The organism is Tardiphaga sp. P4_G1 (assembly GCF_056401215.1).
This window is the reverse complement of record NZ_JBFUJU010000011.1, coordinates 112,269-223,958: the sequence shown is the minus strand read 5'-3', so window position 1 is coordinate 223,958 and position 111,690 is coordinate 112,269. Positions and strand designations below refer to the sequence as shown.

112 protein-coding genes, 1 tRNA gene and 1 other RNA gene (1 of these 114 cut by a window edge) are annotated in these 111,690 nt (G+C 61.3%); 58 read left to right on the top strand and 56 right to left on the bottom strand.

All coding sequences use genetic code 11. From position 1 onward, the window contains the following. The first annotated feature begins 94 nt into the window (after positions 1–94). Positions 95–526 (top strand): hypothetical protein, encoded by a 432-nt coding sequence (locus AC1DUY_RS25190; RefSeq protein ID WP_089262853.1) that lies wholly within the window; start codon positions 95–97, stop codon positions 524–526. A gap of 1 nt (position 527) precedes the next feature. Here AC1DUY_RS25190 and AC1DUY_RS25185 read toward each other — a convergent pair whose 3' ends face one another. The 3 genes from AC1DUY_RS25185 to pyrE form a co-directional block, all read right to left on the bottom strand. Next, entirely contained in the window at positions 528–1,292 is a 765-nt protein-coding gene (locus AC1DUY_RS25185; protein WP_184520164.1) for a DUF2865 domain-containing protein, read from the bottom strand. A 157-nt stretch (positions 1,293–1,449) separates the two neighbouring features. Beyond that, positions 1,450–2,814, bottom strand: coding sequence for a sodium:proton antiporter (locus tag AC1DUY_RS25180; RefSeq protein WP_478117886.1), 1,365 nt, complete (start codon positions 2,812–2,814; stop codon positions 1,450–1,452). A 115-nt stretch (positions 2,815–2,929) separates the two neighbouring features. Then, positions 2,930–3,493 carry an orotate phosphoribosyltransferase gene (pyrE, locus tag AC1DUY_RS25175; RefSeq protein WP_089263651.1) on the bottom strand — a complete coding sequence of 188 codons (564 nt, stop codon included), beginning with the start codon at positions 3,491–3,493 and terminating at the stop codon, positions 2,930–2,932. 175 nt (positions 3,494–3,668) lie between these two features. On the opposite strand from pyrE, the gene AC1DUY_RS25170 reads away from it, so the two are divergent. Beyond that, a complete protein-coding gene (locus tag AC1DUY_RS25170) occupies positions 3,669–4,295 on the top strand; it encodes a glutathione S-transferase family protein (RefSeq protein ID WP_478117883.1) in 627 nt (208 codons plus the stop codon). Between the two features lie 215 nt (positions 4,296–4,510). Here the strand turns inward: AC1DUY_RS25170 and AC1DUY_RS25165 are convergent, their stop codons facing one another. The 3 genes from AC1DUY_RS25165 to polA form a co-directional block, all read right to left on the bottom strand. After that, complete coding sequence (locus AC1DUY_RS25165) at positions 4,511–5,146, bottom strand: LysE family translocator (protein ID WP_089262849.1); 636 nt, start codon at positions 5,144–5,146, stop codon at positions 4,511–4,513. Between the two features lie 172 nt (positions 5,147–5,318). Continuing rightward, positions 5,319–5,606 (bottom strand): GIY-YIG nuclease family protein, encoded by a 288-nt coding sequence (locus AC1DUY_RS25160; RefSeq protein WP_309947934.1) that lies wholly within the window; start codon positions 5,604–5,606, stop codon positions 5,319–5,321. A gap of 97 nt (positions 5,607–5,703) precedes the next feature. Beyond that, entirely contained in the window at positions 5,704–8,766 is a 3,063-nt protein-coding gene (gene polA, locus AC1DUY_RS25155) for a DNA polymerase I (protein ID WP_478117881.1), read from the bottom strand. Positions 8,767–8,905: 139 nt separating this feature from the next. Between polA and AC1DUY_RS25150 the strand changes: the two genes are divergently transcribed. Beyond that, positions 8,906–9,511 carry a hypothetical protein gene (locus AC1DUY_RS25150; RefSeq protein ID WP_478117879.1) on the top strand — a complete coding sequence of 202 codons (606 nt, stop codon included), beginning with the start codon at positions 8,906–8,908 and terminating at the stop codon, positions 9,509–9,511. A 3-nt stretch (positions 9,512–9,514) separates the two neighbouring features. Here AC1DUY_RS25150 and AC1DUY_RS25145 read toward each other — a convergent pair whose 3' ends face one another. Then, a complete protein-coding gene (locus tag AC1DUY_RS25145) occupies positions 9,515–10,579 on the bottom strand; it encodes an acyltransferase family protein (protein WP_478117877.1) in 1,065 nt (354 codons plus the stop codon). Between the two features lie 293 nt (positions 10,580–10,872). Between AC1DUY_RS25145 and hrpB the strand changes: the two genes are divergently transcribed. From hrpB to AC1DUY_RS25130, 3 genes are all read left to right on the top strand, one after another. Next, complete coding sequence (hrpB, locus tag AC1DUY_RS25140; protein ID WP_478117875.1) at positions 10,873–13,473, top strand: ATP-dependent helicase HrpB; 2,601 nt, start codon at positions 10,873–10,875, stop codon at positions 13,471–13,473. Between the two features lie 141 nt (positions 13,474–13,614). Beyond that, the gene (locus AC1DUY_RS25135) at positions 13,615–14,133 is read left to right on the top strand and encodes a TIGR02281 family clan AA aspartic protease (RefSeq protein WP_478117873.1); all 519 of its coding nucleotides are present in this window, start codon (positions 13,615–13,617) and stop codon (positions 14,131–14,133) included. Positions 14,134–14,277: 144 nt separating this feature from the next. After that, positions 14,278–15,777, top strand: coding sequence for a phosphomannomutase/phosphoglucomutase (locus AC1DUY_RS25130; protein WP_478117871.1), 1,500 nt, complete (start codon positions 14,278–14,280; stop codon positions 15,775–15,777). A 59-nt stretch (positions 15,778–15,836) separates the two neighbouring features. Here the strand turns inward: AC1DUY_RS25130 and AC1DUY_RS25125 are convergent, their stop codons facing one another. The 6 genes from AC1DUY_RS25125 to AC1DUY_RS25100 form a co-directional block, all read right to left on the bottom strand. Continuing rightward, a complete protein-coding gene (locus AC1DUY_RS25125; protein ID WP_478117869.1) occupies positions 15,837–16,733 on the bottom strand; it encodes a LysR substrate-binding domain-containing protein in 897 nt (298 codons plus the stop codon). Between the two features lie 10 nt (positions 16,734–16,743). Next, positions 16,744–17,781, bottom strand: coding sequence for a YeiH family protein (locus tag AC1DUY_RS25120; RefSeq protein ID WP_478117867.1), 1,038 nt, complete (start codon positions 17,779–17,781; stop codon positions 16,744–16,746). A 145-nt stretch (positions 17,782–17,926) separates the two neighbouring features. Beyond that, positions 17,927–18,436: an Lrp/AsnC family transcriptional regulator gene (locus AC1DUY_RS25115; RefSeq protein WP_089262825.1), complete on the bottom strand. Its 510-nt coding sequence runs from the start codon at positions 18,434–18,436 to the stop codon at positions 17,927–17,929. A 78-nt stretch (positions 18,437–18,514) separates the two neighbouring features. Further along, entirely contained in the window at positions 18,515–19,447 is a 933-nt protein-coding gene (locus AC1DUY_RS25110; RefSeq protein ID WP_439065785.1) for a sugar kinase, read from the bottom strand. A 16-nt stretch (positions 19,448–19,463) separates the two neighbouring features. Further along, positions 19,464–20,402: an NAD(+) diphosphatase gene (gene nudC / locus AC1DUY_RS25105; RefSeq protein WP_175368572.1), complete on the bottom strand. Its 939-nt coding sequence runs from the start codon at positions 20,400–20,402 to the stop codon at positions 19,464–19,466. A 5-nt stretch (positions 20,403–20,407) separates the two neighbouring features. Beyond that, the gene (locus AC1DUY_RS25100) at positions 20,408–20,830 is read right to left on the bottom strand and encodes an HIT domain-containing protein (RefSeq protein ID WP_175368573.1); all 423 of its coding nucleotides are present in this window, start codon (positions 20,828–20,830) and stop codon (positions 20,408–20,410) included. Between the two features lie 180 nt (positions 20,831–21,010). Here AC1DUY_RS25100 and ffs point away from each other — a divergent pair. From ffs to AC1DUY_RS25075, 5 genes are all read left to right on the top strand, one after another. Further along, positions 21,011–21,107: signal recognition particle sRNA small type (gene ffs / locus AC1DUY_RS25095), an RNA gene on the top strand. Positions 21,108–21,277: 170 nt separating this feature from the next. After that, on the top strand, positions 21,278–23,155 hold the full coding sequence (locus AC1DUY_RS25090; RefSeq protein ID WP_478117863.1) for a DNA polymerase III subunit gamma/tau: 1,878 nt from the start codon (positions 21,278–21,280) through the stop codon (positions 23,153–23,155). Between the two features lie 21 nt (positions 23,156–23,176). Beyond that, positions 23,177–23,497 carry a YbaB/EbfC family nucleoid-associated protein gene (locus tag AC1DUY_RS25085; RefSeq protein ID WP_089262819.1) on the top strand — a complete coding sequence of 107 codons (321 nt, stop codon included), beginning with the start codon at positions 23,177–23,179 and terminating at the stop codon, positions 23,495–23,497. 1 nt (position 23,498) lies between these two features. Continuing rightward, complete coding sequence (gene recR / locus AC1DUY_RS25080; RefSeq protein WP_089262818.1) at positions 23,499–24,101, top strand: recombination mediator RecR; 603 nt, start codon at positions 23,499–23,501, stop codon at positions 24,099–24,101. A 16-nt stretch (positions 24,102–24,117) separates the two neighbouring features. Beyond that, entirely contained in the window at positions 24,118–24,564 is a 447-nt protein-coding gene (locus AC1DUY_RS25075; protein ID WP_439073363.1) for a hypothetical protein, read from the top strand. 11 nt (positions 24,565–24,575) lie between these two features. On the opposite strand, the gene AC1DUY_RS25070 is transcribed toward AC1DUY_RS25075, so the two are convergent. Next, entirely contained in the window at positions 24,576–25,943 is a 1,368-nt protein-coding gene (locus AC1DUY_RS25070) for an AmpG family muropeptide MFS transporter (protein WP_478117860.1), read from the bottom strand. A 233-nt stretch (positions 25,944–26,176) separates the two neighbouring features. On the opposite strand from AC1DUY_RS25070, the gene AC1DUY_RS25065 reads away from it, so the two are divergent. Then, entirely contained in the window at positions 26,177–26,473 is a 297-nt protein-coding gene (locus tag AC1DUY_RS25065; RefSeq protein WP_478117858.1) for a GIY-YIG nuclease family protein, read from the top strand. 194 nt (positions 26,474–26,667) lie between these two features. Here the strand turns inward: AC1DUY_RS25065 and AC1DUY_RS25060 are convergent, their stop codons facing one another. Then, complete coding sequence (locus tag AC1DUY_RS25060) at positions 26,668–27,882, bottom strand: DNA recombination protein RmuC (RefSeq protein ID WP_478117856.1); 1,215 nt, start codon at positions 27,880–27,882, stop codon at positions 26,668–26,670. Between the two features lie 231 nt (positions 27,883–28,113). On the opposite strand from AC1DUY_RS25060, the gene def reads away from it, so the two are divergent. The 3 genes from def to truA are packed head-to-tail and all read left to right on the top strand — an operon-like array spanning position 28,114 to position 30,347. Further along, positions 28,114–28,635 (top strand): peptide deformylase, encoded by a 522-nt coding sequence (def, locus tag AC1DUY_RS25055; protein ID WP_089262812.1) that lies wholly within the window; start codon positions 28,114–28,116, stop codon positions 28,633–28,635. A gap of 39 nt (positions 28,636–28,674) precedes the next feature. Beyond that, positions 28,675–29,607 (top strand): methionyl-tRNA formyltransferase, encoded by a 933-nt coding sequence (fmt, locus tag AC1DUY_RS25050; RefSeq protein WP_478117854.1) that lies wholly within the window; start codon positions 28,675–28,677, stop codon positions 29,605–29,607. Beyond that, positions 29,607–30,347, top strand: a complete 741-nt coding sequence (truA, locus tag AC1DUY_RS25045) for a tRNA pseudouridine(38-40) synthase TruA (RefSeq protein ID WP_175368579.1) — start codon at positions 29,607–29,609, stop codon at positions 30,345–30,347. Before fmt ends, truA begins: the two co-directional genes overlap by 1 nt. Here the strand turns inward: truA and AC1DUY_RS25040 are convergent. From AC1DUY_RS25040 to rpmH, 12 genes are all read right to left on the bottom strand, one after another. Further along, complete coding sequence (locus AC1DUY_RS25040) at positions 30,344–30,904, bottom strand: phosphorylase family protein (RefSeq protein ID WP_315840433.1); 561 nt, start codon at positions 30,902–30,904, stop codon at positions 30,344–30,346. The two genes, truA and AC1DUY_RS25040, sit on opposite strands and share 4 nt — an antisense overlap. Beyond that, positions 30,901–32,070, bottom strand: a complete 1,170-nt coding sequence (gene dapE, locus AC1DUY_RS25035; protein WP_478117851.1) for a succinyl-diaminopimelate desuccinylase — start codon at positions 32,068–32,070, stop codon at positions 30,901–30,903. Before dapE ends, AC1DUY_RS25040 begins: the two co-directional genes overlap by 4 nt. Next, entirely contained in the window at positions 32,070–32,546 is a 477-nt protein-coding gene (locus AC1DUY_RS25030) for a DUF805 domain-containing protein (protein WP_478117849.1), read from the bottom strand. The genes dapE and AC1DUY_RS25030 overlap by 1 nt, the downstream gene beginning before the upstream one ends. Before the next feature lie 69 nt (positions 32,547–32,615). Then, positions 32,616–33,461 (bottom strand): 2,3,4,5-tetrahydropyridine-2,6-dicarboxylate N-succinyltransferase, encoded by an 846-nt coding sequence (gene dapD, locus AC1DUY_RS25025; RefSeq protein WP_231078267.1) that lies wholly within the window; start codon positions 33,459–33,461, stop codon positions 32,616–32,618. Positions 33,462–33,739: 278 nt separating this feature from the next. Further along, on the bottom strand, positions 33,740–34,447 hold the full coding sequence (locus AC1DUY_RS25020) for a pyrimidine 5'-nucleotidase (RefSeq protein WP_478117847.1): 708 nt from the start codon (positions 34,445–34,447) through the stop codon (positions 33,740–33,742). Positions 34,448–34,470: 23 nt separating this feature from the next. After that, positions 34,471–35,454: a DUF1036 domain-containing protein gene (locus tag AC1DUY_RS25015; protein WP_478117845.1), complete on the bottom strand. Its 984-nt coding sequence runs from the start codon at positions 35,452–35,454 to the stop codon at positions 34,471–34,473. 80 nt (positions 35,455–35,534) lie between these two features. Continuing rightward, positions 35,535–36,431 (bottom strand): acetylglutamate kinase, encoded by an 897-nt coding sequence (argB, locus tag AC1DUY_RS25010; protein ID WP_120288257.1) that lies wholly within the window; start codon positions 36,429–36,431, stop codon positions 35,535–35,537. 92 nt (positions 36,432–36,523) lie between these two features. Then, positions 36,524–36,901 (bottom strand): DUF423 domain-containing protein, encoded by a 378-nt coding sequence (locus AC1DUY_RS25005; RefSeq protein WP_175368585.1) that lies wholly within the window; start codon positions 36,899–36,901, stop codon positions 36,524–36,526. Further along, on the bottom strand, positions 36,901–37,551 hold the full coding sequence (yihA, locus tag AC1DUY_RS25000) for a ribosome biogenesis GTP-binding protein YihA/YsxC (RefSeq protein ID WP_120288259.1): 651 nt from the start codon (positions 37,549–37,551) through the stop codon (positions 36,901–36,903). Before yihA ends, AC1DUY_RS25005 begins: the two co-directional genes overlap by 1 nt. Positions 37,552–37,686: 135 nt before the next feature. Continuing rightward, entirely contained in the window at positions 37,687–39,555 is a 1,869-nt protein-coding gene (gene yidC / locus AC1DUY_RS24995) for a membrane protein insertase YidC (protein WP_093759796.1), read from the bottom strand. Positions 39,556–39,628: 73 nt separating this feature from the next. After that, a complete protein-coding gene (rnpA, locus tag AC1DUY_RS24990) occupies positions 39,629–39,991 on the bottom strand; it encodes a ribonuclease P protein component (RefSeq protein ID WP_089262790.1) in 363 nt (120 codons plus the stop codon). A 24-nt stretch (positions 39,992–40,015) separates the two neighbouring features. Then, complete coding sequence (rpmH, locus tag AC1DUY_RS24985) at positions 40,016–40,150, bottom strand: 50S ribosomal protein L34 (RefSeq protein ID WP_011471298.1); 135 nt, start codon at positions 40,148–40,150, stop codon at positions 40,016–40,018. 447 nt (positions 40,151–40,597) lie between these two features. On the opposite strand from rpmH, the gene AC1DUY_RS24980 reads away from it, so the two are divergent. Both AC1DUY_RS24980 and AC1DUY_RS24975 read left to right on the top strand, forming a co-directional pair. Next, the gene (locus AC1DUY_RS24980; RefSeq protein WP_089263645.1) at positions 40,598–42,025 is read left to right on the top strand and encodes an ATP-binding protein; all 1,428 of its coding nucleotides are present in this window, start codon (positions 40,598–40,600) and stop codon (positions 42,023–42,025) included. A gap of 150 nt (positions 42,026–42,175) precedes the next feature. Then, positions 42,176–42,252, top strand: a tRNA-Arg gene (locus tag AC1DUY_RS24975). 453 nt (positions 42,253–42,705) lie between these two features. Here AC1DUY_RS24975 and AC1DUY_RS24970 read toward each other — a convergent pair. Next, the gene (locus AC1DUY_RS24970; RefSeq protein ID WP_478117840.1) at positions 42,706–47,532 is read right to left on the bottom strand and encodes an NAD-glutamate dehydrogenase; all 4,827 of its coding nucleotides are present in this window, start codon (positions 47,530–47,532) and stop codon (positions 42,706–42,708) included. 382 nt (positions 47,533–47,914) lie between these two features. Then, positions 47,915–48,703, bottom strand: coding sequence for an IclR family transcriptional regulator (locus AC1DUY_RS24965; protein ID WP_478117838.1), 789 nt, complete (start codon positions 48,701–48,703; stop codon positions 47,915–47,917). Positions 48,704–48,838: 135 nt separating this feature from the next. On the opposite strand from AC1DUY_RS24965, the gene AC1DUY_RS24960 reads away from it, so the two are divergent. The 6 genes from AC1DUY_RS24960 to AC1DUY_RS24935 all read left to right on the top strand — a co-directional run bounded on the left by AC1DUY_RS24960 (position 48,839) and on the right by AC1DUY_RS24935 (position 53,471). Then, positions 48,839–49,804 (top strand): Bug family tripartite tricarboxylate transporter substrate binding protein, encoded by a 966-nt coding sequence (locus tag AC1DUY_RS24960; RefSeq protein WP_478117836.1) that lies wholly within the window; start codon positions 48,839–48,841, stop codon positions 49,802–49,804. A gap of 3 nt (positions 49,805–49,807) precedes the next feature. Then, on the top strand, positions 49,808–50,416 hold the full coding sequence (locus tag AC1DUY_RS24955) for a flavin reductase family protein (protein WP_068732840.1): 609 nt from the start codon (positions 49,808–49,810) through the stop codon (positions 50,414–50,416). Positions 50,417–50,505: 89 nt separating this feature from the next. Next, positions 50,506–51,366, top strand: coding sequence for a fumarylacetoacetate hydrolase family protein (locus AC1DUY_RS24950; RefSeq protein ID WP_478117834.1), 861 nt, complete (start codon positions 50,506–50,508; stop codon positions 51,364–51,366). Continuing rightward, on the top strand, positions 51,363–52,172 hold the full coding sequence (gene hpaH / locus AC1DUY_RS24945) for a 2-oxo-hept-4-ene-1,7-dioate hydratase (RefSeq protein ID WP_478117949.1): 810 nt from the start codon (positions 51,363–51,365) through the stop codon (positions 52,170–52,172). Before AC1DUY_RS24950 ends, hpaH begins: the two co-directional genes overlap by 4 nt. Positions 52,173–52,194: 22 nt before the next feature. After that, positions 52,195–52,587: a RidA family protein gene (locus tag AC1DUY_RS24940; protein WP_068732845.1), complete on the top strand. Its 393-nt coding sequence runs from the start codon at positions 52,195–52,197 to the stop codon at positions 52,585–52,587. An 11-nt stretch (positions 52,588–52,598) separates the two neighbouring features. Continuing rightward, positions 52,599–53,471 (top strand): amidohydrolase family protein, encoded by an 873-nt coding sequence (locus tag AC1DUY_RS24935; protein ID WP_478117832.1) that lies wholly within the window; start codon positions 52,599–52,601, stop codon positions 53,469–53,471. A 147-nt stretch (positions 53,472–53,618) separates the two neighbouring features. Here the strand turns inward: AC1DUY_RS24935 and AC1DUY_RS24930 are convergent, their stop codons facing one another. After that, positions 53,619–54,530 carry a DUF2189 domain-containing protein gene (locus tag AC1DUY_RS24930; protein WP_478117830.1) on the bottom strand — a complete coding sequence of 304 codons (912 nt, stop codon included), beginning with the start codon at positions 54,528–54,530 and terminating at the stop codon, positions 53,619–53,621. Between the two features lie 600 nt (positions 54,531–55,130). Between AC1DUY_RS24930 and coxB the strand changes: the two genes are divergently transcribed. From coxB to AC1DUY_RS24895, 7 genes are all read left to right on the top strand, one after another. Beyond that, on the top strand, positions 55,131–55,964 hold the full coding sequence (gene coxB / locus AC1DUY_RS24925) for a cytochrome c oxidase subunit II (RefSeq protein WP_089262772.1): 834 nt from the start codon (positions 55,131–55,133) through the stop codon (positions 55,962–55,964). 80 nt (positions 55,965–56,044) lie between these two features. Next, entirely contained in the window at positions 56,045–57,820 is a 1,776-nt protein-coding gene (locus tag AC1DUY_RS24920) for a cbb3-type cytochrome c oxidase subunit I (RefSeq protein ID WP_093759785.1), read from the top strand. Then, entirely contained in the window at positions 57,817–58,521 is a 705-nt protein-coding gene (locus tag AC1DUY_RS24915) for a cytochrome c oxidase subunit 3 (RefSeq protein WP_175368596.1), read from the top strand. Before AC1DUY_RS24920 ends, AC1DUY_RS24915 begins: the two co-directional genes overlap by 4 nt. Positions 58,522–58,537: 16 nt before the next feature. Then, positions 58,538–59,260: a heme-copper oxidase subunit III family protein gene (locus AC1DUY_RS24910; RefSeq protein ID WP_478117827.1), complete on the top strand. Its 723-nt coding sequence runs from the start codon at positions 58,538–58,540 to the stop codon at positions 59,258–59,260. Between the two features lie 9 nt (positions 59,261–59,269). Then, the gene (locus AC1DUY_RS24905) at positions 59,270–59,635 is read left to right on the top strand and encodes a cytochrome C oxidase subunit IV family protein (protein ID WP_478117825.1); all 366 of its coding nucleotides are present in this window, start codon (positions 59,270–59,272) and stop codon (positions 59,633–59,635) included. Between the two features lie 36 nt (positions 59,636–59,671). Beyond that, entirely contained in the window at positions 59,672–59,965 is a 294-nt protein-coding gene (locus AC1DUY_RS24900; RefSeq protein ID WP_089262762.1) for a GYD domain-containing protein, read from the top strand. Positions 59,966–60,101: 136 nt separating this feature from the next. Then, complete coding sequence (locus AC1DUY_RS24895) at positions 60,102–60,305, top strand: hypothetical protein (protein WP_089262760.1); 204 nt, start codon at positions 60,102–60,104, stop codon at positions 60,303–60,305. Positions 60,306–60,403: 98 nt separating this feature from the next. Here the strand turns inward: AC1DUY_RS24895 and AC1DUY_RS24890 are convergent, their stop codons facing one another. From AC1DUY_RS24890 to AC1DUY_RS24880, 3 genes are all read right to left on the bottom strand, one after another. After that, the gene (locus AC1DUY_RS24890) at positions 60,404–61,168 is read right to left on the bottom strand and encodes a slipin family protein (protein ID WP_441228514.1); all 765 of its coding nucleotides are present in this window, start codon (positions 61,166–61,168) and stop codon (positions 60,404–60,406) included. Next, on the bottom strand, positions 61,165–62,568 hold the full coding sequence (locus AC1DUY_RS24885; protein WP_478117822.1) for an NfeD family protein: 1,404 nt from the start codon (positions 62,566–62,568) through the stop codon (positions 61,165–61,167). The genes AC1DUY_RS24890 and AC1DUY_RS24885 overlap by 4 nt, the downstream gene beginning before the upstream one ends. 329 nt (positions 62,569–62,897) lie before the next feature. Beyond that, the gene (locus tag AC1DUY_RS24880) at positions 62,898–63,317 is read right to left on the bottom strand and encodes a CBS domain-containing protein (protein WP_089262754.1); all 420 of its coding nucleotides are present in this window, start codon (positions 63,315–63,317) and stop codon (positions 62,898–62,900) included. A 327-nt stretch (positions 63,318–63,644) separates the two neighbouring features. Here AC1DUY_RS24880 and AC1DUY_RS24875 point away from each other — a divergent pair, with 327 nt between their 5' ends. Beyond that, complete coding sequence (locus tag AC1DUY_RS24875) at positions 63,645–64,445, top strand: AMP nucleosidase (RefSeq protein ID WP_089262752.1); 801 nt, start codon at positions 63,645–63,647, stop codon at positions 64,443–64,445. A gap of 92 nt (positions 64,446–64,537) precedes the next feature. On the opposite strand, the gene AC1DUY_RS24870 is transcribed toward AC1DUY_RS24875, so the two are convergent. After that, positions 64,538–65,008 (bottom strand): aminoacyl-tRNA deacylase, encoded by a 471-nt coding sequence (locus AC1DUY_RS24870; protein ID WP_089262750.1) that lies wholly within the window; start codon positions 65,006–65,008, stop codon positions 64,538–64,540. A gap of 550 nt (positions 65,009–65,558) precedes the next feature. Here AC1DUY_RS24870 and AC1DUY_RS24865 point away from each other — a divergent pair. Further along, a complete protein-coding gene (locus AC1DUY_RS24865; RefSeq protein ID WP_478117819.1) occupies positions 65,559–66,737 on the top strand; it encodes a M20 aminoacylase family protein in 1,179 nt (392 codons plus the stop codon). A 30-nt stretch (positions 66,738–66,767) separates the two neighbouring features. On the opposite strand, the gene AC1DUY_RS24860 is transcribed toward AC1DUY_RS24865, so the two are convergent. Then, positions 66,768–67,445, bottom strand: a complete 678-nt coding sequence (locus tag AC1DUY_RS24860) for a GntR family transcriptional regulator (RefSeq protein WP_478117817.1) — start codon at positions 67,443–67,445, stop codon at positions 66,768–66,770. A gap of 179 nt (positions 67,446–67,624) precedes the next feature. Between AC1DUY_RS24860 and AC1DUY_RS24855 the strand changes: the two genes are divergently transcribed. The 4 genes from AC1DUY_RS24855 (at position 67,625) to AC1DUY_RS24840 (ending at position 71,525) form a co-directional block, all read left to right on the top strand. Then, entirely contained in the window at positions 67,625–68,248 is a 624-nt protein-coding gene (locus tag AC1DUY_RS24855) for a TRAP transporter small permease (RefSeq protein ID WP_478117815.1), read from the top strand. 1 nt (position 68,249) lies between these two features. Next, positions 68,250–69,515, top strand: a complete 1,266-nt coding sequence (locus AC1DUY_RS24850; RefSeq protein ID WP_089262743.1) for a TRAP transporter large permease — start codon at positions 68,250–68,252, stop codon at positions 69,513–69,515. A 28-nt stretch (positions 69,516–69,543) separates the two neighbouring features. Beyond that, positions 69,544–70,527: a TRAP transporter substrate-binding protein gene (locus AC1DUY_RS24845; RefSeq protein WP_089262741.1), complete on the top strand. Its 984-nt coding sequence runs from the start codon at positions 69,544–69,546 to the stop codon at positions 70,525–70,527. Between the two features lie 71 nt (positions 70,528–70,598). Continuing rightward, on the top strand, positions 70,599–71,525 hold the full coding sequence (locus tag AC1DUY_RS24840; protein ID WP_089263644.1) for a dihydrodipicolinate synthase family protein: 927 nt from the start codon (positions 70,599–70,601) through the stop codon (positions 71,523–71,525). Positions 71,526–71,603: 78 nt separating this feature from the next. Here AC1DUY_RS24840 and AC1DUY_RS24835 read toward each other — a convergent pair whose 3' ends face one another. Next, entirely contained in the window at positions 71,604–71,753 is a 150-nt protein-coding gene (locus tag AC1DUY_RS24835) for a hypothetical protein (RefSeq protein ID WP_478117812.1), read from the bottom strand. 161 nt (positions 71,754–71,914) lie between these two features. Here AC1DUY_RS24835 and AC1DUY_RS24830 point away from each other — a divergent pair, with 161 nt between their 5' ends. Then, positions 71,915–72,163 carry a hypothetical protein gene (locus tag AC1DUY_RS24830; RefSeq protein ID WP_068732883.1) on the top strand — a complete coding sequence of 83 codons (249 nt, stop codon included), beginning with the start codon at positions 71,915–71,917 and terminating at the stop codon, positions 72,161–72,163. 37 nt (positions 72,164–72,200) lie between these two features. On the opposite strand, the gene AC1DUY_RS24825 is transcribed toward AC1DUY_RS24830, so the two are convergent. Both AC1DUY_RS24825 and AC1DUY_RS24820 read right to left on the bottom strand, forming a co-directional pair. Further along, the gene (locus AC1DUY_RS24825) at positions 72,201–72,455 is read right to left on the bottom strand and encodes a hypothetical protein (RefSeq protein ID WP_315840460.1); all 255 of its coding nucleotides are present in this window, start codon (positions 72,453–72,455) and stop codon (positions 72,201–72,203) included. Further along, positions 72,455–72,691, bottom strand: coding sequence for a hypothetical protein (locus tag AC1DUY_RS24820; RefSeq protein WP_068732887.1), 237 nt, complete (start codon positions 72,689–72,691; stop codon positions 72,455–72,457). Before AC1DUY_RS24820 ends, AC1DUY_RS24825 begins: the two co-directional genes overlap by 1 nt. A gap of 219 nt (positions 72,692–72,910) precedes the next feature. On the opposite strand from AC1DUY_RS24820, the gene AC1DUY_RS24815 reads away from it, so the two are divergent. Further along, on the top strand, positions 72,911–73,966 hold the full coding sequence (locus AC1DUY_RS24815) for a HoxN/HupN/NixA family nickel/cobalt transporter (RefSeq protein WP_478117809.1): 1,056 nt from the start codon (positions 72,911–72,913) through the stop codon (positions 73,964–73,966). 10 nt (positions 73,967–73,976) lie between these two features. Here the strand turns inward: AC1DUY_RS24815 and AC1DUY_RS24810 are convergent, their stop codons facing one another. Further along, positions 73,977–74,807 carry a class II aldolase/adducin family protein gene (locus AC1DUY_RS24810; protein ID WP_478117807.1) on the bottom strand — a complete coding sequence of 277 codons (831 nt, stop codon included), beginning with the start codon at positions 74,805–74,807 and terminating at the stop codon, positions 73,977–73,979. Positions 74,808–74,857: 50 nt separating this feature from the next. Then, positions 74,858–75,898 (bottom strand): MBL fold metallo-hydrolase, encoded by a 1,041-nt coding sequence (locus tag AC1DUY_RS24805; protein ID WP_478117805.1) that lies wholly within the window; start codon positions 75,896–75,898, stop codon positions 74,858–74,860. A 145-nt stretch (positions 75,899–76,043) separates the two neighbouring features. On the opposite strand from AC1DUY_RS24805, the gene AC1DUY_RS24800 reads away from it, so the two are divergent. Both AC1DUY_RS24800 and AC1DUY_RS24795 read left to right on the top strand, forming a co-directional pair. Then, positions 76,044–76,724 (top strand): DUF938 domain-containing protein, encoded by a 681-nt coding sequence (locus AC1DUY_RS24800; RefSeq protein WP_478117803.1) that lies wholly within the window; start codon positions 76,044–76,046, stop codon positions 76,722–76,724. Positions 76,725–76,838: 114 nt separating this feature from the next. Next, positions 76,839–78,077 carry an MFS transporter gene (locus AC1DUY_RS24795; protein WP_478117801.1) on the top strand — a complete coding sequence of 413 codons (1,239 nt, stop codon included), beginning with the start codon at positions 76,839–76,841 and terminating at the stop codon, positions 78,075–78,077. Between the two features lie 88 nt (positions 78,078–78,165). On the opposite strand, the gene AC1DUY_RS24790 is transcribed toward AC1DUY_RS24795, so the two are convergent. Further along, positions 78,166–79,389, bottom strand: coding sequence for an LON peptidase substrate-binding domain-containing protein (locus tag AC1DUY_RS24790; protein ID WP_478117799.1), 1,224 nt, complete (start codon positions 79,387–79,389; stop codon positions 78,166–78,168). Positions 79,390–79,610: 221 nt separating this feature from the next. Then, entirely contained in the window at positions 79,611–80,927 is a 1,317-nt protein-coding gene (locus AC1DUY_RS24785; protein WP_089262725.1) for an ActS/PrrB/RegB family redox-sensitive histidine kinase, read from the bottom strand. A 109-nt stretch (positions 80,928–81,036) separates the two neighbouring features. Here AC1DUY_RS24785 and AC1DUY_RS24780 point away from each other — a divergent pair, with 109 nt between their 5' ends. The 4 genes from AC1DUY_RS24780 to AC1DUY_RS24765 all read left to right on the top strand — a co-directional run bounded on the left by AC1DUY_RS24780 (position 81,037) and on the right by AC1DUY_RS24765 (position 85,233). Then, positions 81,037–81,831, top strand: a complete 795-nt coding sequence (locus AC1DUY_RS24780; protein WP_089263642.1) for an ABC transporter ATP-binding protein — start codon at positions 81,037–81,039, stop codon at positions 81,829–81,831. Beyond that, positions 81,828–82,643: an ABC transporter permease gene (locus tag AC1DUY_RS24775; RefSeq protein WP_120288282.1), complete on the top strand. Its 816-nt coding sequence runs from the start codon at positions 81,828–81,830 to the stop codon at positions 82,641–82,643. Before AC1DUY_RS24780 ends, AC1DUY_RS24775 begins: the two co-directional genes overlap by 4 nt. 136 nt (positions 82,644–82,779) lie before the next feature. Next, positions 82,780–84,105 (top strand): polyhydroxyalkanoate depolymerase, encoded by a 1,326-nt coding sequence (locus AC1DUY_RS24770; RefSeq protein ID WP_089262721.1) that lies wholly within the window; start codon positions 82,780–82,782, stop codon positions 84,103–84,105. A 291-nt stretch (positions 84,106–84,396) separates the two neighbouring features. Then, positions 84,397–85,233 carry a M48 family metallopeptidase gene (locus AC1DUY_RS24765; protein WP_089262719.1) on the top strand — a complete coding sequence of 279 codons (837 nt, stop codon included), beginning with the start codon at positions 84,397–84,399 and terminating at the stop codon, positions 85,231–85,233. A 51-nt stretch (positions 85,234–85,284) separates the two neighbouring features. On the opposite strand, the gene AC1DUY_RS24760 is transcribed toward AC1DUY_RS24765, so the two are convergent. Beyond that, positions 85,285–87,555, bottom strand: a complete 2,271-nt coding sequence (locus AC1DUY_RS24760; RefSeq protein ID WP_478117795.1) for a transglycosylase domain-containing protein — start codon at positions 87,553–87,555, stop codon at positions 85,285–85,287. A 277-nt stretch (positions 87,556–87,832) separates the two neighbouring features. Here AC1DUY_RS24760 and AC1DUY_RS24755 point away from each other — a divergent pair, with 277 nt between their 5' ends. From AC1DUY_RS24755 to AC1DUY_RS24730, 6 genes are all read left to right on the top strand, one after another. Further along, entirely contained in the window at positions 87,833–88,435 is a 603-nt protein-coding gene (locus tag AC1DUY_RS24755) for an ADP-ribosyltransferase domain-containing protein (RefSeq protein ID WP_478117793.1), read from the top strand. Beyond that, positions 88,436–88,624 carry a hypothetical protein gene (locus tag AC1DUY_RS24750; RefSeq protein ID WP_439057057.1) on the top strand — a complete coding sequence of 63 codons (189 nt, stop codon included), beginning with the start codon at positions 88,436–88,438 and terminating at the stop codon, positions 88,622–88,624. A gap of 634 nt (positions 88,625–89,258) precedes the next feature. Further along, a complete protein-coding gene (locus AC1DUY_RS24745; protein ID WP_175368615.1) occupies positions 89,259–90,131 on the top strand; it encodes a ParA family protein in 873 nt (290 codons plus the stop codon). Continuing rightward, positions 90,131–90,574, top strand: coding sequence for a hypothetical protein (locus AC1DUY_RS24740; protein WP_175368616.1), 444 nt, complete (start codon positions 90,131–90,133; stop codon positions 90,572–90,574). Before AC1DUY_RS24745 ends, AC1DUY_RS24740 begins: the two co-directional genes overlap by 1 nt. Before the next feature lie 12 nt (positions 90,575–90,586). Continuing rightward, positions 90,587–91,291 (top strand): hypothetical protein, encoded by a 705-nt coding sequence (locus AC1DUY_RS24735; RefSeq protein WP_175368617.1) that lies wholly within the window; start codon positions 90,587–90,589, stop codon positions 91,289–91,291. A 147-nt stretch (positions 91,292–91,438) separates the two neighbouring features. Then, positions 91,439–91,801, top strand: a complete 363-nt coding sequence (locus AC1DUY_RS24730) for a hypothetical protein (protein WP_231078231.1) — start codon at positions 91,439–91,441, stop codon at positions 91,799–91,801. Between the two features lie 167 nt (positions 91,802–91,968). On the opposite strand, the gene AC1DUY_RS24725 is transcribed toward AC1DUY_RS24730, so the two are convergent. From AC1DUY_RS24725 to AC1DUY_RS24715, 3 genes are all read right to left on the bottom strand, one after another. After that, entirely contained in the window at positions 91,969–93,222 is a 1,254-nt protein-coding gene (locus tag AC1DUY_RS24725) for an ABC transporter substrate-binding protein (RefSeq protein WP_315840475.1), read from the bottom strand. Between the two features lie 165 nt (positions 93,223–93,387). Then, positions 93,388–93,753 (bottom strand): DUF1304 domain-containing protein, encoded by a 366-nt coding sequence (locus AC1DUY_RS24720; RefSeq protein WP_478117789.1) that lies wholly within the window; start codon positions 93,751–93,753, stop codon positions 93,388–93,390. 231 nt (positions 93,754–93,984) lie between these two features. Continuing rightward, positions 93,985–95,739, bottom strand: a complete 1,755-nt coding sequence (locus AC1DUY_RS24715) for an EAL domain-containing protein (protein WP_478117787.1) — start codon at positions 95,737–95,739, stop codon at positions 93,985–93,987. Positions 95,740–95,946: 207 nt separating this feature from the next. Between AC1DUY_RS24715 and AC1DUY_RS24710 the strand changes: the two genes are divergently transcribed. Further along, the gene (locus tag AC1DUY_RS24710) at positions 95,947–96,273 is read left to right on the top strand and encodes a hypothetical protein (protein ID WP_478117785.1); all 327 of its coding nucleotides are present in this window, start codon (positions 95,947–95,949) and stop codon (positions 96,271–96,273) included. A 229-nt stretch (positions 96,274–96,502) separates the two neighbouring features. Here AC1DUY_RS24710 and AC1DUY_RS24705 read toward each other — a convergent pair whose 3' ends face one another. The 4 genes from AC1DUY_RS24705 to mtgA form a co-directional block, all read right to left on the bottom strand. Continuing rightward, positions 96,503–97,180, bottom strand: a complete 678-nt coding sequence (locus tag AC1DUY_RS24705; RefSeq protein WP_478117783.1) for a hypothetical protein — start codon at positions 97,178–97,180, stop codon at positions 96,503–96,505. Positions 97,181–97,454: 274 nt separating this feature from the next. Continuing rightward, positions 97,455–97,640 (bottom strand): 50S ribosomal protein L32, encoded by a 186-nt coding sequence (gene rpmF / locus AC1DUY_RS24700; protein ID WP_068732923.1) that lies wholly within the window; start codon positions 97,638–97,640, stop codon positions 97,455–97,457. Continuing rightward, positions 97,582–97,809, bottom strand: a complete 228-nt coding sequence (locus AC1DUY_RS24695) for a hypothetical protein (RefSeq protein ID WP_478117957.1) — start codon at positions 97,807–97,809, stop codon at positions 97,582–97,584. Before AC1DUY_RS24695 ends, rpmF begins: the two co-directional genes overlap by 59 nt. Positions 97,810–97,941: 132 nt before the next feature. Next, positions 97,942–98,604, bottom strand: a complete 663-nt coding sequence (mtgA, locus tag AC1DUY_RS24690; protein ID WP_478117780.1) for a monofunctional biosynthetic peptidoglycan transglycosylase — start codon at positions 98,602–98,604, stop codon at positions 97,942–97,944. 168 nt (positions 98,605–98,772) lie between these two features. Here mtgA and AC1DUY_RS24685 point away from each other — a divergent pair, with 168 nt between their 5' ends. The 3 genes from AC1DUY_RS24685 (at position 98,773) to AC1DUY_RS24675 (ending at position 102,184) form a co-directional block, all read left to right on the top strand. Beyond that, positions 98,773–99,699: a polyprenyl synthetase family protein gene (locus AC1DUY_RS24685; RefSeq protein ID WP_089262697.1), complete on the top strand. Its 927-nt coding sequence runs from the start codon at positions 98,773–98,775 to the stop codon at positions 99,697–99,699. 13 nt (positions 99,700–99,712) lie between these two features. After that, the gene (locus AC1DUY_RS24680) at positions 99,713–100,411 is read left to right on the top strand and encodes a DUF1345 domain-containing protein (RefSeq protein WP_478117778.1); all 699 of its coding nucleotides are present in this window, start codon (positions 99,713–99,715) and stop codon (positions 100,409–100,411) included. A gap of 168 nt (positions 100,412–100,579) precedes the next feature. Beyond that, entirely contained in the window at positions 100,580–102,184 is a 1,605-nt protein-coding gene (locus tag AC1DUY_RS24675; protein WP_478117776.1) for a Na+/H+ antiporter, read from the top strand. A gap of 6 nt (positions 102,185–102,190) precedes the next feature. Here the strand turns inward: AC1DUY_RS24675 and AC1DUY_RS24670 are convergent, their stop codons facing one another. From AC1DUY_RS24670 to AC1DUY_RS24650, 5 genes are all read right to left on the bottom strand, one after another. Next, positions 102,191–102,580 (bottom strand): hypothetical protein, encoded by a 390-nt coding sequence (locus AC1DUY_RS24670; protein ID WP_120288293.1) that lies wholly within the window; start codon positions 102,578–102,580, stop codon positions 102,191–102,193. 240 nt (positions 102,581–102,820) lie between these two features. After that, positions 102,821–104,104, bottom strand: a complete 1,284-nt coding sequence (gene ispG / locus AC1DUY_RS24665; protein ID WP_089262692.1) for a flavodoxin-dependent (E)-4-hydroxy-3-methylbut-2-enyl-diphosphate synthase — start codon at positions 104,102–104,104, stop codon at positions 102,821–102,823. A 49-nt stretch (positions 104,105–104,153) separates the two neighbouring features. Then, entirely contained in the window at positions 104,154–105,068 is a 915-nt protein-coding gene (locus AC1DUY_RS24660) for a DMT family transporter (RefSeq protein WP_478117774.1), read from the bottom strand. Between the two features lie 42 nt (positions 105,069–105,110). Then, entirely contained in the window at positions 105,111–105,596 is a 486-nt protein-coding gene (locus tag AC1DUY_RS24655; protein WP_092139844.1) for a Fur family transcriptional regulator, read from the bottom strand. Between the two features lie 158 nt (positions 105,597–105,754). Then, on the bottom strand, positions 105,755–106,726 hold the full coding sequence (locus AC1DUY_RS24650; protein WP_478117771.1) for an AraC family transcriptional regulator: 972 nt from the start codon (positions 106,724–106,726) through the stop codon (positions 105,755–105,757). 276 nt (positions 106,727–107,002) lie between these two features. Here AC1DUY_RS24650 and AC1DUY_RS24645 point away from each other — a divergent pair, with 276 nt between their 5' ends. From AC1DUY_RS24645 to AC1DUY_RS24630, 4 genes are all read left to right on the top strand, one after another. Next, positions 107,003–107,848 carry an outer membrane protein gene (locus AC1DUY_RS24645; protein WP_478117769.1) on the top strand — a complete coding sequence of 282 codons (846 nt, stop codon included), beginning with the start codon at positions 107,003–107,005 and terminating at the stop codon, positions 107,846–107,848. 179 nt (positions 107,849–108,027) lie between these two features. Next, on the top strand, positions 108,028–108,507 hold the full coding sequence (locus tag AC1DUY_RS24640; protein ID WP_093759716.1) for a MarR family winged helix-turn-helix transcriptional regulator: 480 nt from the start codon (positions 108,028–108,030) through the stop codon (positions 108,505–108,507). Beyond that, positions 108,500–109,654 carry an HlyD family secretion protein gene (locus AC1DUY_RS24635; RefSeq protein ID WP_478117767.1) on the top strand — a complete coding sequence of 385 codons (1,155 nt, stop codon included), beginning with the start codon at positions 108,500–108,502 and terminating at the stop codon, positions 109,652–109,654. The genes AC1DUY_RS24640 and AC1DUY_RS24635 overlap by 8 nt, the downstream gene beginning before the upstream one ends. Before the next feature lie 4 nt (positions 109,655–109,658). Next, positions 109,659–111,230 (top strand): DHA2 family efflux MFS transporter permease subunit, encoded by a 1,572-nt coding sequence (locus AC1DUY_RS24630; RefSeq protein ID WP_439079244.1) that lies wholly within the window; start codon positions 109,659–109,661, stop codon positions 111,228–111,230. Between the two features lie 205 nt (positions 111,231–111,435). On the opposite strand, the gene pcaG is transcribed toward AC1DUY_RS24630, so the two are convergent. Next, positions 111,436–111,690, bottom strand: the 3' portion of a protein-coding gene (pcaG, locus tag AC1DUY_RS24625; protein ID WP_441228539.1) for a protocatechuate 3,4-dioxygenase subunit alpha. It continues 327 nt past the right edge of the window; the window shows 255 of its 582 coding nt (coding positions 328–582); the start codon falls outside the window, past its right edge; its stop codon occupies positions 111,436–111,438.

Below are 111,690 nucleotides of genomic sequence, written 5' to 3'. Positions count from 1 at the left end.
AATTAAGAACAAATTAGTAAGCTATTGATATTCCGAGGTGATTCGTTGCCTTCGCCTACAATATCTATGGTCTGTTCAAGCTCGCGAGGACTAGATGTCCACCATTGCCTTCGATCAGTTTGCTCTCACCCGCATAGCCGACTTTGCGCGGTCGCTGTCGCGGCTGCATTTGATGGCGCGCCGGCATCCGATCGATGACGATCAGATCGATCGCGAGTTCAACACCGTTTGCCTCTCGGTCTGGGGCTATACGACGGACGACATCAGCGATGACCTGTTCTCGCTGGAAGATCACGCCTGGCTCGATCAGCTCGACGAGGCGCATGCGCGGATTTTCGCCGCGGAACAGGGCTACGACCTCGTCGACGACCACGGCATGCTGACGGACTGGTGGGGCTATTGCTGGATGATTCTCGCCGAGAAGCGCGGATTGCTGACGCCGGAGAATCGCGCTGCGGCGCGTGCCGAGATCGAAGAGAAGTATCTCTCGGCGCCGAACGTGATCGGCGTCATCGTCGGTCGATGATCTACTGAAGCTCGGCGCGCTTGGCACGGGCCGTTGGCGCGCTCTTCGGCACGACGGTCGTGGCAGCAGCCGGCGCTGCATCACGCGCGGCTTCGGACATGGGCGCTTCGTCGGTGATCATTTCTGCAGAGACCGGTGCCACCTTCATCTCGCCGAGCCGGGCACGGACATCCGAGGTCAGGCCGGGATAATTCGCCACCGGCGTGAATTCCGCAGTCTGGGTGTTGCCAGTGCGGACGCCCGAGAAAGCGACGAGGCCGTTGGTGGTGGCGATGACATCGCCGGGACGCAGCGACGTATCGAGCGTCAGATCGACCGGCGCGAGGCCGGAGGGATCGCGGCCGTTGCAGGTGCAGTCGGCTTTCAACGCCTTGCGATAGGCGAAGGCATTTTCCAGATCGTTGTAACGCTCACCGGTGCTCGACGAGGCGCTTTCGATGCTGCTGCCGAACAGGACCTTGGTGGTCGCTGCGGGGCAGAATGCCTGGCACATCTGAGCCGCGCTCATGCCGCGACCGAGCGGAAAATACTTGCCGTCGCAGGTGCGCACGCAGAAGGCTGGGCCGGAGCCGCCGATAGATGCGCTGCGCTGGGGCGGCGGCGCTTCGGCTGGCGTGTTGAGGCCGAACGGATCCGAGAAGAAATTGCTCTCGGCCGGTGGCGCGCCACGACGCTGTTGCTGTTTCTGCGGCTGGTTGCCGCCGAACAGGAAGTCGAAGAAATTTTGCGCAGATGCCATCTGCGGGGTCAGCGCGACGAGGCTCATCGCCGTCAGCAGCACCAGGGGACGCACGACATGCGAGGATGTTCGATTGTGACGCAACGCCAGCTCCGCGACCGCATGTCAGTGCCCGAGCGAAAACGCTCCGGTGCGGTGTCATGTTAGGGCGTCATGGTAAATGAATGGTAACCAGCGCGGCGCGCTAGATGAAAAACACCCATGTCATCACTAGGAAGACCGGGATCAGCACCGCACCCGACCACAGGATGTAACCGAAGAAGCTTGGCATTTTTATGCCCGCGTCGCGGGCGATGGCATAGACCATGAAATTCGGCGCGTTGCCGATATAGGTGTTGGCGCCCATGAACACTGCGCCTGCTGAAATCGCCGCCAGCGTCGCCGCGCCCGATGCCATCAATGTCTTGGCGTCACCGCCGGTGAGTTCGAAGAACACCAGATAGGTTGGCGCATTGTCGAGGAACGACGACAGGATGCCGGTGAGCCAGAAATAGGCGGCATTGTTCGGCGTACCGTCGGCATGGCTGACGAGCGCCACCAGCGACGCAAACGGGCCATTGGCACCAGCCTGCAGCATGGCCATGACCGGCACGATGCAAATGAAAATGCCGGCGAACAGCAGTGCGACTTCCTCGATCGGCCCCCATTTGAAATCGTTCGCCTTGCGGTGCTCGGTCTTTGTCAGCCACAGCGACGCAAATGTCACCAGCACGAAGATCACGTCGCGCAGCAAATCCTGCAATGCGAGCGGCGTGCCGAGTACGGTGAAAGTGATGCCGGGCTTCCAGCTTGCGCTCATCAGGATTGCGCCGATGATCACGACTAGCAGCAGCAGGTTGATCTTGCCGTGCAAATGCAACGGCGAATCCGGTGTCGGGTCTTTCTTCCTGGGAAAGTTGCCTTCGCGATGATGCAAATAGACATCGAGCACCATGAAGATCGCAAGCAGGATCCCGGCCGCGAACAGCGTTTCCGGAAAAATGTGCACCGTGGTCCAGAAGAAATCGACGCCGCGGAGGAAGCCGAGGAAGAGTGGGGGGTCGCCGAGTGGTGAGAGCGAGCCGCCGATATTCGAGACGAGGAAGATGAAGAACACCACCACGTGAACGTTAGTGCGACGATCGTCATTGGCGCGGATCAGCGGCCGGATCAGGATCATCGACGCGCCGGTGGTGCCGACGACGCTGGCGATCAGCGTGCCGAAGCCCAGCAGCGCCGTATTGGTGAACACGCTGTCATGCAGGTTGCCCTCGACATAGATTCCGCCGGCCACGGTGAACAGCGCCAGCAGTAGCAGAATGAACGGCAGATATTCGAGCAGTACGGTGTGGGAGAGCGTGTGCACCACGGTCGTTGCATCAGTCACGAAGAACAGCGGCACGATCACCAACGCGGCCCAGAACGCGGCGAACTTGCCGTAATGGTGCTCCCACAGGTGATGATAGAGCACCGGCCCCGTGGCGATGCACAGCAGGATGCCGGCAAACGGTAATGCCCACAGCAGCGACAGCCTGGTGCCATCGAGGCCGCCCTCGGCAGCATGTGCCATGTCGGGCGCAAGCGTGACAATGAGGGGCAGAGCGGCGAGGGCGATTTTGCGAAGCAAAAGGTGACCTTTCACTGCATCCTCGCGCGCTTTGCGCGTGAACGGAGCCGATGAAGGGTCAACCCTTCAGAAATTCGCCGGCCTTGTAAAGCGAGCGAAACGCCACGCCGGCCTTGGCAAAGGTCTCGGCTGCGCCTTCATCGCGATCAACCATGGTGAACACCAGCACGACTTCGCCGCCGGCCTCGCGCACGGCGTCGAGCGCCTTCACGGCAGAGCCACCAGTGGTGGTGACGTCCTCGACAATGACGATGCGCTTGCCCTCCAGCGTCTCACCCTTGGCGAGGCCTTCGACGGCGAGGCGCGCGCCATGTTCCTTCGGCTTCTTGCGGACGAAGAAGGCCGCGATCGGATGGTTCTTCAGCCAGGAGAGCTGCGCCAGCGCGCCGGCCAGCGGCACGGCGCCCATCTCAAGCCCGCCAACATAATCGAGATTGTCGTCGCGCAGCGCGTCGTAGGTCAGCTCGGCCAGCAGCGCCGCGCCTTCCGGGTGGCACATCGTGGGTTTCAGGTTGAAATAGAAATTGCTCTTGCGGCCCGAAGCCAGCGTGATCTCACCATAACCGAACGAACGGTCGCGGATGATCTCGAACAGGCGGGCGCGGGCGGCTGATTTGGTCAATGGCATGTCTCTGTTGAAACGGTCTCTGTGCTGAACCGGGCGCAATCTATCGGCGCTTTCCGGCACATTCCAGACTGGCACGGGCCTCGTCAACACTCTCGGGCCGTTTTACCGCCCGTTGGGACGATGCTACAGACCGGGCAATAAGATCAGGCAAGACCGGAAGAGGAATCGCATGACTATCGAGCTGCACACCTGGAATACGCCGAACGGCCGCAAGATCTCCGTCGCGCTGGAGGAAATGGGCCTGCCTTACAAGGTCTTCCCGGTGCATATCGGCAAGGGCGAGCAGATGAAGCCCGAATTCCTGAAAATCAGCCCGAACAACAAGATTCCCGCCATCGTCGATCCCGAAGGGCCGGATGGCAAGCCGGTCAGCGTGTTCGAATCCGGCGCCATCCTGCTCTATCTAGGCGAAAAGACCGGCAAATTCCTGCCGAAATCTCTCGGCGAGCGGATTCCGGTGCTGGAATGGCTGATGTGGCAGATGGGGGGCTTCGGTCCGATGCCCGGCCAGGTGCATCATTTCATCGCGCTGGAGGACGAAAGCCAGCGCGTCTATGGGCTGAAGCGCTATTCCGACGAGACCCGCCGGCTCTATGGCGTGCTGGATCGACGCCTGGCCGACCACGAATTCGTCGCCGGCGCGCTGTCGGTGGCCGATTTCGCCATCCTCGGCTGGGCCTGGCGCCATGAGCGCCACAAGGTGTCGTTCGCCGAGTTCCCGAATGTCGGCCGCTGGTACGACACGCTGATGGCGCGGCCCGGCGTGAAGCGGGGCATGGACGCGAAGCTGGATTGAGGGAAGCTCCCTCTCCCCGCCCTTTGCGGGGAGAGGGCTGGGGTGAGGGGCATGGCGCTGACGTCACAACGTCCGTGCTACTCGCGTATTACTCAACGCGTGGTTCGACTTTCCGATCCGATAGTTAGTGAGGCAGGCCCGGTTTCCTGCCCCTCACCCGCGCGCAAAGCTGCGCGCGACCTCTCCCCGCAAAGAGCGGGGCGAGGTTAGGAAGATCACGCCTTTCGCGTTTCCAGCGCCATGCGCACGGCGAGGCCGGCCAGCACCGTGCCCATCAGCCAGCGCTGCAGCTTGAGCCAGGTCGGTCGCTCGCCGAGAAACAGCGCGATCGACCCGGCGCCGAGCGCGATCAGCCCGTTGACGCCGACGCTGATGATCGTCTGCGTCGATCCGAGCACCAGCGACTGCGTCAGCACGCTGCCCGCCGTGGGATCGATGAATTGCGGCAGCAGCGCCAGGTACAGCATCGCGATCTTTGGATTGAGCAGATTGGTGACGAAGCCCATGACGAATAATTTGCGTGGGCTGTCGATGGCGAGTTTCTTGACCTGGAACGGCGAGCGGCCGTTCGGCTTCAGCGCCTGCCAGGCCAGCCACAGCAGATAGGCCGCGCCGGCGAGCCTCAGCGCGTCATAGGCATAGGGCACCGCGAACAGTAGCGCGGTGATGCCGAAGGCCGCGCACAGCATGTAGAAAATGAAGCCCAGCGCCACGCCGCCGAGCGACACCATGCCGGCCGCAGGCCCCTGCGTGATCGAGCGCGAGATCAGATAGATCATGTTCGGTCCCGGCGTCAGCACCATGCCGAGCGAGACGAGGGCAAAACCGAGCAGGGATGTGAGATGGGGCATGGGACCATTCGCTGGCTGGGAATGGTCGTTGTTTAGCCCATCGGATGGCGTCGAACCATTTCAGATTCGGTATCGCAGATAGTCGAAATCGTTTGTGACTCTCACTGGGCTGGTAAGCGGATGTGCCCACAGGTGTCATGGCCGGGCTTGACCCGGCCATCCATCGTCCGCGTCAGCGGACTATATCATGCCACAAGTCGCGCCAATCCGGATTCATCGACCGGATCAGATCGATTTTCCACTCACGCGACCAGTGCTTGATGTTCTTCTCGCGCTGGATCGCGATGGTGATCGAATCGTGCTGCTCGAAATAGACAAGGCGCGTGACGTCGTACTTTTTCGTAAAGCCTGGCACCAGTTTTTCACGGTGTTCGTAGATGCGGCGAATGAGATCATTGGTCACGCCCACATAGAGCGTTCCACCCGGCTTGCTTGCCAGAATGTAGACCCAATAACTCATGCGAAGATGATGGATTGCCGGGTCAAGCCCGGCAATGACAATTTTTATGTGGTAGCCGGTCGTAAACTACACGAGCCGCTGCATCTCACATCCGGCGTTAATGCGCCTCTTCCCAATTATCCGCTGCGCGGGCGTCGACGTGCAGCGGCACCGACAGCAGCACCGCCGGGAACGGTGCGTCCTGCATGGTGTGCTGCACGATCGGCAGCGTCGCCGCGACTTCGTCGTCGGGCACCTCGAAGATCAGTTCGTCATGCACCTGCAGCAGCATCTTGGCTGAGAGCTTCTTCTCCGCCAGCGCGTCCTCCATCCGCGTCATGGCGCGGCGGATGATGTCGGCGGCGGTGCCCTGCAGGCGGGCATTGATCGCGGCGCGTTCGTTGAAGGCGCGGATCGAGGCGTTCGAGGCCTTGATGTCCGGGTAATGACATTTACGCCCGAACAAGGTCTGCACATAGCCGTGCTCCCGGCAGAAGTCGCGCGTCTGGTCCATATAGGCGCGGATACCGGGAAAACGTTCGAAGTACTTCTTGATATAGGCGCCGGCTTCCTCGCGGGGGATGCTGAGCTGGTTGGCGAGGCCGAAGGCCGAAATGCCGTAGATGATGCCGAAATTGATCGCCTTGGCGCGGCGGCGGATTTCCGCCGGCATGTCCTTGACCGGCACGCCGAACATTTCCGAAGCCGTCATGGCGTGAATGTCGAGGCCGTCCTGGAAGGCCTGTTTCAGCACAGGGATATCGGCGATCTCTGCCAGCAGTCGCAATTCGATCTGCGAGTAGTCGGCCGACACCAGCTTGTGTCCATCAGCGGCGATGAAGGCGCGCCTGATCTTGCGACCGTCCTCGGTACGAACAGGAATGTTCTGCAAATTCGGTTCGTTGGACGAGAGGCGTCCCGTCGTCGTCGCCGCCAGCGCATAGGTCGTGTGGACGCGGTGGGTCTGCGGATGCACGTAATTCGGCAGCGCGTCGGTATAGGTCGAACGTAGTTTCGATACCTGACGCCAGTCGAGTATCCTGCGCGGGAATTCGTGGCCTTGTTCGGCGAGGTCATCGAGCACCTGCGCCGAGGTCGACCACGCGCCGGTCTTGGTCTTGCTGCCGCCCGGCAGACCCATCTTGCCGAACAGGATATCGCCCAATTGCTTGGGACTGCCGATATTGACCTCTTCGCCGGCAATCTCGCGGATTTCGGCTTCGATGCGCGCAGCGGTCTGCGCGAAGTCGGCCGAGAGTTTTGACAGCACCTGACGGTCGATGGAAATGCCGCGGCGCTCCATACGGGCGAGCACGGAGATCAGCGGCCGCTCCAGCGTCTCATAGACGGTGGTCATGCGCTCGGCCGCAAGGCGCGGCTTCAGCACATTCCACAGCCGCAGCAGCACGTCGGCGTCTTCGGCGGCATAGGCCGTGGCGCGGTCGATCTTGACCTGCTCGAACGTCAGCTTGCCCTTACCGGAGCCGATCAGTTCGCCAAAGGTCAACATGGCATGGCCGAGCCAGATCTCGGCGAGCGCATCGAGGCCATGGGCGTTGCGCCCGGCATCGAGCGCATAGGACATCAGTTGCACGTCGTCATGGTTGCGCAGCGTGATGCCGTGCTGTGCGAGCAGCACCGCGGTGAACTTGATGTTGAAGCCGATCTTCAGCAGGCCCGCGGATTCCAGCACCGGTTTCAGCGCAGCAAGCGCATCGGCGGCCTTGATCTGGTCGGGCTCGAAATCGGCGGCGAACAGGCCTGCGCCGTCGCCGGACTGGCGATGGGCCAGCGGCACATAGCAGGCATCATTCGGACCGAGCGACAGCGCGATGCCGACCATATCGGCCTGCATCGGATCGATCGACGACGCCTTGCATTCGAATGCGACGTGACCGGTATCGAGGATGCGCGCGATCCATAGCTCGAGCTCTTTCAGGGAGCGTACAGGCTGATAGGTCTCGCGCTTCACTGGCATCTTGCGCGCGGCTTCGGCGCGGGCCTTGGCCAGCGAGATCGGGGTGAGGGCAGGGCGGTCGCTGTGAACAGCCGCTTCGATATGAGCGCTGCTGCTTGACGGACGCGAGGGACTCCCTCCCCACTTGCGGGGGAGGGTTGGGGAGGGGGGTGAGCCAAACAGATCGCCCTCGCTTGTGGACCCCCCACCCCGGCCCTCCCCCGCAAGGGGGGAGGGGGCAGAGGCCGCGCTGCTTTTCGTTGTGCTGTCGGCATCCACATCTGCCGGATCGATCTCGGCATATTCAGCGACACGGCGCGTCAGTGTCGAGAATTCCATCGCCTTCAGGAACGCGATCAGCTTGCGCGCGTCGGGCTCGTGCACTGCGAGGTCATCGAGCGGCACGTCGAGGGCGACCTTGTCGTCGAGCAGGACGAGCTGCCGCGAAATGCGTGCCTTTTCGGCGTGCTCGATCAGCGATTCCCGCCGCTTCGGCTGCTTGATCTCGCCAGCGCGGTTCAGCAGCGTTTCAAGATCGCCATATTCGGTGATCAGTTGCGCAGCGGTCTTGATGCCGATGCCGGGGACACCCGGCACGTTGTCGACGCTGTCGCCGGCCAGCGCCTGCACTTCGACGACCTTGTTCGGCGGCACACCGAATTTCTCAATCACCTCGGCAATGCCGAGGCGACGATCCTTCATGGTGTCGTACATGGTGACTTGCTCGGTCACGAGCTGCATCAGATCCTTGTCCGACGACACGATGGTGGCGGTCGCGCCGCGTTCACCGGCTTCGCGGACATAGGTTGCGATCAGGTCATCGGCCTCGAAACCACCTTGTTCGATGCTCGGCAGGTCGAAGGCGCGCACGGCGTCGCGGATCAGCGCGAATTGCGGGATCAGGTCGTCCGGCGCCGGTGGCCGGTGTGCTTTGTATTCGGGATACAGCTTGTTGCGGAAGGTCACTTCCGACTTGTCGAAGATGATCGCCAGATGCGTCGGCCGGTTGTCCGGCGGCATGTCGCGGATCAGCTTCCACAGCATGTTGCAGAAGCCCAGCACCGCATTGACCTGCAGCCCGTCGGATTTGCGGTTCAGCGGCGGCAGTGCGTGATAGGCGCGGAAAATATAGGACGAGCCGTCGACCAGAAAGACATGGTCGCCCTTCGCGAGGGCCTTGACGGTGGCGGGCTTGGCGGCGGCTGTTTCTGAGGTTTTCGGCATGGCCGCAACTTAAGGATTTTCGCCGGAAATGACAGTCTGTCAGCCAGTCATCCCGCCGGTTTTTGTGATGCCGCCCGGCTTGCGCCGCGCCCTGTTCCATGTGCCCTTGCGCCGGTCATTGCCAATCGAAGGACCATTCATGCCCGAGCTCGCCGAACTGATGGACAAGTTGAAGGGCGTGGAGGCCGAGATCGAGGCCGAGCTGACCCGCCGGCGGGAAGAGCTGCGCTTCCGTTTCGAGCGGCGCAAGATTGTCTTCGAGCAGGATATCGAGAAGCTGCAGCGCGCCATCAAGGTGGGCGCGTCAAAATACTTCTTCAACGCTAACCCGCTGATCGTGTTGTCCGCTCCCGTGATCTATTCACTGATCATCCCCTTCGTACTGATCGATCTCTGGGTGATGGCCTATCAGGCGGTGTGCTTTCCGATTTATGGCATCCCCAAGGTGCGGCGGCGCGACTATCTGGTGTTCGACCGGCATCACCTTGCCTATCTCAACATCATCGAGAAGGTGAACTGCGCCTATTGCTCATACTGTAACGGCGTGGCCGCCTTCGTGCGCGAGGTTGCCGCGCGCACCGAGGTTTATTGGTGTCCGATCAAGCATGCGCGCCGCGTGCTCGGCCCGCATCCGCATTATGTCGGATTTGCAGATTTCGGCGATGCGGAAGGTTTCCGCGCCAAAATTGAGGGCATGAAGGACGGCGTGAAGCTCGATGACGGAAGGTCGCCGACGGCGGTGTAAGTTCTACTCCGCCGCCTGCAGCGTTGCGCTTTTCTTCTTCGGCGCAATCCAGAACGCTGCCGGGCGCTCGAACAGGAAGTTCGCACGGACCATCAGCGCGAGCCTCCAGATCACCAGCGCGCCGATGACGCCGCAGAGTGTCACCAGCAGCGAGATCGTGCCGATGTCGAACGGGCTGAATTTCAGCAACAGCGCGCGGGATGTCGCCATCGGCAGGAAGAAGGCGAGATAGATCACGATGGAATGCTCACCGAAGAAGCGGATGAAGCCGAGCCACTGCATCTTCGCCAGCAGCGTGCCCATCACGATGATCGCGACCGCGCCGGCAAAGCCGAGCATCAGCGAGATCACTGGCCATTCGCTGCAGCCGTCATAGACGAGAGCGGCATTGACCAGCGCCCAGGCCGCAAGGCCGACCAGCGCCATCACTGGTTTGGCCCGTGCGCGATCGGACAGCGCGAAGACCTGCGTCGCGAACAGGTAGCCCGAATAGAAATAGACGAAGCGCGCGCAGAACTCGTCGATCATCGTCCAACCGGTGGCGATATGCGCCATCTCCAGCGCGGCGGCGATGCCCCAGATCAGTAGCGGCGGCACGCGCCGCGCCAGCTTGGTGACGATGAAGAACACCGGCAGCATATAGATGAACCACAGCGTGCCGAACGGCTCGATATAGGAGATCAGATAGAGATTGGCGACATAGGCCCAGCCGTGTTCGGCAGCAAAGCCGGGCGCCTTGAAGCCGAACTGGATGGTCACCCAGAGTACGTAGAAATACAGGAAGTGGACGACCTTGCGGTCGAGATAGGTCCGCCAGTCGCGGTCGATGACGACAGCCAGAAATAGCCCGGAGATCAGGAAGAAGTCCGGCATCCGGAACGGTTTGGCAAAGGCCACCAGCAGATGCATGTAGCCGGTCTGGCCGGCGGCCAGTTCGACGCCCAGCACCGAATGCATCATCACCACCATGATGATGCAGATGCCCTTGGCGTAATCGACCCAGTCGATTCGCTCTGTCCCTGACAGCGCCGCGCGATCGGCGACGGCGAAGGTGCCACTGGTGGTCATCGGTATCCCCTGTTCGGCGCTTCTTTTGGCGGGATCATGAGACGAGATCGGTTTCAATTGCCTTTCTCTGAACCCCAAATATGCCCCGCAAATGGTCGCGGCAGGGCGAGTTTGGCGGGGTGGTTAACGCGCGTTAAGGAGTGGGGGAATGGGACGCAACGTCCTCTCCACTGTCATCGCCGGGCCTGACCCGGCGATCCATCTTCTCGCGAAGCAAGATGGATACGCGGGTCAAGCCCGCGTATGACACCTGAGATTGGTATGTCCCCCGAGAACATCGCGAAGATGACGATTTGACCCGAACCTTCGATGCATCCCTGCCCATCGATGCTGTGCTCGACGACCTGTCAGGCGCGCTGGAGGCCGGCAACGCCGCGGTACTGGTGGCGCCGCCGGGCGCCGGCAAGACCACGCGCGTGCCGCTGGCGCTACTCGATGCGCCGTGGCTGAAGGGCAGGAAGATCATCATGCTGGAGCCGCGGCGCATTGCAGCCCGCGCCAGCGCCGAGCGGATGGCGAAAACGCTGGGCGAGCGCGTCGGCGAGACCGTCGGCTATCGCGTCCGCTTCGGCTCCAAGATCTCGCGCAACACCCGGATCGAAGTGGTCACCGAAGGGATTTTCTCGCGGCAGATCCTCGATGATCCCGAGCTGAGGAATATCGGCGCCGTGCTGTTCGACGAATTTCACGAGCGCTCGCTCGATGCCGATATGGGCCTCGCGCTGGCGCGCGATGCGCAGACCGGATTGCGCGAGGATCTGCGTATCCTGGTGATGTCGGCGACCATCGACGGCGCGCGCATCGCGAAGCTGCTTGGCGACGCGCCGGTCATCGCCAGCGAGGGGCGCGCTTATCCCGTGGAGACACGCTATCTCGGCCGCAAGCCAGATATCCAGCTCGAGCGGCAGATGGCCGACGCCATCGCGACCGCCTTGCGTGCCGATCCCGGCTCGGTGTTGGCGTTCCTGCCGGGCGCTGCAGAGATCCGCCGCACGCAGAATTTTCTCGCCGAGCGCGTACAGGATGCATCCATCGAGATCGTCCCTTTATTCGGTGCACTCGATGCCGGCGTGCAGGACCGTGCCATCCAGCCCGCGCCCAAGGGGCAGCGCAAGGTGGTGCTGGCGACCTCGATTGCCGAGACCTCGCTGACCATCGAAGGCGTGCGCATCGTGGTGGATTCCGGCGTCGCGCGCGTGCCGCGCTATGAGCCGGACATCGGACTGACGCGGCTGGAGACCGTGCGGGCCTCGCGCGCTGCGGTCGATCAGCGCCGCGGCCGCGCCGGTCGTACCGAGCCCGGCATCTGTTATCGGCTCTGGGACGAGCCGCAGACCGCCTCATTGCCGGCTTACACACAGCCGGAAATTCTCAGCGCGGATCTGTCCACGCTGGTGCTCGATCTCGCGCAATGGGGCGTCAGCAATCCCGCGCAACTGACCTTCCTTGATCCGCCGCCGGCGCCGGCGCTGAAGGAAGCACGCGGCCTGCTCGGCGAACTCGGCGCGCTGGATGGTGACGGCCGTATTACCGAGGAAGGCCATGCGCTGCGCGCGCTGGCGCTGCCGCCGCGGCTGGCGCGCATGATCGTGGATTCGGCGCGCTTCGGCTATGGCGAGGAGGCTGCCGAGATCGCTGCCATCCTTACCGAGCGCGGGCTTGGTGGCGACAGCGTCGATCTCGATGTCAGACTCGATCTGTTCCGCCGTGATCGTTCGCAGCGCGCCGGTAGCGCCCGGCAGCTCGCAGAGCGCTGGGCGGGGCAGGTCGAAGGCAACGAGCGGGGCGCTTCTGCTCCCTCCCCCCTTGCGGGGGAGGGGCGGGGAGGGGGGTCCACAAGTGAGGTCGGAGCGTGGGGCACCCCCATCCCCGACCCTTCCCCGCAAGGGGGAAGGGGGCTCGACCGCCGCAGCCCAACCTCGGATACGCTGACCACCGGCACCATGCTCGGCTTTGCATTCCCGGATCGCGTGGCCAAGAACCGCGGGAATGGCAGTTTCGTGCTGGCTAATGGCCGGGGCGCGTCGATCGAACAAAGTGCCGCCCTGGCGCGCGCGCCATATATCGCCGTGGCCGAGCTCACCGGCACCGCCGCCAATGGCCGCATCCTGCTGGCGGCACCGATCACGCAGGCCGATATCGAGGCGCGTTTCGCCGATCAGATCGAGAATACCGACGATGTCAGTTTCGATCGGGCGTCGATGTCGCTGCGTGGGCGCCGCAAGCGTGTGCTGCATGCGATTACGTTGTCGGAAGCGCCGTTCACGCTGAAACCGTCTGAAGACACCGCGCGCGTTTTCGCCGACGGTCTGGTTGCCGCGGGCATCGACCGCTTGCCATGGTCGAAGGCGCTGCAGCAGTGGCGGGGGCGCGTGATGTTCTTGCGCGCGTCGGAAGGCGACGCGTGGCCCGATCTGTCCGACACTGCGCTCGCCGCGACGCGCGAGAGCTGGCTGATGCCGGCGCTGTTCGACAAGATCTCGCTGAAGGATTTCTCGGCCGGCGATCTGTCCGACGCCGTGATGGGCTTGTTGCCCTGGGATCTGCGGGCGCGGCTCGACAAGGAAGCGCCGACGCATTTCGAGGCGCCGACGGGGACGGTACTGGCGATTGATTATGAAGCCGAGCAGGGGCCGACCATTGCCGTCCGTCTGCAGGAATTGTTCGGGCTGAACACCCATCCCTCGGTCGCCAAGGGCAAGGTGCCGCTGGTGCTGGAATTGCTGTCGCCGGCGCAGCGCCCGGTGCAGGTGACGCGCGATCTGCCGGGCTTCTGGCGGGGCAGCTACCTCGACGTGCGCTCTGACCTGCGCGGCCGCTATCCGCGCCATCCCTGGCCGGAAGATCCCGCCAATGCGCTGCCGACGCGCCGCGTGAAGCCGCGCGGGACGTGATCATCAGGCAAAGTGCTGCTCATTAACGCTTCGCTCATCCTTTTCGCGAAAATAGCAGTCTGTGAGACCGTCCTGAACGGACGGTGGTGAGCCCGTGTGATGAACTCGCGGTTCCCCTGATTGCGTTCAGTGAGGTTGCGTATGCGTAGTATCATGTTCTTCGCGGCGATCCTGATCGGTCTGGGCACCGTGATGGCGCAGATGGCCGACAAGATGACGGCGACGACGCCGGCCATGGCGAAGGCGTCATCCCCCGAACCCACCACACAGGGCAATGCAAAGGCCGGTGTCCGCAGCCTATCGATTGCGCGCGATGCGCGCGGTCACTTCCAGACTGAGGGGAGCATCGAGGGCCAGCGCATCGGCTTCATGGTCGATACTGGCGCGTCCGTCATCGCATTGAATGAAAAGTCGGCGGCACGATTTGGTTTGCGTCCGTCGCGTGCCGATTATAACGCCACGGTGACAACGGCGAACGGAACGCTGAAGGCTGCGCGCACGCGAATCGCTGTCGTGCAGGTCGGTGAGCTGACCGTGCGTGATGTCGATGCGATGGTGCTGCCCGATGAGGCACTGTCCGAGAATCTGCTCGGCCTGTCGTTTCTCTCGAAGTTGAAACGCTTCGAATATGCAAATGGCCGGATGGTACTCGAACAGTAGTACCTCATATCCCCCACGCATTCACGCCGCAGCCCAATTCTAAACAAACTCGCATTCTTGAATGCCCGTGCGCCTTCCCACAGGCGTGCGCAAAGGCTAAGCCTGCGCATTCAAGATTGATCCCAATTGATGCGAGGTCCTGCGATGTTTCCGAAGCCGAAGCCCTTGCTCGTGCCGAATACCTACGCCTACGAATCCGAGCCGATGGTAAAGGCCACGGGTTTTCGCGAATATGACGCGCGCTGGCTGTTCGGCAAGGAAATCAACCTGATGGGCATTCAGGCGCTGGGCATGGGGCTCGGTGCGCTGATTGCAGAACTCGGCCAGAAACAGGAAATCGTCACCGGACACGATTTCCGCGGCTACTCCGCCTCGATCAAATATGCGCTGATGACGGGCCTGATGGCCGCCGGCTGCAAGGTCCATGATATTGGCCTCGCGGTAACGCCGATGGCCTATTTCGCGCAGTTCGATCTCGATGTGCCCTGTGTCGCCATGGTGACGGCCTCGCACAACGACAATGGCTGGACCGGCGTGAAGATGGGCGCCAGCAAGCCACTGACCTTCGGTCCGGACGAGATGACCCGGCTGAAGGAAATCGTGCTCAATGCCGAGTTCAAGAACAAGGCTGGCGGCTCCTATCAATTCCACGAAAACTATCCGGCGCGCTATATCGCCGATCTCACCAATCGTCCGAAGCTGAAGCGCAAGCTGAAGGTTGTCGTGGCCTGCGGGAACGGCACTGCCGGCGCTTTCGCACCGCAGGTGATGGAAGCGATCGGCTGCGAGGTGATTCCGCTCGATACCGAGCTCGATCACACCTTCCCGAAATACAATCCGAACCCGGAAGACATGGAGATGCTGCACGCGATCCGCGATGCGGTGCTCGAACACAAGGCCGATGTCGGTCTTGGTTTCGACGGTGATGGCGATCGCTGCGGCGTCGTCGACAACACCGGCGAGGAAATCTTTGCCGACAAGGTCGGCGTGATGCTCGCCCGCGATATGTCCGCGGTTCACAAGGATGCGACTTTCGTGGTCGACGTGAAATCGACTGGTCTGTTCGTGACGGATCCGGTGCTGCAGAAGCAGAATGCCAAGACGACCTATTGGAAGACCGGCCACTCCTACATGAAGCGCCGCACCAATGAGCTGAAGGCGCTCGCTGGCTTCGAGAAGTCCGGTCACTTCTTCTTCAATGCGCCGGTGGGGCGCGGCTATGACGACGGCCTCGTCTCGGCGATTGCGATCTGCGAAATGATGGACCGCGCGCCCGGCAAGACCATGGCCGATCTCAAGGACGCGCTGCCGAAGACCTGGTCGTCGCCGACCATGTCGCCGCATTGTGCCGACGAGACCAAATACGGCGTCGTCGCTGCGGTGGTGAAGCATTTCGAGGATGCGCAGAAGAAGGGCGCCAAGGTCGCCGGACAATCGATCCGCGATCTCGTCACGGTCAACGGCGTGCGCGTCACCTGTGAGGACGGCAGCTGGGGTCTGGTGCGCGCATCATCGAACAAGCCGGAACTGGTGGTCGTGGTCGAAAGCCCGGTCTCCGAAGCGCGTATGCACGACATGTTCGAAGCCATGAATGTGGTGCTGCGGACGCATCCGGAAGTCGGCGCGTATAACCAGACGATTTGATTTCTGCTGTCGTCGCCCGGCCAAGCCGGGCGACGACAGTTGGTGGAAAATCGTGCGAGTTACGTTCTGGCTGCCTGATCCGCCGCAATCATCTCCGACATCTCCCTTGCCGCTTGCGTCACATAGCGCTCCTTGTGGCGCAGCTGGACGAAGCGCCGTGTCGGCAGCGAGGCTTTGATGGCGATGAGATCACCGTTGCCGATCAGGGCGGTGGCGACCAGCCGGGACATAATGCTCGCACCAGCGCCGGCCACGACGGCCGCGCAGACGGCTTCGTTCGACGGCAGCTCCATGGCGATACGGATGTCATCGGGCGCGATTCCTGATTGGTCCAGTACCGATTGCGCAATGGCGCGCGTGCCGGAACCGGCTTCACGCAGCACCCAGTTCGTCTCGGCGAACTGACCCGGCACGACGGTGTGTTGCTTCGCCCATGGATGCGATCGGCCGACCACCAGCACAAGTTCGTCGTCGCCCACGGGCTGGGTCGCGAGTGCCGGATGGTCAACCGCGCCTTCAACGATGCCGAGATCGACTTCGCCGTCGCGCACCCAATCGGCCACCTGTTCGGTATTTCCGATGCGGAGGCTGAGGTCGATGCCGGGGAAGCGCTGGCGATAGTGCGCCATGACAGGCGGCAGAAAGTAGTTGCCGACGGTCTGGCTCGCGGCCAGCGCAAGGGAGCCGCGCGTCATGCCGGCCATATCGGTGAGGACGGTCGTCGCGGCGGCAGCGCGTGCCAGCACGGCCCGGGCTTCGATCAGAAAGGCGCGGCCAATCTCGGTCAATTCGATGCGGCGGCCGACGCGGTGAAACAGCTGCGTCGCATAGCGCGCTTCCAGCGCCGCAATGGCGGCGCTGGTGGCAGATTGGGTAAGATGCAGACTCTCGGCAGCCCGCGTCATGTGCTCGTGTTCGGCGACGGCGACGAAGATCCGGAGCTGTTCGAGCGTCATGGCATCTCCATCATGTAGTCAGTTTCACCAGCATGAGGCTGAAGCCGGCAATGAACAGGAAGGCTGCGGCGCCGAGCAGCAGCGGGCGCAGGCCCTTGGCGCGCAGCTTCTGGATATTGGTTTCCAGCCCCATTGCGGCGAGCGCCATGGTCAGCAGGAAGGTCGTAATCGGAATGATCAGGCTCATAGCTGCATGCGGCACGTCAACGAGGCTATTCAGGATCACCATCGCCACGAAGCCGAAGGCGAACCACGGCATCGGCACCTTGGTGCTGCCGGATTCCGCGCCCATGGCACGTGCGCGCCGTGTCGCCAGCAGGCCAAGTGCGATCACCACCGGTGCCAGCATCATCACGCGCGCGAGTTTCGCGACGGTGCCGAATTCGCCGGCCTCACGGCTCTGCTGGAAGGCGGCCGCGACCACCTGCGCGATCTCGTGGATCGATGCGCCAGCCCAAAGCCCGAAATGATGTGGGTCGAGCTCCAGCACGCTACCGAGTAGCGGATAGACGAACATGGCGATCGAGCCAAAGATGGTGACGCAGGCGACCGCGTAGGCGACATCCTCATCGGGCGCGCGGGTCACGGTGTTGGTTGCGATCACGGCGGACGCTCCGCAAATCGATGTGCCGGCGGCGATCAGTTCGACCAGTCTGCGGTCGATACCCATCGCGCGGCCAAGCCATGTGGTGAAGATGAAGGTTGCAACGAGCGTCGCCGCGATCACCGCGAAGCCGATGCCGCCAACCTCCAGCAATTGCGCCGCGGTGAGTTGCAGGCCGAGCAGGATGATGGCGAAGCGCAGGATGCTGCGCATGGAGAAACTGATGCCGGCTTTGGCCGCAGCCGGCGCGCCGGATGTGTTCTGGATCGCGATACCGATGCCGATGGCCAGGATCATCGGACTGGCGAGGCCGATATAGGGGATTTCACGCAAGGCGAGTGCAGTGCCGGCGATGGCGCCGGTGAGCGCCAATCCGGGAAGAAGCGGGAGGTTGCGAGCAGCAAGCGGGCTGGTGCGGTTCGCATCTTGGGCAAGAACGGTCATGGGCCAAACTCCGGTTTGGCCACATCCTCATGCCGTTTGATCAATAAATCTAATTGATCATTATTGTTGATTCAATCGAAGTATATGATTGATCTGTTTCGGCGTCGTCGCCCGGTCCGACAGGGCGACGACAGCGCGGTATTTCTCAAGCAGCCGGCATCGGTGGCACCGGCAGTGCCGTGACCGACTTGATCTTCTCCATGGCGAAGCGGGAGGTGACGTTCTTCAAGGCCACGGCACTGATCAGCTTCTTGTAGAAGATGTCGTAGCTCTGCATGTCGGCCACGACCACGCGCAGCATGTAGTCGACGTCGCCGGCCATCCGGTAGAATTCCATGACTTCGGGCATGGCGCTGACGGCATCGGCGAATTTCTTCAGCCAGGCGTCGGAATGGTCGCCGCTCTCCACCGAGACAAACACCGAGATACCCAGGCCAATCTTGTTTTGATCGACCAGCGCCACCCGGCGGAGGATTACGCCATCGGCTTCGAGGCGCTGGATGCGCTTCCAGCACGGTGTCGACGAAAGCCCCACGCGGTCGCCGATCTCGGCCACCGACAGCGAGGCGTCTTCCTGCAGGACGGTCAGGATCTTGCGATCGATCGCATCGAGGCGGCGGGTGGATTCAAGGGGCTGGTCGGCGACATCGGTCATGGGAAGAACTTTGTTCTAATTATGGGGTCGAGTAACCTCATATATAGAACATTCTTCCAAGGCAAGCCCTGTACCGCCTCAGCTAAGGGCGCCGACCCGGGATTCCCTCAAAAGCTGTTCGACTTCAGCACGTTGCGGGCAGGCGAAAGCACCGCCATAGCGGGTGCATTTCAGGGCCGCGGCGGCGGAGGCGAAGCGCAGCGCCTCCGGTACCGACTTGCCGCCCGCGAATTCCAGCGCGAAGGCGCCATGGAAAATGTCGCCGGCGCCGAGGGTGTCCACGGTGTGAACGGGGAAGGCCGGGGTTTCCTTGGGATGTCCGTGCTCGTCGAGCCACAGGGTACCGCGCGGGCCGCGGGTGACGGCAAGGAAGGACGAGGTCAGCGTCGCCATCTTCTGCAGCGCCTTGAGATTGTCGGTGATGCCGGCGGTCGATTGCAGCGCATCGTCCGAGAAGATCAGGTGCGAGGAAGCGGTCAGCAGGCCCTCGCGCTGCGACAGCGTGCTGTCGATGTCGACGACGACGGGAATGCCGCGATGACGTGCCTCGATGCACAACTCGGTGGCGAAGCCGGCACAGCGGCTCTCAACCAGAATGGCGTTGCAGTCCTGCAGCAGCAGGTCGTGGTCGGGCAGCTTTACCTTCCAGAGTTCGGGATCGCGGAAGGTGACGATGGTGCGCTCGCCCGAAGGGTCGATCATGACGGCCGAGATCGGCGTCACGAGGCCCGGCATATGCACCAGATGCGCAGAGTCGATGCCTTCCTTGGCAAGATCGTCGAACACAAACTGATCGGCGGTCTCGTTCTTGTCGCCCATCGGGCCGGTCATCGACGCCCGGCCGCCCAGCCGGCTGACGCCAATGGCGGCATTGAGCGCATTGCCGCCGATGATCTGGGCGAAACGTTGGGAGGGGAATTTCTGGCCACGCCCCGGGACGGCTTCGACGGCAAAGGTCAGGTCGCGAACCGGCAGGCCGATACACAATACGTGGACAGGCTTGGCACTCATGAAGGATTCCCCGTGGTCAGGCTTGGTCGGGATGCAGCCAGCGACCGAGCAGATGATGCGCGATGGCGAATGGGTGCGGCCCCGCGAGCCCGTCCGGGTGTTCGCGTTTCCACATCAGCATCGCCTCGTCACGGTCAAACCACCGGGCGTCCTCAAGTTCCATTTTGTCGACGGTAATCTCGTCGCTGATGGCGCGCGCCGAACAGCCGATCATCAGGGATGACGGGTAGGGCCAGGGCTGCGTCATGTAATAGGTGACGTCGGTGCAGCGAATGCCGGCTTCCTCGAAGATCTCGCGCTTCACCGCGTCCTCGATGGTCTCGGCCGCTTCGACGAAGCCGGCGAGGCACGAATACATGCCCGGCGCGAACTGCTTCTGGCGGCCGAGCAGGCATTTGTCGCCCTTCTCCACCAGCATGATGACGACAGGATCGGTACGCGGGAAATGCTCGGTCTTGCAGCTCGGGCAAACGCGCTTCCAGCCGCCTTCGGCCATTGAGGACTTGGCGCCGCAATTGGCGCAAAACCCGTGGCGCTGATGCCAGGAGACGAGCGACTTGGCCTGTGCAACCGCCGAGAGTTGTTCCGGCGGCACCATGCCCTGCATGGCCATGCCGCGGAGTTCGCTGACGACGACATCGTCGCGGGTCAACAGCTTTTCGACGGCGGGTGCGCCGATGCCCATGCCGAACACCGCATCGCCATCACGTAGGCCCAGAAAGACAGTGCCAGGATTGGCGCCGAATTTCAGCGCCTCGTCGATGGTCAGCAGCGCGCGCTGGGCATCGCCATCCTTCTTCATGACCAGCGAGTCGCGGTAGATCACATAAGCGCGCGAGGAGCTTTTGCCCTCCAGCGCGAACAGTTTCTCGTCGCTGAAGCGCAGATGCGCGGCGCGGTCGAGCGTGTTGGAGACGAAGGCCGGATGGCCGAGCGGAAACAGCTTGCTTGTCATGATGGTCAACCGAGCCAGATCTTGCGGCGGAGTTCTGAGATGAAGCGCTGCACTTCTGCCGCGTCATGGGCGAGCGGCGGCATTACGCCCCAGATCGGCCGCGGCCAGGCGGCATCGGTCTTGCGGCGCGCGATGATATGGACGTGCAACTGCGGCACCATGTTGCCGAGCGCCGCGACATTGAGCTTGTCGCATTTGGTGGTTTCTTTGAGCGCCCGGCCGACGCGGTTGATCTCGGTCATCAACTGGCCCTGCGCGACCTCGTCGAGATCGATGATCTCGGTCGTGTCGGCGCGGCGCGGCACCAGCATCAGCCAGGGGTAGTGCGCGTCCTTCACCACCAGCACGCGGCTGAGGGGGAGGTCGCCGATGTCGATGGTGTCTTGTTGCAGCTGCTCGTGCAGCGACCAGGAGGAGGGAGCGGCCATTCTGACTCTCGATTAAGGCGCACAGCGTCGCAGGAAGCGGCTGCGCAGACAACTCCCGTCATGGCCGGTTTTGCGCGTCTGGACCACGTTTTCTTGCGACTTTCCTGCGCAAAACTTGCGGCGGACTTGCGACACGCGCCGCGCTTGCTTTCCGACCATTTTGGCCCCAAATAAGCACCGGGAGATTGGCGGTGGACGAGCCACTCGCCAATCGGGTCAGGTCCGGAAGGAAGCAGCCCTAACGAGATCCGGATCGGGTCGCTCGTCAGTCTCCTACTTGTTTTATCGAGCAAATTCAGCGTCCTGCACATGGGTCGTTAGCTCGGTGGGCGCCTTGTTCGATGAGTGAGGCAGCATCGAAGGCCGGAACCTGTGTCCCGTTCCGCCTATGATGCGCCAGATGTTCCGCAAGCCGGCTTTACGAGACAACACATTGCGGATTCCTCGATGACCGACGCTGGCACGTCCCCTCCCGATGATCACCAGAGCGGTTTCGATATGGGCGTTGCCCCGGCGCCTGCTGCCGCCACGCCCTATCGCGTGCTCGCGCGTAAATACCGCCCCGGCAGTTTCGACGATCTGATCGGTCAGGAAGCGCTGGTCCGCACCGTCTCCAATGCGTTCGAAACCGGCCGCATTCCGCAGGCCTGGATCCTTACTGGCGTCCGCGGTGTCGGCAAGACCACGACGGCGCGCATTCTCGCGCGCGCACTGAATTATGAATTGGCGGATGGCTCGGTCAAAGGGCCGACCATCCATATGCCAACGCCGGGCATTCACTGCCAGGCGATCATGGAAAGCCGGCATATCGACATTCTCGAGATGGACGCCGCGAGCCATACCGGCGTCGACGATGTCCGCCAGATCAATGACAGCGTGCGCTATGCGCCGTCCAGCGCGCGCTACAAGGTCTACATCATCGATGAAGTCCACATGCTGTCGACCGCCGCCTTCAACGCGTTCCTGAAGACGCTGGAAGAGCCGCCGGAACACGCCAAGTTCGTGTTCGCCACCACCGAAATCCGCAAGGTGCCAGTGACGGTGCTGTCGCGCTGCCAGCGCTTCGACCTGCGCCGCGTCGATGCCGACGTGCTGATGTCGCATCTGTCGAACATCGCGGGCAAAGAGAATGTCGAGGTCGAGCCGGAAGCGCTGGGCATCATCGCCCGCGCCGCCGAAGGCTCGGTGCGCGATTCACTGTCGCTGTTCGATCAGGCGATTGCGCATGCCGCGGGCACGGTCCGCGCCGATGCTGTGCGGCAGATGCTCGGCCTCGCCGATCGCACCCGTGTCATCGACCTGTTCGATTCGCTGGCGCGCGGCGACATCGCCAGTGCATTTAAGGAATTTCGCGAACAATACGACGTCGGCGCTGATCCGATTGTGGTGCTGAGCGATCTTGCCGAATTCGTCAATTTCGTCACCCGCGTGAAGATCGTGCCGGCAACCGCCGACAATGTCGCGTTTGGAGAGACCGAACGTCTGCGCGCGCGCGATTTCGCCTCGAAGCTGTCGATGCGGGTGCTGTCGCGGATGTGGCAGATGCTGCTCAAGGGCATCACCGAGGTGCAGGGCGCGACGCGTCCCGCCGCCGCCGCAGAGATGGTGCTGGTGCGCATCGCTTACGTTGCCGATCTGCCGACGCCGGATGAAGCGATCCGGATGCTCGACCAGAATGGCGGGACGTCGCCGATGATCCCAACGAATGGTGGAGGCCGTGCCGCGCCATCGTCCGCTCCGTCGGCATCTTTGCCGTCAGCGCAGATGCCATCCGCCATGCCGACGATGTCAGCGAGTGCGTCGCGTGGTCCGACCATGCAGCGCGGCGGCGCGGAACCATCGCCGCGGCCGCAAGTCGGCATGGCAGATGCACCGCCCGCAGCGGTGCTGAAGATTTCCACCTTCCCTGAACTCGTCGCACTGGCCGGCGAGAAACGCGACCTGATGGTGCGCGGGGCGCTCGAAGCCGATGTGCGCCTGATCAAGATCGAAGACGGGCGGCTTGAGCTGGCGATGGAGCGCACGGCGTCGCGCACGCTGATCAACGATCTGTCGCGGAAACTCGAACAGTGGACCGGCCGGCGTTGGGCCGTGATCGTGTCCAACGAGCAGGGACAGCCGACGCTGCGCGATCAGCAGCTCGAGCAGAAGAACGAACGCCAGCGCGCGGCGGAAGCCGATCCGCGGGTCAAGGAAGTGCTGGCAAGGTTTCCGCGTGCGAAGGTCGAGGTTCGTGTCATCGCCCCTGAGCCGCCGGACTTCAACGGCAGCGATAGCGACCTGATCAGCGATGACGCGACCGACGGTCTCAACGACGACGATTAATCGAACTGCGAAGGAAAACTCATGGCTGATTTTCTCGGCATGATGAAACAGGCAGCGCAGCTGCAATCGAAGATGAAGGCGATGCAGGACGAGCTCGACCATGTCGAGGTCGAAGGTATCTCCGGCGGTGGCCTCGTGTCCGTGCGGATGACCGCGAAGACCGAAGTGAAGGCCGTGAAGATCGATCCCTCGCTGGTTAAAGCCGACGAAGTCGAGATCCTTGAGGATCTGCTGGTCACAGCGCTCGGTGATGCGCGCCGCAAGGCGGAAGCTGCGATGCAAGAGAAGATGCAGGCGCTGACCGGCGGCCTCGGTCTGCCGCCGGGGATGGGCCTTACCTGAGATGGCATCCACGGCCGGTCCGGAAATCGAGCGCCTGATTCAACTGCTGGCGCGGCTGCCCGGTCTTGGCCCGCGCTCGGCCCGGCGTGCCGCGCTGCATCTGATCAAGAAGCGCGAGGCGCTGATGACGCCGCTGGCCGGTGCCTTGCAGGTGGCGATCGACCGGATTCAGGTCTGCAAGGTCTGCAGCAATATCGATACGCAGAATCCCTGCACGATCTGCACGGACCCGCGCCGCGATCCCTCGACCATCGTGGTGGTCGCCGATGTCGCGGACTTGTGGGCGCTCGAACGCGCCCATGCGACGACGGGCAAATATCATGTATTGGGTGCAACGCTGTCGCCGCTCGACGGCGTCGGCCCGCAGGATCTGACCATCGACGCGCTGGTGTCACGTGCGCATGATTCAGAGGTGAGCGAAATCATCCTGGCGCTGAATGCGACGGTTGATGGGCAGACCACGGCACATTACATCACCGACCTCCTGCAGGAGGCCAATGTGAAGGTGACGCGGCTGGCACATGGCGTGCCGGTTGGTGGTGAACTCGATTATCTCGACGAAGGCACGCTGTCGGCAGCAATGCGACAGCGGACGCTGTTTTAAGACTGGAAGAGCATTGATGACACGATATGACTTGAAGGCTTTGCCGACCTGGGCCGCTGCGATTTGTGCGGCCGGCCTGTTTGCTACGGCCGCCAGCGGCGCGACCGAAACGCCGGCTGCGCCTGCGACGCCGGTGGCACCGAAGACGATGAAGATCGGCGATGTGCTGACCGGGCAGCTCAACGCCATGCGCAGCCGCGATGCCAAGGGCAAGCGCACCAATGTGTATCAAGTGGTCAGCGAGCCGCGTCGGCTGCCGGCGCCTGCAGGGCTGTGCAATCTTGAGACCGGACCTGAGACGTTCGAGATCGTCGTTGCCAATGACGTGCAGGCCACGCAGCTGAAGAAGCTTGTCGGCAAGGAAGTTGCGCTCAAGGTTGCTGAAGTCACCTGCGCCGAGCAGGCCGGGCAGATGAGTGAAGCGCTGGTGACGAAATGGAGCGTGGTGACGAAGCCGAACTGAGTTCGCTTCGGTTAAACCCGCACTGGCCCCAGCATTTCGAAATGCGCGCGGCGCTGCAGCCAGATCAGCAGGATCAGGCTCGGTACCGCGACCACCACGCTGATGACGAAGAACATCGGCCATCCCGTCGCTTGCGCAACGTAACCTGCGCCTGCTGACAGATAGGTCCGCCCCACCGCAGCGAGCGCTGTGAGTAGCGCATATTGAGTGGCGGTGTGCAGCGGGTTTTTGCACAGCGCCGAAAGGTAGGCGACGAAGATCACCGTGCCGATGGCGCTTGTAAAGTTCTCGACCGAGATGGCAAGTGCCAGCGCCCATTGACTGACGCCGACGATGGCGAGCCATGAGAAGGCGAGATTGGACAGTGCCTGTAACACAGCGCCGATCCACAGGCTCGCCGCCAGTGAATAGCGCCGCGCGACAAAACCTCCAGCGAAGCCGCCGATCAGCGTGGCGGCAAGGCCGACGCCTTTGACGATGGCGGCATAGTCGTTGCGGGTGAAGCCGAGATCAATCACGAACGGCGCCGTCATGGTGCCGGAAAATGCGTCGGTGAATTTGAACAGCACCACGAACGCCAGCGCGGGCCAGGCGTCCTTGCGGGCCAGGAATTCGGAGAACGCACCGATCGCTGCCTGCAGCACGCGATTGAAGGCGCTCTCGCCGCGTGTGGCCGCTTCGGCCTGCGCGGATTGCTCGGGCTCGGTGGCCGCAAGCGCTGTGACTGTGCCGATCAGCACCATCGCAGCCATCGCCACATAGCCCCACATCCATGCGGTGGAGCGCGCGATGCCGGTGCTTTCGAAGGCGCTGACCAGAAACAGCACGCCGGCGGTGGAGATCAGCATGCCGATGCGATAGGCCGCGACATAAGACGCCATGCCGGCCGCCTGTTCGCTCTCCGGCAGGCTCTCCACACGAAACGCATCGACAACGATGTCCTGTGTCGACGACATCGCTGCGACCAGTAGCGCGCCGAGGGCGACGAACAGTGGCGAGCGGGCGGGGTCGGTGAGCGCCAGCAGCAGGATCGCGCCGATCAGCAGCAGTTGTGAAAATACCAGCCAGCCGCGGCGGCGGCCGAACTGTCGCGTGAAGAACGGCACATGCAGCGCGTCGACCAGCGGCGCCCAAAGGAACTTCAGCGTGTAGGGCGTGCCGACGAGGGCGAACAACCCGATGGTACCGAGATCGACGCCGGATTCGCGCATCCACACCAGCAGCGTGGAACCGGACAATGCAAGCGGCAGACCCGACGACAGGCCAAGCAGCAGCACGATCAGCACCCGCGGCTGCAGATACACCGCCATGCTCTCGCGCCAGGTGGCACGGGGCTTCAAGGCGAGGGCGGCTTCGGACGAGTCAGGCGCGCTGGTCATGGGGAAGGGTTAGCAGATTCGGGCGAAAGCGGCCTGTGGCTTCGTATCCTTCCCCTCGGTTGTCATCGCCTGGCCTGGCGCGCAATTGCGCGCTAGGACCGGGCGATCCAGTATCCGGCGTTGGTTGTGTTTGGCAGCGTCGTACGAACGTAAGGTCGGTGTATACTGGGTCAACCGGTCAAGCCGGGTGACGACAAGTGAGTTTGGTGCAACGGCAGTGGCGAGTCCTGACGATGCGTGCCTACAACTTTTACGTCTACATTCTCGCCAGCGAGATTGGTGGGACGCTGTATATCGGCGTGACGAACGATCTCATTCGCCGCGTATACGAACACAAAACGAAAGCCGCAGAGGGATTCACGAAGCAATATGGTGTGGATCGCCTCGTTTACTTCGAACACTTCGACAATATCGAATACGCGATGCTTCGTGAGAAGCGGCTCAAGAAGTGGAAGCGGGAATGGAAGATTGCGCTGATCGAGAAGGATAATCCGAACTGGGACGATCTGTATCCGATCATCTGCCGGTGAGGGCGCAATAACTCAGTTGCCTCTCGGCACCACTTTCTCAGTTGTTATCGCCCGGCTTGACCGGGCGATCCAGTATACACTGCCCTTAACGTTGATACTTCATAGCAAACTACAACCGCCGCCGGATACTGGATCGCCCGGTCCAAGCGCGCAATTGCGCGCTCGGCCGGGCGATGACAGTTGGAGTTCTGGAGCTATTCCCCTGCCTGAATCTTGCGCGGCAGTGGCGCGAACATGTCGGGGGCGGCGGTCTTCGCGATGACCGGGGCTACCTCGGCCGCCGGCTCGCTCTTGCTGAAATCCAGTTCCTCGATGCGGCCGGCGCGCTTTTCGATCTTGTCGGCGGAAATCAGTATCTGGCGGACGTCCTCATTGGCTTGTCCGAAATGGGTCTGCAGCTTTATCACGCGATCGCGCAACCGGGTGAGGTCGTCGCCCAAATTCAGCACCTCGGTACGGATCTGGTCGGCGGCGTCGCGCATCCGCGCGTCTTTGAGAATCTGCTGCATCACCTGGATCGCCAGCATCAACAGCGACGGCGACACCAAGACGACGCGGGCGCGATAGGCCTTCTGGATGATGTCATCGAATCCGTCGTGGATTTCCGCATAGACGGATTCCGACGGCACGAACATCAGCGCCGTATCCTGCGTCTCGCCGGCAACCAGATACTTCTCGGCGATGTCGGTGACATGCTTCATCACGTCGGCGCGCAAGCGCTGCGCCGCGTATTTCTTTTCCTCGTCGCTGCGTGCGTCATGCAGCGCCGTGACGGCTTCCAGCGGGAATTTTGCGTCGATGCACAGCGGGCGCTGGTCCGGCAGGAAGATCACGCAATCCGGCCGCTTGCCCGACGACAGCGTGTGCTGGAACGCATAGGCGCCGCTCGGCATGCCGTCCTTGACGATACTTTCCATCCGCGCCTGACCGAAGGCGCCGCGCGACTGCTTGTTGGCGAGCACGTCGCGGAGCGTCGTCACCTGCGAGGTGAGGTCAGTGAGGTTCTTGTGGGCGTTGTCGATGATGCCCAGCCGCTCATGCAGCGCGCTCAGGCTTTCCATCGTGTTGCGTGTGGTCTGTTCCATGGATTGGCCGACGCGATGGGTCACGGAGTCCAGTCGCTCGGACACCGCGCGTGCCATGTCGGCCTGACGGCCTGCCAAGGCCTGGCCCATGGCGTCGACGCGGCCGGTGGCTTCGTTCTGTGCTTTCAGCACTTCGCTGAGGCGTTCTTCCAGTTCGTCGGCGCGGATCGCCTGGGCCATGGCCATGGCGGCGCCGCGGCTACCGGAGCGAGCGATGATGATGGCGATGGTGAGCAGCAAACCCAGCGCCAGAGCACTGAAGCCCATCAATGCCACGCCGGCGGTGACCGGCATGTCGTCGATCATGAAAAGAATCTCGTTCATCCCATCCTTGTAGCCGATTCGGTCGGTTGCGCGAACGAAGAGGGAACATTTATGGTTAATGCAAAATGAATTTTCCTGGTTAACCCAAGCCTAAGAAATGTGGTTAAGCGGACCTTAACCAGCATGGTTAACCGCGCCTCAATTTTCATGGTTAGCGGGGAGTTAACGTCCTTCAAAGTCCAGCTTTTCCAGCGGATTGACCCGGACCGGCGCGCAGATTAAATCGCCGCCATGGCCATTCGTGAAATCATTATCCTGCCCGACAAACAGTTGCGGCTGATCTCCAAACCAGTCGAGAAGGTGACGTCAGAGGTGCGCAAGCTCGCCGACGACATGTTCGAGACGATGTACGACGCACCCGGGATCGGGCTGGCGGCGATCCAGATCGCGGTTCCGCTGCGGCTGATCACCATGGACATCGCCAAGAAGGACGATGAGGAGGACGGCAAGAAGCCGCGCGTCTTCATCAATCCGGAGATCATCTCGGCCTCGGAAGAACTCTCGGTCTATGAGGAAGGCTGTCTGTCGATCCCTGAATATTACGAGGAAGTGGAACGTCCGGCGACGGTGCGGATCCGCTATATGGACCTCGACGGCAAGACCATCGAGGAAGAGGCCAGCGGCCTGTTCGCGACCTGCATTCAGCACGAGATCGACCATCTCAATGGCGTGCTGTTCGTCGATTACCTTTCCAAGCTGAAGCGCGACCGCGTGCTGAAGAAGTTCACCAAGCTCGCCAAGCGCGCGGAGTAGGTTTCTCCGCGCAACGCTGCAACAGATCGGCTCCGACCTATGTCGCTTCGTTTGATCTTCATGGGCACGCCGGATTTCGCGGTGCCGACGCTGCTCGAACTCGTGGCCCATGGCCATGAGATCGTCGCGGTCTATACCCGCGAAGCAAAGCCCGCCGGTCGTGGCATGAAGCTGCAGCCGACGCCCGTGGCGCGCGAGGCGGAACGGCTCGGCATTCCCGTCTTCACGCCGAAAACGCTGCGGACGCCGGAGGCGGAAGTCGAGTTCCGGTCGCATGAGGCCGAGGCTGCGGTCGTCGTCGCCTACGGCATGATCCTGCCGCAGAACATTCTCGATGTGCCGCCCCTAGGTTGCTTCAACCTGCACGGCTCGCTGCTGCCGCGCTGGCGCGGCGCGGCGCCGATCAATCGCGCGATCATGGAAGGCGACGCCGAGAGCGGCGTCATGGTGATGAAGATGGATGTCGGCCTCGACACCGGCGATGTCGCCATGGCCGAGCGCCTGGCGATCACCGATGCGATGACGGCGCTGGACCTGCACGATGCGCTGGCGCCGCTTGGTGCCGACTTGATGGTGCGGGCCATGGGGGCGCTGGAAAGGGGACGGCTGAGCCTGACCCCGCAGAGCGCAGACGGCGTCACTTACGCGGCCAAGATCGACAAAGCGGAGGCCAAGATCGACTGGTCGAAGCCGGCGCGCGACGTGCTTCGGCATTGCCATGGGCTGTCACCGTTTCCCGGCGCGTGGTGCGAAGTGCCGATCGAGGGCGAGGCGGTGCGCGTGAAGGTTCTGCGCTGCGAGCTCGCAAAGGGCGCGGGCGCGCCCGGCGAGATCATCGACGATCAGCTCACCGTCGCCTGCGGCGAGGGCGCGATCCGGATCATCGACCTGCAGCGCGCGGGCAAGCAGCCGATGAAGGCCAGTGAATTTCTGCGTGGCACGCCGTTGAAGCCGCCTCTGCGGGTGGGCTGATGCCGCGCTACAAGATGATCATCGAATATGACGGCGCGCCATTTTCCGGATGGCAGGTGCAGGCCAACGCGACGCTGACCGTACAGGGCGCGCTGGAGCGTGCTGCCGAGGCCATTTGCGGCGAGCCGATCCGCGTCCATGGCGCCGGTCGCACCGATGCCGGCGTCCATGCGCTCGGCCAGGTCGCCCATTGCGACGTGCCGAAAGTGCTGGTGCCGGGTCGCTTTCGCGATGGCATGAATGCCCATCTGCGGCCGCATCCGGTCGGCGTGCTGTCGGCGGATATCGTGCCGGATGATTTCGAGGCGCGGTTCTCGGCCATCAAACGCCACTATGTCTATCGCATCACCAATCGTCGCGCGAACCTCGCCGTCGATGCCGGCCGGGTCTGGCGCGTGCCGCGCCCGCTCAATGTCGCTGCCATGAGCGAGGCTGCGAAGCGTTTGCTCGGTCGACACGACTTCACGACCTTTCGCGATACCGAATGCCAGGCCAAGTCGCCGATCCGCACGCTCGATCAGCTCGATGTGGTGCAGAACGGTGAGGCGATCACCATCACGACCTCCGCACGCTCGTTCCTGCACAGCCAGGTGCGCTCGATGGTTGGCTCACTGGTCTGGGTCGGCAACGGCCGCTGGACGCCGGACGATCTGGCTGCGGCGCTTGCCGCGAAGGACCGCAGCGCCTGCGGCATCGTGGCGCCGCCGGATGGGCTGTATCTGGTAAAGGTCGACTACTAGACCTTCACGCCCTTCATCGCGTCCCAGAACAGATCCTGTCCATTCGCGACATTCGCCGTCCAATGCTCATGCGCAAAATCATTGGCGTCGTCGGTGATGAACTTGAAGGCGCGCCAGGGAATGCCGTGGCGCAGGCAGACCTGCGCGATGGCAAACAGTTCCATATCGACGATATCGACATTGTTCGTCACCAGCCAAGGATCGGTGGAAGTGACGAAACTGTCACCACTGCCACAGATCACGCCGCGCTGGCCCGAGACCAGGCGGTCGAGATCGGGCGCAAAGGGCGTACGGCCGCGCGGCGCCAACGGCTCGGCATTCATGTCGCGCTGGATCACGTCGCTGACCTCGACGAGGCCGTTGAGTTTGGTGTTTAGCTTGCCGGCGGTGCCGTAGTTCACGACGAGCTTGGGCTGCATGGCCTGCACCGCCTGAAGTGTTGCGATCGTGGTGTTGATCTTGCCGACGCCGGTGAAAATCACCTCGATCTCGGCAGGCGCGCGTGATTTGTCGAGCTCGCTTTCGAGCGCGGTGAGGACGAGAATCTTGCCGTTCATGCGAAATACCGATCCAGCACGCCGCGATAGATTTGGGTGAGCTTCTCCAGATCGGCAACCTTCGTGTGTTCGTCGATCTGATGCATAGTCTGCCCGACCAAGCCGAATTCAATCACCGGGCAGTAGTTCTTGATGAAGCGCGCATCCGAGGTTCCGCCGCCCGTGTTGAGATCCGGTGTACGGCCGGTGACATCCTTGATCGCAGCGACGACCGTATCGGTAAACGCGCCCGGCTTTGTGACGAAGCTATCCGAATTGCTCGGCTCCCAAATCACATGAGCGCGAATGCGATTGCCCGCGGCAGTTGCGACGCGTGCATCGATCAGGTCGCGCAATGACGCCTGCGTGTGGTGGTTGTTGAAGCGGATATTGAACTTCGCCCGCGCTTGCGCGGGGATGACGTTGGTCGCCTTGTTGCCGACATCCACCGAGGTGAATTCGAGATTGGACGGCTGAAACTGCGCATTGCCCTGATCGAGCGGATCGCTGCTCAGCGCTGTGATCAGCGCGGCGATGTCGGGCACCGGATTCGACGCCCGATGCGGATAGGCGACATGGCCCTGCACGCCATCGACGACCAGCGTGCCTGATTGCGACCCGCGGCGTCCGATCTTGATGGTGTCGCCCATCTCCTCGACATTCGAGGGCTCGCCGACGATGCAATGATCGAACTTTTCGCCACGCTCGGCCGCCCATTGGAGCAGCTTCACGGTGCCATTGACGGCAATGCCTTCTTCGTCGCCGGTGATCAGGAAGGAGATCGAACCGCCGCCGTCCTTTTGCGGCTTGCCGTCATTCGCCGCCAGATAGTCCAGCACGGCGGCGACTGACGCGGCGATGCCACCCTTCATGTCCACCGCGCCGCGGCCGTAGAGCAGGCCGTTCGTCACGTCGCCGGAGAAAGCGCCATGGGTCCACGCCGCTTCATCACCGGGCGGCACCACGTCGGTATGGCCAGCAAAACAGATATGCGGCGCGGAAGTCCCGATACGGGCATAGAGGTTTTCGATGTCGGCGCTGCCTTCCTCGCTGAAGGTGACGCGATGGACTTCGAAGCCGGCCGACGTCAGCAGGCTCTCGAGCACGCCGAGGGCGCCGGCGTCAGCAGGAGTGACTGAGGGGCAGCGGAGAAGATCTTGAGCGATGGAGAGAGCGTCGGTGGACATCAGACCCTTGGTGCAGTGGCAAGCGCGGCAAGCGGATCGGGACCGTATTCGTTCGGCCCGGCGGTGCCGCGCAGGAAGCCCAGTTCGACGATGGCCCAGATGGTCACGGCGAAGCTGGCGATATGAAAGACGAAGCTGGTGCTCGCGCTGCTGGTGCTGCCGATGCCGCTGAGGACGCTCGGCCCAAGCCAGAACACCAGGATCCACCAGCCGCTCTTCTCGCGGTCGTGCAGCCGCTTGATGCCGGTGGCGATGCCGGACCAGGTGCCGGCGACGATCAGGACGATAGCGGCCAGCCACAGCAGCAACGCGCCGCCGACCATGCTGAACAGCCGGTCGGTGTCGAATCCGCCGAGCCACATCACGGTAGCAGCCACGAAGGCGATCCAGGCCACTATGTAGATGAGGATCGCGAGCCAGTATTTGCCGCGGTTGATCCGTCCCTTGAAGCTGAAAAGCAGCGTGGTCCAGTCCATGGCAGCCCTCAATTCAACGGATCGGTCCGGTTTGCACGATGCTACGCGCAAACCGGACGAAACGACAAATCAGTCGCGCAGTAGCTCGTTGATGCTGGTCTTGGAGCGGGTGCGCTCGTCGACGCGCTTCACGATCACGGCGCAAGCGGTGGACGGACCGATCTGACCGTTCTTCATCGGCTTGCCGGGCAGGTTGCCGGGGACCAGCACCGCATATTCCGGCACTTCGCCGACGAATACTTCGCCCGTCTCGCGATCGACGATCTTGGTCGATGCGCCCAGGAACACGCCCATGGCCAGCACCGCACCCTTGCGCACGATCACGCCTTCAGCGACTTCCGAGCGGGCGCCGATGAAGCAGTCGTCCTCGATGATCACCGGGCCGGCCTGCAGCGGCTCCAGCACGCCGCCGATGCCGACGCCGCCGGAAATGTGCACGCGCTTGCCGATCTGGGCGCAGGAGCCCACCGTCGACCAGGTGTCGACCATGGAGCTCTCATCGACATAGGCGCCGAGATTGACGAAGGACGGCATCAGCACGACGTTCTTGGCGATGAAGGCCGACTTGCGCACGATGGCGCCCGGCACAGAGCGGAAGCCGGCGTCGCGGAAGCTGTTGTCGCCCCATCCCTCGAACTTCGAGGGCACCTTGTCCCACCAGGCCGCGCCGCCGGGACCACCAGAGATCTGCGCCATGTCATTGAGGCGGAACGACAGCAGCACGGCCTTCTTCAGCCACTGGTTCACGGTCCACTTGCCGTCGTCGGCGCGGACGGCGACGCGGGCCTCGCCCTTGTCGAGCAGGTTCAGCGCCTGATCGACCGCGTCGCGGACTTCACCCTTGGTCGAGGCGTTGACGTTATCGCGCGCGTCGAAGGCGGCATTGATGGTGGATTCGAGGGCGGTCAGCGACATTGCGGGATCCTTGGGTCTATCGGAGATTGTCAGCAAAATTGGAGATTGTTGACGTTTGGGGAGCTTTTTCGGGGATTTGGCCGAGGGGGTCAAGGTCGGGAAGAGGGCCGTCCGCGTCAAACTCAGCCTGTCATCACCCGCGAAAGCGGGTGATCCAGTATACGGCGGCGGGACGGCTTCATCACTTCTGCTGGTGCCTACTGGATCGCCCGGTCCACGCGCGCAAGTGCGCGCCAGGCCGGGCGATGACAGGCGAGGGGATGTGCCGCTGTTCGAGATCAGCGCGCTTTGTTCAGCGCTGCCAGGAACCCCGTCAGATCATCCGTGACATGATCGACATGGTCGTCCTCGCGGCCTTCCAGTTCCCAGTCCTCGCGCACGACCTCCTTGGCGCCGTCGGGCACGATCAGCACGGTCGTCATGCCCAGTTTGTGCGGCACGACGAGGTTACGCGACAGGTCCTCGAACATGGCGGCCTTGGAGGGATCGACGCCGTGCAGGCGGAGAAACTTGTCATAGGTCTGCTGAGCCGGCTTCGGCTCCAGACCGGCGGCGATGATGTCGAAGATCGCTTCGAACTGGTCGGCGAAACCGAGGCGCTCCAGTACCGCGCCGGCATGGGCGACCGAGCCGTTAGTCAGGATCAGCTTGCGGCCTGGCAGTTGTGCGATGGCGGCGCCCATCACCGGATTGGGCTCGAGCGGCGAATGATCGATCTCGTGGACGAAAGCCAGAAAGTCGTCGGCGCGGACGCCGTGCTCGGTCATCATGCCGCGCATGGTGGTGCCGTAACGCTTGTAATAGTCCTTCTGAACCTTAAAGGCCGCGTCGGGTGAAATCCTGAGGAAGTTCGCGACGAAGTCGCGGATCTTGCCATCGACCTGCTGCCACAGGTTCACGTGGTGCGGATACAGCGTGTTGTCGAGATCGAATACCCATGTCTCGACATGGGTGAAGGCGCGCGGCGATTTGGTCGGCAGGGTCATTGATTGTCTCTGTTGTCCGGTCGTCACGGTGTCGCAAAGCGCAGCGTCCTGCCGCCGCCCGACATGTCGACGATAGCGAAGCCGGCGCTGGTGAGGCCGCGGGTATTGCAGTCACTGTGTTCGCGGATCTCGAATTTGCTCTCGCGTGTGCACAGCATGCGAACGCCGCCCCAGTTCAGCGGCTTGTCGTTGAGCTTAATGGCACGGCCATTGTCGTCGACGGCCTCGGCGAAACTGAGGATCTGGCGGGGTTGGCCGACAATATCCGGTCGCAGGCATTTGCCTGGCTCGATGCGATACCAGCCGCGGCTGACAACGCCCTTGCCATCATCGGTCGCGACTGACGCCATCACCTTGTAGGACGTGTCGTTGCACCAGGTGAGGCCTGTTGCGGAGGGCGCCTGCACGGCGGCGATCATTGTCTCGAAGAAATTCGGCGTTGAAACCACATCGGCAGCAAGACTACGGCTCTTGAGGAAGGACGAGAGCGCGCTCTGGGTCTTCGGTCCATCGACCCCGTCGATCGGTGCGGCGTCATAGCCCGCGATCACCAGCAGGCGCTGGATGGCGGCAAGCTTGGCCTGTTCGTCGTCATATTCGCTGTCTTCCGCGAGATAGGCGATCATATTGCCGTCGTCGGTCTGCGTCGGCTTGATCATCGTGAACGGCACTTGTGACTGTCCGGCACGGCATTGCCGGGCAGCGGCGATGACGAAGTTATCCGGCGCGATACACAGGGTGTCGGTGCCGTTCTGCGCCACGGGTGAGGCGCCGTAGATGCTGAGCGCGCGGGCATGCAGCAGGATGCGGTCGGCTGTCAGCGTGCCCTGTACGACGACGCGGCATTGCGCGGGGTCGATGCGAAACCAGCCGCGCGTCGCGGTGGCGCTCTTGTCGTCGATGCCGATGGCGGCTTCGACGACATAGCTCATGCGATTGCAGAGTTTGAGGTCGGCGCGGGCGGCCGTGCTGGCAAATAGCCAGATGACGCTGGCGAGAAGCGTCAACGATGTTTTTCGCGCCCACCAGCCAGACGCGAATGGCCGGGACAAGCCCGGCCATGACGACGTGTGGTGTGGCGTGTCCATCACTTGTGGATCAGTGTGCCCGTGCCCTGATTGGTGAAGAGTTCGAGCAGCACGGCATGGGGAGTCTTGCCATCGATGATGACGACGCCTTCGACACCCTGTTCGAGCGAGTAGATGCAGGTCTCGACCTTTGGGATCATGCCGCCGGAAATAGTGCCGTCGGCGATCAGCTTGCGGGCATCCTTGATCGACAATTCCGGGATCAGCTTCTTCGACTTGTCGAGCACGCCCGGCACATCGGTGAGCAGAAGCAGGCGCTTGGCCTTCAGTGCACCGGCGACGGCGCCGGCAAAGGTGTCGGCATTGACGTTGAAGGTCTTGCCGTCCTTGCTTGCTGCGAGCGGCGCCAGCACCGGGATCAGCTCATAGCCGATCAGCTGGTTCAGCAACGTCAGGTCGACTTTTTCCGGCTCGCCGACAAAGCCGAGATCGACCACCTTCTCGATGTTCGAATCGGGATCGACCATGGTGCGCGTCGCCTTCGACGCGGTGACCATGTTGCCGTCCTTGCCGCAGAGACCAACGGCCTTGCCGCCGGCTTCGTTGATGTAGCTGACGATCTGTTTGTTGATCGAGCCGGCCAGCACCATCTCGACGATCTCGATGGTCGCCGCATCGGTGATGCGCAATCCGGCGGCGAATTCCGATTTGATGCCGAGACGCGTCAGCATCTGCGCGATCTGCGGGCCGCCGCCATGCACAACCACCGGATTGATGGCGGTCTGCTCCAAGAGGACGATATCGCGGGCAAATGCGCGGGCCGTATCCTCGGCGCCCATGGCGTGCCCGCCATATTTGATGACGATCGTCTCTTCGTCATATTGCTGCATGTGGGGCAGCGCCTCCGACAGGATGCGGGCCTGGTCGAGAGCACTGATGATGGGCGCGTCGGTCATGAAGCGGATCTCACGGTGAGCAATCTGCGGCGCGTTCTAGCCGATTGATTGCCGCCGCGCAAAGCATCGCTGCTCTGTCCAGTGGCCCGGCGTCAGGTGGGGCGCGGCCAAGCTGCGGATACCGCCAGCGCCAGCCAGCTCAGGATCAGCAGGGTGCCGCCGGTCGGGGCGGCCATTGTGAACAAGCCGTGACCGACATATTGGCGCAGGGTCAGGTCGCCGGCGAAGATCGCGGCAGCAATGACGAAGCCGAACGCAGCTGTCAGGCCGATCTGCAGATGGGCGACGCCGCGCTCGATCAGGGCGACGGCACCGAGAATGGCGGCGGCATGAAACAGCAGCATCGAGGAGGCCGAGGCCAGCCGCGTCGCGTCCGGCTGATGCGCCGAAGCGGCGGCGAGAATGACGCCGTCGGCGCCCATCACGCCGGCCAGGATGACAAGAATGCGAAACAGGCTAAAGCGGGTCATCAGTTGCGCTCGTTCAACAGGCGGACCATTGCAGCCCGCAATTCGGCCATGCCGTCACCGGTGCGCGACGATGTAACCAGCACGTCCGGAAAGGCTGCCGGATGAGTCCGCAACTCGGTGCGGACCTCTTCGAGGGTCTTGTCGAGTTCGCTCTTCTTCACCTGATCAGCCTTGGTCAGCACGATCTGGTAGCTGACCGCCGAGCGATCGAGGGACTTGAGCACGTCGAGGTCGACATCCTTCAGGCCATGCCGGGAGTCGATCAGGACGTAGACGCGCGCGAGGCTCGCCCGGCCCTGGAGAAAATTGTAGATCAGCTTGGTCCAGGACGCGATCTTGACTTTCGGCGCCGAGGCATAGCCGTAGCCGGGCATATCGACGAGTCGGAAGTCGGAGCCATCGGGACCTTCGAAGAAGATCAGCTCCTGTGTGCGGCCCGGCGTATGCGAGGTCCGCGCCAGCGCGTTGCGGCCGGTCAGCGAATTGATCAGGCTGGATTTGCCGACATTGGAGCGGCCGGCAAAGGCAACTTCCATCCCTGCCATCGGCGGCAGCGTCTCGATCGAGGGCGAGGCCCAGATGAACGTCCATTCGCCTGCAAAAAGCAGGCGGCCCTGTTCGATCAGCTTCGCATCGGTGTCAGTGGTCATGCGAAGTGGCTTTCTGTGCTGCTCCGGCCCTCATGGTGAGGAGGCGCGCAAGCGCCGTCTCGAACCATGAGCGCCCCGCCCTCGTCCTTCGAGACGCGGCCAAGTGGCCGCTTCTCAGGATGAGGGCTCCAAGGGTTACGTCTTCTTTTCAGCCGGCTTCTTCGCGAAGGTCGACTTCACGTTGTCGAACAGTTCGACCTTCACGCCGTTGCGATTCATGATGTAGGCCTGCTGCAGCACCGAGAGGGTGTTGTTCCAAGCCCAGTAGATCACGAGACCGGCCGGGAAGCCGGCGAGCATGAAGGTGAAGATCAGCGGCATCCAGTCGAAGATCATCTTCTGCGTCGGATCCGGCGGTGTCGGATTCAGCTTCATCTGGAACCACATCGTGATGCCCATGATGATCGGCCAGATGCCGAGCGCGAGGTAGTGACCGAACACCGGAATCGTCGTCGGATCGAAGGGGATCAGGCCGAACAGGTTGAAGAGATTGGTCGGATCATGCGCCGACAGATCCTTGATCCAGCCAAAGAATGGCGCGTGGCGCATTTCGATGGTGACGAACAGAACTTTGTAGAGTGAGAAGAACACCGGGATCTGCAACATGACGGGAAGACAACCGGCGATCGGGTTGATCTTCTCCTTCTTGTAGATCTCCATCATCTCCTGCTGCTGCTTCATCTTGTCGTCAGGGAAGCGCTCCTTGAGCGCCGCCAGCTGCGGCTGTACGGCCTTCATCTTCGCCATCGAGGCATAGGATTTCGAGGCCAGCGGGAAGAAGATGATCTTCACCAGCACGGTGACGAGTAGAATGGCGATGCCGAAATTGCCGAACAGGTGGAAGAACCAGTCGAGCGCCAGGAACATCGGCTTGGTGATGAAGTAGAACCAGCCCCAGTCGATCAGAAGGTCGAAGTGGTTGAGGCCGAGCGCTTGATTATAGCCGCCGAGGCCGACAGCCAGCGGGAAGTTGATGCCGACAGTGGCCGCTTCCTTGGCGCCGGCGAACAGGCGGGCATTGGCCGTGCCGGTGCCGCCGATGGCGATGGTCTGCGCGTCCTGCAGATAATCGGTCTGGTAAGTCCGCTGGGTGCCGGTCAGGTTCGACGAGAAACGGGCCTGCAGTTGTGCATTGGTGTCGGGCAGCAGTGCCGAAGCCCAGTATTTGTCGGTGATGCCGAGCCAGGCATTGGTGACCTTGAAATTCACCGCCTTGGCTTCGTCGATCTTCTTGTAACCGTATTCCTGCAGGCCCTGGTCGCCGAGATAGCCGACGAGGCCTTCATGCAGGATGTAATAGCCTTCGACATGCGGCGTGCCGTGGCGCGAGATCAGCGCGAAGGGATACAGCGTCACCGGCGCGTTGCCGATATTGCTGACGTCATCCTTGACCGAGAACAGGTAGCGGTCGTCGATCGAGATGGTGCGGGTGAAAGTCAGGCCGTCGCCGTTGTTGTACTTGAGCACGACAGGCGTGGTCGGCGTCAGGGCGTTGGAGCCTTCCTGCTGCCACTGGGTGTTCTGGTCGGGAATCTTGGTGTTTGCACCGGCGGCGGCGACCCAGCCGAACTCGGCATAATAAGGCGCGGCAGTGCCGGAGGGAGAGAACAGCACGATCGCCGGCGACTTCGGATCCACGGTGTCGCGGAACTTGGTCAGCGAGATATCGTCGAGGCGCGCGCCCTTCAGCGCGATGCTGCCGGAGATACGCGGCGTGTCGATCTTGACGCGCTGCGACGCTGCAATGGCACTATCGCGGCTGACGATCGGAGCGTTGGCCGGCGCCACATTCGTGGGTGCGCCGCCTGCGGCGGTGGAATTCGCGGTCGGCGTCGTGCTGCCGGGCGTGGCGTTGGGCTGTGCGGTCGGGTTGGCAAGCTGGGTCTGCGTCGCGGTCTGTGCGCGCTGCTTCTCCATCTGCGGGATGTTGTAGAAATATTGCCAGCCGATCAGCACCAGGCCGGACAGAATGACGGCAATGATGGTGTTGCGATTGTCGGTCATCGTTCAGGTCTCGTCATTCAAATGCGGGTGCGGCTCTCGCTTCCAACTGCGCGCTTGTCGCAGGCTGAAAGCGTCAGGTCACGCTGGTTTTAGAAGATTGCGTCTTAGAAGATTGCCGATCGAGGCGGTGCAGCGCCGAGCGGAGGTCGTCGAGCATCATCGTGAAATCGCGTTGGAGCGCGACACGACGGCCGACTAGCACATAATCGCTGTGGGGTCGCATGGATAAGACATCGACGCGCTTCACCAGTTCGCGAAGCCTGCGCCGGATACGGTTCCGCTCGGTGGCGGTTCCGTTTTTTTTGGTCACGGTAAAGCCGACCCTGATCGGGCCGTCGTCGTCACGTCGCCGGGTTTGCATCACAAAGGCAGGGCTGTTCACCCGCGGCCCATTGGCAGCGGCGAGAAAGTCCGCCCGCTGCCGTAACCGGTCCATGATGAACTCTCGGAAGAGATCCGATCAGGCGCTGAGGCGCTTGCGGCCACGTGCGCGGCGCGCAGCCAGAACCTTGCGGCCGCCAACGGTCGCCAAGCGAGCGCGGAAGCCGTGACGGCGCTTGCGCACCAATTTGCTGGGTTGATAAGTCCGCTTCACGGGTCGTTCTCCGCTGACCGGGCAATTCGCCGAGTAATTTGAGGTAAGTCCTAAGATGTTGGCTCAACGAGCCATTTCCGGCCCAAAGACGAGCCGCACCCGATCCAAAACCGGGTCATCGCGGACAGTTGGCGGGCTTATACGGGAGCGTCCTGTTTTCGTCAATGTTGCCCTGTAGCGGTGTTCTGATCCGCCAAATTCTTGGAACTATGGGATTAATCCCAATTTCCCGGTGTTTTCAGGTTGTTGGCGGTTGTGAAATTGCTCTATGGCTTAAGCGTGTTCGCTCAGCGGACAAATTTAAGAACTGATCGCAAACATCATCGTAACAAATCGTCGTTGGACCCGTATCTCTCGATAGTTCAGCGTCAGACCGTGAGATCAGAGGCCAATATTGTGTCTTCGGCCGGCGAAAAGCCCATCGAGCCCGCGTTCAGGCTCGGCCCCATGCGACGGCTGGGGCTGTCGGGCAAGCTGTTGCTGCTCACCATTCCGCTGGTGCTGATTGCCGAAATTCTCATTTATGTGCCCTCGATCGCCAATTTCCGGATCAACAGGCTGAACGACAGGCTGGCCGCGGCCAATACGGCAGCACTGGTGCTGGATGCCGCGCCGCTCGGCATGGTCCCGGAATCGCTGTCGCGACAAATCCTGAGCAGCATCGGCGCCCGCGCGGTGGCCATCAAGATGGGCCAGCAGCGCCGTCTGCTCGCCAGCGCGGATCTTCCGTCGCAGATCGACCATGACATCGATATGCGGTCGATGACGGTGTGGTCGGCGATTGTCGATGCGTTCGAAGTCATGCTGGAAACTGGCGATCAGACAATGCGCATCATCGGGCCGGCGCCCGGCGGGGCGCAATTCATTGAAGTAGTGGTCGATGAATTGCCGCTGCGGCAGGCGATGTATCGTTTCTCCAGCAATCTATTGTGGGTGTCGCTCGGACTGGCGATTCTCTCTGCCGGGCTGGTCTATCTGGCGCTGCATTATCTGTTCGTGCGGCCGATGCGGAATTTGACAGCCAATCTCGTCGCTTTCCATGAAAACCCCGAGAGCTCGGCGCGGATTATCGTGCCGAGCCAGCGCGCCGACGAAATCGGCGTGGCGGAGCGCGAATTGTCCGACATGCAGCGCGATCTCGTTTCGATGCTGCATCAGAAGAGTCGTCTCGCTGCGCTCGGCCTCGCGGTCTCGAAGATCAATCATGACCTGCGCAATCTGCTTGCGTCGTCACAATTGCTGTCGGATCAGCTCGCCAGCGTGCCCGATCCCCGCGTGCAGCGCTTCGCGCCGAAGCTGATGCGCTCGCTGGAGCGCGCCATCGCCTTCTGCCAGTCGACACTCTCTTATGGTCGCGCGCAGGAAGCTGCCCCCGATCGCAAGATGATTCTCGTTGAGCCGGTGGTCAACGAAGTCCGCGAATCGGCTGGGCTTGCGACCGACGTGTCGATCGGCTGGGTCAACGCCATCGAGCGCGGGCTGATGATTGATGCCGATCCCGACCAGTTATTTCGCATTTTGCTCAATCTGGTCCGCAATGCGGCCCAGGCGCTGGAAGGGCAGCCACAGAGCGACGTCGCCCCGCAGCAGATCCGCATCACCGGCCGCCGCGAAGGCGCTGTCACGATTCTCGAAGTGTCCGACACCGGCCCCGGCGTCCCGCAGCGGGCACGCGACCACCTGTTTGAAGCATTTCAGGGCTCGTCTCGCCCCGGCGGTAGCGGGCTGGGCCTCGCGATTGCGGCCGAACTGGTCCGCGCCCATGACGGCGATATTCACCTTGTGGAAGGCACTTTGGGCGCCACCTTCCGGATCAGCCTTCCGGACCGGCCGGTGGAACTGCACAGCATCCGTAACGAACGCGCGCGGGCCTGAGCCGTTTTTTCCGGCTATGTCACGGTAGTGAAATAAGCGGCTCAGGGCGCTTGCCAAGCCGGGCTCGACCCGGTAGCTATGGCCCGCTTTCGCAAACATCGTTTCCGAAACGCATCCGGTGCTGGCGGCTTTGGCCCCACATCGCGGCACGCGCCCGTAGCTCAGCTGGATAGAGCACGTGACTACGAATCACGGGGTCAGAGGTTCGAATCCTTTCGGGCGCGCCATTTCCGCTTCATTGTGATGCGCCAATCATCGTTGCCATTGCTGCGCTTCTCGTAGCTTACGGGATCCTTGCCACAACGTCGGGCCGGTTTTTCTCGAGCCAGGCTACGGCCTCGGGTCCATCGACGACGCACTCGAAGGTTTCCCAGGTGGGGTCCTCCAGGGATTCCGGTTGCAGTCGCTTCGCTGCATACTCAACGAGGTCGTGCAAGCGTTCGTATCCTCGTCGGCTCTCGAGGGAATCTGCAATCGCTGTGCTGACCCATCCGCGTTCGGCCAAATCGATAATGCTCGGAGCGTTAGCCTCGCTGAACCAGGGTGTGGCATCGAACTCGATGCAGCGGACATTATCAGCGGTATGGCAAGTAGCGTGGATCATTGGGGTCCTCCGTTCGCTGGCTAACAACCTGCGCTAGCATTGCTCTTTAGAGTTTCACATCGCTGCCCCGCACGCCTCAGCCTTTGACCAAGTCCCCCAGCAGGTTTGCCGCCACCATCAGCTTGGCGAGCGTCAGGCCGCCAGCAGCAATCTCCTCGACTGCGCGGCGGATGCGCGTCGCCTCGGGATGAGCTGCAAGCCAGGTCTCCGCAGCCTGCTGGCCGGATTGGCCGGTTGCCAACATATCCGCAGCGAGGCCTCTTTCGGCAGCCGCGATCAGGTCGACGGCGCGGTCGATGGCGAGGCGTTCGAAACGATCGCTGGCGGGCACGCTGCGCGCGGCAGCGATGATGCGGTCGAGACGGAAATTGGCCTCGGCGGCAAAGAACGTCGCGGTGGCATCGCCGATGCTGCGGCCGGTGCGCTCGGCGACCGTCACGATGTCCGGCGCCGAGACCAGGGTGTCGAGATCGGCCAGTTCGCCGGCGAGGCCGGACGGGACGCCGGCATCGGTCAGCTCCTGCCGGCGCTTGCCGCGCGCGGCCTGCAAGTCCGGTGGCAGGGTGTTGTCGAGAGAGGCGCTGATCTCGCGGATACCCGGGCCGAACCGTGCGATCACCGCCTCGAGGCCATCCTTGAAATCAATATTGCGCACGTACCAGACCATGCGGGAAAGCAGAAGGTCCTGGACCGCCTCATAGAGGGACAATTGCAACTGCCCTTCGATGCAGGCGTCGAGCGTATCGATCGCATCATTTAGCCACTTGAGCCCGTAGGATTCATCCACCGCCACATAGGCCATGACGATGGTGGGGATATCGGCATCGGTTTCGTCGATCAGGCGCACGATACACGCCGGGCCGCCGCGGTTGATGACCGTATTGACGAGGCTGGTCGCGATGATTTCGCGTCGGAGGCGATGGCACTCTACCGCTGTCGGGAACCTGTCCTGAACCTGGCCTGGAAAATACCCGGAGAGCTCGCGGGCGAGATAAGGATCGTCCGGCACGCTGGTGCCGAGCAGGTCGTCGTAGAGCGTCAGTTTGGCGTAGGCGAGCAACACGGCAAGTTCAGGCCGCGTCAGGGACTGCCCGCGTCGTGTGCGCTCGGTGATGGCGGCGTCGTCGGGCAGGAATTCGACTGCCCGGCTGAGCAGGCGGCGCTGCTCGAGCGACTGCATCAGGCGAGTGAGGAAGCCTGTCGCGGCCACGCCCTTGCGTTCGGCGAGCGAGAGCGCGAGCGTCTGCAGATAGTTGTTGCGCAGGACCAGCGCACCAACGTCGTCGGTCATCGCGGCAAGCAGGGTGTTACGGTCAGCCGGGCTGAGGCGTCCCTCGCGCTCGGGGCGGGCCAATGCGATCTTGATATTGACCTCGACGTCGGACGTATTCACACCGGCCGAATTGTCGATCGCGTCGGTGTTGAGCTTGACGCCCGTCTGCGCCGCTTCGATGCGGCCGCGCTGAGTGACGCCGAGATTGGCGCCTTCGCCGATCACCCTGGCGCGAACGTCGGTCCCGGTGATGCGGATCGGATCATTGGCGCGGTCGCCGGCCTGATCGTCGCTCTCCACCGACGCCCGGATATAGGTGCCGATGCCGCCAAACCACAGTAGGTCTGCGCGCGTCTTCAGGATCGCCGTCATCACCTCGAAGGGCGTCGCCTGCGGCTTGTCGAGATCGAGCAAGGTGCGCACTTCCGGTGCGAGCGGAATCGCCTTGAGGGAGCGCGAGAACACGCCGCCGCCTTGCGAGATCAGCGATTTGTTGTAGTCCTGCCAGCTCGATCGCGGCATGTCGAACATGCGCTTGCGTTCGGCGTAGCTGATCGCCGGATCGGGAGAGGGATCGATGAAGATGTCGCGGTGATCGAACGCCGCAACCAATTTCGTCGCGGGCGAGAGCAGCATGCCATTGCCGAAGACGTCGCCGGACATGTCGCCGACGCCAACTACAGTGAAAGGCATGGTCTGAATGTCGGTGCCGAGCTCGCGGAAGTGGCGTTTGACCGCCTCCCAGGCGCCTCGCGCCGTAATCCCCATCTTCTTGTGGTCGTAGCCCTGGCTGCCGCCGGAGGCGAAGGCATCGCCGAGCCAATGGTTCTTCTCGGCCGAAATCGCGTTGGCGATGTCGGAGAAGGTGGCGGTGCCCTTGTCGGCGGCGACGACCAGATAAGGATCGTCGCCATCATGCCGCAAGGTCGAGTCGGGCGGGAGGAGGTCGTCGCCGTCGAGATTGTCGGTGAGTTCGAGCAGCGAGCGAACGAAGATGCGATAGGCTTCGGTGCCTTCCGCGAGCCACGCATCGCGGCTGGAGAGCGGCGGCAGGCGCTTGGGCACGAAGCCGCCTTTGGCGCCGACCGGCACGATCACGGCGTTCTTGACCTGCTGGGCTTTGACCAGGCCGAGAATCTCGGTGCGGAAATCCTGCGGCCGATCGGACCACCGCAGTCCGCCGCGCGCAACCTTGCCGAAGCGCAGGTGAATGCCTTCGACGCGGGGAGAATAGACGAAAATCTCGTAGAGCGGTCGTGGAGCCGGCAGGTCCTCGATTCCGCGCGCGTCGAACTTGAATGAGATCACCGGACGCGGATGTCCGTCCTCGCCGACCTGCCACAAATTGGTGCGGATGGTGGACTGCACCAGATTGGTGAAACGGCGGAGGATGCGGTCTTCGTCGAGCGATGCGACGGATTTGAGCTGCTCCTCGATATCGGCAAGGAGGGCGGTCTCCCGGGCCGAGCGCTCGGCATCAGTAAGGGTGAGGCGTGGATCGAGGCGGGCCTGGAATAGCGCGACGAGGTTGGCGGTGATCGCTGCGTTCTTGCGCAGAGTCTCCCACATATAATCCTGGCTGAACGGCGCGCGGATCTGGTGCAAATAGCGGGACAGCGCCCGGATGGTCGAGACTTCGCGCCAGCCCAGGGCCGTGCGCAGGATCAGCCCGTTATATCCGTCGGATTCGGCTCGATCACCTACCACCGCCATGATCGAGGCTTCGAGCCGATGGCTGAACTCCCGGTTGATCTCGATCGGCTGGCCGTCGCTGGTCTCGATCGTCATGTCGTGCAGCCACACCGGCTCAGGCCTGGCACCGGGCACGATCTGATAGGTACGTTCATCGACCACGCGCAGGCCGTGATTTTCGATCACCGGCACGCGATAGGACAGCGACAGCGGCGCGGCATCCGAGAACACCTTCAGGCCGAAGCGTCTGGGATCGTCCTCGCCCTCGAAGCGATGAACCGAAATCGTCACCGGGCGGGTTGGCGTGAGCCTTTCGATGGTGGCGATATCGGCTATTGCCTGTTCCGCCGTGGAAACCTCGGTATAGCCGCCGGTAAAGGCCTGGGCATAGCGATTGGCGAGCATGCGCGCCCGCATGCCATCGGTAGACGCAGTCAGCGCGGCCTTCAGCTTGTCGGCCCAGGTCGCGGCAATGGCGCTGATCCCGGCTTCCAGCGTGGCGCGCTCGACGGCAGGAGTCTTACCTTCATAGCGTCCGATGATGTAGTGAACGCGCGTCAATGCTCCTTCGGGGAAAGACACGTAGGAGGCGGCCTGCATCCCTTTGTAGATCTGCGACAGGAAGGCGCCGACGCGCATGCGCACATCAGTGTCGTATTTGTCGCGCGGAATGAAGACGAGGATGGAGACGAAGCGATCGAACTTGTCGACCCGAGCGAGCGCCCGGACGCGGGGGCGCTCATAGAGGATCAGGATCTCCATGACGAAATTGAAGAGGGTGTCGACGTCGACCTGGAATAGTTCGTCTCGCGGATATTCCTCGAGGATGTGCATTAGCGCCTTGCCCGAATGGCTGTTCGGATCGAAGCCGGCGCGCTGGAGCACCCGCGATATCTTGTGGCGAACATAGGGGATCTGTCGTGCCGAGCGGGTATAGGCGCCTGAGGTGAACAGGCCGACGACTCGTAGTTCACCCTCGAGCCGGCCGTCGGGCGCATAGAGCTTGATGCCGATATAATCCATCCGGATGCGGCGATGAACGCGGCTACTCACATTGGCCTTGATGACGATGAGTAGGGTCGGCTCGCGCATGAACTCGCGAATTTCCGACGTCATCACCACCATTTCGTTGCCGCGGCGCAGGACCTTTACATCGGGGTCGCGGAGGATGCCGAGGCCCTCAGCGGTCGTGATGTCGTCCGACGCATCGCTGTCGGGCGAGAAGCGATACTCGCGCACGCCGAGAAAGGTGAAATTGTCCGCGCACAGCCATTGCAGGAACTGGTTGGCCTCGGCGACCTCGTCGATCGGCAGCGGCGGTGGATTGGAAGAGAAAGTCTTGATCGCGTTCTCGACGCGGTCGCGCATGACGCGCCAGTCCGCGACGCTGGCGCGCACGTCGCTTAACGTCCTGGTGAGGCCGTCAATCAGCCTCTCGCGGTCAGCGTCGGCGTCGAGGCGGGTGATGTGGAGGTGAATCAGGCTCTCGCGCGCGCCCTTTGCCCCTTCCGGCAGTGCTTCACCGTGGAAGTGCAGGAGCTTGCCTTGGTCATCGCGCTCCATCGCGATGATGGGGTGAGCGACGAGGGTGACTTCGATGCCCTGCTCGGCGAGCTCCGCCATGATGGAATCGAACAGGAAAGGCATATCGTCGTTGAGAATTTCGAGCACGGACATCTCGCGCCCGTCCGGCATCATCGGATTGACGACGCGGATATCGGCACGACCCGCCGTGCGTCGCTGTACATGCTCCCAGGCTTGCTCCGCCAGGAAGGCAAGCGAGGAGGCATCGTAACTGGCGAGGTCCTCGGCATTGGTGTAGCCGAACATAAGCTCGGCAAAGGTTCGGGGTGCCTTGCCCGGCTGCACGCTTCCCGCCGCGTCGCGGATCAGAGTTGCCCGGGCCTTGTCGTCACGCCACGCCATAGCGTCCTCCACGTCCCAGCCAACTCACCGCAATTACGGTCGGCCGTTGTTTTTGGAGTGCATCTCTTCGTGCGCCATCGTTTCCCGACCGCGTTTCAATCGCACAGGTGAAATCTTCGGTCGTGCGGTCTTGACTATGTTAGCACCCCGGAGCCGCCGTGGCGCGCGGAGTTGTGAGGTGTGTCTTGAGGCCGGAATCGATGCGACGAGCCTCGCGCCATGAGGCACCTTGTAAAATCACAAGCAATTTCAATCATGTATAAGATCGTGGCTGTATTCCGAATGGCGCGCCATTTTTCCGTTCAGATTAGAACAGCCAGCCGTCGATTGGCTGCTCAATCGCTGCCCATGTCGAAAGCGGACCTTTGCCTTGGATTGGGCGACGCCTGCTTTCTTATCGGATTTTCTGCTCGACCTCGTAAGCTGCCTTCAGAAGCGTTTCGACAACTTCCTGCTCGCGTCGCGGGCCGAGCCGTGTTCGGACGGCCGATATGGTGAGGGCCGCCGCCGGATCGCCATCGGCTGTCTTGATCCAGGTCGAAATCGATTTCGTGCCCTGGACCAACCCGACTTCGCGCACGCCATAGCCCCTGCGCCGGGCGTCGGCGATCTCTGACAACACAGTCTGTCGATCGGTCCGATATCCCGCAAATCGAGGCTCATTCGTCATAGCGATCCGGCGTGATTCTTGAGCCGGTAACGCGGCCAGGATGGCAACGCCTGCGCTGCTGACGCCGAGGGGCCGCCGCGCACCGACGGCGATCGAGAGTACCTGGATCGGATATGAGCCAATTCTCCTATCCACGCATAAAGTGTCGTTGCCGGTGCGCACCGTGAGAAACAGTGTGTCGCCGACCCGTTGCGATGTTTCGCGCAAAATGTCGTCCGCTGCGGCGAGCAATGGCGAGCGCGATGGGCGAGCGAGTGCCAATTCAGGGACCTGCGTGCCGATTGCATAGCGACCCGAGCGCACGTGGCGCTCGACGAGCCCCTCCTCCATCAGGACATGAATGATCCGGTGTACGGTCGGGCGCGATAGACGCGTCGCTTGGACGACTTCATTCAACGGCAATCCGCTCTCACCGCCCGCTGCAAGCACGCGAAGGAGGAAGAGCGCGCGCCGGATCGCCTGCGCGCCTTGTCGCGGCTCCGGATCGAGTGTTGTTGGCAATCCGGTGTCCATAATGTGGACAATAACCGCACATTGGCATCGACAAGTAAAGCGGGTGAACCAATGGTCCGCCGTAAGAGCGCTGGTCCCAATCGGCGTCGAACATACGGTTAGCGGCGTGAAAGCCGCATCTGGCGGGAGGAAATGATGAGGTCGCTATGGATCGCTGCAGCCATTGTTGCGACGCTGGTTAATGGCACGGCGACGGCCCAGGAATGGCCCGCGCGCATTGTCAAACTGATCGTGCCCTATCCGGCCGGCGGCAATGTCGATAGCGCGGCGCGCATCGTCGCGGATCGGCTGCAAGAGAAATTGGGCCAGCCCTTCGTGATCGAAAACAAGTCGGGCGCTGGCGGCATGATCGCCGGGGAAGCGCTGGCGAAAGCGCCGAATGATGGCTACACGCTCATGGTCGGCGCCAATGGTCCGGTTCTCTTCGCTCCCGAAATCAACAAGCGCGACGCTTACAACTGGAAGCGCGACTTCCTGCCGATCTCGAGCATCTCGATGACGCCGCTGGTGCTCGAGGTTCATCCTTCCGTGAAGGCTACGTCGTTCGCCGAATTGCTCGAACTCGCGAAGCGCGATCCGGGCAAGCTGACGATGGCCTCTCCGGGGCCGGGCACCACCAATCACCTGCTCAGCGAACTCATGCAGTCCAAGCTCGAGATTCGTTGGGTGACGGCGCATTATCGCGGCAACGCGCCCGCGACCAATGACCTGCTCGGCGGCCAGGTTCAGTTCGCATTCGATCAACTGTCGGTCAGCCTTCAATATATCAAGAGTGGAATGTTGCGCGCCTTGGCGGTCACGAGCCCACATCGACTGAAGACGCTTCCGGACGTGCCCACTTTCGCCGAGCTCGGCTATCCGGATTTTGACGGCCAGACCTTCACAGGGCTGTTTGCTCCGGCGAACACCCCCGCTCCAGTCGCCGATAAATTGAACAAGGCGCTGGCTGAGATCCTCAAAGAGCCAGGCGTGGTCGACAAGTTCGAAAAACTTGGCGCCGAAGCGCTCCCGATGACGCCGGGTGAGTTCAGAACCTATCTCGATCGTGAGGACGCCAAGTGGATTCCGGTCGTGCGCAAGGCCAATGTAAAGGCGGATTGACGAATGAAGATCGATCCCGCTGAACTTGGCGCCGAAAAGGCCTATCGTCTGCTCACCGGCATCGTCGTCCCGCGACCGATCGCATGGGTGACCAGCCTGTCGCAGGCAGGTACCGTCAACCTTGCGCCGTTCAGTGCTTTCACCTTCGTCTCGCCCAAGCCGCCGATGCTGGCAATCAGCGTCGGCCGCAAATCAGGCGTCTACAAAGACACGGCACGCAACATCCTGGATCGCGAAGAATACGTCATTCACATCGCGGATTCGCCGTTGATGTCTGCGGTTCACGAAAGCTCCGCCGAACATCCGCCGGAGGTGAGTGAGGTCGAAGTCCTCGGTCTCGAGACGACCCCCAGCGACCATATCGGGGTGCCGCGGCTGACGGCGGCACCTATCGCGATGGAATGCCGATTTCGGCAATGCCTCGAATTCGGCGATACCCGCAGCCGGTTGATCGTCGGCGAAGTAGTCGCATTTCACATCAAGGACGATCTGCTCGCCAACGGCAAGATCGAGACCGAGAGTCTCGATCCGATCGCCCGCATTGCCGGTCCGCGTTACGCGCGGCTAGGCGAGATCTTCACGTTGAAGTCCGTATTCCAGACATCGAAGTAATTGGAAGAACGCCGCGGGCGCAGCTCGAGCAGCCGGTCCGGTACCGCCATCCGGCGGCAATCGATCCAGTGAATTATTCAGGAGCCTTCATGAAACTATGCAGCTATTCGACCGGCGGAAACAGCCGCTACGGCGTGGTGGCCGATGTCGGCGTTATCGATCTCAGTGCATTGCTTGGATCGGAGTTTCCCGATCTGCGCAGCTTGATCGCCGGCAACGGGCTGGCGAAGGCGAAACAGGTGAGCGCCGGCCGCAAGCCCGATCATCAATTGTCGGATCTGGTCTTGCTGCCGCCGATCCCGGCGCCGGAGAAGCTGTGGTGCATCGGGGTCAACTATAAGGACCGCAATGCTGAATACAAAGACAGCTCGGATTTGCCGAAATATCCGAGCCTGTTCGTCCGCAACCCGTCGTCGGTGGTCGGCTCTGATCAGCCGATCGAAAAGCCGAAGATCTCCGAGCAGCTCGACTACGAAGGCGAACTCGTGATTGTCATCGGCAAGGAAGGTCGTCACATCACGCGTGAGAATGCGTGGTCGCACATCTTCGGCATGACTCTCTGCAACGAAGGTTCGGTGCGGGACTGGCTGCACCACGGCAAGTTCAACGTCACCCAGGGCAAGAATTTCGACCGTTCCGGCAGCGTCGGGCCGTGGATCGTCACGGCGGACGAATGCGATCCGCAAGGGACGCACGATATCGTCACGCGAGTGAACGGGGAGGAGCGTCAGAACGACTCGACAGAGCGGCTGATGTTCACCTTCGACTATCTGATTTCTTATCTGTCGACTTTTGCCACCTTGAAGCCCGGCGACATGATCGCGACCGGAACGCCGACCGGCGCCGGCGCCCGCTTCACGCCGCCGCGTTGGCTCAAGCCAGGCGATGTCGTCGAGGTCGAGTCCAGGCAGATCGGCATTCTTCGCAACGTCGTCGCAGAGGAGAAATAACGGTGCTTGATCAGACGGTCATCGATACGCTGGCGCATCGCCTCGACGAAGCGGAGCGGACCAAGACGCTCATCACCATGTTCACCGCCGACTATCCCGATCTCACCATCGAGGATGCCTATGCGATCCAGCGGACCTGGACGGCGCTGCAGCTTGAACGCGGGCGAGTGATCAAAGGCCACAAGATCGGCCTGACCTCGAAGGCGATGCAGAACGCGGTCAGCATCTCCGAGCCGGATTACGGCGTGCTGTTCGCCGACATGTTCTATCAGGATGCCGGCAGCATCCCTTATGAACGGTTTTTCGCGCCGCGCATCGAGGTCGAACTGGCCTTCGTGCTCAAGACCGATCTGCGCGGGCCGGATTGTACGATCTTCGACGTGCTGAACGCGACAGCCTACGTCACTCCGGCGCTCGAAATCCTGGAAACGCGCATGCACCGCGTGCATCCGCAAACCAAGAAGCCCCGCACGGTGGTGGACACGATCTCCGACAACGCAGCGAATGCCGCGCTTGTGGTCGGCGGTCGTCCATTCCGTCCGCTGGATGTCGATTTGCGCTGGGTCAGCGCGCTGCTGTTCCGGAATGGCCAGATCGAGGAGACCGGCGTCGCCGCCGGCGTGCTGAACCATCCGGCAAACGGCATCGCGTGGCTCGCCAATCGCCTCGCGCCGCACGACGAATACCTCGCCGCAGGCGAGGTGGTGCTCGCCGGATCCTTCACGCGTCCGATCGAGGTCAGCCGCGGCGATACGATACATGCCGATTACGGGCCGTATGGCTCGGTGTCGTGCCAATTCGTCTGACCGTTATCCGGAGACTGCAGCCATGACATCTTCCAGGCGCCGCCGCAGCGTTCATATCGGCGAGTTCAAGCACGCAAATCCGATTCCCAATGCCTGCCGCATCAACAATCTGCTGATGTCCGGCGTCATCCTCGGCCGCGATCCCAAGACGAGCGAGATGCCACCCGATCTCGAAAGCCAGTGCGCCAACATGTTCGCGCATATGAAGGCGATCGTGGAAGCCGGGGGCGGCAGCACCGATGACATCATCAAGATGACGGTCTGGCTCAAGGATCGCAGCAATCGTGGGCCGGTCAATGTCGAGTGGCTCAAGATGTTTCCGGACGAACATTCGCGCCCGGCCCGTCATGCGCTCTCCATGGAGATGGAGGGCGGCGCCCTGGTGCAATGCGATTTCACTGCGGTGATCGATTAAAGGAGCGACAGATGCCCGACTATCTTCCATTTGATCCAAACCCGCGCACGCCATCCCGCAAGCCGCCGCCGAAGAGCGTCGACAGTCAGTTCCATGTGCTCGGTCCGGTGGAACGCTATCCCGTCCGGCCCGGCGCGGCCTATCAGATGCCGACGGCAACCTGGGAGGCTGCGCTTCGGGTACACAAGGCCCTTGGTATCGAGCGCGGCATCATCGTGCAGACGACGACATATGGTGCCGATCATTCGGTGGTTCTGGACGGGCTGGCGGCGATGGGGCCGAACTACAAGGCCTGTGCGAATGCGCTGGTTTTCGCCGAGCGTGACGATGCGTATCTCGCCAAGCTGAACGACGCCGGCGTCGGCGGGGCGCGGTTCAGCTTCCGCAAAGAGCTCGGCGCCGTACTGTCGGACAGCGACTACGAGCGCGCGATCGCACGTATTTCCGAACTCGGCTGGTACGCTAAATTCCAGCCGGAGAAGGACGGCATCGTTGCCAACCTCGACAAGATCGCGTCCCTCAAGGTGCCGGTCCTCATCGATCACATGGGCCGCCCGGATCCAACGCTCGGCAAGAACGATCCGAATTTACGTGCGGTTCTCGATCTGCTGTCGAAGGGCAATTTCTGGGTGATGCTCTCGCTCGGCGAAAAGACGTCCAGGAAAGGTCCGCCGTGGGACGACGTCGTTCCCATCGCGCAAGCCTATCTCGAAGCCGCGCCCGATCGCTGCGTCTGGGCAAGCGACTGGCCGCACCCGGTATCGGTCGTCCAGCCGCCGAACGACGCCGACCTGCTTGGATTGCTCTATCGCTACGCGCCGGACGATGCCTTGCTGGAAAAGATACTAGTCACAAATCCGGCAAAGCTGTTTGGGTTCTCCTGATAGATAATGGGCGGACATCCTGCCGGGAGCGGAGTCCGCTTCCGGCAGGGTATGCCGATCGCCCCTCATTCGGGCGGGTTTCATCCGCGCGGGGTGGCTCGACGTATTCTGAAGCCGACATGTGCGTCTCCGGTCGTTTGTTTCGACCTACGGCTTATCGCGACCCCACGGGAAGAGAGAGACCGGAAAATCGGCCGCATAGCGCCGCCCTTTCGGTGGACGCGGAGGCTCCTGCCGAGGATTCGGGTCCGGCTCCAGCACCTTGCGATAAAGATGCCAGGTGGCATGACCGAGTAGGGGCAGAACAACGGCGAGACCGACGAATAACGGCAGCGAACCGGCCACCAGCAGCGCGGCCACAATCAGACCCCATGCGGCCATCGTCACAGGATTTTTCATCACCACCCGCAGCGAGGTCTGAACTGCGTCTGTCACGCTCGCATGTCGGTCGAGCATCAGCGGAAACGCCACGACGCTAACGCACAGGGCCATGATAGCGAACAATAGTCCGACGCCGCAGCCCTGGACGATCAGTTGGTGCCCCTCTGTGGTTGTGAAGATGCGCGATGCGAAATCGGGAATGCTGGCCGCAGGGGCATTGCCGAACTTGGAGACGTAAATCGCATTCGCTGTGGTCACCCAGACCACGAACAAAATGAGCAGGAGCGTGCCGAGGCCAAGCATGGCCCCGAAGGACGGCGAGCGCAGCACGCCGAGTGCATGCCATGCCGACGCCTCTTCGCCGCGTTCGCGACGGCGGCTGAGTTCATAGAGACCGAGGGCTGCAAAAGGACCAATCAACGCAAAACCGGCGGCTAGCGGGAAAAGCAGCGGTAACACCGAATAGCCAAGGGTCATTCTGGCCAGCACAAGCCCGAGAACAGGATAGATGACGCACAGAATAATGGCGTGACTCGGAACCGCCTTGAAGTCCTCCCAGCCCAGCCGCAACGCTTCATGCAGATCGGACAACCCGATCTTGCGAATGACGGGCGCGGCAACGCTATCGGAAGCGCTTGGTACTGTCTGCGAGATCTTGTCAGAATACGGAGTAGCCATGGTCACGATCTCCCATGCGTTCGCACCGGCGAGATCGGGTCATTTTCAAATGACGAGCATTCGCCTTCGTGCGCAGAAATCGCGACTGGTTCTGGAAGACGGCCAAGTTCAACGAAGAGAGCTTTGCCGAGCAAAACCTGTCGCAACCTGTGCAGCAAGTTTAGCGCAATCAGAAAAGAATAGCACGCACTGTTCGGTGAATTCTTCCTTTGTAAGGTTTACGTTTCACCGCGTGGCTGATGGCAATTGACGCATCACTTTATCTGTCCTGCGGACGCGCGGCGTGGTGTATTGCAATGCGATATGAGAATCCGTTGCGCGTGCCATTGCTCAACGGTTCGATCGTGGTGCTATCGTCGTCGTGAGGAATAAGCCGGTCTATTGACAATCAAGCCTGCCGGGGAACATCCTGTAGTGGCAAGTGCCCGTAGTTCGACGACACCAGCGATCGCAACTTTTCGAATTCGATGTTGCGACCGGTTAGAGGGCAAGGCGGCCAGCATTATGATGGCGAGCTCGAAATCAGCCATCGATGCAGACGTGAACTGCGCCCTTTTCTAAGTCTTGTCCGCAGCCTCTAGAGGCAAGGATGAACAAGGGATGGCTGTAGCATTCATACTGCTGTTGGTCGCAGTCGCTTCGGTGCTGTTTCACCTCCTTAGCCCATGGTGGTGGACGCCGATCGCATCGAACTGGAGTTACATCGACGACACGATCACCATGACGTTCTGGATCACCGGAGCGGTCTTCTTCGCGATCGTCGCATTCATCGCCTATTGCATCTTCCGTTTTCATCACAAGGAAGGAAGACAAGCGGCCTATGAGCCCGAAAACAAGAGGCTCGAATGGTGGCTCACCATAGGGACCGCGATCGGTGTCGGAGCGATGTTGGCGCCCGGTTTGGTTGTCTGGCATCAGTTTGTGACGGTGCCGTCCGATGCAACAGAGATCGAGGTCATGGGCCAGCAATGGCGCTGGAGCTACCGGCTGCCAGGAAAAGACGGCCGGCTCGGGACGGTCGATGCCCGCAACGTCAGTGCCGAGAATCCACTGGGCTTGAATCCGAACGATCCCAATGGTCAGGACGACGTCGTGGTTGAGAACGACGATTTGCATCTCCCGATCGGGAAGCCGGTCAAGGTGTTGCTCCGTTCAATCGACGTTCTGCACGATTTCTACGTGCCTGAGTTCCGGGCGAAGATGGATATGGTGCCGGGCTCGGTCACATACTTCTGGTTCACTCCCACGCGCACAGGAACATTCGAGGTTCTTTGCGCGGAATTGTGCGGCATCGCGCATGCGCAAATGCGGAGCAACGTCATCGTCCAGGAAGAGAGCGAATATCATGCATGGCTGGAGAAGCAGCAGACATTCGCAGCGTTATCCGGCCACCGACCCATCACGAAGGCGACTTACAAGACCCGCGGCAAATAGCAGGACCGGCGCGGCGGCGTTGCACGTTGTAACACTTACGATGAGCGACGATCAGAGGATAAATCCGGGAGGACATTTTAATGGTTGATGTCCCGTCTGACGTACTCGCAGGAATTCCGCCGGCCGAAGTGGGTGAGGTCGATCTCTATCACCCGCGAAGCTGGTGGACGCGATATGTCTTCTCGCAAGATGCCAAGATCATTGCGGTCCAGTATGCGATGACAGCAATGGCCATCGGTATGGTCGCGCTGGTGCTGTCGTGGCTGATGCGGCTGCAGCTCGGATTTCCCGGAACGTTTTCGTTTATCGATCCGAGCCAGTATCTTCAGTTCATCACCATGCATGGCATGATCATGGTGATCTACCTTCTCACGGCGCTGTTTCTCGGAGGCTTCGGGAATTATCTCATCCCGTTGATGGTCGGTGCTCGCGACATGGTGTTCCCCTATGCGAACATGCTGAGCTACTGGATCTATCTGCTTGCCGTGCTGGTGCTGGTTGCGACCTTCTTTGTACCGGGTGGGCCGACCGGCGCTGGCTGGACGCTGTATCCGCCGCAGGCCATTCTTTCCGGAAGCCCCGGACAGGAAGCAGGCATCATCATGATGCTGGTGTCGCTGATCCTGTTCATTATCGGCTTCACCATGGGCGGCTTGAATTACGTCGTGACGGTGCTGCAGGGTCGCACGCGCGGAATGACGCTGATGCGGCTGCCTTTGACGGTGTGGGGCATTTTTACAGCGACCGTGATGGCCTTGCTCGCATTTCCAGCCTTGTTCGTCGCCTCGGTGATGATGCTGTTCGATCGGCTTCTTGGCACCAGCTTCTTCATGCCAACGCTCGTGGAGATGGGTCAGCTGGGGAAGTACGGCGGTGGCAGTCCGCTGTTGTTCCAGCACCTGTTCTGGTTTTTCGGCCACCCCGAAGTCTATATCGTTGCGTTACCTGCTTTTGGCATTGTCTCTGACCTCATCAGCACTCATGCGCGAAAGAATATTTTCGGTTATCGCATGATGGTGTGGGCGATTGTCGGAATCGGAGCGATGAGCTTCGTGGTGTGGGCGCACCACATGTATGTCAGTGGCATGAATCCGAAGTTCGGATTTTTCTTCGCAACAACGACCCTCATCATCGCGATCCCCACGGCGATCAAGGTTTACAACTGGATCCTGACCCTGTGGCGTGGCGACATTCACCTCACCGTTCCGATGCTGTTCGCGCTCGCATTCATTATCACGTTCGTTAATGGCGGCCTGACTGGCCTGTTCCTCGGCAACGTCGTCGTGGACGTTCCGTTGTCCGATACCATGTTCGTGGTCGCCCATTTTCACATGGTCATGGGGGTTGCGCCGATCATGGTCGTGTTTGGTGCGATCTATCACTGGTATCCGAAAGTGACGGGACGGATGCTGAACGAGACGCTGGGGCGCTTCCATTTCTGGGTCACGTTCCTTGGAGCTTACGCGATCTTCTTCCCCATGCATTATCTCGGGCTGCTGGGTGTGCCGCGCCGCTATCACGACATCGGTGGGACGGCATTCGTCCCGGCGTCGGCCCATGACCTGAATGCATTCATGAGTATCGCTGCGCTCATCGTCGGCTTTGCCCAGCTCGTATTTGTGTTCAACATGATCCGGAGCCTGTCCAAGGGCGAGGACGCCGGCGGCAATCCGTGGAACGCGACCACGCTCGAGTGGCAAACGCCGCAGACGCCGCCGGCACATGGCAACTGGGGCAAGGAACTCCCGGTCGTCTATCGCTGGGCTTATGATTATAGCGTGCCCGGCGCAGCACGGGATTTCATCCCCCAGAATGAACCGCCGGCCAGCTCGACGCCGAAGGGAGCGCATCCATGACGGCCATCGTCCTGTTCATGGCTGGAATAGCGGCCATTGCGGGATGGTGGCTCTCGCAGCAACGGCTTGCGGCCAAGCCCTGGCTGGAGGAGGGGGCGGTCGGCGATTTTCCCGGCGGAAGTTCGATGTCGTTGCCGGCGGCGAAAATAGGTTTGGGTGTGTTTCTCGCGGTCGTCGGGTCGTTGTTTGCGCTCTTCGTCAGCGCTTACTCCATGCGCATGCAACTGATCGACTGGCGGTCGCTGCCCGTGCCCGGGTTGCTGTGGTTCAACACCGGTGTTCTGGTCGTGAGCAGCGGCGCGCTGCAATGGGCGCAGGTTTCCGCCCGTCGCAACGACAGCGAAAATGTGCTGACCGGCCTGCTTGCAGGCGGCGTTTCGGCCGTTGTTTTCCTGATAGGTCAGTTGCTGGTGTGGCAGCAGCTCAACACCCGGGGCTACTTTCTGGCGGCCAATCCTGCCAACGCCTTCTTCTATCTGATCACCGCGATTCATGGACTGCACTTGCTCGGCGGTCTCGTCGCTCTGGGCAGAACCATCGTCAAGGCATGGCGTGGTGTTGAAATCCCGCGCCTGCGTTTGAGTGTGGAACTGTGCACGATGTATTGGCATTTCCTGCTTTTGGTCTGGTTGATCCTGCTCGCTCTGCTGACAGGCTGGGCGGATGACTTCGTCACCATCTGTCGCCAGTTGCTGACATAGGGAAGGCTTCGATGCGATGACAGAGACTGTGCTGACAAACATCGAAAAGCGCCGAACGACGACCGTAGGCTGGCAAGGTATTGTCGCCGACTGGTCCTCGGATCAACGGGCATTCAAGAATGTATCCTGGGGAAAGGCCATGATGTGGATCTTTCTCCTCAGCGATACCTTTATCTTCGGTTGCTTCCTGCTGTCGTACATGACGGCGCGCATGTCCACGACGGTGCCCTGGCCAAACCCGAGTGAAGTCTTCGCTCTGACGATTGCAGGACAACACATCCCGCTCATTCTGATTGCCATCATGACCTTCGTGCTGATCAGCAGCAGCGGGACCATGGCTATGGCCGTCAATTTCGGCTACCGCCACGATCGCCGCAAAACGGCGATTCTGATGCTGGTGACCGCCGCGTTCGGTGCGACATTTGTCGGAATGCAGGCTTTCGAATGGACGAAGCTGATCATGGAGGGGGTGAGGCCCTGGGAAAATCCGTGGGGGGCAGAGCAATTCGGCTCATGCTTTTTCATGATTACAGGATTCCACGGAACGCACGTAACGATTGGCGTGATTTTCCTGATCATCATTGCGCGAAAGGTTTGGCGCGGAGATTTCGAGACTGAACGTCGGGGATTTTTCACAAGCCGGAAGGGGAACTACGAGATCGTCGAAATCACCGGCCTGTATTGGCATTTCGTCGATTTGGTATGGGTGTTTATCTTTGCCTTTTTCTATCTTTGGTGAGGGAAAAACATGGCTGAAGTCACGCTACATGCAACACCTCATGCAACTCCCGCGGGACATGCCGAGGGACACCAGCACCCGATCAAGCTTTATCTCGTGGTCTGGGGATGGCTGTTTGTCTTGAGTACATGCTCTTACCTCGTCGACTACTTCAACCTGCAGGGATATCTGAGGTGGTCTCTCATCGTGCTGTTCATGATGTTGAAGGCGGGCTTGATTGTTGCGGTCTTCATGCACATGGCGTGGGAGCGTCTGGCTTTGGCCTATGCCATCCTGCTCCCGCCGTTGGTGTTGTTGGTTTTTGTCGGGATCATGGTGTTTGAATCGGACTACACGTTGTTGAGCCGGATCATTTTCTTCAAGACTGGGGCGTGAAGATGAGCGGGGGTCTCGTGCGCAAGGAGGACTTCCATGACCACATATATCATGCTTGCAAACTGGACTGATCAAGGTGTCCAGCATGTCAAGGACTCGCCGCGTCGTCTCGACTTGGCGAAGAAAGCTCTCAAGGATATGGACGGAGAGTTCAAATCGTTTTTTCTGACCATGGGCGACTATGACATCGTCGCGGTTTACGAAGCGCCGGACGATGCCGTCGCCGCGCGATTCAACTTGCAGCTGGGTATGCTGGGAAACATTCGAACGCATACATTGAAAGCGTTTCCCGAAACGGCCTACCGGGAGATCATCAAGTCGCTGGACTGATTGCGGATCGGAAACGCGTCCGCGAGGTGCTACGCGCCGGTCAAATGATATGTCGACAGGAACGACGGCCGAGATGGCGCCCGCTGGCGGAAAGTAGGCGAGGACACAATTGCAGTGAAGACGAGGTGATGCGCAGATGCAATTTACCGTTGGATTCAAGCTGAAGGGCAAGGCGGGCCATGTCGTCGTGGACGCCGAGGACGCGCTTGTCGCCGCTCTGAAAGTCAAGGCGGAGCTCCCGGAAGCGATGACAATGTACGTGCGTCCACAAAACCGGCGCGGCGACGCACGACACCCGTCACATGTGCCTGTCGACGAGCGCGCCGAGGATACTCATTGATGGTAAATTGGGGTGATGAGCAAGCCAGCGCAAGCCATGGTTCGTTCGGGCCATGACAGACTCAAGCTGAAGCTGGCGCAGAAGCACAAGAAATAAACTCACGGTACTCTGCCCGGCCGCAGCGTCATATGGCTGAGCAGATCCATCGGCAACGGAAAGACCACAGTCGATGACCGCTCGCCTGCAATGTCGTGCAACGCCGCAAAATAGCGCAGCTGCATCGCTTGCGGCTCCTGAGCGAGGATCCGGCCAGCCTCGACGAGCTTCTCGGCGGCTTGCTGCTCGCCTATCGCATTGATCACTTTCGCCCGCCGCAGCCGCTCCGCCTCGGCCTGCTTGGCGATGGCACGCACCATGTTCTCATTGAGGTCGATATCCTTGATCTCGATGTTGGTGACCTTGATGCCCCACGCGTCAGTTTGCTGATCGAGGATCTCCTGAATGTCGGCGTTGAGTTTGTCGCGCTCTGCGAGCATTTCATCCAGCTCATGCTTGCCGAGCACGGAGCGCAGCGTGGTCTGCGCTAACTGGCTAGTCGCGGCCATGAAATTCCCGACCTTGATGATCGCACGTTCCGGGTCGACGATGCGGAAATAGAGAACGGCATTCACCTTGACGGAAACGTTATCGCGGGAAATGACGTCCTGCGGCGGCACATCTTGCACCATCACCCTGAGATCGGCCTTCACCATCTGCTGCACGAACGGAATAAGGATGATGAGCCCCGGACCTTTCACGCCGGTGAACCGTCCGAGCGTGAAGACGATGCCGCGCTCGTATTCCCGCAGGATGCGAATGGCGGAGGAGAGAAAGGCGATCACGATGATCGCGAGCAGCGAATAGGCTATGTAATCGAGCATCATCGCACACCTCCCTCGCCGGCGCTGAGTGCCGGCCGGCGACGCACCATCAGCGTCAGATCCGTGATGCTGGCGATCTCGACCGTCTCTCCGGGCTTGAATGTTTCCATGCCGCGGGCTCGCCAGCGCTCACCCTGCGTGAAGACGTGACCTTCGATGTCATTCCAGTCGAGAACTTCGGCGGGCAGGCCCCGCATGGCCTGCGCGCCGATTCGTGCCGGAGCTTTGCGGGCGCGCCGGAGCGAGCCGAGCACAATGAGAAGCAGTCCGATGAACATTGCCGTCACGATGCCGACGAGCGTCCATGACAGCCGGTATCCGGGCGCTTCGATCCTGAACAACATCAACCCACCAAGGACGAGGGCAATGGCTCCGCCGAGGCCAAGAACCACGGTCGGGTTGAAGGCCTCGATAATCAGAAGCGCGATCCCCAACATCATCAGCCCAAGGCCGGCATAGTTGATCGGCAGCAGGTTGAAGGCATAGAGGCCCAACAGCAGACAGATCGTACCGACCACGCCGGGCGCGACAGCGCCAGGAGACATGAACTCAAAAATCAGGCCGTAGATGCCAACCAGCAGAAGAATGAAGGCGACGTTGGGATTGGTGATCACAGACAGAAATTGCGAGATCCATCCGGAATCGATCGTCTCGATCATCGCATCCTTCGTCGCCAGATGCCGTCTGTCCCCACCGGGGAGCTCCACGACGCGACCATCGACTTGCCTGAGCAGTTCGACCGGGTCGCGCGCAATGAGATCGATGACACTCGCTTGCAACGCAGCACTGGCGGAAAGACTGGCTGCCTCGCGGACAGCCTTCTCGGCCCAATCGGCGTTACGTCCGCGTAACTCGGCCAGGCTGCGGATAAAGGCGACGGCGTCGTTTGTCGCCTTCGCCATCATCGCATCCTTCGGCTCCGTTTGTTGGGCGCCGTCTTTCTTGTCCTTGCCTTCTTTGTCAGGGGGGATGCCCGGCAGGCCTGGCACCGGACTGCCGATTTGCACGGGCGTCGCCGCGCCGAGATTGGTGCCCGGCGCCATTGCGGCGATATGCGTTGCATAGAGGAGATAAGTGCCGGCGCTGGCAGCATGGGCTCCCGACGGGGCGACATAGCCTATGACAGGGACGGGAGATGCCAGCACGTCGGCGATGGTCTCGCGCATGCTGGTGACGAGACCGCCCGGCGTATTCAGACGCAGAATAACAGCTTCGGCACGCCGTTCGCTTGCCTTGGCGAGTGCGTCTTTCACATAATTGGCAGTTGCCGGTCCGATCGCTCCGTCGATTGCGATCGTCAGCACAAGTTTCCCGCTCCCCTCCGCCGAGACAGGCGTGGTGGGAGAGACAGCCAGAGCGACAATCGCAATTGTCGCCGCAAGAGTAGCCTGTACGGTCTGCACAGCCTGGACTCCCTTATCAAGATGATGTGGGGGGTCCTGGCAGAATCTCAATACGACGGGGATTGGCGAGCCGCCGCTCGCTGTCGAAACGAATGTGAGGGTTGCGTAAGACGAGAAGAATCGTCGATATTATCAGGCAGTCTCAATGGCATAAGAAGTTCGCAGTTTCGATCCACGCCCTTGCTTCGTCTCCAAACAATGGCGCGACCGCGTAGGCACGACCTTCTTCATCGCGGCTCGATGAGCAAAGTTCTTTCATCGAACTGTTCGACGATCGTGCCGACGGCCGCGCCCCTCCGCCGGATCGCAAGAGGAGCGCTGGCCGTGTTTCAGTGATGGGCCGAAACGCTCTTGACGCATTCGGACAACAAATCACCTGACGCAGAATGGCTGACGTCGCCCAGACTGACGATACCGACCATCCGTTTACTCTTGTTGATCACCGGCAGCCTGCGGACCCGCAGTTTCTCCATGTGACGTATTGCCTTTGCGAGATCGTCGTCCTCCCGGCAACAATGGATACCTTCGGTCATCACATCGCGCGCCGTCGCGCGGCCGGCATCGAAGCTGTTCCTCGCGAGCCCTTTACAGACAATGTCGCGGTCGGTCACCATCCCAATCAGGCGGTCGTCCTCGCCAACCGGAACGCAGCCAATGTCATGCCCCCGCATCAATTTCGCGAGTTCGGTGACAGGGGTATCGGGGCTGACCCAGTCGACACCTTTGTGCATCACCTCTTTGACTTTCATGGCGAACCTCCGTTCCTAGAGTTCAGGTGAATTGATGCAATGCAGTATGTCTCGCCTCCCTCCATGTCCTCCAACTATACAATCAATTACGTGCGAGGTCGCAGAAGAAAACATCATTCCTGCGCGATCAGACCGGACAAACGCGGCCGCTGTTGCAATCCACCCTCCTGAACAGCGCGCATTCGACGCAAGGCCCGGACCATCCACGGTTGCAAGTGGATTAATGGAACCCAAATAATCCAAACGTGTCTCATTGGACAGGGAGCGGTCCTATCCACTAGTTTGGCAGGCGGCGGTGTTGCACACCTCCGGACGAGATCATTGGGAATGAAAGAGAAAAAGGATATCGTAGAAAACTGGTTGCCGCGTTACACCGGCACGCCGCTTGCTGAGTTCGGAGAGTATGTTCTCTTGACCAACTTCGACAACTACGTCGAATGGTTCGCCACGGCGTATGGCAGTTTAGTAAAGGGCGCAGATCGACCGATGCCCAATGCGACTGCCGACGGTATCACTCTGATTAACTTCGGCATGGGAAGCCCGAATGCTGCAACCGTGATGGATCTGTTAAGTGCCATCGCGCCGAAAGCCGTGTTATTTCTCGGCAAATGCGGTGGGTTGAAACGCAAAAATAAAATTGGCGATTTGGTTCTACCGATTGCGGCTATTCGGGGCGAAGGCACCTCAAATGATTACTTGCCCCCGGAGGTTCCTGCGTTGCCCGCGTTCCAGTTGCAACGCGCGGTGTCGACCATGATCCGCGATCTCGGTCACGACTATTGGACCGGTACCGTGTACACGACCAATCGTCGTGTCTGGGAACATGATGATCGCTTCAGGGATATATTGCGTCGTACACGGAGCATGGCGATCGACATGGAGACCGCAACAATCTTTGCTGCGGGATTTGCCAATCACATTTCGACTGGCGCACTGCTTCTCGTGTCCGATCAGCCAATGATTCCCGAGGGTGTGAAGACCGAAGCGTCGGATCAGGAGGTGACCGCGAACTATGTCGAAAGGCATATCAGGATCGGGGTGGAGGCCTTGAAGCTTGTGCGGCGCCGCGGCCGCAGCGTCAAGCATTTGCGTTTCGAAGACGATTTCGATGCAGGGCATGAGACGTAAGGAGGCGTCGCACCGCTGCGGCGACAATTAAGCAGCGGCACGATCTTTCCATTCGGGACCGCGACGGTCGCCGCGGATCGTCCGACTAATTCTCAGTCATGCGCGCTAAAGCGCCCGTGCTGCGCGTTGGCCATCAGGCGAGCAAACTGCGCGTGACCCATATGAAGCAGCGTCTCGTGATCGCCAGCTTCCAGATAGACCTCCGGCTGTGCCTGGATGCTGTCGTCGACGATGATATCCAGCCCGTAGCACTTACCGACGGCAGGAACTGCACCGTGTGCGCAGTCGCGGAACAGCTGATGGATCTCGGTTTCATCGGCCATGTGGACATTGTCGCCGAGTGATGTCCTCAGGTCCGACAGGCGGAGGTGATGCGATGCGGGCAAGACGGCCAGTATATATTCGCCGTCACGCCGCAACACGATGCCTTTGGCGAGGCGATCGCCCGAGATATGACATGCCTCAGCCGTGCCAGAGGACGTCATACGAAGTTCGTGCGGGATCACCTCGTATTGGATGTTTTCAGCGGCCAGGTATTTTTGCAGGGTGGGAGCAATGGTCATGGCGTGACCTCCGGGGCAAAATGCAAGCCATCCATCGTAAGGTCTTTGTCTGCAGACTCTCGCCGTGCGATGGGCGGCCGCGTGGTTATAGGCTCAGCATAGGCCTCCCATCCGACAGCTGCAATTCGTTATCGATGACCAACTCTCTCGCGAGATAGTCAGGCCCCCGCGCTGTCGATGGTGGGTGCGCGAGCGCCGCGACACTTCTTCTCTTCCCCAAAAGGGGGGCTGCTGTCCATTTGAGCGCATGCGAGGATCGCGTGAGGTATTCAATCGAAATTATATATCTATTTCAAAAGCATAGGAGTTCGCAGTTTTATTCTGAATGGCATGCCATTTTCCAGAACGCATAGCATTCACAGACAGGCTGATCGATCACGATGTCGATCATGTGGTGGCGCGCGTCTCCCAGCCGCTAATCCCAACTGCTTGGTGTCACCACGGGTCAGCGCCGAAGTAAGTGGGGCGAGCAGCGTGTGCGGTCGGTTGGTTGCGAGGGCATGATCACCGGGCTAGCCTATGGGCAGGACAAGTCCAAAGGTGAGAGCATATGACCCCGCGCGAACGTCTCGACCAATTGCACCCGGAAATGACCGCATGGCGCAGGGATTTCCATGCGCATCCGGAGATTGGCTTCGAGGAGGAGCGCACTAGCGCGCTGGTAGCGGAGCGGTTGTCGGAGTGGGGTATCGAGGTGCATCGCGGTTTCGGCGGCACCGGCGTCGTCGGCGTGATCCGCGGCCGCCATCAGGCTGCCGGCAGCAACCGGGCCATTGGATTGCGTGCGGATATGGACGCGCTGCCGATGGAGGAGGGCAACGGTTTTGCCCATCGCTCGCAGAACGCCGGCCGCATGCATGCCTGCGGCCATGACGGTCACACCACCATGTTGCTCGGGGCGGCCAAGTATCTTGCGGAGACGCGCAATTTCGCCGGCACGGTGCATCTGATCTTTCAGCCGGCCGAGGAAGGGCTCGCTGGCGCCAAGGCGATGATGGACGACGGGTTGTTCGAGCGTTTCCCCTGCGATTCCATCTATGCGATCCACAACAGCCCGGACATGCCGCTCGGCACCGTCAAGGCGCTGACCGGCACGGCGCTAGCGGCGATCGATTATTTCAAGGTGACGCTGCGTGGGCGCTCGTCGCATGGCGCGCATCCGCATCAGGGCATCGATACGGTGGCCATGGCCGCGCAAGTGGTGAATGCCTTGAACGCGATCCCGTCGCGCCAGATCGATGCGCTGGAATCCGCCGTCATCAGCATCGGCCAGATCCATGGCGGTACCTCGGACATCGTTCTGCCCGAGACGGTGGAGTTGCGCGGCTCGGTACGTACGCTGAAGCCCGAGGTGCGCGAACGCGTCGAGGAGTTGTTCATGCGCGCGGTGACGCTGACCGCGCAAGCCTGCGGCGGCACGGCGGAGATCGAGTATCGCCACGCCTATCCGGCCACCATCAACACGGCCGACGAGACGGTGCGCGCGGCAGAAGCCGCGGCGGCGGTGCCGGGCGTTACCGAGGTGCTGCGCGAAGGCAATCCAATTCTTGCCGGTGAAGATTTCGCGTTCATGCTCGAACGCAACCGTGGTGCCTATCTGATGTTCGGGCAGCGCACCGCCGACAAGGGCGGCGTGCCCGTTCACAATCCCGGCTACGATTTCAACGACGATCTCCTGCCGATCGGCGCGAGCTATCTCGCCGGGCTGGTGGAGCAGGAGCTCGCATAGACCGCAATCAGCGCGATTCGAGCGGCGCGTCTATGCCGCGCCGCTCTTCGGAATGGTGCGGCCGATCACGCGCAGAAGATCGGCGCGCACCGATTCGATGTGACATTCGAGAAAGCGGCAGGCGTCGTCGATCTGCTGGCTGCGGCACAGCGCGATGAGTTCGGCGTGTTCTTTCTCGGCGATGCCCATCGCGGTGGTGGTCGAGAGTTGCATGCGCGTGTAGCGGTCGCTGGTTTGCAGCAGTGCCATCACGATCGACTGCGTGCGCGGCTGCCGCGCCCGGACATACATCGCCATGTGGAAATCGGCGTTGAGCTGTCCCCATTCGCTGATATTGCCGGCGGCAATCGCCTTCTCGAAGCGGTGCTGGATGTCGTCGAGTGCAGCGAAGTCGTTGTCGACAAAATGCGGCGCGGACTGCGCCAGCATCCGTGGCTCGAGGATGGCCCGGAGATCGAACACGTCGTTGATTTCGTCGAGCGACAGTTCCGAAACGATGGCGCCCTTTTGCGGGACGATCTTCACCAGCCCTTCGGCCTCAAGCTGAAACAGGGCTTCCCGCACCGGAATTCGGCTCACGCCATAGGCCTCGCCCAAAGCGTCCTGGCGCAACTGCGCGCCAGCCGGATGGGTGCCGTCGAGGATGGCCTGCCGGAGTTGATCCGCGATCATGGCCGACAGGGTGCGGTGCTTTAGCGGCGCGCTCATTGATTTATCAAGCCTTTTCTCTGGATTTCGGCCGGATTGATCTCAGATCTCGTCCCGTCTTCGCTGCCGCACAAAAACTCCTCAAGGCGCGAATTTGTGCAAATCAGCGTTTGACAGAGAAATTGTATAAATTATACGATCCAAAAATCATATCACAATCGTGACAGTGGGGGCCGTTTATGAGTGACCAGACGATGTCGACGGCCCCGGCCATCGGGGCCCGCCGGGTCATCCTGGCGGCGTCGTCCGGGCTGCTGGCCTTCGAGCGCGTGGCCTTGATGGGCCTGATGTATCTGCTGACGGCGCTGATCCTGGTGAATGTCGTCACCCGTTATTCGCACTTCCCAATCTACTGGATCGATGAGTCGGCGGTGTATTCGGTGGTCTGGCTGACCTTCATCGGCGCCTCCGCCATGACTCGCCTGCGGCTCGACTTCGCGGTCACCATGATGACCGAGCGCCTGTCGGCCAGGAGCCAGCAGATCTTCAAGATTATCGCCACGAGCACGGTGATCGTGTTCGGTATCGGCCTGATCGTCACCTGCCTGCTGTGGATGGATCCGATAGGCCTGGCGCAGGCGGGCTTCGACGCGAAGAAGTTCGCCGGCCAGACCTTCAATTTCCTCTACACCGAACGTACCCAGACGCTGAACTGGCCGACCTGGGTCCTCTATCTGACACTGCCGATCTTTGCGGTGTCGATCACCATCCATGGCATCGCCAACCTGCTTGAGGACCTCGGCCTCGTCGCCAAGGTGCCGCCGAAAGGCTTCCAGCTCTCCGAACTCGACGGGGTGAACTAATATGATCACCTTCGCCGCATTCACGGTGATCATGCTGGTCGGCGTCCCGATCGGCCTTTGTCTCTGCCTCGCCGGCTTCGTCTACATCATGGCGTCCGGCAATCCGGTGCTGTTCCAGTCCTATCCGCTGCAACTGTTCGGCGGCGTCGACAGCTACGGTCTGATCGCGATCCCGCTGTTTATCCTGATCGGCGAGATCATGAATGGCGGCGGCATCACCAAGCGCATCGTCGACATGGCGATGGCCTTTGTCGGCTCGCTGAAGGGCGGGCTGGCTTACGTCAACATTCTCGCCAACATGTTCATCTCCTCCATTCTCGGCTCGGCGACCGCACAGGTCGCGATCATGGCGCAGATCATGGTCCCGGAGATGGAGAAGAAGGGCTACGACAAAACCTTTGCGGCCGGCCTCACCGCCTATGGCGGCATGCTTGGCCCCATCATTCCGCCGTCGGTGATGTTCGTCGTCTACAGCGTACTGGCGCAGGTATCGGTTAGCGACATGCTGATCGCCGGCATCATTCCCGGCGTGATCCTGACCGGCATGTTCTGCGTCGTCATCGCGCTGATGGGCTACATCTACAATTATCCGCGCGCCGAATATCAGACGCCGAAACAGCGTGTGATGACCATCCTGCGTACATCTCCCACATTGCTCATCCCCATCGTCATCGTCGGCTCCATCCTCGGCGGTCTGGCGAACGCAACGGAATCGGCTGCCGTCGGCGCTGTCGCCGCTGCTGTTGTCGGCAAATACTGGACCAAGGAATTCGAGTGGTCGCAACTGCCGCAAATGATGCTGCGCTCGGGCATCTATTCGGCGATCGTGCTGTTTCTCGTTGCCGCTGCCGCCGTGTTTTCCTGGGTTCTGATCTTCGGCAAGGTGCCGCAGGAGACCGCCGCCTGGATCCAGACTGTTGCCAAGGATCCGATCAGCTTCATGCTGATCTGCAATGTCATCCTGCTGGTCATCGGCACGGTGATCGACGGCGTGCCCGGCCTGATCATGACCGTGCCGATCCTGCTGCCGGTGGCGACCGAGATCTACCACATCGACCCGCGTCACTTCGGCGTAGTCGTCGTGATCAATCTCGTGCTCGGATTGCTGTCGCCGCCGGTCGGACTCTGTTTCTTCGTCGCCGCCGCCGTCACAGGCGCCAAGCCCGGCAAGATGTTCATGGTGACGCTGCCGTTCTTCTTCATCTCATGCATCCTGTTGGTGCTGCTCTCGCTCTATCCGTATCTGTCTCTCGCCCTCATCAAGTAAGCCCCATACCCATCAAGGAGCCTCCGTCATGACCATCTCACGTCGTCGCTTCCTCGCCGCATCGGCAGCTGCTTCGGTGTTTGCGCCGTCGCTCGCATTGGCGCAGGCCAAGGAGCTGCGTCTCGGCCTGATCACGCCGAACGGCCATTCCTGGAACAAGGCTGCGCTGAAGCTCGCCGATCAGCTCAAGGAAGAGACCAAGGGCCGTCTCACCATGACGGTGTTTCACTCCGGCCAGCTCGGCAACGAAGCAGCGATGATGCAGCAGTTGCAGACCGGCGCGCTCGATATGGGCTTCATTCAGGCTGCCGAACTCGGTTCGCGCGTGCCGCATATCGCGGCGATCAACGCGCCTTACATCGTGCGCTCAACGCCGGCCGTCGCGAAATTCGTGCGTCATCCGGCGGCAGTCAAACTGTTCGACGTGCTTCCTGCGGAAACCGGCACCATTGGCCTCGGCTGGGGCATCACCGGCATGCGCGCGGTCTTCGCGGTCAGGGATCTCAACACGCTCGCTGACATCAAGGGCATGAAGCTGCGTATCAATCCGACGCCGGTCTATCGCGACTTCTACTCATCGCTCGGCGCCGCACCGACGCCGATTCCGACGCCGCAGGTGTTCGACGCCATGTCGAATGGCCAGGTCGATGGTCTTGAAGCCGATCTGGAATTCTCCTGGAACCAGCGCTTCGACAAGGTGTCGAAGTCGATCCTGCAGATGAATGCCGTCTTCATGCCGATGGCCGCGGTCGTGTCCGGCCGCGTCTGGCAGTCGCTGCCCGCCGCAGACAAGGAGCTGATCACCAAGGCGGTGAAGTCGACGCTCGATGCGCAGATCGACGAATTGGCTGCTGGCGAGCCGGCACTGATCGAGAATTTCAAGGGCACGTCGGTGCCGGTGCGTCAGGTGGCCGTCAAGGATACCGAAGCCGTCATTGCTGAATTCGACAAGATCTGGCTGCCCAAAGCGCCTGTGCTCGCCGAGCTGCGCAAGGTCGGTGCGACGATCTGATCCTCTAATTCTCGCCCATCATCTTCATCAGCCGGCGCGCTATGCGCGCCGGCATCACACGGAGTTTTGCCATGAGTCCCCGCATTTCCTGGGAAGGCGTCTTCCCGGCTGTCACCACGCAATTCCATGACGATCTGTCGCTCGACATCGACGCCACCGCGAAGGTCATGGACGGCCTAATCCGCGACGGTGTGTCCGGCCTGATCATCTGCGGCTCCGTCGGCGAGAACACCTCGCTGGAGCGCAAGGAAAAGATCGCGATCATGGAAGCGGCCAAGTCGGTCGCGAAGGGCCGCGTGCCCGTGCTCTGCGGTATCGCCGAATTCACCACGGCCTTTGCCGTGGATACCGCGAAGGAAGCCGCACGCGTCGGCATCGATGGCATCATGGTAATGCCCGCCTTGGTCTATTCGTCCAAGCCGCACGAGACTGCCGCGCACTTCCGTTCGGTCGCCACCGCCACCGATCTGCCGGTGATGCTCTACAACAACCCGCCGATCTACAAGAACGATGTCACCCCCGACATTCTCGCCACGTTGGCCGATGTCGACACGGTCGTCTGCTTCAAGGATTCGTCAGGCGATACACGCCGCTTCATCGACACGCGCAATATGGTCGGCGACCGCTTCGTGTTGTTCGCTGGCCTCGACGACGTGATCGTTGAGAGCGTGGCGATGGGCGCCGTCGGCTGGGTGTCGGGGATGTCCAATGCCTTCCCGCGCGAAGGCGAGACGCTGTTCCGTCTGGCCAAGGCCGGGCGCCTCAAAGAGGCGATGGCGATCTATGAATGGTTCATGCCGCTGCTGCATCTCGATGCGCGCCCGGATCTCGTCCAGTGCATCAAGCTGTGCGAAAACATCATGGGCCGCGGTACCGCACTGACGCGGCCACCACGTCTGGCGCTGCTGCCGCATGAAAAAGCGGAAGTGGAGGGAATCATGACCAAGGCGCTGCGTCACCGTCCGATGCTGCCGGATGTCGGCCTCAAGGCAGCTTAACGACTCGTCGCTATCTGAAATTTATCGGCGCGTCAGTCGTGGCGCGCCGATGTCTTATGTAGCGATGCCTTCGCACAGCTAGACATCTTCGTCGTCGCGATTGCGTTTCGGTGTGGCGATATCGCCGTCTTCCTCGTCGTCGTCAGGCCGCGGCGGCGTGGGGACGGGTTTTTGCTTGTCGTCCTTGGCCGGTTTGTCGTCGCGGGCTCCGCCCACTCGTCCGCTCATCATTTTTCCCGCCGGATTGCTTGTGTTGACCTCATTCTGACCGTGATTGAAGCAGATATTGCCGTAATCCCGCAATTGCCCTGTGTTTTTCCGCATGACCGTGTAAACGGGGGCGAATCCTGCCCGCTTTGAAATCGGGCGAATCTTGTTCTGGAGTGACGATGAAAAAACCGAAGTTAGAGCTTGACGAACCGCAGGCGCGCAAATTCATTCGCGCCGACAGGGCGCCGACCGAAGGTTATTCACTGGTGGTGGATGGCCATTTCAAATCCCATCACGATACGGTCGAAGCCGCGGAAGAAGCCGGCATGAAGCTGAAGAACCAGTTTCAGATGCTTCAGATCCAAGTCTACGATTCTGCGACCAAGACCCGTACCATGATCGAATGGCCTGCGCCGAGCGCGGCCTGAGATAGATCAGACCCTGCGAAAGCAGGTCCTGCGATAGTCAGGTCCTGCGGCCGCCGCTGCGCTGATCGGCGAGCCACGCTGCCAGGGCCTGTGCTTTTTCCGTCGATTTGCTTGACGATGTCTTGCTCGAAGACGTCTTGCCCGATTTCGTTGCGGTCTTCTTCTTGGCCGGCGCGGGGGGCGATACCGCTTCGCGGGCAAGGCGCATGGCCTTCAGTCGGGCCATGTTGTCGAGTACCGCTTTGGCCGCGGCGTCGCGTTCGGATTTCGTCGCTTTGTCGTCAGTTGGCATCAGCTCGTTTTCTTTTTTCTGGTAGCTTTCGGTTTGGGTTCGGGCGGGTTGGCCAGTTCTTCGGCTTCCCTGGCAAGGCGAAGCGCGCGCAGTTCCTCGGTCCGCTTGCGGATGGCGACATCGGCGGCCGCAATGTCGGCCATCGCCTTCACGCCTTCGGCTTCCTGCGCCGCCTTGCGGGCGAGCCGGATTTCCTTCAGTTCTGCGGGTGTCTTCTGTTCCTGTTCGGTGTCCATCAACGCCTCGGGTTAGGCCGCGCGATCGGCGCGCAGCGAACTCTGTGTCATTCTTATCACGTAGATATAGGAAGCGGCACCCCTGCTGCCACCTAACTGGCCGCTGCAGTTAATCGCTTTGTGCCGGAAATGCGGCGAATTCGACGCGAATGAGGCCAGGTTGCGTCCGTCAGGCCTTCCTGAGACAATCCGGTGGTAATCCGGACTGCAAGAATTTCCATGATCCGCACACTGTTCAACGATGGCGCCGACAACCTGCGCGGCCGCATCATCGCCATCTACGCCATTCTGATCCCGGCCAACGTGCTGGCCTGGATATGGGCCCTGATCGCCTTCCGCGACCAGCCGGTTCTGCTGGGCACCGCGCTGCTCGCCTACACCTTCGGCCTGCGCCACGCCGTTGACGCCGACCACATTGCAGCCATCGATAATGTGACGCGCAAGCTCATGCAGTCCGGCAAGCGGCCGCTGTCCGTGGGCCTGTTTTTCTCGCTCGGTCACTCCACTGTGGTCGTCGTAGCATCCATCTTCGTGGCGCTGGCAGTGTCGGCACTGCAGGAGAAATTCGCGGACTTCAAGGAAATCGGCGGCCTGATCGGCACGAGCGTCTCGGCTTTCTTCCTGCTGATCGTGGCAGTGGCCAATATCTTCATTCTCGTATCGGTGTATCGCCTGTTCAAGGCAGTGAAGCGCGGTGAGCGATTCATCGATGAAGATCTCAATGTTTTGCTTTCGCAGCGCGGCGTCATCGGCCGCATGCTGCGTTCGGTCTTCGCCGTGATCTCGAAGAGTTGGCACATGTATCCGCTCGGCATCCTGTTCGGTCTCGGCTTCGACACCGCGACCGAAATCGCGCTGCTGGGTATCTCCGCCTCGCAAAGCGCCGATGGCATGTCGATGTGGTCGATTCTCGTGTTTCCTGCACTGTTCACGGCGGGAATGTCGCTGGTCGATGCGACGGACTCGGTCTTGATGGTGCGCGCCTATGGCTGGGCTTTCGTGAAGCCGATCCGCAAGCTGTATTACAACATGATCATCACGCTGGTGTCGGTGATCGTGGCGCTGGTGATCGGCGGCGTCGAGGCGCTCGGCCTGATCGGCCGCAAGCTCGACCTGTCAGGCAGCTTCTGGGACGGCATCGAGGCGCTGAACGAGAATTTCGGCGCGCTCGGCTATCTCATCATCGCGATTTTCCTCCTGAGCTGGATGATCTCGGTGATCGTCTATCGCGTCAAAGGCTATGACGACATCGAGGTACGGGTTCACGAGGCCTGATGCGGCGTCGCTATTTGGGCGCCATCTTTTCCAGCGCGGCGCGCTTCCACAGATCCCAGGCCCGGCCATGGATCTGGTCGATCACAGCCAGCGTTTTCTGGCTTTCCTCGCCCAGCAGATAGCTCACCGATCCGCCAAGCGCGAGCGCCTGCGACTGCAGCTGCGCATTGACGTTGCTGTAATGGGCGCGAAACACTGCCATCGGAATTGTGCTCGCCACGACGACACTGCCATGGCCCCGCATCAGTGCCACGCTGCGGTCACCGAGCGTACTGGCCAGCGCCTTGCCCAGCTGCGCGTTGCTGACCAGCATGTTGCTCATGCCGGCGCTGTCGCGAATCTCGAATACCGGCACGTCAGGGAAAAGGAAGGCGCCGAGGTGGAACACTGGCCGTAACTGCGTGCTGCTGACGCTGAAGGGGATGATCCCAGGCGAATGTGTATGGACGACGGCTTTGACATCCGGCCTGGCCTTGTAGATTTCACCGTGGATGAAGCGTTCGAGAAAGCTGGCGCGTCCCTTCGCGTCGACGGGATTGGAGTCGAGGTCGTATTCCATGATGTCGTCGGCCGTGACTAGCGCTGGCGCCACGGAGCGCCCCATCAGGTAGCGGTTGGGATCGGTCGGGTGGCGCATGCTGACATGGCCGAATCCGTCGATCACGTTGAGATCGGTCAAGACGCGGTTCGCCACCACGAGGTCTTGCATCAACGCCGGATCGATGGGGCCAGCAGATGTTGACGCGGGGGTCTGTGCTGCGGTTTGTGCGGAGGCCGGTTGCAGGGAGAGTGCGAACACCATTGCCAGCAGCATTGGCGCAGCCGATCGTGTCGACGCCATTGTCATCCTCCCCCTGTCGAGCGGCGGGTTGGTCCGCCTTGCTCGCTATATTATGCGGCCAACACCGGGCCGCCAGCTTTCTTCCACGCATCGATGCCGCCGTCCAGATGTGCGGCATTGTCGATCCCCGCATCCTTCGCGGCAGCGACCGCCATGGCCGAACGTTCCCCAAAGGCACAGAAGAACACGATGCGGCGCTTGGTGGCAGTGGCGACCTCCCGCAACATGCCGCCGGGCTTGAGGCTGTCCGATATCGACGGGTAGGGCGCATGCAGCGCGCCAGCGAGCACGCCGTGCTTGGCGCGTTCGCTGCTCTCGCGCAGATCAACCAGCAGGATGGCGGGATCGCCGAGATGAGCAATGGCCTCCCGCGGAGACAGCGCCAGGCCTTGCTTCTTCAGCGCGTCCGGCTTCAGCCCGACTTTCATATTGGCCGGGATCACCACATCCATCAGCTTCGGGTTCGGCAGGTTGAGCTTGCCCATCAGCTCGATGTAGTCCTCCACGGACTTCACCTGCAGCCGCGGATTGTAGCGCTTCTCTTCGCCGATGGTGCTGACGGTGTCGCCCTTGTAGTCGTGCGCAGGGAACACCATCGTCTCGTCCGGCAGCTTGAGCAGGCGGTTGAACAGTGAATCATATTGCGCCCGCGCGCTGCCGTTCTGGAAATCGGTGCGGCCGGTGCCGCGGATCAACAGCGTGTCGCCGGTGAAGACGCGATCGCCCATCAGATAGCTGTAGGAGTCATCGGTGTGGCCGGGCGTATACATCACGTCGAGCTCGACGCCTTCGATCGTCACCTTGTCGCCGTCGCTGACACGCATGGCGACGACGTCGGCCTTGCTCTGGTCGCCCATGATGGTGACGCAATGGGTGCGATCGCGCAGTTCGGCGAGGCCGGTGACGTGGTCCGCATGGAGATGCGTATCGACCGCCTTCACGAGCTTCAGGTCGAGTTCGCGCAACAACTGGCAATAGCGATCGACCTTTTCCAGGACCGGATCGAGGATCAGCGCCTCGCCGCCGTGGCGGCTGGCAAGCAGGTAGCTATATGTGCCGGACACACTGTCAAACAGCTGACGGAAGATCATGGGCGCACCAATTCTGCGTGGTCGATCCTTCTTCAGATCGGGTATTCGTCAGAATATTAACCCATTTGGCTGCGTTTGGACGATCTCTTTCTTCTCTTGTTCGTGAAGGCAACTTCGGGATACTGCCCGCAGCAGTGAGGGCCTGATGGCGGAGTATGTGGTCGAATTCGGTCGGGATGGCCGACGCGTGGAAGATGATGGCCGGCTCGATGCCGCAGCTTTCCATCGCAACCACGAGGCGATCTGGCGGGTTCTTGCGACTTTCCTGCAACAGGCTTGCGGCGACGTTGTGGAGGTCGGCAGCGGCACCGGCCAGCATGTCATTCACTTCGCTGGACAAACGCCTGACATCACCTGGTGGCCGAGCGACCTCAACGACGCCCATCTCAAAAGCATCGCAGCTTGGCGCACCCATGCGCAATTGACGAATGTCAGGCCGCCGCTGCGGATCGATCTCTTGGATCCGGCGTGGTGCCCGGAGATGGAGAACGGCAGCGGCCCGGGTGCGCTGCTCGCGGTGTTCTGCGCCAATGTCGTCCACATCGCGCCTTGGCCCGTCGCCGAAGGCTTGATCGCGGGCGCAGCAAAATATCTGCGGCCGGATGGACGTCTCTTTATCTACGGCCCGTTCAAGCGCGGCGGCAAACATACGGCGGTGAGCAATGCCGTGTTCGATACCAGCCTGCGCGACGGTAATCCTGACTGGGGCGTGCGCGATGTCGAGGATCTGGAGCACGTCGCGCAGGGCGGCGGCCTTCGGCTGGCTGAGGTCATCGAGATGCCCGCCAACAATCTGATCCTTGTATTTGCCAGGTCGCCGGGATGATCGGCGCATGGTGCGTGCGCGCTGGCGTGTGTTGATCTGCCGCAGGGCGGTCGTCATAGTCGCGCTGAACAAAGGCCCCGGGACGAGCCGGGCCACATCCGGGCGGACTTCCCCATGATCGACGCGGCTACCCCAGAGATTCACGATGACACACGCGCACGTTCCAACGTGCTGCGGCTGGCTGCGGCGCAGGCGCTTGGCGGCGCCAATTCGGCTGTCATCTTCGCCACCGGCGCCATCGTTGGTGCAACGCTGGCACCGAGCGTGTCGCTCGCGACGGTGCCGATCTCGGTCTATGTCGTCGGGCTCGCCTGCGGAACGCTGCCGGTTGGGATGATCTCCCGCGCCTATGGTCGTCGCGTCGCCTTCATCATCGGCAGTGGCGCCGGTGCGATCTGCGGGCTGCTCGGCGCCATCGCGATCCTGAAAGCGTCATTCGCGCTGTTCTGCTGCGCGACATTCTTTGGCGGCTTCTACGGCGCGGTCGCGCAGTCCTATCGCTTCGCCGCCGCCGATGGCGCCAGCCCGTCCTATCGTCCGAAAGCCGTCTCCTGGGTGATGGCTGGTGGCGTATTCGCCGGCGTGCTTGGCCCGCAGCTCGTGCAATGGACCATGGATATCTGGTCGCCCTATCTGTTTGCTGCGAGTTTCGCGGCGCAGGCGGTAGTCGCCCTGATCGCGATGGCCTTGCTCTCCACGGTGGATGCGCCGAGGCCCGCGCCCGCGGACATGCATGGTGGCAGGCCGCTGCTGGAGATCGTGCGGCAGCCGCGCTTCATCGCGGCTGCAATTTGCGGCGTGGTGTCGTATTCAATGATGAATCTCGTGATGACCTCGGCACCGCTGGCGATGAAGCTTTGTGGGCTGACGCTGAGCGATTCCAATTTCGGCCTGCAGTGGCACATCGTGGCGATGTATGGGCCGAGCTTCTTCACGGGATCGCTGATCGCGCGCTTCGGTGCATCGAAGGTGGTGGCCGCAGGGCTGGCGCTGGAGGCGATCGCTGCGGTGATAGGCATCGCCGGAATCAGCGCGATGCATTTCTGGGTCTGTCTCGTCGTGCTGGGCATCGGCTGGAATTTCGGCTTCATCGGCGCATCCGCGCTGGTGCTGGAGACCCATCGGCCGCAGGAGCGCAACAAGGTGCAGGCCTTCAACGACTTCCTGGTATTCGGCCTGATGGCGATTGGTTCGTTCTCGTCCGGCCAGCTGCTGGCGAATTATGGCTGGCCCACCGTGAATGCCGTGGTCTTCCCGCCGGTCATTCTCGGCCTGGTCGCGCTGATCATGGCCGGCTTCGTCAAGCGCCGGGCGTCGCAGCAGGCCGCGGCCTTTCCGGATCCGGCGGTCTAACCAAGGTGCATCACACACTTGCCGGCCGGGCGATCACCATCGCCCAAGCCGGCATTTGTGAACGACACTCTGGGACGTCCGGACGTCGTCAGACCGATCCTGTGTTTCCGGTGATCGAAGCAGCCACCAGTTTCTGGGTGATGCCTTGTCCGCTCAGCAGGCGGACAGCCGGGCTTCTTGTTTCGGGAAAGATGGCCAGCAGGGTGTTTGACCCTCTCACTTCGGACCAGCCAAGCTCCTGCGCGTGAACCGCAGCACGCTGGGACACACGCACAAATGCTGCCGTCGGCTGGCCATTCTTGCCGGTCTCGATCATCAGATTTTTCAGTTCCTTATCGAGGTAGCGGATCAGGTCGGCTTTCAACGTGCCGAAATCGGCATTGCAATCCTGCAGCACCGCCGTGGCATCGGTGTCATCGACCAGTGCAAGTAACAGGTGCTCCAATGTTGCATATTGATGGCCTCTCTGGTCGGCATATGCGATTGCGCGTCGCCGCGTCGCGTGAAGCGCGGGCGAAAGCGGCAGCGTCGACAGGTCGATAAGTGCATCGGCGCTTTTCAGCCTCTTCACTGGGTCGAGGGTCGCCAGCAGCCTCTGCTTTTCGCTGATCGGCAGGACGATATGCGAGGCGATGACGTCGGCAACCCGTCCGGGGTCGAGGGTTCTCTCCAGTGGCGGCCAAATTAGTGGCACGCGCATGTCGTGAGCCGAAACGTAGCTCTCGAACCGCTTGACTGCCTGCTGGATCGGTTCGGGCTCATTAGGAATAGGACCCTCACTCACGCCTGTAACATCGGCTCTATACGAGCCAGTCTCGCCTACGAAACGCTGAATCACGACGCGTTGACGCCCCTGTGCCAGAACTCTGAGCGTGCCGTCATCAATCCTTTGAATTTCAAGCAATTGGGCGAGAACGCCAATGTCGTAGATGTCCTCGAAGCCAGGTTCGTCAACAGTTTCGTTCTTTTGAATAGCAAGCACGACCTCGCGCTGCCGATCGAAGGCATCTTTCAGAGCGAGTATTGTTTTCTCCCGTCCGACAAAAAGCGGGTAGGTCGCTGTCGGGAATGGAACGAGATCTCTCAGCGGAATGGCCGGGTAGCTTGATATTCCGCTTTGAAGCTTGATAGTCGGCGTTTCTGGCGAAGTTCGACCGGCCTGCAGCATCGCCGACAAGGTATTCCAGTCAGCGACGCCTAATATTCTCGATATCAGCTCCAGGCTTTCGCTGTGACTGATCGTGACGGCTTTGGTGGTGAGGTTTTCGCGCAGGGTCTGCGCCATAGCCTTTGCATCGCGAAAATCGCGCATCTGTTTCGTCCTTTGCGTGAGCGAACCAGGGGGCATCAGGTGGTTGCGTTGCTGACCCGGTCGCTCGGACAAAGGGTGTCGGCAAAGGAAGTGATACGTTCACCGTCCCGTTCAGGGCGCAACCGGCAGGTCGTATCAACCAAAATAAAACTGGCTCAAACGCGTCTAGCTGTCAATGAGGTGCAACTGTCGGCTGCGTTCAAGCGACAGTGAGACTTGCGTCAGTCGACATCGGCCAACTGGTCCGCAGTCTCGAACGCGTCGCGTGGCCATGAGATTTGCACCACCGCGCCGTGATCGGGAAAGACACGATTGCTGAACGTTACCCTGGCGCCGGTACGCTCCAGCAGCGTACGCGCGATGAACACGCCGAGGCCGAGGCCGCGATGTTCGCCCTCTTCGGCAGGGCGCCGGCGCGACAGGTAGGGCTCGCCGATCCGCTTCAGCAGGTCCGGCGGAATGCCCGGGCCATCGTCCGAGATCGAGATCACGATACTTTCCGCATTCCACCAGGCGTTCACCTCGACCTGCTCCCGCGCGAAATCGACCGCATTCTCCAGAATGTTGCCGACGCCGTAGAGGATCGCCGGATTGCGCATGCCGGCCGGTTCGGGCGCATTGGCGACGGCGATACGTATCTTGATGGCAATGCCGAAATCGCGATGCGGCGCCACGGCTTCCTCGATCAGCTGCGAGAGCGGCATGCGGTCGAATGGCGCGCCGCTCGAATTCAGCTGCGTGATCTTGGAAAGAATCTCGCGGCAGCGCTGCGCCTGTTCACGGACGGTCTTCAGGTCGTCGGCAAGTTCCGGGTTGTTGTGGATGTTCTTCTCAAGCTCCCGGGAGATCAGGAAGATGGTCGAGAGCGGCGTTCCCAATTCATGCGCGGCAGCAGCGGCGAGACCGTCGATCTGGGTCAAATGCTGCTCGCGCGTCAGCACCAGTTCGGTGGCGGCAAGCGCATCCGAAAGCTTGCGGGCTTCCTCGGTGACCTGAAACGCATAGAGGCTGGTCACGCCGATGGCGGTCAGGATCGAGAACCAGACACCAAGCAGATAGATCTGTGGCAGCACCAGCGGTTCTGCGGAGTCCCACGGTAGCGGCAGATGAAAGAAGGCCAGCACGGTGGCAGAGGCTGCCGCGAGAACGCCGAGCGCGATGGTGAAACGCGTCGGCAGTGCCGTCGCCGAGATCAGCACCGGTGCCAGAAACAGGAACGAGAACGGATTTTGCAATCCGCCGGTGCAGTAGAGCAATCCTGCGAGCTCGATGATATTGAGGGCGAGCAGGGCCGCAGCGAAGAGCGGTTCCAACCGGTGGACCGGATTGAACAGCGTCTGCAGCACGAGATTGAGGGTCGCCGACAGGCCGATGATCGTCACGCAGGGAATGATGGCGACGTCGTATTCGAGCCCCTGCACCACGACGAAGATCGCCGCCAACTGGCCGAGCGCAGCGAGCCAGCGCAAACGCAGAATCGTGTCGAGACGAACATAACGGCGCGGCTGGCGAAAGTCGGAGGCGGAAATATCGGTCATATCAGGACATTAGACGCCCCGGGCGATGACTACAAACCCATGCGGGCTGCGGCCACTTGAAGCGCCCAAGCTTGCCTTCGCCGCCACAATGCCGCATGGAACGGCAGCAATGACGATTGAAGACACCAAGTCAGGTCATGCGGCGACGGTTGATCGCAATGCTGCGGCGGCGATCGACGTCGCTCATCTCGTCAAATTCTACAAGACCAACTGCGCCGTGGATGACATCTCGTTCAAGATCGCGCGCGGCAGCATCACCGGTCTTCTGGGCGGCAATGGCGCGGGCAAGACCACCACCATCGCCATGATCATGGGGCTGACGCTGCCGACCTCGGGAAAGGTGTCGGTGCTCGGCTGTGCAATGCCGGCGCAATCAGCCGAAGTACTCGGTCGGATGAATTTTGAAAGCCCTTACGTCGATATGCCGATGCGGCTCACGGTCCGGCAAAACCTCACCGTGTTCGGAAAGCTCTATGCCGTGCCGGACCTCAAGGGCCGCATCGCGCAACTGGCTGAAGATCTCGACCTCACCGATTTTCTCGACCGCGCCAGCGGCAAGCTGTCGGCAGGCCAGAAAACCCGTGTCGCGCTGGCCAAGGCGCTGATCAACGCGCCGGAGCTGTTGCTGCTCGATGAGCCAACGGCCTCGCTCGACCCGGATACCGCCGACTGGATCAGGCGACATATCGAGACCTATCGCAGGGGCCATAACGCCACGATCCTCCTAGCGTCGCACAACATGCTGGAAGTCGAGCGGCTGTGCGACCGTGTCATCATCATGAAGAAGGGCCGGATCGAGGACGACGACAGCCCCGAGCAGATTCTGCTGCGCTATAACCGCACGACGCTGGAAGACGTGTTCCTCGACGTCGCACGCGGTCGCGACCGGGAGCAGGCGCCATGAGCCTCGTAGAGCGGTCACACGGCATCGCTATGCATCGCATCAATGCGATGGTGCTGCGCTACTGGTATCTGCTGGTGTCGTCGTGGCCCCGCATGCTGGAGCTGGTCTATTGGCCGGCGCTGCAGATCATCACCTGGGGCTTCCTGCAGAATTACATCTCGCAGAATGCCGGGTTCTTCGCCCAGGCCGGCGGCACGCTGATCGGCGCGGTCATCCTGTGGGACATCCTGTTTCGCGGCCAGCTTGGTTTCTCCATCTCCTTCCTCGAGGAAATGTGGGCGCGCAATCTCGGTAACCTGATGATGAGCCCGCTGAAGCCGATCGAGTTTCTGATCTCGCTGATGATCATGAGCCTGATCCGCCTCGCCATCGGCATCATCCCGATGGTGATTCTGGCAATGTTCTTCAAATTCAACCTGTTCGCGCTCGGCCTGCCGCTGATCGCGTTCTTCTGCAACCTGATCTTCACCAGCTGGTCGCTCGGTATCTTCGTGTCGGGTCTGGTGCTGCGCAACGGCCTCGGCGCCGAGAGCATTGTCTGGACGCTGATGTTCGGGCTGATGCCGCTGGCCTGCGTCTACTATCCAGTCTCGGTGCTGCCGACGTGGCTGCAATATGTCGCCTGGGCCTTGCCACCGACCTATGTGTTCGAGGGCATGCGGGCGCTGCTGTTCGATCACACCTTCCGCGCCGACCTGATGTTGACTGCGCTGGCCATCAACGTCGTGCTGTTTATTGTTTCATTCGCGATATTTCTTGGGCTTTTGAACAGTGCCAGGCGCGCCGGAACGCTGATCTCCGGCGGCGAATAAGACCATTTATCAAGGGATAACCGCCGTTTTTACCGCCGATGGCCTGAAAGCCATGCTTGCGGCGCATTGACGCTTTCTTACGCAGACACCAGTATATACTGCAGCGCAAAAGCAGACGCTCAACGAGTGAGGACAGATGCCGATAGGTGAATTTGGCAGGCCGCCAGCCCTGCCGTCCGAGACTAGCCCGGCTCTGACCACCCCGATGTACTGGATGTATGAGATGGCCTACGCGTCGCTCAATCCGGCGCGCGCGATGACAGACGCTACCAGGATGTTGTTTCAGAATCCGCTGAATCCGTTCTCGCAGACTGAGTTCGGCAAGTCGGTGACGGCGGGCTGCGAATTGTTCGAACGCACCACGCGCCGCTACGGCAAGCCGGAATGGGGCCTGCACGATACCGACGTGAATGGTGTGCGGACGCCGATCGAAATCCGTTCGGTGTGGGAAAAGCCGTTCTGCCGTCTTCTCTATTTCGATCGCAAACATCCGCGTCCGCTGCGCGCACCGCAGCCGCGCGTGTTGATCGTGGCGCCGATGTCCGGCCATTATGCGACATTGCTGCGTGGTACCGTCGAGGCCTTCCTGCCGACCCATGAGGTCTACATCACCGACTGGTCGGATGCGCGTCAGGTACCTCTGGCCGCGGGCCGCTTCGATCTCGAAGACTACATCGACTATGTGATCGAGATGTTCCACGTGCTCGGCGGCAACGTCCATGTTCTCGCCGTCTGTCAGCCCGCCGTGCCGGTGCTTGCTGCGGTGTCGGTGATGGAAGCCGAGAACGATCCCTATGTGCCCCTGTCGATGACGCTGATGGGCGGCCCGATCGATACACGCCGCAATCCGACCGCTGTGAACAATCTCGCGGCCGAAAAGGGCATGGATTGGTTCCGCAACAACGTGATCACCAAGGTGCCGTTTCCGCATCCAGGTATCATGCGCGACGTCTATCCAGGCTTTTTGCAGCTCAGCGGCTTCATCAGCATGAATCGCGACCGCCACGTGGAAGCACACAAGAAGCTGTTCGAGAACCTGGTGAAGGGCGATGGCGATCTCGTGGACAAGCATCGCGAATTCTACGACGAATATCTGGCGGTGATGGATCTGACTGCAGAGTATTACCTGCAGACCGTCGATACCGTGTTCGTCAAACATGCGCTGCCGAAGGGCGAGATGACCCATCGCGGCAAGCCTGTTGATCCGTCGAAGGTCGTCAACGTTGCGCTGATGACCGTCGAAGGCGAGAACGACGATATTTCCGGCCTCGGTCAGACCGAAGCGACGCATATGTTGTGCAGTTCGATCCCCGATGAGCGTCGTGTGCATTACGTTCAGAAGGGCGTTGGACACTACGGCGTGTTCAATGGATCGCGATTCAAATCTGAAATCGTGCCGCGCGTGTCTGACTTCATGCTGAGCGCAGCAAGCGCGCGCCATCGCGCCGCTGCTGCTGAGTGATTCAACACGCGCACATGCGGTGACGATGCATCGTCATCGCATGTGCGTGATCACCATCGATGAATCGAAAACAACATCGTTGAAATGCGCGATCATCGCCTGTGAGTTGCGATGGCGCGCTTTCTAAGCCCTTGAAAATAGGCATGGAAACCGGATTTTCCGCCTATTTCTAGCAGCGGTGCGCGATTCACTCTTAGATTCCGAAATTCAACGTTTTTTTGAATCCAGATTCCTGTTCCGGACCCCATCCGGTAGGGGACAAATCGCCTTTTGACCCCGTATATTGGGCAAATGATTTGTTTTTGCGCCGAGCAATTCCCGTGGCGGCGGTTATGGCAGAATCCGGTCGATCTACTGACGACCGGGACTACTGACATGGCCTTCCGCGCACTTCTCTACCGCCGCCCCACCGAACCAGACACGCTTGCCGTCAAACACGGCTCCCAGATCTTCGCCATACGCCTGCGCAGGCACCGCCGTGCGACGCGTTACACGCTGCGCATTCATCCGAGCGAGCGCGAAGCCATCCTGACCATGCCGCCGCGTGGGTCATTGGCCGATGCAAAGGACTTTGCACAACGTCATGGCGCCTGGATCGCCGCGCGTCTTGGCCGTTTGCCGAAAGCAGCACCATTCGAACATGGCACAACGGTTCCGCTGCGGGGAACTCCGCACAGGATCGTGCACCGTGCGGGGCGGGGGACGGTATGGACCGAGACCCGCGACAACGGCGAGAAGATCATCTGCGTCGCCGGCGATGTCGAGCATATCGACCGACGTATCCACGATTTCCTCAAGCGCGAAGCCAAGGCCGATCTCGTCAAGGCATCGAACCGCTATGCGGCGCAGCTGAACGTCAAGGTGAAGCGGATCTCGATCCGCGATCAGTCGAGCCGCTGGGGGTCGTGCACCACCGAGGGCTCGCTGTCGTTCTCCTGGCGTCTGATCCTCGCGCCGCCCTTCGTGCTGGATTATCTCGCGGCCCATGAAGTCGGGCATCTCGTCGAGATGAACCACTCGGTGAAGTTCTGGCGCGTGGTCGGGCGTATCTGCCCCGCAACCGAACGCGCCAAGGCCTGGCTCGATACCCATGGCAACGACCTGCATCGCTTCGGCGTGCAGGACTGAGCTTCCTGTCCCGGCCGCGGTGCTGTGCATCGTGTCCGGGACGCTCGCTCACTATCTCCCGAACAGTCTCTCCGTCAGCCAGCCATCGAGCCCGCTCGCGGCTTCCGGCCGCACGTTCTGCTGTGGCTGCTGGCGCGCGGCGGGGTAGTTGGTCTGCGTTGGCGCCGGCGGCTGCGGACGATAGCCGTTATAGACGGGGGCGCTTGGCACATAGCCGCGTTCCGGTGGCGCTGATGGCGACGGTGCGCTCGATCCGGGCAGCAGGCTCGACAGCGCCTGGCCGATCGGATTGGTGCTGAACGAATTCGACGGCGCCAATCCCGGCACCGGCTGCGGCTGCAGGCCCTGATGCGCCGACTTCATGAAGCGCGACCAGATCTCCACCGGCAGTCCGCCGCCGGTCGCCTTCTTGGTCGGCGAGTTGTCGTCATTGCCGAGCCAGACGCCGGTGACAAGCTGCGAGGTGTAGCCGATGAACCAGGCGTCGCGGAAATCCTGGCTGGTGCCGGTCTTGCCCGCGGCCTGCCAGCCCGGCAGTTCGGCCTTCTTGGCGCTGCCGGACAAAATCGTCTGCTGCATCATCGTGTTCATCATTGCCACGGCGCGGCCGTCGATCACCTGGCTCGCCGTCTCGGCCGGGCGCGTATAGAGCGTCTTCTTGCCTTCCACCGTGCGGATGCGGTTCACCACATGGGGCGACACAGCGAGGCCACCATTGGCGAAGGGCGCATAGGCGCCGACCAGTTCGGTCATCGATACTTCCGAGGTGCCGAGCGCGATCGAGGCATTGGCCTCGAGCTTCGAGGCGATGCCCAGCCGATGCGCGGTGCGCACCACAGAGGCGGGGCCGACCTCGATGCCGAGCCGCACGGCCACCGTGTTCAGCGACATCGACAGCGCCTGGGTCAGCGTCACCGAGCCGAAATATTCGTGGGTGTAGTTCTCGGGCTTCCAGCCCTTGATGTCGATCGGCGCGTCGGTGCGGATCGTTTCCGGGGTCAGCCCCGCCTCGATGGCGGTGAGATAGACGAACGGCTTGAAACTCGATCCCGGCTGGCGCTTCGCGGTCACCGCGCGGTTGAACTGGCTCTCCGAGTAGTTCCGGCCGCCGACCATGGCGCGCACCGAGCCGTCCGGCGTCATCGCCACCAGCGCGCCCTGCGTCACGTTGAACTTCACGCTCTTGGCCGCCAGTTCGTCGATGATGGCGGCTTCGGCCACGCTCTGCAGCTTGGGATCGATGGTGGTCTCGACAATGATGCTCTCGTCGACCTGGCCGACGAGATCGTCCAGCACTTCGCCGATCCAGTCGGCGACATAGTTCACCGTGCCGGCGCCGACCGGCTTGACGTTGTATTGCGGCACGCCGGTCGCGCCCTTGGCCTGGGCTGCGGTGATGAACTCGGCGTCCTGCATCGCTGCCAGCACGACCTTGGCGCGCGCCTCGGCGCCTTCCGGATTGCGGTTCGGCGCCAGCCGCGACGGCGACTTCACGAGTCCCGCCAGCATCGCCGCTTCCGCCACCGTGACGTTCTTGGCCGGCTTGCCGAAATATTTCTGCGCCGCCGCTTCGACGCCGTAAGCGCCGGAGCCGAAATAGACGCGGTTGAGATACAGTTCCAGGATCTCGGCCTTGGAATGTTTGCGCTCCAGCCAGAACGCCAGCTCCACTTCCTGCAGCTTGCGCGCCATGGTGCGCTCCTGCGTCAGGAACAGGTTCTTGGCGAGCTGCTGCGTCAGCGTCGAGCCGCCCTGCGACACGCCGCGATGCATCAGGTTGGTCGCCGCGGCGCGCGCGATGCCGATCGGGTCGACGCCGTAATGCGAATAGAACCGCCGGTCCTCGATGGCGATGAAGGCCTTCGGCAGATAGGGCGGCAGATCCTTCAGCGACACATTGGCGCCGGCCTGTTCGCCGCGCGTCGCCAGCACCGTGCCGTCCATGCCGACGATCTGGATCGTCGGCGGGCGCTTGGGAATTTCCAGCGACTGGATCGGCGGCAGATGCGCGCCGACATAGATCACGACGCCGACAATGGCGATCGCGGCCCACAGGCCGAGCACCGCGCCCCAGTAGAACAGCCGCTTGATGCCCTTGCCGAAGCCGCCGCTGCGCGCCTTGCTGGATGTCCTGGATTTGCGCGGCTTGTCGCCGCCGCCACTATTGGACTCGCGCTTCGGCGCCTGCTTGGGCGTTTTCTTGGGTCGGTCATCGCCGCCGCCGGGCACGCGATCATCCGCCGTGAGGCGCAGATCGGACAGCGCCGCGCCGATCCCGAAGGTCGGCTCTTTGCGCCCGCTCTTTTTCTTGCCCCACGCCATACGCAAACACCACGCCACCTGATACCGCGAGCCTAGCGGCCGCGGTTTAAGGGGCGGTTACGCAGAAGTTAACGTAAGGGAAACGCGGTTCCATGGTCAGGCCGCTTGAGCCTGCGCATGCGCGGCTTTGCCTACGCTGTCGGGCGGGATGTGGCCGTCGCCACACTCTCGGTGTCATCACCGGGCTTGACCCGGTGATCCATCGGCGAACTAATTCCCGTGCCTTTGCGACAAGTCGGTATGCAATCCTTTCCAACGACCGTCGGACATAGATCGCGTGCGGGGAGCCGAGTTTCTTGAGGTGCTGAGGCGTATTATCGGTGTCGATGAGGCCGTGCGCTGCGCGCGAAGGATCAGCAGCCCTTCGGCATTGGATGAGATATTCCACGGTCAGATAACGAATACAGAGGCGCTGGCGTTCTACGTCTATTCCACCGCCAATGGCTGGCATAGCTATATCAATGAGCAACTTTGGTCCGGGCGTCCTGATCCGGATGTGGTCGCGTTCGCGCAGGTTCTGGATGCCGGGTTGGGCAAGATCGTTCCCATCACAGGAAAACAGGCGACCGTTTATCGAGGTTATCACGCCGCCGACATGGCTGCATTTGCAGCCCACTACGTTCCCGACGGGATCGTAACCTTCCCCGCGTTCACGAGCGCCTCATTCTCCGAGGCTGGCGCCTTTGGAGGAAACGTCCTGTTTATCATTCGGGCCTTAAATGGACGGGCGATCTGGTGGTTGTCGCCCAATTTTCACGAGGAAGAGGCGCTTCTCCCGACCGGCTGTCGATTTCGGGTGATCGACAAGGAATTTCTTTCCGTCGGCAGTGAACCCGTCAAGCTCGTCATCGTTCTTCAAGAGATTGATCAGAGACCCTAGATGACCGATCGAGATCAGACACCACCCGGCAAAGCCAGCGTTCCCAGCCTGCATCTGGAAGAGAGCGTGTTGTCAGGTCGTATCACGCAGGCCGAGGCCGACGTGATCAGGTCGTTCTTTGCAAGCAAGCCGGCGCCCAATTGGCCCGCGTCCGACTTGCAGCGCCGCATGCAAAGCTCCGGCGGTTGAGCTGCGCACCGCTTCACCTGTCAAACAGCCACGTCATTCCCTGGAAAAATCTCTGCGCCCACGCGCCGTCCGTATCGCGCCCTCGGCGCAAAGCGGGTGGACCGGTTTTCCCCCCCGAACAATGAGGGGGATGACGCGCCGAAAGGCGCAACTTGGTCGTTCTCGCGTTTCGCTCCGGCTTGCGAAAGCCCTTGCGATCCGCGCATCGCCTTTCGGCGCGCCATCGCGGCTTTTCTGTTCGAGGGACCGTGCTTCCGGGTACTGGGCAGGACTAATGAAAGTCCTTCGTTCCGGTCAGGCTTTCGCCTGCCTTCACCCGCACCCGTCCAGCCGTTTCCGGCAGAGCCCCGTAGTGGGCCCGGACGGTGACCCCCGACCTCCCGAGTCCGTGCTTGCGAGGCACGTCCGCAGGCGCCGCATCCCAACTCCACTTCGAAAGCGCCCTCGAGAAGCGCCCCTCGTGAGTAGGACGAAGAGGAATATAGTCTAGCTTGCTTGGCTGTCAACCTTAAGATGGATAAATCCGACTCTCATGGTAACAGGTTGTAATCGCCCTTTCGCTGTATGTGAGAGTTGGTGCAACTTGAATAGACGCGCAGGTTTAGCGCAAAGAAACATTTTTGATGGGGGAAATATGGGAAGCGTAATCACAATAATGAACATGAAAGGAGGAGTAGGAAAAACGACTATTGCTGCTCACCTTGCTGGAATTTTAGCGCGTTATGCAATGGGAGGTAAGCCAAGAAAAGTTCTCGTAATAGATTATGATCCTCAGTTTAATCTTTCGCAGGCTTTCCTCCCAGCGAAAATATACTTCGCTCTAGAGAAAGCCAGAAAAACGACGTTGTCGATCTTGCTTGATGATGACGTAAATCTGAATCCGTACCAATTACAGGTTTCGGGAAATCACACCCCTCCCAGTGTTGGAAGTATAGTAACGCGGGTGTTTGGGACGCACGGAAACAAAAGCTTCCTAGATATTTTACCGTCAACTTTGGATCTCATGTACGTTGCTCTCGGCCAAGGGGCTGCGCAGACCGCGCCCTTCGAGGAACGTTTTGAAAAATTTATCGACGAGGCGAAGTCGATATATGACGTAGTCCTTATTGATTGTCACCCAGCTGGGTCGCTCTTTACAAAGACTTCCTTGAGGAACTCAGATCACGTGGTAATTCCGGTCGTGCCCCAGCAGTACGCACTACGTGGAATTGGTCTGATGTTGAATTTCATTAAGTCTAAGAAAACAGGTGCGAGTTCGACAACGCCTCATATTCTATTCAATCTTACTTCGAGAGTAAAAATCTCAGCTCAGGAAACAGCTATTCGGGCAAACGCTGAGTTTTCGGATCTCTGCATGGTCAACACGCTGAAGAAGTACAAGGGGCTATCTGAGCCAGAAGGTGGGAAGGGATTTGTTTGGTCGAGCAAAAAGCCCTACAGCACCGAGGCGTTTACGAATCTTCTGAAGATTGGCCGAGAGCTTTTGGAGCGGACTGGAGTGAAATGATGAATACGAAAGCGCGTCAACGAACGATTCGAAACTTTATAGCCTCTATGCTGATGTCGGATTTGAATCGATCAGAATTGCGCCAAGTTGCGGATGATCTTCAGCACGGTGAACTGGCGTTTGAGCTCGCTACATTGGTGAGAGAGGCTTCCGAAATGCTCAAAGAATCTCCGGCCGATCTGCGGCCCGATAGGACACTTGCGCGTCTCAAGGATAATATACTTGAAATGGTCACCAAGCAGAAAATTACAAGAAAGAATTTAGGTGACGTCATCCTGCTCGCCGCACCGAGATTGAAAAAACTTGTCGCGGTGGCATCAACTACAAGGGGGCTTCTCAATAAATTCCTGGATGCCGCAAATGAGCAGGAGATAGCGCGTCTCGGGAATATCCTGAATGGAGAATTCCAGGATGCGTATCTAAAAGGTATCGTTGGCCGTTAGTGGAAAGCAATCATGCCTATTGCTAAGTTAAGTGCAGCGTTAACTGCGGTCGATTGGGCTGGCAATGTGGCTTCGTTTTTGGGGCAGTCGCAAGCTAAGGATCTGGCCGAAGCCAATCTCCGAATGGCTATTTGGGCAAAGCAACTAGAGACAGTGGACAAGGGGAATCCTGCTCTGTGCTTCGTTCGAGAGATGCAAATTGAAGGCCAGTATGTGGCGACGCTCATCGCGCTTTCTTTGTACAAGCCTGCTGCAAGTTCGATGAGGGCGATGTTGGAGACGGCATTGTACTATACATTTTTTCGTACTCATCTTTCTGAGCTTGAGACGTTAGTCCGAGACGATGATTACTATATAAGTAAAAAATACATCTTGGAGTATCATAAGAAGCATACCCCTGACTTCTCTACGTTTCAGAATAAGCTTGGTGTGGTAGATCGCCTTGATAAATGGTACAGTAAGGTTTCAGCCGTTATACATGGCCAGATACCGGGGGCTTGGGTTGAGCACAAGTCGCTTGCCGAAATAGCGCCTATAGCCGCTACTCAAAATCTAGTTGTAGATGCCTTCAAAGAAGGCGAAGAATTGGTCCATAGGTTTTTTCTATGCACCGTAGCGCAAACTCATTGGCACTCGTTCTCAACTACAGCAAAGCAAAAGTTTCTGCATGGCCTTACTGGTGAGGTTAAGACCCTCCTTGATTTGGATGCGGCTTGAAAGGAACGCGCTGATTTGAGTGACACGCCCAGCCCTCTTGATCTCGATCTCGCCTTATTCCTTTCACGGCGCTGCCGCTTCCTCATCAGACCTTCCGCACACTTCCCCGCTATTACTTCGCTCCTTCCCAACCGGAAAGGAACGACCATGCGCATTATGACAGCGACGGCCCTCGCGGCCATTCTCTCGCTCGGCACGCCGGGTTTCGTGCTCGCACAGGGAGCTGCGAACCAGGCTGAGAAGGCTCCGGCCAAATCCGGCGAGCGGACCAGCGCCAAGATTTCCAGCATTCAGGTGGTGGATGTGAAGCAATTGCCGGAGGCGGTGAAGAAGCAGGTCGAGGAGGTCGTGTCGAAATCCAGCGAGGAGGATTTGAAGGCGCTGCGCGCCTCGATCGATGCCTCGCCGGCGGCGGCTAATGCGCTCAAGGAAAAGGGCATGAGTTCGGCGCAGGTGGTGGCGATCAATATCGCCGACGGCGTGCTGACGATGTTTGCGAAGGTGGCGTAGGATCGCGATGCGGTGTTTGCGCCAGACGCCTCTGCCACACGCACCAAACTTTCGTCATGGCCGGGCTTGTCCCGGCCATCCACGTCTTATGTGCGCTGTGCCCAAGACGTGGATGCCCGGCACAAGGCCGGGCATGACGGCGTTTATGATACTTATGACGGCGTGTGCTAGCCCGCCGAATCGTCCTCGATGATCGGGCCGAACAGTTCCCAGCGCTCGCCGTTGAAGCGCTGCATCTGCAGCTGCTTGTTGACGCGGTAGTCGGTGGGCGAGGTGGAGAGGCTCATGCCGGGCAGGCCGAGATCGGTCTTGAAGCCCGAAATGCTGCTGGCCTGCTTCATCACATTGGCGCGGGTGAGGTCGTCGCCGCAGCGCTTCAGCACTTCCACCATGAGCTGGGCATTGCCGTAGCCATAGGTGTTGAAGTTCGAGTTCTTGTCGCCGTCGGGATAATATTTGTCCATGAAGGCCATGTAGCGCTTCATGCCCTCGTCGTCCTTCCACTGCGGGTCCAGCGGGTCCTTGCCGTAATTGGTCGAGATGAGACCCTTGGAATTGTCGAGCCCCGCAGGCACCAGCACCGCGCCGACCGATGTCGCATTGATGTCGACGATGTGGATCGGCTTCCAGCCGAGATCAGCGACCTTCTTGATCGCCTGGGCGGCGAATTTCGGCGTCGAGGCGTTGAACAAGAGGTCGGCGCCGGAGGACTTCAGCTTGACGATCTGCGAGTCGATGGTCGGGTCGGCCAGTTCGTAGGACGCCTCCGAGACGATCATCGACGCGGCCTTGTCGCCGAGTCCGGCCTTCATGCCGGTGAGATAGTCGCGGCCGAGGTCGTCGTTCTGCCAGAGGATGGCGATCTTGGCGGTCGGATGGTTCTTCAGGATATATTTGGCGTAGATCCGGCCCTCGGTCTGGTAGTTGGGATTGTAGCCCATGGTCCAGGGGAAGTTCTTCGGATCGGTGAAGCGCGTGGCGCCGGTGGCGGCGAACAGTTGTGGCACCTGCTTCTGGTTCAGATATTTCTGCACGCCCGCATTGGACGGCGTGCCGATGATCTGGAAGGTCAGCAGGACTTCGTCGGATTCGACCAGCTTGCGCACCTGCTCCACGGCCTTGGGCGGCGAATAGGCGTCGTCATACTGGATCAGGTTGATCTTGCGGCCGTTGACGCCGCCCTGGTCGTTGACCATCTTGAAATAAGCGAGCTGCGTTTTGGCGATCGACGAATAGGCCGAGGCGGGGCCGGAGAAGGGCACGGTCTGGCCGATCTTGATCTCGGTGTCGGTGGCGCCGGGATCGTATTTCTTCTGCGCGAGTGCCGATGTGGCCAGCAGTGATGTGGCTGTCAGCGCAATGGCCGCCATCCCGACAAATTTAGCCGTCGTGGCGAAGCGATGAAGAAGCGAAGTTCTCATGTCGTTGCCTCCCTGATGATATGTCACTCGACAGTCGTTCCCGTGCGGGCGCCGTCGTTACCGGGGAGTGTGAGGCAAGGATTTGAGGTTGGCAAGGCGAGGAGATGGGCACTTTCCCTCATCTCTCCCCGCAAGCGGGGAGAAGGAGTCGCGCGGCGCTCCGGGCTAACTCGCCAGCCACAGCACGATCAGCGCCAGCGCCGCCGGCGCGGCCTGCACATAGAGAATGCGCTTGCTCGCCGTCGCTGCGCCATAGGCACCGGCGACGATCACGCACAGCAAAAAGAACGCCTTGATCTGGAATGCGAAGGCTGGCGTGGAATGCAGCAGGCCCCAGATCAGACCGGCGGCGAGGAAGCCGTTATAGAGGCCCTGATTGGCGGCGAGCACCGCGGTGATCTCGGCCTTCTCCGGCGTATTTTTGAAGGTCTTCAGGCCCTGCGGCTTCTGCCAGAGAAACATTTCCAGCACGAGAAAGTAGATATGCAGCGCCGCGACCAGCACGGTCAGAAGATTACCGATGAAATTCATGAGAGTCCCCCGTTAGTATCCCCAGCGTCATTCCCGGCAAACCAATTGGTTTGCCTGAGGGCGCGAACGCCTCTTGGCGGTCGCAAACCCGGAATCTGGATGTGTTCATACCATAACAAGATTCCCCGCCACTCCCATTGGAGTGGCTGAGGTTCGCATTCTCAACTTCGCTGAGAAAGCGCCCCGGAATGACGAAGGTAGATAGCCCGGAATGACAGTGTGGGACCGAAACTATCCCACCGCCGGCTTCGGCAGCGATGCCGGGTCCAGCCACGGACGTGCGGATGATGCCAGGCCGGTAAGGCGACCCTGAATGTAGTCGCAGCCCCAGTCGCGCAGCAGCAGGCCGGACTCCTCGTCCTGCACCCATTCGGCGACGGTCTTGATGCCGAGCCGGTGGCACAGGTCGATCAGGGTCTGCACGAAAGCGCGGTCGTCGGCGGAATGCGCGATGTTCTGCACGAAGGCGCCGTCGATCTTGACGATATCGACGCCGAGCTTGCGCAGGTTGCGGAACGAGGTGTAGCCGGCGCCGAAATCGTCGATGGCGATGCGGCTGCCGAAATTCTTCAGCCGCGTGACGAAGCCGCGGACGTCGTCGAGGTCCTGGATGGCCACGGTCTCGGTGATCTCGACGATCAGCCGCTGCGCGACGCCGGGATGGGCCGCCATCATCGACTCGATGGAGGTCCACCAGTCCGGGTCCATCGTCGTGTCCGGCGAGATGTTCAGCGACAGCTGTACATCCGGCGCGGCGGCGAGTTCGGCGACGACAAGTTCGAGCACGCGGTGATCGACCAGCCGGATCAGCCCCAGTTTCTCGGCGACCGGCACGATATCCGGCGCCAGCAGCAATTGCCCGTCATCCTGCTTCATGCGCACCAGCGCTTCATAGAAAGCGGGGGTGCGGCTGTCGGCATGCATCACGGGTTCGAAGGCCGTGACGATGCGGCGCTCGTTCAGCGCAGTCACGATCTCGTCGGTGACGCGGATATTGACGCGGCGCTGCGCATCGCGCTCCACATTCGGCCGCCACAGGGCAAAGCTGCCGTGGCGGCGGCGCTTGGCGCCGTTCAGGGTTTCCTGCGCGCGGTTGACGGCTTCGTTGACGTTCTGCGCATAGCGGGGAACGCTGACGGCGCCGATGGTGGCGGTCACCGAGACCGGGCCGGATTGCGTCGGGATGACGTCGTCGCGGATGCCGACCAGAAAGCGCTCGGCGGCGATCGTGGCATCGTCAACAGTGCAGTTCTTCAGGATCAGGCCGAACTTGTTGCCGGAGAAGCGGCCCATCACGTCGCCGCCGCGCAGCCGCGCGCGAATCCGCCTGGCGATCTCGACGATCACCTCGTCAGCGATATCGAAGCCGAAGGCGTCGTTGATGCGCGCCAGATGATCGATGCCGATCAGCATGAAGGCAAAGGACGAGCGGAAGCGCGTTGCTTCCTCGATCGCTTCGGCAAGCGACGCCAGAAGATGCGCACGATTGAGTTCGCCGGTGACGGGATCGTGCTGCGCCAGTTTCAGCAGTTGTTCGTCGCGGGCATGGCGTTCGTTGTCGATGCGGACGACGCCTTCGACACGCACCGCCTTGCCCGCGGCATCGGCACGGCAGTTGCCGCTTTCCTCGATCCACAGCACGGCGGCCGTGGTCGAGGCGCGTAGTCCGTATTCGATCCGGTAAGTGCCGCCGCCGGAAGCGAGTGCCTTGGCCAGTGCCTCGGTGCGAATGCCGCGTTGCGGCTCGATCAGCGTCGCAAGCTCGGCGCCGCTGGCGATGGTGGCCGGGGAAATGTCGGTGAAGATGGCGGCGGCCTGGTCGGTCCAGGTGATCCGGTCGCTGGCGATGTCCCAGATGAAGGCGGCCTGGCCGAGTGCGGCCAGAATCTCTGCTGCCTGCGGCTCGGAAGCGCGACCTGCCTGCAAGGAAGAATCGGCGCTCTGGGAAACAGCGGATGTCAAAGTCGCCTCGTTTTGGGACGTCATCGGGTGATTCGCCCCCCGACAATACGGCTCAGATCGCTATAATCGTTAGTCAAAGTTCCTAAAGACTTAAGAAAGTGTAGCCGGGCAGGCCTTCGCAAAGCTGATGAGGCCCCGATCTGAGTTGTGGAGAGCCGCGGCACGACCCTTGCGACGCAGAGGGTGGAGGGGCAACCCTCGTCCCGTATTGAGACGCGAGCACTGTTAACGATGTCGATTTCCGCGACCCGCGCTTACGCCACGACGCCGCAGCCGATGCGGCGCGCCGGCGATTTCGTGGTCGAGAAAGATTCGGTCATCGTGGAGGCCGTCGCGCTGACGCGGCTTGAGCCGGTTCAACGCAGTGCGCCGGTGTCGTCGCGCGTGGCACGGCCCGACGCATCCTTCATCGCACATCTGATCGCGACCGCCGAGCAGGCGCCGCAAACCCGCGAACTACGTCGTGCGGCTGTCGCCGATGTCGAGGCGGCCTATCGGGCGGTGGCAAATATGTATGTTGCGGGATCGGCGAGCGGTCAGACGCAGCGAGTGATCTGACTTTTCTTTTCCCTCCCTCCAGCGCAGCGAAGCTGCGCGCAGTGGGGAGGGTCGGCCGAACCCTGATGATGCGCAGCATCGTTAGGGTGAAGGACGGGGTGGGGCTGCCCCACGCTCGACAGCGTATGTTGAAACACCCCGCCCGTCACGTCGCTCGCTTTCGCTCGCAACGCGCCACCCTCCCCACTGCGCGCAGCTTCGCTGCGCTTGAGGGAGGGATTAAGACAGCTTACGTCTTCGGCTTGTCGTCAGGCGACGCGACGCCACCCGGCTGCAAATCCGGCGATGTAATCTGCGGCGACGTATGCGCGACGACTTCCGGCGGGACCGGGACCGGGGTCGATTCAAGTTTCGGCTCGATCCGTTCGAGCTTCTCGACCTTTGGCTCTGGACGATCGGTCAACACCGCTTCGGCGACGGACGTCGCGGCCGGAACGGGGGCGGGCGGAGGCGTCGGAGCGACCGGAGCTGGCGCGGGCTCATAACGCGGTGCCGGCTCCGGTGCATAGACCGGCGCGGCGACGCGGCGCGGACGGCGAGCGCGGAGCGAGATGCCGGCGAGGAAATCCACCATCGCCGTCAGGGTGATCAGGAAGAAGGTCGCATTGCCGAATTTCGGCAGCATCACGAATTCAGTAGCTGCCGCGCCGAACACCAGCAGCGACAGGAAATGATCGGTGAAATATTTCGGCGCCGGGCGCGCGGCGCGCATCACTTCGAGCCACAGCAAGAGAATGCTGAGCGCAACGAGCAGGTCGTTGAGCGTCACCATCCAGATGTCTTTCGACATCAGCGTGATCGGGAAGAGGGGGATCGGGCCCGACAGCGCGAGGTCGGGCATCAGGAAGGCGATGATGTTGCAGATCGCCACTGGAATCAGCAGCAGCGGGAAACCGATCGACGCCATCGAAGGCCTTCTTTGCGAGCGAGAGAACCAGAACGCATGTGGGCGATGCAGGGCATCACCAAGGTGACGACATCACCGAGGTGACGCGCGCGCATCACCGGGACAACGCATTAGCTCCAGAGTTGGAGCGAATTCGGGCGGAAGACCAGTTCAGAATTATAGTCTGAACAGCTTTCTCGACTTGCCCGCTGGCGCTTCGACCCGCCTGACCCGGACCTTACGTGGATGATCGAAGGCGGCGCCACCTGACGCGGCGCTGCCCTCCATCCAGTGGTCAGGATTCTTTCTTCACCTTCAGAACCTGACGACCCTTGTACATGCCGGTCTTCAGGTCGAGGTGGTGCGGACGGCGCAGTTCGCCGGAGTCCTTGTCCTCGACATAGGTCGGGGTCTTGAGTGCGTCAGCCGAACGACGCATGCCACGCCGCGACGGCGATGTTTTTCTTCTCGGAACGGCCATAGGAAAAGTCCTTGCAGGTTCTTGGCAGATGGTTTCGATCGGCGCCCGGTGACAGGCGGCCAGCACGGATCGCGCGGGCAAAATCGCTGATAAGGGCCGGCTTATAACGGAATGACGACGACATGGCTAGGGCGGGGCGGTCTGATTTTTCGGGGATTTCGCGCCACAAACTCGTCATTCCGGGGCGAGGGCGGCGCCAGCCGCACGCGAACCCGGAATCCCGACATGTTCATCGCCACATGTCGGGATTCCGGGCCCATGCCCGTCGGCTTTGCCGCCGGTCCTACCCCGGAATGACAGCCTAATTCCAGCACCTCTGCAGCTCCGCCGCCTGTGCCCGCGCCATATAGGTTCCCGCCAGACGCCGCACCCCCGGCCCCGGTGTCCGGGCGCTGCGGGTGACCGGATTGGGTAGGATCGCCGCCAGAAGCGCGGCTTCCCGGGCCGACAGGCTCGAGGCTGGCCGATTGAAGGCATATTCGGCGCCGGCCTGGGCGCCAAACTGCCCGGATGGGCCCATTTCGGCGATATTCAGGTAGATTTCCAGGATCCGCTGCTTGGACAGCATCAGATCGACCCACATGGCCAGCGGGATTTCGAGGCCCTTGCGGATCACGCTGCGGCCCGACCACAGGAACAGGTTTTTTGCCACCTGCTGGGTGATGGTGGAACCGCCGCCGGAGACTTCGCCGTCCTGAGCGTCCTCGATGGCGTTTTGCAGGGAATCCCAGTCGATGCCGCGATGGCTGCAGAATTTGGCGTCTTCGGACGCGACCACGCTGCGCGGCAGCGCCGGCGACATGGTCTTGAGATCGACCCAGGTCCGCTGCACGGGGGAACCGGTGATCCAGCGCCAGGCCATCGGCGCCGAAATCGGCCGGCCGACGGCATAAAGCGGCGTCAGCAGATAGGGCAGCGCGACAAGCAGGATCCCGATCAGGATGAGGCGGCGGATGAGGCGCAAGAGGGGCGTTCCCGGTCGGAGCTATGCCGCTGATAAAGCGGGCTTTCCCCGCTCTTTTCAAGCCGGTTAAGCTTGCCGCGACCAATCGCGGCGGGACGCCGCAGGCGCAATTGACGTGGCCTTTGCCATAGAGGATTGTCCGGCCAAATTGTTCTGGAGCTATTCTTAATGTCGACCGGTGCTTCCACCAAAGATTTTGCCTCGCGCCTGGACCAGACCGCGGACGATACCGAAGCCGTACTGACCAAAGTGCTCGCCGATGGCGTGCTACCCGATGAAATCGCCCGGCCGAAGCGGCTGATGGATGCGATGCGTTACTCCTCGCTCGGCGGCGGCAAGCGGCTGCGTCCGTTCCTTGTGGTCGAGAGCGCAGCGGTATTCGGCGTGCATCGCGAGCAGGCGCTGCTGGTTGGCGCCGCTCTCGAATGCATCCACTGCTATTCGCTGATCCATGACGACCTGCCGGCGATGGACAATAGCGACCTGCGCCGCGGTCGTCCGACCCTGCATAAGGCCACTGACGACGCCACCGCAATCCTCGCCGGCGATGCGCTTTTGACGCTGGCTTTCGACATCGTCACCCGCGATGAGATCCATTCGGATGCGACGGTGCGCCTGCTGCTGACCCGAGCCCTCGCGCGCTGCGCTGGTTTGGGCGGCATGGTCGGTGGCCAGATGCTCGATCTCGCCGGCGAAGGCCGCTTCGGCGACAAGGGGCCGGTGGACGTCGCGCGTGTTCAGCAGATGAAGACCGGTGCGCTGCTGCGTTACGGCGTCATCGCCGGTGCGCTGCTCGGCCAGGCCACGCAGAAGGAATACAAGGCGCTCGACGATTACGGCCGCGCGCTCGGCGAAGCCTTCCAGATCGCCGATGATTTGCTCGACGTCGAAGGCGACGCCGCGGCGCTCGGCAAGCCTGCAGGCGCCGATGCCGCGCTCAACAAGACCACCTTCGTCACCCAGCTCGGCGTCGAGGGCGCCAAGAAGCGTGTCGCCGATCTGATCGCCACCGCCGACGCATCGCTGTCGATCTTCGGCGCCAAGGGCGACGTGCTGCGCGCCGCCGCCCGCTTCGTGGCCGAGCGCAAGAACTAAGGAAGCCCTGATCATGTCGGAGACGGGCAAGGATCTCGATGAGCTCCTTGTCCGTTTTCGCAAGATGCCGGCGCCGCTCCGTGTCGTCTATGGGCGACCGCGCACGTTTCTGGCGCTTCTGATCGGCATCGTCGCGTTCTTCGTGCTGCCATCCTCGCTGCGGCTGGTGACGCGCCTGCTTATCGGCTGGGACGTGTTCATCGCGTTCTATCTCATGCTGGTCTACGGCATGATGCTGTCAAGCGGCGGTCAGAAACACATCCGCCGCAACGCCGCCCTGCAGGACGATGGCAGTTTCATCATCCTGCTGGTGGCAGCCCTGGGCGCCTTCGCCAGCATCGCGGCCATCGTGTTCGAACTTGGCGAGGGTCATCGCAAGGGCTGGGAGTTGACGCTGGCGATCGTCACCATCGCCTCGTCCTGGGCCGCGGTGCACACGACTTTCTCGCTGCACTATGCCCATCAGTTCTATCGCGGAGCCAAACCCGGCGGGCTGGCGTTTCCGTCTGGCGATGACGACACGAAGGAACAGCCGGATTATTGGGACTTCGTGTATTTCTCCTTCGTCATCGGCATGACCGCGCAGGTCTCCGACGTCGGCATCACCGTGAAATCCATCCGCCGCACCGCCACGGCCCATGGCATCGTCTCCTTCATCTTCAACACCGCGCTGGTGGCGCTGATGGTCAATATCGCGGCAAGCGCGATCTGAGCTTCGACCTCTCCGCCGTCATTGCGAGGAGCGAAGCGACGCGGCAATCCAGAAGGCCACAAGCGAAGTAAGACTGGATTGCTTCGTCGCAAGGGCTCCTCGCAATGACGATCGCATTGACCTCACTTCTCATCCGGGCAAATTAGGCACGCAAAGGATGCCGCCCGCGTGGAAGCCAAGTTTCAGATTTTCCTGGTTTTGATCGCTGCGCTCGCAGGTACGGCGTGGCTGGCCAAGCGCATCAGCATTGCCCCGGCGATCCTGCTGCTGCTGGCCGGCATTGCACTGGCCTTCGTGCCGGGCATGCCCTCGATCCAATTGCCGCCGGACGTGGTGCTGCTCGGTGTGCTGCCGCCGCTGATCTATTCGGCCTCCGTCGCCATGAGCTGGCGCGAATTCCGCGCCAATCTGCGCATCATCACGCTGCTCGCGGTCGGCTGCGTGATCTTCACCGCGTGCCTCGTCGCCACCGCGACGCATTATCTGATCGGGCTGCCGTGGTCCGTCGGCTTCCTGCTCGGCGCCATCGTCGCGCCGCCGGACGTGGTGGCGCCGCTGGCGATTGCGCGAAAGATCGGCCTGCCGCGCCGGATTCTTGTGGTGCTGGAAGGCGAGGGTCTCGCCAATGATGCGACGACGCTGATCCTGTATCGCTTTGCGGTGGTGGCGATCACCACCGGGGCGTTCTCGCTGCCGAAGGCGGCGGGCACTTTCGTCGCCATTCTCGCCTGCGAATTGGTCTTCGGCCTCGCCATCGGCTGGATCAGCCTGCGCATGCGTCACCGCGCGCGCGATCCGCAGGTCGAGATTACGCTGTCGCTGCTGACCCCCTATGTCGCCTATCTCATTCCCGAACATTTCGGTGGCTCCGGCATCATCGCCACCGTGGCCTGCGGTCTCTACATCTCCTGGAACGGCCCGCTGCTGATCTCGGCGGCGACGCGCCTGCAGGGCATCTTCTTCTGGGATTTGGTGATCTATCTGGTCGAGGGTCTGCTTTTCCTTTTGACCGGCTTCCAGATGCGGGCGCTGATCGAGAAATCGAAAGCGTTTCCGTTTGCCGAGATCATGTGGGCCACGGTGCTCGTCACCGCCGTGATCATCGTGGCGCGTTTCGTCTGGGTCTATGCGGCGATCTATGTACCGCGTTGGCTGAGCGCTGACCTCCGCAAGCGCGATCCCGCGCCGAACTGGCAATGGACCTTCGTCGTCGCCTTCACCGGCGTGCGCGGTGCCGTATCGCTCGCCGCAGCGCTGGCGCTGCCGTTCACGCTGGTCTCGAACGAAGGCTTTCCGTCGCGCGACCTGATCCTGTTCGTCTCCTTCAACATCATTCTCATCACGCTGGTTGGCTTCGGCCTGTGCCTACCCGTCGTGGTGAAGTGGCTCGGCGTGACCAAAATCGGCCGCGAGGAATATATCGCCGAGCACGAGGCCGAGCTCGCGACACGCCGTGAGGCGCTGGCCACAGCCCTGGCGCGGCTCGATGCCATGACCGACGATCGGGAGCTGTCCGACGAGGTCGTGAAGCTGCTGCGCGCGCGCCATGAAAGCCGCTCGAACCAGTTACCCGGCGAACTCGATCCCGACGTCGACGTCTCGGCGGTGGGCATCGATCTGGTGCGCGAACTCATCAAGGCCGAGCGCAAATTCATCCACGCGCAACTGCGCGACGGCAAGATCACCGACGAGAGCCGCCGCCGCATCGAGCGCGATCTGGATCTGGAAGAAGCGGGGCTGAGCAACCGCGAGTTCCGGCGGATTCCGCTGTAGCGTTGCTCAGCGGATGCGCTCGGTGAAGACCGGCTCGAAGAAGCGCCACTCGTCGTAATAGGCATCAGGAAGCCTGTAGGGCTGGCAGTTCTCGAGCGCACGCATGCAACTCATCTGATACGCCTTGCTATAGGGCGTGGTCGAGGTGATCGATATCGGGCGCGCCTCATCGATCATGCCATCGCGATTCAGCTTGATCACAAAGATTGCCTCGATCGGCTCCTTGCCGCCACCACCGGGCTTTTTCCAGCATCGCTCCACCTGGGCTTTGAAGAGTGGTCCCCAGTGAGCTGCAGCGTTGCCGGTCCGCTTCGGCACCTGAGGGGGCGCTGCCGGCGGCGTCTGCTGTGATGGCGCGATGTCAGGCCGCGTGAAGCGGCCAGGCAGGCCAAACATCTGAGCGTTGCAGACGGGCATCCACGTCAGAAGAAGCACGGATACGAGGACCGCGAGCCTAGCGAGGCTTTTTGAAGACAAGCGTTGGCGATCGACAATCATGCCATTCTGCCAATGAATGCGGACTCAATAAAATAAAACTATAGATTGAATATTACTCCGAGGGCAATCGAGGCGGTCAATAAAAAAGCCGGCGACGGATGATCCGGTCGCCGGCTGATTTTGGAGCAGCTGCTTGAATTACTCGGCCGCGGTCACGACTTCCGGTGCCTTGGCGTTGGCGCCGTAGCGCTGATCGATATAGTCGATCACCAGCGCCTTGAAGTCGGCCGCAATGCTCGGGCCGCGCAGGGTGCGGAATTTCTCGCCATCGACGAACACCGGAGCGGCCGGGCTTTCGCCGGTGCCGGGCAGCGAGATGCCGATATTGGCATGCTTGGATTCGCCGGGGCCGTTGACGATGCAGCCCATGACCGCAACGTTGAGGTTTTCGACGCCGGGATACTGCGTCTTCCAGCCTGGCATCGAGTCGCGGATGAAATCCTGGATCGAACGCGCCAGTTCCTGGAACGTGGTCGACGTGGTGCGGCCGCAACCCGGGCAGGCTGCGACCAGCGGCACGAAGGTGCGGAAACCCATGGTCTGCAGCAGTTCCTGCGCAACCTGAACTTCCACCGTGCGATCACCGCCGGGCTCGGGGGTGAGCGAAATGCGGATGGTGTCGCCGATGCCCTGCTGCAGCAGGATGCCCAGCGCGGCCGAGGAGGCGACGATGCCCTTCGAGCCCATGCCGGCTTCGGTTAGGCCAAGATGGATCGCATAGTCGGAGCGCGAGGCGAGCGTCTGATACACCGCGATGAGGTCCTGTACCGCCGAGACCTTGGCGGAGAGGATCATCTTGTTCTTCGGCATGCCGAGTTCTTCGGCGCGGGCCGCCGACAGCAATGCCGACTGCACCATCGCTTCACGCGTCACCGCGCGGACGTCCTTTGGATTCGCGGACAGCGCGTTCTCGTCCATCAGCTTGGTGAGCAGTTCCTGATCGAGCGAACCCCAGTTCGCGCCGATGCGGACGGCCTTGTTGTTCTTGTTGGCGATCTCGATGATGTCGGCGAACTGGCTGTCACGCTTGCTCTTGAAGCCGACATTGCCGGGATTGATGCGGTATTTGTCGAGTGCCGCGGCGCAGGCCGGATATTCGGCGAGCAGCTTGTGGCCGATGTAATGGAAGTCGCCGACCAGCGGCGTCGTGATGCCCTGCTTGTCGAGTGCTTCGCGGATATGCGGAACGGCAGCTGCGGCCTCGTCGCGGTCGACGGTGATGCGGACCATTTCCGAGCCCGCGCGCGACAGCGCTGCGACCTGGTCGATGGTGCCCTGGATGTCGGCGGTGTCGGTGTTGGTCATCGACTGCACGACGATCGGGGCGCCGCCGCCGACAGCGACGTTGCCAACCATGACCTGTGTGGTGAGGTGCCGGGGCGCCGGACCGGCGATATCAGACGGAATTTCAATCTTGTTCATGGGGTCTCGAATATCAGATTTAGATGACATCCAGCAATGCGTTAGTGGTCTAGGCCCTGACCGGTCGGTTAACGAGAACCAGCCCGGCGATGACCAATAGCGCAGCGAGGCCGAAGGCGGGGGTCAGATGGTCGCCCATAATGAGATAGCCCGCCGCGACACCAAACAAAGGGGTGATGAAGGTAAAAGCCGACAATTTGCTGGCGGAATAGGTCTTGATCAGCCCGAACCAGAGCAAAAACGTGAATCCGACCACCCAGAAGGCCTGAAACGAGAGAAGGGACAGCGCCAGAGGACCGGGAACCCGGGTCACGGTCTCGCCCGCCAGCAGCGCCGCCAGGCCCAGAATCGGGACAGATAGCCCGACCTGGTATCCCAATGCCTTTTCAGGCGCGACGTAGAGCAAGGGGGTCGTTTTGACCACCAGCGTGGTCGCGGCCCATAGCCCCGCACCGGCGACGATCATCAGATCCCCGATCAGCACATCAGTAGTGACATCGGGCTGCGGGACGCCGATCGCCACGGCGACACCGGCAAAACTCACCGCGAGTCCGGCCCATTGCACCGGGCGCAGGCGTTCGCCCAGGAATTGATAGGAGCCGAAGGCCACGAAGAACGGCATCGTGTAGAGGAAAACCGCGGCGCGCGAGGCCGTCGTGAATTGCAGGCCGTGAAAGATCAGCACGAATTCGATGCCGAACAGCACGCCGGCAAACAGGCCCGCTTTCAGCGTGCCGTCGCGTTCGAACAACTTGACGCCGCGCATGCGCGCAATGGCCAGGATGACCAGCAGCGCGCCGGCCGAGCGCAGCATCGCCTGCGTGTAAGGCGGGATATCGTGCAGCACCAGTTTGATGGCGATCTGGTTGAAGCCCCAGGTCAGGCACAGCATCAGCACGAGGGCGATGGCGCCGGCGGTGAGTGCGCGTCCGCCGGGTGGGCTGATGATGGTTTCTGCAGACATGAAGCCTCGGACCCGGCTTGTCGCCGTGTTGTTATGGGATCGTCACGCCTGACAGTGCGCGCAGGTTCCGGTGATTTCGACAACAGACAGTTTTGGGACGAAGCCAGTCGTCCGTGCGGCATCATTCAGGCTCTGCGCGACCTTCGTTGCCGGCACTTCGCCGACCGACCCGCACTGGTCACAGATCAGAAACGCGACCATCGAGGCCGTGCCGTGGTCGTGCGCGCAGGCCAGAAAGGCGTTGCGGCTCTCGATGCGGTGAACGAGGCCGTTCTCCATCAGGAAATCAAGTGCGCGATACACGGTGATGGGTGCCGGACGCGAAGTGGTCTTGGCAAGCTCATCGATGATCTCGTAGGCCCCAAGCGGCCGATGGCTAGCGAGCAGCGCTTCAAGTACCTGCCGGCGGATCGGGGTCAGCTTTTGCGATCGGGCCGCACAGACATGCTCGGCATGATGCATCGCGTCCGCCGTACAGCGGTCGTGATCGTGGCCAGGAGCCGGGAAAGTTGGTTTCGGAACTGCCATATGGAGGTAGCTTAACCCGTTGGCTGTGATTGTGCCCGTCTTTTTGGCGCTGGGCCCCAGTCTTACACCAAATCCTGCGCCGCCAAACGACGAGCGTTCCCTGCAGATGGGGGGATAGTCGGGCGATTGCAAAGGTTGAATGGGCGATACCGGGCCGATCAGGTGGAGCTTTTACGCTCCCGGCGCAGATCCGATGGCGAGGTGGCATATCGGCGCCGGAATGTCCGGTTGAAATACGACAAATCGTTGAAGCCGGCCTCGTCCGCGATCTTCCCGATCCGCTCATCGGCCCGCAATGGGTCGAGTAGCAATGCATGAGCAAGGGCCAGACGCCGTTCGAGCAAATATTCCGACAGGCTGAGGCCGTGTTCGCGAAACAGCTTGCGGACATAATCAGGCGAGATTTTCTGAGCCGCCGCCAGCGTTTCGGCCGAGAGGTCGTGATTTCCGAGGCCTGCTTCGATGGCTGCCTTGATCGCCTGCAAGCGCAGCATGCGGGTGCTGGAAGGTGGAGATGTCTCGGAGCGGTTCTCGCAACCGATTGTCAGAAGTGCGATCAGGCTACACAGATCGGCCACGACATGATGCTGAAGATGGGTGGGGGCGGACCCGTCGAGGTCGATTGCTTCCTGACAATGCGCCATCAATAGCCGCAACGTCTGAGCCTCCAGGAGGACAGGTCGCATGAGCCAGGCGCCGAGATTGGGCACCTTGATCGACAGTGCAGCACGGTCGATCTGAACGATCAGATGCTGCGTCTCACAAGATGACGTATGCCAACCGGCGTCCTTGGTTGTCATCAAGACGGCATGGTCCTGCTCGATGATTTCTTCGCGGCCATGCTGCGATGCGCGGGCACGACCTTTCAGAACGACTGCAAACACAACATCGTCGGGCGACGACGCAGTCGCAGCATCCGGCATGCGATCGTTCGCCGGAAATCCCGTGCCGATAAAAACAATCGCGCCCGGCAACCTGTGCAAAGCAGTATCGGCCGAAAACGGGGAGTCCGTCGGAAGAGGGGATTCGACGTTGAATGTCAGGCGCCCGAATTGAAGCTGCGGCGTCAGATTTTCGGAGGTCGCCTCGATCGAGGAATCGGGCGCTTCGGGACCGGGCCTTGAAGTCACGAGGATCAGTCCTGCAAGCATTGAACTATATCTTGGTCGTGCCAGTACGGATCGCGTTCATATTCATCGCGTTGCTGCGTCTTTGGGCGGTTTCTCTTTTGATAGTTCGCGATGCGTCATGTGGCTTGAACGCAACAAGCAGAACGAATTGCGGTGCCAGTCTCGCCCAGTCCTGCCGCGTCGCGTCCGTTCCAAGTCGCTGATGTCTCATTCAACTACACATCATCGAAGCAGGGCCTTGGGCCTGCCTTCGTTGATCTGTTGCTGAGGAGACTGATGGTGAAACGTAGCGTATTGGCCGCTGCAGGCCTCGCCATCATGGCGTTTTCGTCGACCGCGGGCGCTGCGGATCTGTCGCCCCGCATGTATACCAAGGCGCCGGTTCTGGTGGACCCCGGCATCAACTGGACCGGATTTTATGTCGGCCTCAACGGCGGCTACAGTTGGGGCAAGGGCGACGCCACTTTCCTGCCAGGCACCGCCTTTGCGTCGCCGGTCAAGCAGGATGTCAATGGCGGCCTGGGCGGCGGCCAGATCGGCTACAACTGGCAGCTCGATCGCACATGGGTCGTCGGTCTCGAAGCCGATATCCAGGGGACCGGTGAACGTGGCAGTGCGAACTCTCCGGTGAGTTCGCTGCGGACCACTTTGCCTGGCGGTGACTTCAATCTGCTCGCACTGACCTCGGCAAACAGCTCATGGAGCTTCCCGTGGTTTGCGACCTTCCGCGGCCGCGTCGGCCTGCTGGCAACGCCGGATCTGCTGCTCTACGGCACCGGCGGTCTGGTTGTCGGTGAGGTCAAGTATTCGACACAGACGACAGTAACGGGCCAGATCTTCGGGCCGGGCTCTGCTGGCACGACACCGGCCAGCGCCGCCGTGACGATTCCCGGCACGCTGCTGTCGGAATCGCAGACCCGTGTCGGCTGGACCCTGGGCGCCGGTCTGGAAAAGAAGTTCGGCACCAACTGGTCGGCCAAGCTCGAATATCTGTATCTCGATCTGGGCTCGGCGACCTATTTCGGAGGGACGGCCAACCAGACCTCGGTAGGCTTCCATGACCACGTCTTCCGCGCCGGCATCAATTACGCCTTCAGCCCTGCGGTCGTGGCCAAATACTGATCCTTTCGATCCTCCTGACGACCTCAAGCCCGGCCTCGTGCCGGGCTTTTTGCTGTGTCGCCCATTTGTGGGAGGTTCGGAGATCTAGCCATGCGCTAGTCGCGGGGCTGCGTCGTATCGTCCACCGATGCGCTATTCATAAGCTTGCTTATAATAAGCTAAGTTTACGGAGCGCCTCCATGTCCTGCCAGCCTGACACCGGCACCGATTTCCTGTCCGCTTTGTTCGAGACTCAGCGCATGTTGCGGCTGCTGGCCGACAAGGAAGCGCGCCAGTTCGGCATGACCCGCGCCCAATGGGCGGTGCTCGCCAAGGTCGAGCGCAATGAGGGGCAAAAACAGACCGATCTCGCCGACGCCATGGAAATGGCGCCGATCAGCCTGACGCGGCTGATCGACAAGCTCTGCGACAGCGGCCTGATCGAACGCCGCAATGATGACACCGACCGCCGCATCAAGCGCCTCTATCTCACCGAGGCCGCGCGCCCGCTGACGGCAAAGCTGGCGGTGCTGCGCGGCAACCTGATGCAGGTCGCGTTCGGCGGCGTGAGCGAGGCCGACATGCACCAGCTGGTCGCGCATCTGGAAACCATCAAAGACAATATCCGCGCTGCGCTGAGCCCCGCAGCCACAAAGACCAAGGAACAAGTCTATGGCTGAGCCCGTGCTGAAATTTCCCGACAAGGATGCGTCCGAGGGCGGATCCGATGGCGCCGCGACCACGCAGCGTCAGGGCGCGAAAGGTTTCCTGAAGCGCTATCGGCGAACGTTGCTGCTGGTCGTACTGCCTGCCATCGTTCTTGTTGGCGGCGTCGCCTTCTATCTGTCGGGCGGTCGCTATGTCGGCACTGACGATGCCTATGTCGGTGCGCAGAAGGTGCTGATCACGCCGGATATCTCCGGCAAGGTCGACAAGGTCGTGGTGCGCGAAGGCCAGCATGTCAAAGAAGGCGACGTGCTGTTCGAGATCGATCCGGTGCCGTTCCGGCTGGCGCTCGACGATGCCAGGGCCAAGCTCGCCCAGGCCAAGACCACCTATGACAACCTCGTCAGCAATGTGAAGATCTACGGCCAGATGCAGGATCTGGCACAGCAGGGCGTCGACTTCAAACAGCGCGACGTCGAACGCAAGTCGACCCTGGTCAAGAGCAATTTCGGCTCGCAGCTCGATCTCGACAATGCGGCGACGGCGGCGGTGACCGCGAAAGCGCAGCTCGAACTCCTGAGGCAGCAGCTCGCGACCTCGATGAACCAGTTGCTCGGCAATCCCGACCTGCCGTTGGCTCAGTTCCCGCCTTACGCGCAGGCGCAGTCGGCGCTCGATCAGGCGCAGCGCAATCTCGACCACACCGTGCTGAAGGCGCCGATCTCCGGCGTCGCGACGCAGGTCGATAACATCCAGCTCGGCCGCTTCGCGATGGCCGGCACGCCGATCCTCACGGTGATCGACGACAACAGGCCATGGGTCGATGCCAATCTGAAGGAATCTGATTTCACTTACATCGCCGTCGGCCAGACCGTGGAGATCGATGTCGATGCGTTCCCGAACCATGCCTTCAAGGGCACTGTCGGTTCGCTGAGCCCTGGCACCGGCGCGCAATTCGCGATCCTGCCGCCGCAGAATGCCACGGGTAATTTCGTCAAGGTCGTGCAGCGCGTGCCGGTGCGGATCTATCTCGACTATAACGATCCGTTCGTGAAACGGCTGAAGGCCGGCATGAGCACTTACACGACCATCGACACCGAACACCATCGTTCGCTGGCGGGCCTGCTCGGCCTGTCATCGGCCAAGGCTGCTCAGGACTGATCCCATGAGCACGTCGGCGCCATCTCCCAGTGCGGTCCCCGGCTTTCGCCGGAACATGGTGACGATCTGCGCCATGACCGCGACTATCATGCAGGCGCTCGACACCACGATTGCGAACGTTGCGTTGCCCTATATGCAGGGCACGCTGTCGGCGTCGCAGGATCAGGTCAACTGGGTGCTGACCTCCTATATCGTTGCCGCGGCGATCATGACTGCGCCCGTCGGCTGGATCGCCAACCGGTTCGGTCGCAAGAAGATCTTCATCGTCTGTTCGGCGGGCTTCACGGTCGCCTCGGTGCTGTGCGGCCTCGCGCAGGACATCAACCAGATGGTCGGCTTTCGCCTGTTGCAGGGCGTTTTCGGCGCGGCACTCGTGCCGCTGTCGCAGGCGGTGATGCTCGACAGCTACGCGCTGCATGAGCGCGCCAAGGCGATGTCGATCTGGGGCATGGGCGTGATGCTCGGCCCGATCATGGGGCCTTCATTGGGCGCGTGGCTGACTGAAACTTACTCCTGGCACTGGGTGTTCTTCGTCAATCTGCCCTTCGGCATCGTCACGGTGTTTGGCCTGCTGGCCTTCATGGACGAGACCAAGACCAATGCAGACCTGAAATTCGACTGGTTCGGTTTCGGCGCGCTGGCCATCGGTATCGGTGCGATGCAGCTCGCACTTGACCGCGGCGAGCAGCTCGGGTGGCTCGAATCCAATGAAATCGTCATCGAGGCGATCGTTTCGATCATCGGCTTCTATTATTTCTTCGCGCATTCCTTCACGACCTCGAAGCCGTTCATCCAGTTCGCCATCTTCAAGGACAAGAATTTTGTCGGCGGCTGCGTGTTCATGGCCGTCATGGGGCTGGTGCTGTATTCGACCATGGCACTGTCGTCGCCCTATCTGCAGAACGTGATCGGCTATCCGATCCTCACGGCGGGGCTATTACTGGCGACGCGCGGCTCCGGCACCTTCGTGGCGATGATGCTGGTCGGGCGCATCATGAAATATGTCGAGGCGCGTACACTGATCATGGTGGGAATGGCACTGATGTCGGTGTCGCTGTTCTTTACGTCGATGTGGACCGACCAGACCGGCGTGCCGGAGATCGTGATCGTCTCCATCGCGCAGGGATTTGGCCTTGGTCTCGTCTTCGTGCCGCTGTCCACCGTGGCGTTCCTGACGCTGCCAAATCATCTGCGCACCGACGGCACCTCGATGCTCACGCTGCTGCGCAATGTCGCGAGTTCGATCGGCATCTCCATCGTGATCGCGCAGCTCACCTCAAACACCCGTATGGCCCATGCGGTGCTGGTCGAGCACATCACGCCGTTCAGCAATGCGCTGCAGATGCCCAATGTGACCAGCGCGATCAACCTCGCCACCGACAGCGGCCGCGCCATGATGGACGCCATCGTCACGCTGCAGGCCACGATCATCGCCTTCGGGCTGGATTATCAGATGGTGATGCTGGTGACGCTCTGCGCGATTCCGATGGCGCTGATCATCGGCTCGTCCAAGGCGACCTTGCGCGCGCAAGCGGCGAAGCCGGGTGCGGATGAGCATCCGGCGGTGATGGAATAATTAAAGCGGAGACGCTGATGGTTTCCCTCCCTCAAGTCCAGCGAAGCTGGACGCAGTGGGGAGGGTCGGCCGATAGGCCGGGGTGGGGTCTCTCCCCAAGCGAGGACGCCGTGTGTGGCTCCCCACCCGTCTCGACCGCTTCGCGGTCGATCCACCCTCCCCACCTGCGCGGCTGCGCCGCTTTGGGGGAGGGATAAGAGAGACATCACACGTCGAAGAACACCGTCTCGTTGGCCCCTTGCAGGTGGATATCAAACCGATACACGCCAGGGGCCGTCTTCTTCGCGATGATCGTCGCGCGGCGGTCGGCCGGGACGAGGTTCATCACCGCATCATCAGCCGTCGCGGCTTCGTCCTCGAAATAGATACGCGTCATCGACTGCATGGTCATGCCGCGGCCAAACACGGCCATCACGATATGCGGCGCCTGCGGCTTGCCATCAATGCCGGGCACGCTGCC

What these genes read in the sequence shown, in the direction of transcription:
- AC1DUY_RS25085 (WP_089262819.1), top strand. Translation starts at nt 23,177, where the DNA reads ATGGCTGATTTTCTCGGCATGATGAAACAGGCAGCGCAGCTGCAATCG.
- rnpA (WP_089262790.1), bottom strand. Translation starts at nt 39,991, where the DNA reads ATGGACCGGTTACGGCAGCGGGCGGACTTTCTCGCCGCTGCCAATGGG.
- AC1DUY_RS24655 (WP_092139844.1), bottom strand. Translation starts at nt 105,596, where the DNA reads ATGGCAGTTCCGAAACCAACTTTCCCGGCTCCTGGCCACGATCACGAC.
- AC1DUY_RS24980 (WP_089263645.1), top strand. Translation starts at nt 40,598, where the DNA reads ATGCGACGGCTGGGGCTGTCGGGCAAGCTGTTGCTGCTCACCATTCCG.
- AC1DUY_RS24815 (WP_478117809.1), top strand. Translation starts at nt 72,911, where the DNA reads ATGATCCGCACACTGTTCAACGATGGCGCCGACAACCTGCGCGGCCGC.
- AC1DUY_RS25005 (WP_175368585.1), bottom strand. Translation starts at nt 36,901, where the DNA reads ATGACCCGCTTTAGCCTGTTTCGCATTCTTGTCATCCTGGCCGGCGTG.
- AC1DUY_RS24845 (WP_089262741.1), top strand. Translation starts at nt 69,544, where the DNA reads ATGACCATCTCACGTCGTCGCTTCCTCGCCGCATCGGCAGCTGCTTCG.
- nudC (WP_175368572.1), bottom strand. Translation starts at nt 20,402, where the DNA reads ATGACAAGCAAGCTGTTTCCGCTCGGCCATCCGGCCTTCGTCTCCAAC.
- AC1DUY_RS24965 (WP_478117838.1), bottom strand. Translation starts at nt 48,703, where the DNA reads ATGGACACCGGATTGCCAACAACACTCGATCCGGAGCCGCGACAAGGC.
- AC1DUY_RS24910 (WP_478117827.1), top strand. Translation starts at nt 58,538, where the DNA reads ATGACAGAGACTGTGCTGACAAACATCGAAAAGCGCCGAACGACGACC.
- AC1DUY_RS25125 (WP_478117869.1), bottom strand. Translation starts at nt 16,733, where the DNA reads ATGACGCTCGAACAGCTCCGGATCTTCGTCGCCGTCGCCGAACACGAG.
- AC1DUY_RS24765 (WP_089262719.1), top strand. Translation starts at nt 84,397, where the DNA reads ATGATTTGTTTTTGCGCCGAGCAATTCCCGTGGCGGCGGTTATGGCAG.
- AC1DUY_RS24955 (WP_068732840.1), top strand. Translation starts at nt 49,808, where the DNA reads ATGAAGATCGATCCCGCTGAACTTGGCGCCGAAAAGGCCTATCGTCTG.
- AC1DUY_RS24640 (WP_093759716.1), top strand. Translation starts at nt 108,028, where the DNA reads ATGTCCTGCCAGCCTGACACCGGCACCGATTTCCTGTCCGCTTTGTTC.
- AC1DUY_RS24855 (WP_478117815.1), top strand. Translation starts at nt 67,625, where the DNA reads ATGAGTGACCAGACGATGTCGACGGCCCCGGCCATCGGGGCCCGCCGG.
- truA (WP_175368579.1), top strand. Translation starts at nt 29,607, where the DNA reads ATGCCGCGCTACAAGATGATCATCGAATATGACGGCGCGCCATTTTCC.
- AC1DUY_RS24780 (WP_089263642.1), top strand. Translation starts at nt 81,037, where the DNA reads ATGACGATTGAAGACACCAAGTCAGGTCATGCGGCGACGGTTGATCGC.
- dapD (WP_231078267.1), bottom strand. Translation starts at nt 33,461, where the DNA reads ATGTCGCTGACCGCCCTCGAATCCACCATCAATGCCGCCTTCGACGCG.
- rpmF (WP_068732923.1), bottom strand. Translation starts at nt 97,640, where the DNA reads ATGGCCGTTCCGAGAAGAAAAACATCGCCGTCGCGGCGTGGCATGCGT.
- AC1DUY_RS24685 (WP_089262697.1), top strand. Translation starts at nt 98,773, where the DNA reads ATGTCGACCGGTGCTTCCACCAAAGATTTTGCCTCGCGCCTGGACCAG.
- AC1DUY_RS24940 (WP_068732845.1), top strand. Translation starts at nt 52,195, where the DNA reads ATGACATCTTCCAGGCGCCGCCGCAGCGTTCATATCGGCGAGTTCAAG.
- AC1DUY_RS24865 (WP_478117819.1), top strand. Translation starts at nt 65,559, where the DNA reads ATGACCCCGCGCGAACGTCTCGACCAATTGCACCCGGAAATGACCGCA.
- AC1DUY_RS24645 (WP_478117769.1), top strand. Translation starts at nt 107,003, where the DNA reads ATGGTGAAACGTAGCGTATTGGCCGCTGCAGGCCTCGCCATCATGGCG.
- coxB (WP_089262772.1), top strand. Translation starts at nt 55,131, where the DNA reads ATGGCTGTAGCATTCATACTGCTGTTGGTCGCAGTCGCTTCGGTGCTG.
- AC1DUY_RS24805 (WP_478117805.1), bottom strand. Translation starts at nt 75,898, where the DNA reads ATGATCTTCCGTCAGCTGTTTGACAGTGTGTCCGGCACATATAGCTAC.
- AC1DUY_RS24890 (WP_441228514.1), bottom strand. Translation starts at nt 61,168, where the DNA reads ATGATGCTCGATTACATAGCCTATTCGCTGCTCGCGATCATCGTGATC.
- AC1DUY_RS25160 (WP_309947934.1), bottom strand. Translation starts at nt 5,606, where the DNA reads ATGAGTTATTGGGTCTACATTCTGGCAAGCAAGCCGGGTGGAACGCTC.
- ispG (WP_089262692.1), bottom strand. Translation starts at nt 104,104, where the DNA reads ATGAACAAGATTGAAATTCCGTCTGATATCGCCGGTCCGGCGCCCCGG.
- AC1DUY_RS25065 (WP_478117858.1), top strand. Translation starts at nt 26,177, where the DNA reads ATGCGTGCCTACAACTTTTACGTCTACATTCTCGCCAGCGAGATTGGT.
- AC1DUY_RS24880 (WP_089262754.1), bottom strand. Translation starts at nt 63,317, where the DNA reads ATGAAAGTCAAAGAGGTGATGCACAAAGGTGTCGACTGGGTCAGCCCC.
- recR (WP_089262818.1), top strand. Translation starts at nt 23,499, where the DNA reads ATGGCATCCACGGCCGGTCCGGAAATCGAGCGCCTGATTCAACTGCTG.
- AC1DUY_RS24775 (WP_120288282.1), top strand. Translation starts at nt 81,828, where the DNA reads ATGAGCCTCGTAGAGCGGTCACACGGCATCGCTATGCATCGCATCAAT.
- AC1DUY_RS24895 (WP_089262760.1), top strand. Translation starts at nt 60,102, where the DNA reads ATGCAATTTACCGTTGGATTCAAGCTGAAGGGCAAGGCGGGCCATGTC.
- polA (WP_478117881.1), bottom strand. Translation starts at nt 8,766, where the DNA reads ATGCCGAAAACCTCAGAAACAGCCGCCGCCAAGCCCGCCACCGTCAAG.
- AC1DUY_RS24670 (WP_120288293.1), bottom strand. Translation starts at nt 102,580, where the DNA reads ATGTTTGGCCTGCCTGGCCGCTTCACGCGGCCTGACATCGCGCCATCA.
- AC1DUY_RS24785 (WP_089262725.1), bottom strand. Translation starts at nt 80,927, where the DNA reads ATGACCGATATTTCCGCCTCCGACTTTCGCCAGCCGCGCCGTTATGTT.
- AC1DUY_RS24770 (WP_089262721.1), top strand. Translation starts at nt 82,780, where the DNA reads ATGCCGATAGGTGAATTTGGCAGGCCGCCAGCCCTGCCGTCCGAGACT.
- AC1DUY_RS24740 (WP_175368616.1), top strand. Translation starts at nt 90,131, where the DNA reads ATGAATACGAAAGCGCGTCAACGAACGATTCGAAACTTTATAGCCTCT.
- AC1DUY_RS25090 (WP_478117863.1), top strand. Translation starts at nt 21,278, where the DNA reads ATGACCGACGCTGGCACGTCCCCTCCCGATGATCACCAGAGCGGTTTC.
- AC1DUY_RS25120 (WP_478117867.1), bottom strand. Translation starts at nt 17,781, where the DNA reads ATGACCGTTCTTGCCCAAGATGCGAACCGCACCAGCCCGCTTGCTGCT.
- AC1DUY_RS24830 (WP_068732883.1), top strand. Translation starts at nt 71,915, where the DNA reads ATGAAAAAACCGAAGTTAGAGCTTGACGAACCGCAGGCGCGCAAATTC.
- AC1DUY_RS24905 (WP_478117825.1), top strand. Translation starts at nt 59,270, where the DNA reads ATGGCTGAAGTCACGCTACATGCAACACCTCATGCAACTCCCGCGGGA.
- AC1DUY_RS24860 (WP_478117817.1), bottom strand. Translation starts at nt 67,445, where the DNA reads ATGAGCGCGCCGCTAAAGCACCGCACCCTGTCGGCCATGATCGCGGAT.
- AC1DUY_RS24950 (WP_478117834.1), top strand. Translation starts at nt 50,506, where the DNA reads ATGAAACTATGCAGCTATTCGACCGGCGGAAACAGCCGCTACGGCGTG.
- AC1DUY_RS24840 (WP_089263644.1), top strand. Translation starts at nt 70,599, where the DNA reads ATGAGTCCCCGCATTTCCTGGGAAGGCGTCTTCCCGGCTGTCACCACG.
- fmt (WP_478117854.1), top strand. Translation starts at nt 28,675, where the DNA reads ATGTCGCTTCGTTTGATCTTCATGGGCACGCCGGATTTCGCGGTGCCG.
- AC1DUY_RS24630 (WP_439079244.1), top strand. Translation starts at nt 109,659, where the DNA reads ATGAGCACGTCGGCGCCATCTCCCAGTGCGGTCCCCGGCTTTCGCCGG.
- AC1DUY_RS25145 (WP_478117877.1), bottom strand. Translation starts at nt 10,579, where the DNA reads ATGACCACCAGTGGCACCTTCGCCGTCGCCGATCGCGCGGCGCTGTCA.
- AC1DUY_RS24760 (WP_478117795.1), bottom strand. Translation starts at nt 87,555, where the DNA reads ATGGCGTGGGGCAAGAAAAAGAGCGGGCGCAAAGAGCCGACCTTCGGG.
- AC1DUY_RS24915 (WP_175368596.1), top strand. Translation starts at nt 57,817, where the DNA reads ATGACGGCCATCGTCCTGTTCATGGCTGGAATAGCGGCCATTGCGGGA.
- AC1DUY_RS24920 (WP_093759785.1), top strand. Translation starts at nt 56,045, where the DNA reads ATGGTTGATGTCCCGTCTGACGTACTCGCAGGAATTCCGCCGGCCGAA.
- AC1DUY_RS24825 (WP_315840460.1), bottom strand. Translation starts at nt 72,455, where the DNA reads ATGCCAACTGACGACAAAGCGACGAAATCCGAACGCGACGCCGCGGCC.
- AC1DUY_RS24900 (WP_089262762.1), top strand. Translation starts at nt 59,672, where the DNA reads ATGACCACATATATCATGCTTGCAAACTGGACTGATCAAGGTGTCCAG.
- AC1DUY_RS24960 (WP_478117836.1), top strand. Translation starts at nt 48,839, where the DNA reads ATGAGGTCGCTATGGATCGCTGCAGCCATTGTTGCGACGCTGGTTAAT.
- AC1DUY_RS24660 (WP_478117774.1), bottom strand. Translation starts at nt 105,068, where the DNA reads ATGTCTGCAGAAACCATCATCAGCCCACCCGGCGGACGCGCACTCACC.
- AC1DUY_RS25100 (WP_175368573.1), bottom strand. Translation starts at nt 20,830, where the DNA reads ATGGCCGCTCCCTCCTCCTGGTCGCTGCACGAGCAGCTGCAACAAGAC.
- AC1DUY_RS25020 (WP_478117847.1), bottom strand. Translation starts at nt 34,447, where the DNA reads ATGACCCTGCCGACCAAATCGCCGCGCGCCTTCACCCATGTCGAGACA.
- AC1DUY_RS25075 (WP_439073363.1), top strand. Translation starts at nt 24,118, where the DNA reads ATGACACGATATGACTTGAAGGCTTTGCCGACCTGGGCCGCTGCGATT.
- AC1DUY_RS25110 (WP_439065785.1), bottom strand. Translation starts at nt 19,447, where the DNA reads ATGAGTGCCAAGCCTGTCCACGTATTGTGTATCGGCCTGCCGGTTCGC.
- AC1DUY_RS24800 (WP_478117803.1), top strand. Translation starts at nt 76,044, where the DNA reads ATGGCGGAGTATGTGGTCGAATTCGGTCGGGATGGCCGACGCGTGGAA.
- yidC (WP_093759796.1), bottom strand. Translation starts at nt 39,555, where the DNA reads ATGACCGACAATCGCAACACCATCATTGCCGTCATTCTGTCCGGCCTG.
- AC1DUY_RS25040 (WP_315840433.1), bottom strand. Translation starts at nt 30,904, where the DNA reads ATGAACGGCAAGATTCTCGTCCTCACCGCGCTCGAAAGCGAGCTCGAC.
- AC1DUY_RS24720 (WP_478117789.1), bottom strand. Translation starts at nt 93,753, where the DNA reads ATGAATTTCATCGGTAATCTTCTGACCGTGCTGGTCGCGGCGCTGCAT.
- AC1DUY_RS24930 (WP_478117830.1), bottom strand. Translation starts at nt 54,530, where the DNA reads ATGGCTACTCCGTATTCTGACAAGATCTCGCAGACAGTACCAAGCGCT.
- AC1DUY_RS25190 (WP_089262853.1), top strand. Translation starts at nt 95, where the DNA reads ATGTCCACCATTGCCTTCGATCAGTTTGCTCTCACCCGCATAGCCGAC.
- AC1DUY_RS25060 (WP_478117856.1), bottom strand. Translation starts at nt 27,882, where the DNA reads ATGAACGAGATTCTTTTCATGATCGACGACATGCCGGTCACCGCCGGC.
- AC1DUY_RS24745 (WP_175368615.1), top strand. Translation starts at nt 89,259, where the DNA reads ATGGGAAGCGTAATCACAATAATGAACATGAAAGGAGGAGTAGGAAAA.
- AC1DUY_RS25130 (WP_478117871.1), top strand. Translation starts at nt 14,278, where the DNA reads ATGTTTCCGAAGCCGAAGCCCTTGCTCGTGCCGAATACCTACGCCTAC.
- AC1DUY_RS24795 (WP_478117801.1), top strand. Translation starts at nt 76,839, where the DNA reads ATGATCGACGCGGCTACCCCAGAGATTCACGATGACACACGCGCACGT.
- AC1DUY_RS25115 (WP_089262825.1), bottom strand. Translation starts at nt 18,436, where the DNA reads ATGACCGATGTCGCCGACCAGCCCCTTGAATCCACCCGCCGCCTCGAT.
- AC1DUY_RS24735 (WP_175368617.1), top strand. Translation starts at nt 90,587, where the DNA reads ATGCCTATTGCTAAGTTAAGTGCAGCGTTAACTGCGGTCGATTGGGCT.
- AC1DUY_RS24725 (WP_315840475.1), bottom strand. Translation starts at nt 93,222, where the DNA reads ATGAGAACTTCGCTTCTTCATCGCTTCGCCACGACGGCTAAATTTGTC.
- AC1DUY_RS25070 (WP_478117860.1), bottom strand. Translation starts at nt 25,943, where the DNA reads ATGACCAGCGCGCCTGACTCGTCCGAAGCCGCCCTCGCCTTGAAGCCC.
- def (WP_089262812.1), top strand. Translation starts at nt 28,114, where the DNA reads ATGGCCATTCGTGAAATCATTATCCTGCCCGACAAACAGTTGCGGCTG.
- yihA (WP_120288259.1), bottom strand. Translation starts at nt 37,551, where the DNA reads ATGACCACTGACACCGATGCGAAGCTGATCGAACAGGGCCGCCTGCTT.
- AC1DUY_RS24730 (WP_231078231.1), top strand. Translation starts at nt 91,439, where the DNA reads ATGCGCATTATGACAGCGACGGCCCTCGCGGCCATTCTCTCGCTCGGC.
- AC1DUY_RS24790 (WP_478117799.1), bottom strand. Translation starts at nt 79,389, where the DNA reads ATGCGCGATTTTCGCGATGCAAAGGCTATGGCGCAGACCCTGCGCGAA.
- AC1DUY_RS25185 (WP_184520164.1), bottom strand. Translation starts at nt 1,292, where the DNA reads ATGAGCCTCGTCGCGCTGACCCCGCAGATGGCATCTGCGCAAAATTTC.
- AC1DUY_RS24750 (WP_439057057.1), top strand. Translation starts at nt 88,436, where the DNA reads ATGACCGATCGAGATCAGACACCACCCGGCAAAGCCAGCGTTCCCAGC.
- AC1DUY_RS24935 (WP_478117832.1), top strand. Translation starts at nt 52,599, where the DNA reads ATGCCCGACTATCTTCCATTTGATCCAAACCCGCGCACGCCATCCCGC.
- AC1DUY_RS25135 (WP_478117873.1), top strand. Translation starts at nt 13,615, where the DNA reads ATGCGTAGTATCATGTTCTTCGCGGCGATCCTGATCGGTCTGGGCACC.
- AC1DUY_RS24820 (WP_068732887.1), bottom strand. Translation starts at nt 72,691, where the DNA reads ATGGACACCGAACAGGAACAGAAGACACCCGCAGAACTGAAGGAAATC.
- AC1DUY_RS24810 (WP_478117807.1), bottom strand. Translation starts at nt 74,807, where the DNA reads ATGGCGTCGACACGATCGGCTGCGCCAATGCTGCTGGCAATGGTGTTC.
- AC1DUY_RS25165 (WP_089262849.1), bottom strand. Translation starts at nt 5,146, where the DNA reads ATGCCCCATCTCACATCCCTGCTCGGTTTTGCCCTCGTCTCGCTCGGC.
- dapE (WP_478117851.1), bottom strand. Translation starts at nt 32,070, where the DNA reads ATGTCCACCGACGCTCTCTCCATCGCTCAAGATCTTCTCCGCTGCCCC.
- AC1DUY_RS24705 (WP_478117783.1), bottom strand. Translation starts at nt 97,180, where the DNA reads ATGGCGTCGATCGGTTTCCCGCTGCTGCTGATTCCAGTGGCGATCTGC.
- AC1DUY_RS24635 (WP_478117767.1), top strand. Translation starts at nt 108,500, where the DNA reads ATGGCTGAGCCCGTGCTGAAATTTCCCGACAAGGATGCGTCCGAGGGC.
- AC1DUY_RS24870 (WP_089262750.1), bottom strand. Translation starts at nt 65,008, where the DNA reads ATGACCATTGCTCCCACCCTGCAAAAATACCTGGCCGCTGAAAACATC.
- AC1DUY_RS24710 (WP_478117785.1), top strand. Translation starts at nt 95,947, where the DNA reads ATGTCGATTTCCGCGACCCGCGCTTACGCCACGACGCCGCAGCCGATG.
- AC1DUY_RS24680 (WP_478117778.1), top strand. Translation starts at nt 99,713, where the DNA reads ATGTCGGAGACGGGCAAGGATCTCGATGAGCTCCTTGTCCGTTTTCGC.
- AC1DUY_RS25180 (WP_478117886.1), bottom strand. Translation starts at nt 2,814, where the DNA reads ATGGCACATGCTGCCGAGGGCGGCCTCGATGGCACCAGGCTGTCGCTG.
- AC1DUY_RS25150 (WP_478117879.1), top strand. Translation starts at nt 8,906, where the DNA reads ATGCCCGAGCTCGCCGAACTGATGGACAAGTTGAAGGGCGTGGAGGCC.
- argB (WP_120288257.1), bottom strand. Translation starts at nt 36,431, where the DNA reads ATGACCGACGCGCCCATCATCAGTGCTCTCGACCAGGCCCGCATCCTG.
- AC1DUY_RS24715 (WP_478117787.1), bottom strand. Translation starts at nt 95,739, where the DNA reads ATGACGTCCCAAAACGAGGCGACTTTGACATCCGCTGTTTCCCAGAGC.
- AC1DUY_RS25030 (WP_478117849.1), bottom strand. Translation starts at nt 32,546, where the DNA reads ATGGACTGGACCACGCTGCTTTTCAGCTTCAAGGGACGGATCAACCGC.
- AC1DUY_RS24875 (WP_089262752.1), top strand. Translation starts at nt 63,645, where the DNA reads ATGAAAGAGAAAAAGGATATCGTAGAAAACTGGTTGCCGCGTTACACC.
- AC1DUY_RS24850 (WP_089262743.1), top strand. Translation starts at nt 68,250, where the DNA reads ATGATCACCTTCGCCGCATTCACGGTGATCATGCTGGTCGGCGTCCCG.
- AC1DUY_RS24835 (WP_478117812.1), bottom strand. Translation starts at nt 71,753, where the DNA reads ATGAGCGGACGAGTGGGCGGAGCCCGCGACGACAAACCGGCCAAGGAC.
- AC1DUY_RS25170 (WP_478117883.1), top strand. Translation starts at nt 3,669, where the DNA reads ATGACTATCGAGCTGCACACCTGGAATACGCCGAACGGCCGCAAGATC.